This is a genomic window from Burkholderia sp. SRS-W-2-2016 (genome assembly GCF_001931485.1).
Lineage (GTDB): Bacteria > Pseudomonadota > Gammaproteobacteria > Burkholderiales > Burkholderiaceae > Paraburkholderia.
In genome coordinates this window covers 1-115343 of sequence record NZ_MSDV01000023.1, presented here as the reverse complement: position 1 = coordinate 115343, position 115343 = coordinate 1, and the positions used below count along the sequence as shown (strand labels likewise).

Below are 115343 nucleotides of genomic sequence, written 5' to 3'. Positions count from 1 at the left end.
CGCGGTCGCTCGCGCCGAACACCGCCGAGCCGGCGACGAACACATCGGCGCCCGCCTCCGCGATCGCCGCGATATTCGACGCCTTCACGCCGCCGTCCACTTCGATCTGCAACGGCCGCCCGGTGCGCTGCATCGTTGCGTCGACCCGCACGCGCAGACGCCGCAGTTTGTCGAGCGTGTGCGGGATGAACGCCTGACCGCCGAAGCCGGGATTGACCGACATCACCAGCACGACGTCGAGCATGTCCAGTACGTGATCGAGCGCGGCGAGCGGGGTCGCCGGATTCAATGCGAGCCCGACGCGCGCGTCGTGCGAACGGATCAGCTCGATGGTCCGGTGCACGTGCTGGGTCGCCTCCGGATGAAAGCTGATCAGGTTCGCGCCGGCCTCCGCGAACGCCGACACCAGCGGATCGACCGGCGCGGTCATCAGATGCACGTCGAACGGCAACGCGCTGTACGGGCGGATCGCCGAGCACACCAGCGGCCCGAACGTCAGGTTCGGCACATAGTGGTTGTCCATCACGTCGAGATGGATCCAGTCCGCGCCGGCCGCGGTCACGTCGCGAATCTCGTCGGCGAGCCGCGCAAAATCCGCCGACAGCAGCGACGGAGCAATCAGGAATTCGCGCATCGCGTTCTCCGTGCAAGTGAGCTAATTATTCAGGCTCCCGAACCATTTCCGGTTCGCGGCCGCTAGTGATAGCGGCGCGCCATCGTCTCGAGCGGCAGCGGTTTGATGCGAGCCGCCTGCCCCGCGCAGCCGAACGCCTCGAAACGCTCGACGCAGATCGCGCTGGCCGCCGCGGTCGCGGCCTTCAACGCGGCGCGCGGATCGAATTCGGAACGCGCGTTGGCGAGCGACTTGCGCATCGCGCCGCTCATCGCGAGACGGATGTCGGTGTCGATATTGACCTTGCGCACGCCGTGCGCGATGCCGCGGCGAATTTCCTCGACCGGCACGCCGTAGGTGGTCGGAATCTCGCCGCCGTATTCGCGGATCACCGCGAGCCATTCCTGCGGCACCGACGACGAACCGTGCATCACCAGATGTGTGTTCGGAATCCGCGCGTGAATATCGGCGATGCGGTCGATCGCGAGAATGTCGCCGGTCGGCTCGCGGCTGAATTTATACGCGCCGTGCGAGGTGCCGATCGCGATCGCCAAAGCATCGACGCCGGTCGCTTCGACGAACTGCGCCGCTTCGTCCGGGTCGGTCAGCAGGTGTTCGAGCGACAGCGTTCCCGCCGCGCCGACGCCGTCCTCTTCGCCGGCGGTGCCGGTTTCGAGCGAGCCGAGACAGCCTAGCTCGCCCTCCACCGACACGCCGACCGCGTGCGCGGCATCCACCACGCGCCGGCTCACGTCGACGTTGTAGTCGTATGCGGCCGGGGTTTTCTGATCGGGCAGCAGCGAGCCGTCCATCATCACCGACGTGAAGCCGGAGCGGATCGCCTGCTGACAGACCGCCGGGCTCGCGCCGTGATCCTGATGCAGCACCAGCGGAATGTCCGGATGCGCTTCGAGCGCGGCGAGCACCAGGTGCCGCAGATACGGCTCGCCCGCGTACTTGCGCGCGCCCGCCGACGCCTGCAGGATCACCGGGCTCGCGGTCGCCTCGGCGGCCTGCATGATCGCGTGAATCTGCTCCATGTTGTTGACGTTGAATGCGGGCACGCCGTAGTCGTGTTCGGCCGCGTGATCCAGTAGTTGGCGCAGGGTGATGAAGGCCATTGCGTGCTCCTCGTTTAGCTCGTGATTGGATTCGGTTCGGGCGCCGCCCTGAGTAGGTTCAGCGCGCGGGTTGCGCGACGCGGCGGGCCGTGTCGACCAGCGTCTGCGTGTTCAGGTTGAAATGCGCGAACAGCGCGGCGGCCGGCGCGGATTCGCCGAACGTGTCGATGCCGACCACGCCGCCTTCGAGTCCGACGTATTGCCGCCAGAACGCGCTGACGCCCGCTTCGATTGCGACACGCGGCACGCCCGGCGGCAGCACCGCATCGCGCCACTCGCGCGGCTGGTGGTCGAACGCGCTGGTCGACGGCATCGACACGACGCGCGCGGCGATGCCGGCGGCCGCGAGTGGTTCGATTGCGTCGACCGCGAGCGCGACTTCGGAGCCGGTCGCGATCAGCACGACGCGGGTTGCTTGCGGCGTGGCCGGCCAGTCGCGCAACACGTAGCCGCCGCGCGCGATCGCGCCGAGCTGTTCGGCCGAGCGCGTGACGAACGGCAGGTTCTGCCGGCTCAGCAGCAAACACGTCGGCCCGTCGCGTTCGACCGCGCTGACCCATGCCTGCGCGGTCTCGACGGTGTCGCATGGGCGCCAGACGTCGAGGCCCGGAATCAGCCGCAGACTCGCCGCATGTTCGACCGCCTGGTGAGTCGGGCCGTCTTCGCCGAGGCCGATCGAGTCGTGCGTGAACACGAAGATCGAACGGGTCTTCATCAACGCGGCCATCCGCAGCGCGTTGCGCGAATAGTCGGAGAAGGTCAGGAAGGTGCCGCCGAACGGCAGGTAGCCGCGATGCAGCGCGATCCCGTTCAACATCGCGCTCATGCCGAATTCACGCACGCCGTAGTGGATGTAGTTGCCGGCGCGCAGGCTGCTGGCGTGGCTGGCGTGGCTGGCGGTGCGCGGGCCGTCGGCTAGGTTGCCGGCATGGCCACTACCGCTGCCACTACCGCTGCCGCCTTCGCTGCCGTTGCCGTCGTGGCCGTCGGCGCGCACGTCGATCGCGCCGGGCCAGTCGGTCAGATTCGAGCCGGTCAGATCGGCCGAGCCGCCGAGCATTTCCGGCAGGCTGCGCGCGAGCGCCGCAATCGCCTTTTGCGATGCCTTGCGCGTGGCCAGTGTTTCGGCGGCGGCGTTGGTGTCGCGCAGCAGCGCGCGCACCGCGTCGTGCCACAGCGCCGGCAGCTTGCCCTGCACGCGCCGCTCGAACTCGGCCGCTTCCGCCGGATAGCGCTTGCGATATGCGTCAAACTGCTCGCGCCAATCGGCTTCGGCGGCCGCGCCGCGCGCGCTCGCATCGAAGTTCTCGCGCACCTCGTCCGGAATCTCGAACGGCGGGTACGGCCAGTTCAGCGCGACCCGCGTGCGGGCGATCTCGTCCGCGCCGAGCGGCGCGCCGTGCACGTCTTGAGTGCCGGCCTTCGACGGCGCGCCCTGGCCGATCACCGTGCGGCAGCAGATCAGCGTCGGCCGGCCGACCGCGCGCGCCGCGTGCAACGCGCGATCGACCGCGTCGATATCGTGGCCGTCCACGTCGCGCACCACGTGCCAGCCGTACGCGGCGAAACGCGACGGCGTGTCGTCGGCGAACCACTGCGACACGTGGCCGTCGATCGAAATGCCGTTGTCGTCGTACAGCACCGTCAGCTTGTCGAGCTTCAGCGTGCCCGCGAGCGACGCCGCTTCGTGCGAGATCCCTTCCATCAGACAGCCGTCGCCGGCGAACACATAGGTGCGGTGATCGACGATCCGGTGCCCCGGCCGGTTGAATTCGCGCGCGAGCAGCGCCTCGGCGAGCGCCATCCCGACGCCGTTCGCGAGCCCCTGGCCGAGCGGCCCGGTGGTCGTCTCGACGCCGGGCGTCACGCCAACTTCAGGATGCCCAGGCGTTTTGCTGTGCAACTGGCGAAAGCGCTTCAGCTCGTCGATCGGCAGGTCGTAGCCGGTCAAATGCAGCAGTCCGTACAACAGCATCGAACCGTGACCGTTCGACAGAATGAAGCGGTCCCGGTCGGGCCACGCCGGGTTGCGCGGGTTGTGCTTCAGATGCCGGTCCCACAACGCGACCGCGATGTCGGCCATGCCGAGCGGCATGCCGGGATGTCCGGACTTCGCCGCTTCGACCGCGTCGATCGCGAGCATGCGCAGCGCGTCGGCCATCTGACGGGTGGCGGGAGCGGCAAGCGGTTGCGCGACTGCACTCATCGGAATTCTCCTTGCGAAATGGACCGCGCGGTCCGTCCTGATCCTTCCTGATCCGTCCGGGCCCCCTCAGGCGCGCGAGCGGCGGTCGATCAATTGCAGAATCATCGGCGTGAAAATCAGCTGCATCGCGAGCCCCATCTTGCCGCCCGGCACCACGATCACATTCGGGCGCGACATGAACGAGTCGTGCAGCATCGTCAGCAGATACTGGAAGTCGATTCCTTTCGGCCGCGCGAAGCGGATCACCACGAAGCTCTCGTCGGGCGCCGGAATCTCGCGCGCGGTGAACGGGTTCGACGTGTCCACGGTCGGCACGCGCTGGAAATTCACATGAGTGCGCGAGAACTGCGGACAGATGTAGTTCACGTAGTCGGGCATGCGCCGCAGGATCGTGTCGAGCACCGCTTCGTGCGTATAGCCGCGCATCGTCTGGTCGCGATGCAGCTTCTGGATCCATTCGAGGTTGATGATCGGCACCACGCCGATCAGCAGATCGGTATGCCGCGCGATATCGACCTTGTCGGTGACCGCCGCGCCGTGCAGGCCTTCGTAGAACATCAGGTCGGTGTCGGCCGCGACGTCCTCCCACGGCGTGAAGGTGCCGCCGTCCTGCTTGTAGAACTGCGCCTCGGCCGCGTCGTGCACGTAGTGGCGCAACTGGCCGGTGCCGTTCTCGCCGTAGCGGGTAAACAGCGTCTCCAGCTCTTCGAGCAGATTCGCCTCGGGGCCGAAGTGGCTGAAGTTCGGCACGCCGTCGCGCTCGCGCTCCTTCATCGCCGCGCGCATGCCGAGCCGGTCGTAGCGATGAAACGCGTCGCCCTCGACGATCTGCGCATTGATGTGCTCGCGCCTGAAGATGTGCATGAAGCTCTTCATGACGGTGGTGGTGCCCGCGCCGCTCGAGCCGGTCACCGCGATGATCGGGTGTTTGACTGACATGCGTTTGTCTCCGGATGACTTGTGTTCTGTGCGCTGCCGTGGCGCGTAGTGCGCGCACTCGCGGCCCGCAGCGGCTTGTTATGCGTAGTCCGCCACGGCTCAGACCGAGAAATCCGGCAGGAACAGCGAGCGCGTGCCGAACAGCGGCGAGCTGAACGGCTTGTCCTCGCCGCGGTCGTATTCGCCGTGATAGCGCGCGATCCGCTCGACCTCGTTCTTCGAGCCGAGAATCACCGGCACCCGGCCATGCAGGCTCTGCGGCTGCACGTCGAGAATCCGCTCGCGCCCGGTGCTCGACAGACCGCCCGCCTGTTCGATCAGGAAGCTCATCGGATTCGCTTCGTACAGCAGCCGCAGGCGCCCTTCCATCGCCGGGGTTTTCGAGTCGCGCGGATACATGAACACGCCGCCGCGCATCAGGATCCGGTGCACTTCCGCGACCATCGACGCGATCCAGCGCGTATTGAAGTCGCGCCCGCGACAACCGCTGCGGCCGTCCTTGCATTCCTGCACGTAGCGCCGCACCGGCGGCTCCCAGAAGCGCTCGTTCGACGCATTGATCGCGAACTCGCTGGTTTCCTCAGGAATCCGGATGTTCGAATGGGTCAGCACGAAGTTGCCGATCTCGCGCTCGAGCGTGAAACCATGGGTGCCGTTGCCGACCGACAGCACCAGCATCGTCGACGGTCCGTAGACCGCGTAGCCGGCCGCGACCTGCTCGCAGCCTGGACGCAGAAAGGCCGCTTCGCTGCCGGCTTCGTCGATGGGATCGCGCACCCGCAGCACCGAGAAAATCGAGCCGACCACCCCGTTGATGTCGATATTCGACGAACCGTCGAGCGGGTCGAACGCGAGCAGATAGTCGCCGCGCGGATAGCCGTCCGGAATCGCGTAGACCTGTTCCATTTCCTCCGACACCATCGCCGCCAGCAGCCCGTCCCATTCGCATTGCTGCAAAAAGACCTCGTTGGTCGCGACGTCGAGCTTCTTCTGTTCCTCGCCGTGCGTGTTGACGGTTTGCGCGGAGCCGTAATTGCCGCCGAGCGCGCCCTTGGTCAGCATCGCCGAGATCGACTTGATCGCGGCCGCGACGTCGATCAGCAGCGCGGAGAGTCCCGCCGTTTCCTGCGAGTTCGCCGCGCACGGCTGGCGGTCGAGGGTGTCGATCAGGAATTTCGAAAGTGTCGTGCGTCCGTCTTGCATGGCGATCTCCGTGGAATAGGTCTTGACGTCTTCACTCGCCGCGGCGAGTCAGCCCGGCGGCGCCGCGGGCGGATGTTCGGTGGCGCTCAACGCTTCGTCGAATACGCGGCTCGCGCGCACGTCGGTCGCGTCGATCAGCGTCAGCGTCGCCGCGTCGATCGGCTTGCCGCCATGCAGCGCGCCCGCGAACAGCCGGTTCGCCTGGCGCAGCCGCGCGCGGTCGAGCGCATTGCGCACCGAGCGCGCATTGGCGAAATTCGGCTGACGGATGCGGCGCGCCAGATAGTCGGCGAACGCGCGGCGCGACGCGGCATCGAAGCGGTAATGCATGGTGCCGAGCATGCGTTCGGCGATTTCCAGCAGTTCGGTTTCCTGATAATCGGGAAACGTGATGTGATGCGCGATGCGCGAGCGGAAGCCCGGATTGCTCTCGAAGAACACTTCCATCCGCGACGCGTAGCCGGCGAGGATCACCACCAGATCGCTGCGCTGGTTCTCCATCGTCTGCAACAGGATTTCAATTGCTTCCTGGCCGTAGTCGCGCTCGTTTTCCGGGCGATACAGGTAATACGCTTCGTCGATGAACAGCACGCCGCCCATCGCGCGCTTCAGTACATCGCGGGTTTTCGGCGCGGTGTGGCCGATGTACTGGCCGACCAGGTCGTCGCGCGTGACCGACACCAGATGATTGCGACGGATATAGCCGAGCCGGTGCAGCACCTCGGCCATGCGCAGCGCGACCGTGGTCTTGCCGGTGCCGGGGTTGCCGGAGAAGCACATATGCAGGGTCGGCGCGCCGCCGGCGAGGCCGAGCGATGCGCGCGCGCGTTCCACCAGTAAATGCGCGGCGACTTCGCGAATGCGGGTCTTCACCGGCGCGAGCCCGACCAGATCGCGATCGAGTTCGCCGAGCACGTCGCCGATCCCGGAGTCGCGATACAGCGCGGCGAGATCGACCTGCGACGCGGGTTCAGTGGCGCCCGGGGCTTGCGTGGCGGACGGCGGCAGCGCGTCCACGATGGCGGCATCGACTGTCATTGTTCCTCCTTGCGATTCGGGCGCGCCGCGCGGCCACAGCTCGCGCGGCGCGGCGCGAATCGCCTGATAGCGGCTTCGTGGCGACGCCCGGTTGGCGACGCTTAATTGGCGGACCCGTAGCGCTCGCCCGCCGGCCGGTCGACCGCATAGCCGGCGATGCTGTAGCGCTGCGTGCGGCCCGGCGCGTCCTGGCGTTCGAGCCGGAAGCCCGGTTCCACCTCCGGCCGGTGCACGATGAACGACAGCCGCATCGTCTCGAAGGTGCGCACCGAATCGAACGCATTGACCTTGATGTAGTGACCCGGGCGCGCTTCGCGGCAGGCCTTGACCTCCTGCATCACGCCGGCCGGGTCGCGCAGGTCGAACATCGGCAGTCCCCACATTTCCCAGTAGGTGTTGCGCGGATGCGGGTCGTCGGTGAATTCGACCGAACAGGCCCAGCCCTGGCGCAACGCGTAGTCGATCTGCAGGCTGATTTCCTCGTCGGTCAGCTCGGGCAGAAAGGAGAACGTTCCCTGTGTAATTCGCATGACTAACCTCGTTGATGAATGTCGCGGTAATAACGGCGTCAACAGTTCCTCGCGCGGTGCGGCGCACCGCTTGGCGGATTCGCTCGTTGCGGGTATTGCGGCGGTTGGTGACGTTCTCGGCGATCAGGCCGCGCTTAAATGGCGCTTAGGCCGCTGTCGGCGTGGTCGCGAAATCGGGCGTGTCGGTCGACGCGTAATTGAACGTCACGTCGCGCCACGTATCGAGCGCCTGCTTCAGCGGCGTGCACCAGCGCGCGGCGGCTTCGAGCACGTCGGGCCCCTCGTTCGCGATGTCGCGGCCCTCGTTGCGCGCCTTCACCATCGCTTCGAGCGCGACGCGGTTCGCGGTCGCCCCCGCCTGAATGCCGCCCGGATGGCCGATCGTGCCGCCGCCGAACTGCAGGATCGCGTCGTCGCCGAACAGATCGAGCAACTGATGCATCTGCCCCGCGTGAATCCCGCCCGAGGCCACCGGCATCACCTTGCGCAAGCCGGCCCACGGCTGATCGAAGAACAGACCGCGCGACAGATCGACCTCGTTGCGCGCGTCGCGGCACACGTTGTAGTAGCCCTGCACCGACAACGGATCGCCTTCGAGCTTGCCGACCGCGGTGCCCGCATGCGCATGATCGACGCCCGCCATCCGCAGCCATTTGGCGATCACGCGAAACGAGATGCCGTGATTGCGTTGACGTGTGTAGGTGCCGTGACCGGCGCGATGCAGATGCAGGATCATGTCGTTCTTGCGGGCCCAGCGCGACATCGACTGGATCGCGGTCCAACCGATCACGAGGTCGATCATCACGATGCACGAGCCCAGTTCCTTCGCGAATTCGGCGCGCTCGTACATGTCTTCCATCGTCGCGGCCGTCACGTTCATGTAGTGGCCTTTGACCTCGCCCGTTTCAGCCTGCGCGCGGCTCACCGCGTCCATCGCGAACAGGAAGCGGTCGCGCCAGTGCATGAACGCCTGCGAGTTGATGTTTTCGTCATCCTTAAGAAAATCGAGCCCGCCGCGCAGACCTTCGTACACCACCCGTCCATAGTTCTTGCCCGACAGACCGAGCTTCGGCTTGACGGTCGCGCCGAGCAGCGGCCGGCCATACTTGTCGAGCCGTTCGCGCTCGACCACGATGCCGGTCGGCGGGCCCTGGAAGGTCTTCAGATAGGCAATCGGAATGCGCATGTCTTCGAGCCGCAACGCTTTCAGCGGTTTGAAGCCGAACACGTTGCCGATGATCGACGCGGTCAGGTTCGCGACCGATCCCTCTTCGAACAGATCGAGCTCGTAAGCGATATACGCGAAGTACTGCGGTTCGCCGGCGTTCGACACCGGCACCGGTTCGACCCGATACGCTTTCGCGCGGTACATGTCGCAAGCGGTCAGGCGATCGGTCCACACCACGGTCCACGTCGCGGTCGACGATTCGCCGGCCACCGCGGCCGCCGCTTCCTCGGGCTCGACGCCGGGTTGCGGCGTGATCCGGAACAGCGCAATCACGTCGGTTTCCTTCGGCTCGTAGTCCGGTTGCCAGTAACCCATCTCGCGGTACTTCATCACACCCGCCGCATACCGCTCGCGCGGATTGCCCGCATCACGCTGCTTGTGTTCCGGCTGGATCACCGGTTGACTGAAATCGTTCATGACGTGTCCTCGAAGGTGGCAAGCGCACTGCCGGAAGAACGAAGCGCTTGAGTTGCACTGTAGGCACGGACGTCACGAAGCGGAATTCACGATTTTATTTGGCAGACTTAACCGATCGGTTATCGCTTGCACATCGTGATGCGCTTTTTCGGCACTTGCGAATGAAATCGGAGCAGAATGTGCCGGTGAGCGATGCGAGCAATGCGTGACGACGCAACCGGCTGCGCCGGCGAGCCGATGACACACTTTGCTTCGTTTCCGCCACACCGCGCGGCGGCGGCCGCACTGCAAGCCCTGTGTTTTTTCACGGCGGCCTAATTCGGCGGGTGCTGTATTGCCTGCCGATGCGATGCAACTGCGCGGGCGCGGTCGGCTGGCACACGTGGGCATGGAGCTTGCGTGTAGCGGCCTGCCGTCGATGTCGGCCTTTTGCCGGCGCGGCGGCGCAACGCTGTTTCAACTCATGGAGGAAGCACGTATGCAATGGTCCACTCCGAGCTACACCGACGTACGCCTCGGTTTTGAAATCGTGATGTATGTCGCTACGCGTTAAGCCCGTAGGCGGGCCGCACGCCGCGGCCCCTCTACGGATCCTGTTTGACCCTAGCTGAACGGCCGGCCTTGCCGTGCTGTCGGGACACGCGTTCCCCGCCATGATCCACGAAACGATCGTTACCACGGCAGCGTGCGATGGCCGTCCTCATATCGCGCCGATGGGCGCGCGCTCCGAGGGTGAGCGCATCATCCTTGCCCCTTTCCGTCCGTCCACGACACTCGAGAACATCCTCGCGTCGCGGGCGGCGGTGCTTAATTTCACGACCGATGTGCGGGTATTCGCGGGCTGCGTCACGCACTGCGCGACCGACTGGCCGACCGTGCGCGCGAGCCGCGTCGCGAGCGTGCGGCTCGCCGAATCGCTCGCGCATGCCGAACTCGAACTCGATGAGATTCGCGAGGACCCGCAGCGTCCGGTGCTGGTGATGAAATACGTGCACCGCGAAAATCACGCGCCGTTCGCGGGCTTTAACCGCGCGCAGTCGGCGGTCGTGGAAGGCGCGATTCTGGTGAGCCGGCTCTTCATGCTGCCTCCCGACAAGATCGATCGCGAAGTCGCTTATCTGCAGATTGCCATCGATAAAACCGCCGGCGAGCGCGAACGCATCGCGTGGGACTGGCTGCTTGGCGCAATCGCGCGCCATCGCGCGAGTCTCGCGACGGCCGGCGGCGAGGTTGCCGCTCCCGTGCACCACGAGTAGTTTTCTTTTCTTCCGGAGAGTTTCGATGACCGCATTGCTCGCGAGCGTCCGCTCGGCTGAGGAAGCATTCGACGCGGCTCGCGCCGGCGCCGAACTGATCGACCTGAAGGAACCGAACGAAGGCGCGCTCGGCGGACTGCCGAGCGTCGCGATCGCGGACATCGCGCGACAGTTGCGCGCGCGTTATCCGGTCAAGCCGATCAGCGCGACGATCGGCGACGTGCCCACCGATGCGATAGATGAGATCGCCGCGCGCGTGATCGATGTCAGCGATGCGGGAGTCGACTATGTGAAGGTCGGCGTGACGCGCGGGCCGAGTGCGCGGCGCTGCATCGAACAGCTCGCGAATCTGCCGGCCACCGTGGTGCCGGTGTTGTTGTGCGACGGCGGGATGGACGACGAACTGGTCAGTCATACCGCCGCGCTCGGCTTCGCCGGGATGATGTTCGATACCGCCGGCAAGGACGGTAATACGCTGTTCGATCATGTCGATGTCGACTCGTTGGCGCGCTGGTTGCGGCTTGCTCGTTCGCGCGGTGCGATGGTGGGAATTGCCGGCGCGCTCGGCTGGGCTCAACTGGAACAGATTCGTGCGCTGGCGCCGGACGTGGCGGGTTTCCGCACTGCGTTGTGCGCGGATGGGCGGCGTTCGAGGCTGGATCCGGAGCGGGTCGCGCAGTGGGTTAGCGCGTTGCATCGGACGGGGGGTGGTGCTGGGGCGGGGGGGAGTGCGTTAATGCCTGGAATGGTTGGCAGTGCGCGGGTGTAGGTTGCGTGGCAGCCTGCTGGAATCGCGCGAGCATTGAGCGGACGTATTCAATCAGCTCGCGCCATCACCGCCAGCCCAATCACCGCCGCACCGGCAAACAGAGCCGGCAATAGATAAACACTCGGCAACCCCAACCACGCAACACCGAGCCCACCCGCAACGCCGCCGAGCGCCGAGGCCAACGCGCTAGAACTCATAAAGATCGCCGAAGCGGTAGCCACCGCATGCGGCAGCAGCCGCTGCGCGACGATAATACCCAGCACCATGAACACGCCCCACACGCCGCCCATCAGAATCTGTCCGGCGAACACTCCCATCGCGGACGGCCAGAACGCGAAGCACAGATTGGCCAGCACGCCCAACGCCGCCGCCATGCACATCAACCACACATTGCCGAACCGCCGACCGAGGCCAATGCTGAACGGCATGATGAGCAGTTCGATGAACGGCTGGATCCCGATGACCGCTCCCCGCACGGCCGGACTGAGCTTCAGATGTTCTTCCATATAGATCAGCAGGAATCCGTACTTTATCGGCTCCCCCGCATAGACCAGCACGAATAGAGCGGTGAACGTCAGCAGCGGCAGCATCGCCCTCAGGCTCGAGTGATGCGTGGGTTCCCCCGCTGACTGCGCGTGGGGCACGGCGATCGGATTCAGCGTTCCCAGCGGGACGATCTGCAAAAGCGTGCAGATAGCCGTGAGCCAAAGCATCGGCCGCAAACCATAGGCGGCCGCGACCCACGCACCGAGCACCGGTCCGACGATCCAACCGCCCGTCAGCGCCATACGGATCATCGCAACGACGCTCTCGTTCGAATCGTCGGGCCGGCGGCTCAGTTCATCATGAACCGCCGCGAAAATCTGCGAAGCAGTCGCGCCGGAAACCGCCAGCAACGCGACGGCGATAACGAATGGCATCCAGACCGACGTGGCGAGCGCCACTCCCGCCCAACCGACGAAACCCGCCACCGCGCAAACACGAAACAGCCCCAGCCGATTACCGCTGCGATCCGAATAGCGGCCGACCAGATAACCGGCGACCGGCGCGGCAAGACTCGTCAGGTAATAAAGCCCCGCTAACGGCAGCGAGGCACCGAGTTCTTTCACCAGAAACAGCACGATCTGCGGCGCGGCCGCCGATGTGCCGAGGCCCGACAGGAACATCGCGATCGTCGAGCCGAGAAAGAGCCTCGAAGCCGCGACCTGACGCAACGCGGATCGCCGCGCGCGGGTATCGGCTCTCGTGACGGCTTCGCTACTGGTTTGATCGGACATCGCGAAACGGGCTCCGTAACGAAAGATTCGATGCAACGCGACGGCCCTGCCGGCGCGCACGCGCAAGAGTATCGCGACGGTGTCGCGAACGCCATGGTCATATCGATGTGGTCACTTCCGTGCGAATCAAACTCTTTTGCTTCTCGCCATTCGTCGCGTCCCAACTATTGCGCAACGAACCATCGCGCTGTACCGATACGACAAACCCATCACGAAAATGCAACACAAGCCCGCTATGGTCGCGAACTCACAATAAACTTTCAACTTCTTACCAAACCGTGAAAAAAGAACTTTTAATTTCTGCGATTCTCGCAGCCGGTCTGAGCGCATGTGGCGGGGGCGACAATGGCGTCAATGCTGCCGGCAATACCGGCGGCAATAACGGCGGCAATGCTGCGCCGGTAGTAGACAGCAAAATTCCAGCGCTCGCATTCAGCGATCCGCAAAGTACCTACGATCTGAATAGCTATACGCAGACGGCGATGTTTCCTCTGCAGTACGCAACGTCCGGCACCAATCTGCTGAATGCGGAAGCATCCGGTGTCACCTATGACAAGGACACCGATTCGTTGTTTGTGATCGGCGACGGCGCGACCGCGGTCGTGCAGGTTGCGAAGAGCGACGGTCACGTGATCGATTCGATGACGCTGAACGCCGGCGACTTCGAGGACACCGAAGGCATCACCTATGTCGGCGGCGGCAAGTTCGCATTGGTGGAAGAGCGTCTGCGTCAGGTCGATCTGTTCACCTACGTGGCGGGCGGCACACTGCGCCGCGCGGACGTGCAGTCGGTCAAACTGGGGACCACGGTTTCCAACGTCGGTATCGAAGGTATTACTTTCGATCCCAAAACCGGCGGCTATATCGCGGTGCGCCAGTCGCAGCCCACCAGCATCTTCCAGGCCGCGATCGATTTCGCAGCCGGTTCGGCGACCGCCTCGAACGGCACCGCTATTCTGCCGACGACCGATAATCCGCCCGCGCTATTCGACGCGGCGACGACCGGTCTGTCCGCATTCAACGACGTGTTCGCGCTGTCGAATATCGCGCCGGCCAATGCGCCCGATTACGGCAACGTGATCATCATCGGCGCGCCGGACGGCAGGATCGTCCAGATGGACCGTACCGGCAAACTGCTGAGCAGCCTGTATATGAGCGCCACCGCGCAGAACGAAGGCGTGACGATGGACTCGGACGGCACCATTTACGCGGTCGGCGAACAGGCCGCGGGGCCGAGCCTGCCGGGCCTGACCGTGTTCAAGCCGAGCACCGGCGCGAACAGTGTCGGTATCGGCAGCAACCTCTACCTGACGTTCGATCAGGCGGTCAAAGCGGGTGCGGGCAATATCGTGCTCAGCAACGGCGCGGACGATACGCGCACGATCGCCGTGACCGACACGTCGCAAGTGACGTTCAGCGGCAGCGTGATGAAGATCCATCCGAAGTTCTACATGGTGGCCGGCACCAGCTACCACATCACCTATCCGGCCGGCGCGATCAAGACGGGCTCGGGCGGCAATGCCGCCGCGGTGTCCGACGCATCGACGCTCTCGTTCAAGGCGGTCGGCACCGTCGATCACACGGCTCCGACACTGACCAGCACCGCGCCGGTCGATGGCGCGACCGGCATCATCGGCAACCACATGACGCTGTCGTTCGACGAAGTCGTGCAGGCGGGCGCGGGCAACATCGTGATCAGCAACGGTTCCGATACGCGCAACGTGTCGATCGACGACACGAGCCAGGTCAAATTCAACGGCGGCCGCGTGACCATCACGTTGACGCAGGCGTTGCAGGACAGCTCGCGCTATACCGTCCAGCTGGCCAGCGGCGTGATCACCGACCTGTACGGCAACCCGTATGCGGGCACCACGCGCAGCTTCACGACCGCGGCGGCAGGCGCGCCAGCGCCGACCGTGCTGATCTCGGAGGTCAACTCGAACGCCGACGGCGGTCAGGATTTCTTCGAGCTCTATAACTACGGCGGCACCGCGATCGATCTGACCGGCTGGAAGTGGGGCGACAGCCATGCCGACGTCAACGACGCGAACAACAGCGCGGCCTTCGTCGCCGGTACGATGCTGGCCCCGGGCGAGCATCTGGTGGTGGTTCCGGGTGTGCCCGGCACGGACGAAAACACGTTCCGGACAACCTGGGGTCTCGCCGGCACCGTTCCGGTCGTCGCGATGCTGAACGTCAATAACGATGCCGCGAACCCGATCGGTTTGGGTAAGGGCGATGCGGTGATCGTCTATGACGCGAACGGCAATGTGGCCGCCGCGATGAACTACGGCACGCCGATCAGCGCCGCGCAGGGAGACGGCACGACCCGGGCGATTCCGACGGCCACGGGTGCGGACACCGCCCTCGCCGCCGCCGGCAATCATGCGGGTGCCGTGTTCGTCGGCGGCAATGCGAAGGTGTCCGCGGTGTGGGATACCGTGTCGACCACGGCGCCGAACTATGTCGAGGCGGTAGTCGGCGTGCACGGCGGGATTTCCGAGCCGCTGAAAGCAGCGTCGATCGGGTCGCCGGGACAGTAAGCGCTCGCCGCTTTGCGGCACGTGGATGACGAGAAACCGTCCGGCTCTGTCGGACGGTTTTTTTATGGCCTTTAGCCGGTCGATTAATATGACCGAACAGCACTTTGACGATAATTAATGGCCCCGGTAAGATAAATAAAAAATAATAACGACAAGAATAAATACCTTAAACAAAATAACGGGGTAATGAATGCTCGAGCGCAAGCATGTCGACGGACCAGGCCGCGTAACCACAGTCGCACCATTGGCAGGCGAAGAGTTACCAATCGGGGAGCCCCTGCCGTGGGGCGTGGTGGACCAGGACGGCAGCATACTGCTGCGCGCGGGCACGGTGCTGTGCCGCGAAGCACAGCGCACTTTTCTCGTGTCGCATTTCCAGCCCCGGCGCGGCGACGCCACCGGGTTCCAGCAGAACACCCGCGACACCGGCGCGAACCCGGTCACGCTCGAAGACATGCAACTGACGATCGGCGCATTGCTCGGCATGCGCGGTCAGATCGGCATGGGCCGCGCGATGCATGCGAGCCGCGTGATCGGTTTCAGTCAGAGCCAGACGCTGTTCGTCACGCCGCCGGTCATCGACGGTCAGCCTTTCACGCCGACGCCCGGCCAGAACGTCGAGATCGTCGCGGTGACCACCAAGGCGGTGTTCTGGTTCGTGTGCACTGTCGAGGCGGTTTGCACGTACCCGTTCGACTATCTGGTGCTGTCCGCGCCGGGCAATATCCGGCAGTTGCGCGAACGTAAAGCGGTGCGGGTGCGAACCCGGCTTGCCGTGCGTCATGGCCAGGATTTGACCGGAATCACGCTGGACGGGATGGGCATCGGCTGCGATCTGAGCGTGTTCGGCATGTCGCTCGCGGCGACCGCGCCGATCGGGCGGGTCGGCGAGCGCGTGTGCGTGGCGCTGCAACTGACCACCCGCAGTGTCGATACGGAGTTTCAGGCGGTCGCGGTAATCCGCAATGTGCAGGCAGGGACTGCTCCGGCAGCGCTGTGCACACATGGACTCGAATTCGAAGGTTTGACTTCGGAGCAACAACTCGCGCTGAAAGCCTTCGTGTTCGACAAGCAGGATGCGATCTCGTACTGGGCCGCCCAGGCAGCTTAGCTGCGTTAATGCCAACGCGGTCGGCTGTTCTATTCAGTCCGAAATACGCTTGAAGCTGACGTAGTAATCCTCGGTGTAATAACAGTCGCCGATCTGTTTGCGAGGTCCCCCGCAAACGATCCGGCGCAACCCGCGATCCGTCGCACCGGGCGTGCGAACCGTGTAGGTGCGGTAGTAGCCGCGCGGATGCTGCGCCAGCAGACCCGCGCTGTTACGGAACATCACGCCATCCTCGCTGAACGGGAACGGGCCGCCCGCCTTGATCAGCCGCAGTGTTTCGGCCGCTTCCGCCGGCAGCTGCGCCTTCGCGATGGAACCGAGCATGCCCGCCGGCTGCGGGCCCGACGCGGCGACCGGACCGCTGACACCCGACGCGGCCGAACCCGGCGCGTCGGCCGCGGACGCGCCCGAGGCCTCCGTGCCGCCCCCTGACCCTTGCTTGCCGCATCCGCCGGCGATCACGCTCACCGCGACGATGCAGGAGAAAACCCATGCTCTCTTCACGAAACGGTTCTCCCTTCGTTGATCAGCATTCGACGCCAGGATGGATGTAAAGGTATCGCTAATGGCGGGGCTAATCAACGTCCGTCTGCAATGGGAGTCTGTTGCACTGCAAGCAAATCCGTCTACCTGTTTTGCGAACCAGCGACCTTTGATCGCTTTGTCGCGGGATAGAAAACGGGGCGCAGCAATTCGCAGGCCGCGCCCCCTCCTGGTGCTCTCGTGCCGCGTTCGAATAGCGGCTCAGGAAAACAGTCCCTGCTGCGCGAGGAAGTGGTTGACGAACATCCCGCCCGGATCGAGCCGGCTGCGCAGTGAATTGAACCCGGCAAGATTCTGCTGCGGATAAAGCGCCTTCACGTCGACATGCGGCGTGATGTATTGCCAGTTCTTCGCCCAGTGCGGCCGCGCATGCCGCGTGCCGATCCAGTCCGCCATCACCGCATTGATCATCGCCAGATGCGACGCCATCGCCTGCGCCCGCTTGTTCGCATCGGGCTCCGACTTCGGATAGGCGCTGAGAATTTCCATCCAGCACACCCGGTCGTCGGCCGCCGTCGAAAATGCCGGCGACAGCAGCGACTCGCTGGTACGCGTAAAGCGCGCATGCAGACAGGTGGTCAATGGAAAGTCGCCCTGGAACTTGTACGCGTAGTTCAACGCGGCGTACCACGCGCGCACTACATTGCCGACGTCCCACGTACCCGGCCCTGTCGCGGGAATCGGCAGCGCAACCTCCAGATCGAGAATCGGGAACGCCTGGTCCGCGTAGAAGAACACCCGCGGCGCGGGCGCGACGAAACCGCCCTTCGCTTCGATCGCTTTGGCGCGGTCGTTGATCGTGTTCCACGTCATCGACAGGATCGGCGGCCACAGCAGCGGATGCGTGGCCGTCCAGCCCATTACCGCCGTGGCCATCTTGTCGATCCAGCCGTCCGGACGCAACGGAATGTCGCGCGGTTCCTCAGTTGTGCGATTGAACTTCTTGATCCAGATCTGGCCGTTGTTGTAGCCGCTGCCCGGAAACCAGAACAACTCGACATATTCGTTTTCGGTCACCAGCTTGTGCAGGTTCTGCGGCCTGATCTCGCCACCGGTGCCCTGCGGATTCGGGCCCATCACGCTTTCGGTCGCGGTGACGATCTCTTCGTCATGCAGATTAAACAGCGGCTCGACCCGCAGCGTCAGCTTCGTGATCACGCCGAGCGTGCCCAGGCTCACGCGCGCGGCCGCCATCTCGTTGGGCGTGGTGTCGTCCGAAAACACATGGAGCTGGCCATCGGCGGCGACGAATTCGATCGCGTGGACAAAGTCCGAAACCGTCCGCTGATGCCAGCCCGTGCCGTGACAACCGGCGGCGACGAAGCCGGTCGCATTGATCGACGCCAGCGCGCCGGTCGACGACAGGTACATCGGCGGCAATGCCGGATCGGGCGCGGTGAGCGCGTCGCGCACCTCCGCCCAGCTCGCGGAAGGCAAGAAGCTCACGAGGTTGAGCCCCTTGTCCTGCCAGCGCCATGCCTTTCGCTGCCCCTTCGCGAAGTTCGACATGTCGACCAGCGTCTCCGCGTTGTTGACGACCAGCGGGCTGAACGAATGCCCGGTGCCGATCATGCGCAGCGTGCTGCCGCGCGAGCGCGCCACCAGCGCCTGGACGTCAGCCACGCTGCCGGGACGCTCGATCGCGTCCGGCACCGACGTGAGGTTCCCGGCCCAATTGGTCCAACGGTTCTCGTTGCTGTCGCCGCTATCATCCGGAATATTCATGATTGATCTCTTTGGCGGCCGCGAAGGTCCGCGCGGTGGATTGTGCTTCATGCATTGGCCAGAGGCAGGCGCCGGAGCCTCGCTCCGGCGAGCAAGATGAAGCGGGTCACTCCACCGAAATGAGGCCCAGCGTATTGCCCAAGGTCGTGCCGGTGATCGTGTAATTGGCGGTGACCGGCGATCCGCTCTGGTAAATGAAGGATTGCCGGGCTTCGTTGTCGGTGCCCCACACGACGAACACGTAGAGCGAGATGATGCTGCCGTCCGGCACGTTGAGCTTGCCCGGATCGACGTCCTTGGTCTGGCCCAGCAGGATGTCGCCCGCGTTGCCCGACAGATGTTTTTCTCCGTTGTCGTCGAGGTAGGCGACCTCGCCCCTCGCCACAAAGCCCCCACCATTGTGCAAAGTGAATTTGCCGATTTTTGTCATGGCCATGACATCTGCTCCTTAATGGATTTGAAGTGGACGTGCGACTGCGATTTCCCGGGCAAATCAACACCCGGAAAATTTAATTTCCTTTCAATCGATTCGATAAATATTTAATTTTTCTTATTCAAAGCCACCGCCGTCATCCTCAACAGCCGGGATGAACATGAGTGCTCTCGTGAAAGTCGACGATGCGTTGCGTCGCTGCAAAGGCCGGCGCAGAGCATCGAAAAGAATGCTCGGGCGGGCGGATCAGACGGATTAATTTACGGAAATCAGGCTCAGCGTATTGATTTTCGTCGTGCCGTTGATTCTGTAATGGGCGACGACGCGGGACTCTTTCTGGAATGTGAAGGACTGCGTGGCTTCATTGTCGGTGCCGGCGACGACAACCACGTACATCAGGATCAGGCTTCCGTCCGGCACGCCTAGCTGTGCCGGGTCGACCATCGCGTGTTGACCGAGGAGGATGTCGCCCGTCGTCGCGGATAGATGGCGGGTGCCATTTTGCTCTATGTACGCGACCGCGCCTCTGGCCACGAAAGCCCCACCATTATCCAGAATAAATTTACCAATCGCTTGAATAGCCATTACATTCACCCCGTCATTGGCTTTAAGTAAATATTCGTGTAAATCTTCTATCGGGAAAGCGAGGCTGCGGCAGAACTGGAACCACTCGTTGCGCATTGCCGTGTTGGTTTTTCTTTTACTTTTTTATACGGTCGTTTAAAGCGACTTCATGTTGATAAGAATGTTATGCCACCGGGAAACTTTTGCGCATGCAAAATTCTGGCGCGACGTGGCACCCTGCTCACCTGGATAGGTCGGCGCAATTACGGCATGGAGTCTGCTATGGGGCATCCGTGGCTGACTCGTCATCGTCTAATTGGTCCGTTGCCATGATCGGAAGACGGCCACAGCAAGATGGCCCTCTGACGCGACCCAATTTCGGATTGCTCAGAACTGCGCAGTCAACTGGAAGCCGACCGTCACGCGTGCAGTGGGAAAACCTGTCGGCTTGTAGATAGGGGTCCAATAGACGTCAAGATCAATCAATTCCAGATTCTCAACCGCGTCCACTCCGCCTAAGAGAAGAGGACGCTTATAACCAACGCATTGAGAATTCGACGGACCAGGTCCGCCCCTTCGAATCCACTCCCCAAAGAAGGCTTCCGCAAGTGCGGCATCCTCATAGTCAACGAGTTCTTGGTCGTGAAACGACTCGATATCGCAAGACACCTCAAGTGCTTCTCCGGTGCCTGCCCAGTTACTTCGTCAGGCGAACCACGTACAGCCCACCTGGTTCGGAGAGCCGGCGACGCTGTAATTCGGGCCGGCGGCCATAAGCGGTCCCGCAACTGTCGGAGAGTAGGTCACGCCCGCAGCCGTAACGGTCGCCAGTTCGAGCGCGGGCGTACCCGTCACAGGCTGTGTCGTCGAGAAATTGAACGTCAACATCCGGCTGTCCATCTGCGTGATATCGCCGGCGCCACCTTCCGTGATTTCGTAGGCGTAGGGCGTCGTCACGCCAGCGGGCACCGGATCGGGTTTGACGTGCGCGCCTGAATGCACGATCTGCTCATTCGAGAAAGCGGGAGCGAATCCGGCGAGAATCAGCGCAGCGAATGCTGCGTGACGCATCGCGAACAGCGTGATTGGGTGCCGCGAGGGTGATGGATGGGTTTCGCCCTGAATTGCCCTGCCGTGGGCAATGGCGGTTTCAGCAACAGCAACGAGCACACCCCGGCACCAGCTGAAAACCAGCCTGAACATCTTGTTATTCATTCTGCGTAGCGTATTTATTAATGCGCCGAAAAATACCTCAAACTACCGTTCGGAATAAGTTAACAGTTGTAAATTTGATGCAAATCGAATATATAAAAATGACAATGCGACCCGTGCCTGATTAGTTTGAAATTCTGATAAACGCGGATGCTATATACAAACGAGTGAACGTCCGCTCCTCCGGCAGCATTCGACTGGAGGCTCAAAAAGGCTCTTCGCGGATTTTCGCGGTGGGACTGTGTTCGACCCACTACGGTCAGACAACTTTCTCCACACCGGTCAGTCAGCCAAATTCAGATTTTGCGAACTGGAGGGCGACTAAGCGGCCGTTGGCGACCTCACCCAATCGGCCACAACCGGACAGTCGCCCACGTGGCCTAAATCGTTGACAATGAGTGCCCGCGGACTAGCGTCGACTCCCTCTGTTCGTGCCGTTCAGTATAGGCGACGGACCGCTTCGCGCCGCTTTGTAGGGGCGAAAGCCGATCGACAGGGTCGACGCAGGTGTCGGGGACACTAGCACCACACTTATCGCCATTCAACACGCGGGCGGGCCGCCCGGGTCCTGATTCAAGAACGCGCGTGTATCCCGGTCTTCGAACCGGAATCGCTCGCCAGGATGGAACTCCCTATACCCATCCACTTCGCGTCGCAGGACGAGCTCGTAGGGCGTTCCGCGGTCCGCAAACCTGCAATAGAGGTGAGGCTCGGGGTAATACTCGTCTCCCTCTTCATCAACCTCAAAAATGTTCCGAAACGGGATGCGGCCAATGGTGAACGCCTTCACCACATCGTATCGTGTGTTCGAAAGTGCTTCTTTCAGGTCTCTGCTCCCTTCAATCCCGTTGGCGCCGTATCGCACCTCGGCCCATGCGCCGTCGACCCGATCGACGATGATGTGCTCGATGTCGAGGTACACCTCGATGCCAGCGTGGTAGTGGCCCGCAAATTCAACCCGAAACCACGGGCTGATGCCGCGGCTTCCGGTTGTGTCGCTTTCAGGATACAGGTCGTCGTCGATTGAATGAATGACGACTTTTGGCTTGTAGTCGCGCGGGAAAATGCGCGTCATCTTGCGCTTCATGGCGAGTCTCCGACGTAGGTCGTCCTCGCGCTTACGCTCCTGTCGCGCAAGCGACACCCCAAAATAGCTAAAAAGCAGATCCGTGTGCTCGGCGTACAGCATTGCCTCCAGTTTGGACGCCGTCCACATGATCGCTGTCTGGATTCCCGCGTCGGCGGCGGCCTTCTCATACGCCGTGCGCGTGGCCAGAGAGACGTCGCATCCGACTATGAGGAGCATCACCTCTGGCGGCACGGTAGTTTTGCCGACGGCCTCGTGGATGGCCGCTTTTGCGTGTGCAGCCGTAAACGTAGCGTAGCGCTTGCACTGGACATACCAGTCGCGCAGCGAATTGTCCAATGCCGCCTCGATAGCCCGGATATCGACGCCACCGTCCGCTCCGGTGCGGCCGTCGTGGTGGATGTCCTGCCATTGGCGAAGGCGATAGACGAGCGCGAGCGAAAGATCCTCAAAGCGGCCAGCGCTGAGGTCTTCGAAATGAAGCTTGTTGATCGTTCTGGTCGGTCTGGTCATTCAATCACCGTGTTTGCTGTTTCCGCCTGCAATTGGAACCACGATATTGCAACTCGCTCTCCTGCTCTCATTGAAATACTAGCCAGACCTATCTACCATTCCTCGCGAATTTTCGTCCTGTGAGTGTATTTCACTACCCAAGGTTTCAAACCGGCACCCGGGTAACACGACGAGCAACACCGTCAGACTACAAGTCGGCGCCGGGTTGCGCACGCAACGGCAATTGTAGTGATACGGGATTGTCCCAACGGAGGGTTTCAGTTTGATCAACTATTTTTCCTTTTGTTGGTGTTCGCCGACGCATTACGTGAGATCCCTCACTACGGCGAGGGCCGCAGGCTGACTCGGAGCAAAAAAGTGAAAAAACACACGGCGGCAGGAGAGAGCCGCGATCAGGCTCGGCTGACTGCACTTGCGACGTGTGTCGGTGCCCTCAGTCTGGCGGGTTGCTCGTCGACGATTCTCCCAACGTCGAACACGGTCGACGTAGCGCAAGTCTCGAAGGTGCAGGCTGAGGTAAAGCGACAGGTCGGGGACTATCTCCTGTACACCCACAAGAAGCGGCTCGAAACTGCGGCCGCAGCGAAGCAGGTTGCGCGTGCGGAAACGCAGGACGCAGGCGACGAGTGTGTGAAAGGCATGATCGACTTTCATATCGACAGTCTTAAGCTTGAGCTCAAAACGACGCTCAAAAACGATACTACAACAACACTACATCTTCCGATAGCGGCGAGCGTGGCAACGTTTGGACCGTCGTTTGACGGTACGAAAAAGAGGGAGAACGCCCAGACTATTTCGTTCTACGAATACCCGGTCCCAGACGGCTACTATCCCAGCCTGTTCACAAAGGAGCCATTCGAGAACCGTGAAGCTGGCGCGGCTATATCGACGTTGCTCATTGCCCTTCATGAGGGGCTTGTCAGCGCGCGAAGATCGACGCCGTGCCTGTCCGGCCTCGATTACACGACGAACGAGCAGAAGAACGAGAATACCTACGTCATCGGGCTAACTATTACCGACTCGATCAAACTTGGCTTTACGGTGGGTGTCGGGCCCGTCACTTTTGTCGACGCGTCGCACGATCGCACTGTAATGAACGACAACACGCTCACGGTTACCTTCAGGCAGATCGATCTCGATACGCTCCCAAGAGTTTCTTCAAAGGCCGTTCCCCATCAGTTCCCCGTGGTCGTGTATTCGGCTCACCACGCCTTGGCAGTCAAGCCGGGCAACGCGTTCCTCGACGCGCTGGAAATCAGCGATTCAAGTCCGGCGACGCCCTCGCGTGGCAGGAAAGTAGCGCCTCAGGCAGCACAGGAAAAGCAAGTTTTCACCCTCTGTCGGGACGATAACTACTTCACCTACTGGTGTGTAAACAAGAACGAAAAGGTTGGATTCTGACAGGCGCGATTGCGGCACGATCCATCTGAACACGGCGTGCGGCGGATAGGGGCGCAGAAACGTCCGGCGAGCAAGGCAGCAGGAGTGCGTAAAGGGAATGACGATGTCTACGAGAATCTTGTGGTTGCGCAAGTTTGTAATTGCACTTTGTGCGGTCTTGATCGCTGGATGCTCGATGAATCAGGTCGACGCCGGTCCGCCGGTAAAGGTTTCAAAGGTATATGTGCCGGCCGTCAGGCGCGGCGCTGACACGGACGACGCAGCGACCCAATCGCTGGTGGCCGCGTTCAAGGGGGCTGGCTTTTCCGCTGTATCGTTCGCGGATCCCAAAGCTCCTCCACCTAACACAGATCCCGCAATCTATGTCTGGGCCACTTCGGGTAGTGATGGTGATGATGAGTGCCTACAGGCGTTCGTAGAGGTCAAGCGTCTTCCTCAAGACCCTAACGAAATCCATTTTGAGTGGCATCAGGTTGCGAAAGTGCCAGGTTTCTCTCCGTACACACGCGACGGCTGCTCGGCCGCGTTTGTGAAAGGTCTTAAAGGTGAGCTCGCAAAGCGGAAACTGTAAAAACGGATCGCCTGCCGGGGGCGAGGAAGTGGCGGTCGGGGTAATCCTTGAGCAATGCTCCGGTAAGCCTTCGACATCTTGAGTGACCGTTATCGGCACGATCCAGCGGCTGCTTCGGGTCGGGTTGCGTCAATCCGCTCTTCAAATTCATCGCCGGAAACCGGCCAGTGGAATTTCGCTTCCCGGAAGCGGCCAGTCGCGAGTGCGAACTCCCGACCCACAGCGGTCGGATGCATTTATCGAGAGCAGACGTTCAATGCCTGCTTCGTCGTATTTGGAAGATTAAATCTTTCACTGCTATTGAAACACCACGGCGTGCCAGTAGGCCCGCGGATCCCGGAACCAGGGCGCGAATTCCTGTCGGTCAAAGACGCGAAGCTGCTCCATCTCCACCGCAAAACGCCGGAACAGAGCAAGCAAATCGCGCAAAGCATTCTCGTCGACTTTGGTCTCATCGACATAGATACTTAATACGTCGAGCTCGCCTTCATAGCGCTTCACGCAAGACAGCTTGTCGAGCCACTCAAAAAATGCAGTTTCGTCGCACTCCGAGTAGTACCGAACACGCTTTGCAGAGAGAGCTATTTCATTTGTCATGATGTCTGCCTCCGGAGTTGCTGTGTGTTGCCAGACGAGATTGTCGACCAGCTGGTTCCAACAGTCGAGCGACGGCATTTGGCCGGCTAGTGCCCGACGACCAACCTCGGCAATCGTGTCGGGCTCGCCTTCTATGCGAAAGGCATAATCCGACCCGAAGCTGTCCATCGCACTTCTCCGAAACGGACGTTCATGCGCACCGTTGCTATCTGGCGAGCTTCTGCGCGGATCGCGCGGGCGGATTTCAACGCACGCGGCGAGCTGCATCCCATAGGTCGAGAGCGCCCAAGTTCGAATGCCATGTTTCGAACTGAGAACGCCATTGCTCAAAGGGCTCGCCAAGAGGATGGCGAGGGTCACCACTCAACGAGTACGCCATACCTTCAATCAGCCACTTTGGCTTCGTTGCAACGGCCAGATTTCCCAACGATTCCGCTTGCCGATAATGGATCAACTCATGCGCGAGATAAAACGGCTTCCAGCCTCGAGGAGCGACAACCAGGCCAAAATCTCCTACCGTTTCTGCTGCGCGTCGTCCAAGTCCAAATGAATCGGCGCACGCCGAAGTCGTGCAAAACACAACCCGAGGCACCTGCTGGAATGGACCCACAGCGGCCACCGCCGTGGAAAGTCCCTTTTCATAAAGTTGTTGTGCGTCCCGAAAGCGTGCAACGCTGTCGGTGCAAATATTCGGGAGCGGGCACGCTATCCCGGGTACGAGCGATGGCACGACAACTCGAAGAGGTTTCACGATAGCCAGAGCAGCGATCGGCAACATCAACACCGCGATGAGCGATATCGGAAGTATGCGTTTCAGATTCATCTCGTTTGCTGAGTAATTGGCAACTTGGATTGTCGCCGATTCAGGACATCCGGCTCAACGACCGGTTGTGGCCGACTGCTGCCCGCCGCGGTCGACCGAACCCGACTCACAAACGAGCTTCACCGCCCCCCAGAGCAGCCATTCAGTCGCGATGATTCGCACGGACCGAATCTACTACAGAGCCCACGGCATGAATGACTACATCGGGCCGCTCGAATTGGATGTCATGGTCTGAGTCAACATATTCATGGCGGCTATTTGACGACCATGAAGCCTCATCATCCTGCAACCGCTTCCAGATACCTCGCACCTGTTCGCCTTGGGCGCTCGTTATCTTCATGGATTGAAGAGCGGCCGGCGAGAACGGCGCCATCGCCGTCAAGACGTAAAGAGGGCGTTGACCGAGTTGACGAAATGTTCCGGCCTCTGCAAGTGTGTCATTCAAGGCGTCGTTTTCCCGCAGCATCGGCCCTATGGAGGTAGGCGCGTAAGCCCTGATCGCCTGAACGTCGTTGAGGCTTTGATTCGGTGCCTGTGGGACCAAAGCCGGAGTCAACGCCCGCACCAGTCCGCTCCAGGCCAGCGACGCACCGACGTCCGCCAGCTTCGTATCCGACGGCGGCATCACCTTATCGAGCTCCTTCACCTGATCTGGGTGCGATGCATCTACAAATACCAGGCCCGCCACGTCCGCGCCGTAATATTTTGTGTAGGTCGTGATGTACGGGCCTCCTAAGGACTGCCCAACCAGTACGAACGGGCCACGCTCACCGGCTCCATTCAACGCACGGTGCAAATCTTCCGCAATAGCTTTTGCACTAGGTGAGCCACTCCGCGAACCACTCCACATAATTCCTGCGCGGCTATAGGCGCACGCACGGGTTTTCTCGGCCACTGAAGGCAGAACTGCCGACCAACTCAATGCACCACTTATATCTAGACCTGATTCAAAAACTACCGTTGGCGAACCAGTGCCGACGCAATAGAGCTGGATTTTTCGATCACCGATATCGACAAGTTCTCCTGGCGGAGGAAAGCGCTTCCTGATCACGTGCCGTTCATAAGCTTCGTAGGCACTACCCAATGCGGTGACAAGAACAATCAATGCGAGCACCGCTAATGCAATCCGAATAATCCAGTACTTCACCGTGTTTCCTCGCTGAGCAGGTCACGAGGATTATGCACGTGTTTAATAGTAACTACCGGTTCGAGGCCCTTGACCTCGCTTGTCGACAATGCAGATGCAGGTATCAGGCGTCTCAATATGGCCGGTCACCGCCTCACGCAATTGGCATACACAGCCTGATCCTGGAGACCTCCGGCAATCGCCGGCACACGCCCCCAAGCGGATTTACAGCATGACCGAAAGCGGCCAGTCAAACTGATTGCCCCCCTGAAATTCGTTCATTAAACTGAGAACCCTTTTGTGTTACCAACAAAAGGAGACCTCATGCTCAGCCTCACTACGCTCGGACTCTTCTCGGGTGCCAGTCTCGCCCTTACCATGGCGCCCGGTCCGGACATGCTGCTAATAGCGTCCCGAAGCGTTAGTCAGGGACGATCTGCCGGCTTTGCATCGCTTGCCGGAATTCTCGTGGGAACGTACTGCCACGCGATGGCGGCAGCGTTTGGCCTGTCCCAGTTGTTTCTCGCTGTTCCCATTGCTTACGATGTGGTTCGATTCGCTGGCGCGACCTACCTGCTCTATCTTGCGTGGAAGACCTTTCGAGCCTCCTCGATCCCGATTGCACGGGCTGGAAGCGAAGTTAGTTTTCCCGTTGGAAAGATTTTCAGGCAAGGGCTGCCAACCAATCTGCTCAATCCGAAGATGGCGTTGTTCGTCCTTGCGCTGTTCCCCCAATTTGTGCGTCCGCAAGATGGGGCTGTGGCCTTTCAGATCTTGACGCTCGCGACAGTGCTCAACTTCATCGGCCTGATCGTGAACGGCGTCGTCATACTTTCCGCAAGTCAACCTAGCCGGCAGTGGGCTAGCCGACGCCGTCAGTCGCGCGTCCCTCAATATCTGCTTGCGTCAGTTTTCGCAGGATTGGCAGCCAGGCTTGCTATCGCCAGCCGTAATTGAACACAGGAAGGGAACGCGGAACCAGGAAAAAGTTGTTGACGATCTAGGCGGCTCGATTAAATTTCCCAAATTGGCTGCCGGTTACAACCTTTCCACAATCACTCCCCGCGGAAATCCACAAAGAGTCTATTTTTTGGGGATATACAAACCCGAACTCGCCGCCCCCTCAAGTCACCGGAATATTCAACAACCGATCCCGCATCAACGCCACGCTATTCTTATCGAGCAGCTCGACCACATAATTAGCATCACTGACATACCCGACAAACCGCCGATCGACCACGCCCGCCGCAGCCAGCGCCTCCAGCGGTTCATCCGCGGCGATCGCGCACGACTTCACCACAACCAGCCGCTCCGCGTTGAGCATCGTCGACAGCCAGGCCGCGAGGCTGTCCGAGGTCGTGTCCCAGTTGCTCATCGCATCGGGCGTGTCGCGCATCAGCGCGGTCGGCACCCACACGGCAACGTGGCCGTCGCGCAACGTGCGGCGAATCTTCGCCTCGCTCGATGCCAGCACCAGTTCCGGCGATACCCCCTGCATCAGCAGCGCGTATTGCGTCATCGCGAGCAGACACATGTTGTGCGCGGCGAGGTCGTCGAAACGCCACTCGCCCTGGTACTGACGGACCTTGTCCGCGAAGTCGCCGCCGCCCGGCACGATGACCACGCGTCCTCCGCCGACTTCGCACAATTCGCCGAGCCAATCGCGCAGCGTCGGGTCGTGACTCAGACTGCCTCCGATCTTGACCACCCACATGACTGTTGTCCTCGCGTCCAGTTGTATGCCCAGCTGGGTTCCGTCATGTTCATCCCGCGTTCGTCACCGAACCTGCCCCCGCGCGGACCGCCCCGCTGCCGCCCGCGCGTCGAATCGCTCACCACTTTGCTCACCTGCCACCGCTTCTCTCACGCGGTGCCCTACGCATCTCACAGCTCCGAACTCATATCGCAGACCTCAAGCCGCCCGCGTGAGCGCTCCCGCATCCAGACCGCCCCGCGTCAACCACGCCGACGACGCCTCCCGCGCCGCCAACAACGCAACCGCCACGCTCGGCGCACAAGTCGCCGCCCACCCGGCGCACGCTTCCGGCACTCCCGCCAACGCGCCGAAGTCGAGATAACCACGCGCGTCGTCGCGCGCCAACGCGGCGACCAAGAAACGCCCGCAGCCGGCCCCCACCAGCGGCGCCGTCGCAAGCGCCGGATGCGCGTCCACAACCTTCGCCAGATTCACGCCGATCTCGCGCAACTGCATTTCGCGCCAGCGCTGCGCGAAATGCAGCCAGTCCGCGTCCGATGCTTCGTGCGCGTCGCGGCCGATCATCCGCGCGATACGCGCACGACTCCCCGCCGCTGTCTTCGGCCCCTGGTCGGCGCTCGGATATACGTCGTGCAGCGGCTCGAGTTCGCCGGTCAGCCGGTAGACGTCGGCGGTCGTCGCGAACCATTCGTTCATCACGTTGACCGTCGCGCCGTCGAATTCGATGCGATGCGCGACGCCGCACAACGGCGTGCGCACCACGCCGTGATAGACGAGCTCGCCGGTCGCGAGCCGGCCGGCATCGGTCGATGCGCGCGCGGCAACCTGTCCGGCGACGATCGGAATGATGTCGGTGGTGGTGCTGCCGATGTCGATCAACACCGCGTCCGCGACGCGCGTCGCGACCCAGTTCGCGGTCGCCAGCCAGTTCGCCGACGCGACGTGACGCCAGCCGTCCGCGCACGCATCGGCGGCGAGCCAGCCGGCGTCGCCCGCATAGAAGCGCAACGACGCATCCGACCCGGAATCGGGCCGCGCGCCGAGCCGTCGCGCGAGCGTCGCGACGATCGCGCGCACGCCTTCGGCGCGGTCGGCGAACAGGTCGACCATCTCGCCGGTCATCGTCACCGCGTGGCGCGCGTCCGCGGTATTGGCCTGCGGCCAGCGCTCGAACACGAGGTCGATCGTGCGTTCCAGGTGATCGAGTCCCTGCCACAGCGGACACGCCCATTGCGCGACGTCACGCACCACGCCGTGCGCATCGGCCAGCGACACCTTCACATGCGCGCCGCCGACGTCCCAGCCGAATAGCGCTGGGGCGTTAGTCGAAGAGGATTGCGCGGAACTCAAGACCGCACCTCGGCGAGCGACGGCATGGGCCGTGAATGCGACTGCGATTGCGACTGCGATTGCTCCCGCGTCACAGCGGAGGGCTCAACAAACACGCCATGCGCGGCCAGCAACGCGCGCGTAAGATCGCCGCCGCGCGCGGCACTAAGCCCCGCATACGCGACGGTCACGCGCGGGTTCACTTCGATCACGACCGGCCCGCGCTGCGGATGCCACACCACATCGATACCGACGAACCCGCGCAGCCCCGGAATCGCGCGGGCAACCTGTTGCGCGAGCGCATCGAGCGTGCGGCCGCGCTCGCTGCGAAGCTCGATCTGATCGACCAGCACACCGTCGAATTCGACGATCTGGGGTGCATCCCGCGTTGCCACGGCGTCGCTGTCGCTGTCGTCACCCAAGCCGCTCAAACCGATCTGCTGCCGGTTGATGCTGATGAGTTCGCAAGCGCCGCCGTCGCCACAGATCAGCGACAAACTCAACGGCTCACCCTCAACCCATGCCTGCAACACCGGATTACGCGCCGCCGCCGCGCGCGCATGGTATTCGGCGCAGGCATCGGCATAGCGGTCGAACACGACGGTGTCGAGGCCTCCGGCGCCGTCGTCGGGTTTGACGACCCAGCGGCCTTTTTGCAGTGCGAATGAATCCCCCGCGCCGACCACGCCGCCGCTCTCAACCGGATCACCCCCCTCCAACGCCGGCGTCACCGCAATCCCACAACCAGCCAACCGCGCCGCCGTCGCGCTCTTACTGGACGTGACCCGAATCGCCTCCTTCCCACAACCAAGCCAGCGGCCCGCGCCGACCGCATCGTAAAAGCGCAGCAGCAAGCCATCGCATTCCGGCGCGACGATCCACGCGTAGTCGTGCTCACGCGCGACGCGCGCCACAAAAGCCGTCATCGATTCGCCGGCCGCCGCCATACAATGAGCGTCGCCCGCGGCGGGCGTCTCGAAGCGCGAGCTCGCGTAGGTGACCTGCACGCCATCGACCGCACGCAGGCCGCTCACCAGCGCGTCGCGCATCACCCGTCCTTCGACGATCAGCGCGCTCAGATCGGCGAGACTGCCCGGCCCGGCGAGGTCGGGGTCGATGCCGCCGCCGGTGAGATACTCGTACACAAAGATCTTGGTCAAAGGACGCGCCCCTATGCAGGTGATACCGGTTCTCGATCTTCTCGACGGCCACGTCGTGCGCGCGGTGCGCGGCGAACGGAACGCGTACCGTCCGATCCAGTCCCGCCTTACCGCGGCCAGCGAGCCGCTCACCATCGCCCGCGCGCTGCTCGAAGCGAGCGGCGCGCGCACCCTCTATATCGCCGACCTCGGCGCGATCCTGCGACGCGGCGCGCATCTGGCGACCCTCGCCGAGTTGCGTACCGCGCTGCCCGGCGTCGAACTCTGGCTCGACGCAGGCTTCACCGACTACGCATCGATGCATACGCTGCTCGCGCAACTCGACGCGCCTGCGCCCCCCTCCTCCCACCTCGCACCGCTGGTGCCGGTGTTCGGCACCGAATCGCTGCACGACATCAACGCACTGCACGCGGCGCAAACCGCCGGCCTCGCGCCGATCCTGTCGCTCGACCAGCGCGCCGGCCAACTGCTGGCCGCCGCCGCACTCGACCGCTCGCCGGCGTGGTGGCCGTCGCGCGTGATCGCGATGACGCTCGATCAGGTCGGCAGCTACGCCGGTCCCGATCTCGCCAGCGTCGAGCGCATCCGCGCGCAGGCGCCGGCGCGCACCACCGTGATCGGCGCGGGCGGCATCCGCGATCGCGACGATCTGGCCGCCGCGGCAAGCAGCGGCGCGAGCGCGTGGCTGGTCGCATCGGCGCTGCACGACCTGCAGATCGACTTCGCGCAGCGGGCTTCGGCGTAGCCTTCCATACAATTTCCATGCCACGCGATCGGCACTCGGGGTATGTCAGGAAACAACAGGCTGGTGCTCTTTCTCGTGACACTCTGCTCCAGAACGACACACAAGCTGTGCGGCGCAGCGGGCCAACGGGCGATCGGCCGCGCCGCGATTCCGGCGCAAGGCGAGCAAGTCCGCAGCTGTCGCGAACTGCGCAATGCAATGCCGCACGACCGTGCGCAGAGATTCGCGGCGACCGGTGCCGGCGCGCGCTTAGGGATTCGAAACAAATCGGCATGGACCTTGCTAAAAGTGCGCCATGCACCTCTCGCCCAACGATCCGTCGACCGCCAGCACGAACGCCCCGGACAGCCCCGGCGCGCGCGCCGCAACGATCACACGCGACTGGATCTGCCCGTTCTGCCCGCTGCTATGCGATGACCTGAGCGCCGCCGTGTCCGGCGACGGCTCGCTGGCTGTGCAGGACACCGAATGTTCGCGGCTTGCGCAGGCGCTCGCGCATTACGGCGCGGCGGATACGCAATGCGACAGCCTGATCGACGGCAGCGAAGCATCGCTCGATAACGCGCTGGAGCACGCCGCGCAGCTACTCGCGAACGCGCGCCGGCCGCTGTTCGGCGGGCTCGCGACCGATGTCGGCGGAACCCGCGCGCTTTATCCGCTGGCCGCCGCGTGCGGCGCGATCCTCGATCACCAGCACGGCGATGCGCTGACGCCCGCGACGCTCGCATTGCAGGACCGCGGCGCGTTTTTTACGACGCTCTCGGAAGTGCGTTCGCGTGCGGATCTGCTGGTGTTTTTCGGCTGTCAGCCGGCGCAGCGCTATCCGCGCTTTTTCGCCCGGACGCTGGCGGGCGGCGAGATCGCGCGCGAGCTGGTGTTCGTCGGCGGCGCGGCGGACCCGGCGGCCGATGGCTTCGCGCAGACGCGGATCGAAACGCTGCTGCCGGATGCCGATCCGTATGACTTGCTGGCGCTGTGGTCGGCGCTGGCCGAAGGACGCGACGCCGCCGCACTGCACGGCCATGGCAGCGACAACGCCGGAAGCGACGCAAACAGCGTGGCCGAAGCTCTCGCGTCGCTGCACACCCGCATCCTGTCCGCCCGCTACACGGTCGTGGTCTACGAACCCGCCGCGCTACCCGCCCCGCACGCGGCACTGCTGATCGAAGCGCTGCACCGCATCGTCAAGGCCGCGAACCGCACGACGCGCGCGGCCTGTCTCGCGCTCGGCGGCGACGACGGCGCGTTGTCGGTCAATCAAACCGTGACCTGGCTCGCCGGCCTGCCGCTGCGCACGCGCGTCGCGACGCCCGCGCGGCTAGCCGGCACGCCGCCGCTCGATCACGACCCGTACCGCTACCGCACCGCGCGGCTGCTCGCCGAACGCGAAGTCGACGCGCTGCTGTGGATCGCGAGCTTCGCGCCGCACGCTTGGCCCGACGCGCTCGACCCGGCGCTGCCGCTGATCGTGCTCGGCCACCCGGCGCTCGCGCCGGCCGCGCAGGCGCGCGGCGCGAACACCGTGTTCATCCCCGCCGCGACGCCGGGCATCGACAGTGACGGCCATCTGTTCCGCGTCGACAGTTCGGTGGTGCTGCCGCTGACCGCCGCGCGCGGCGCGCCGCTGGAATCCGTCGCGTCGCTGGCGGCGAAGCTGACCACGCAGCTGAACGCCAAGCTCACCGCAAGCCTGACCGCGCAGCCCACCACCCGCGAGGCCCCGCGATGAGCATCGTCCGACTCAAAGGCGGCACGCTGTTCGACCCGGTGCACAACGTGAACGGCGAGCGCCGCGACCTCGTGTTCCGCGACGGCCGCATCGTCGATGCCGACGCGAACACGCCGGTCGATCGCGAATACGACGCGAGCGGGATGATCGTAATGGCGGGCGGCATCGATATGCACTCGCATATCGGCGGCGGCAAGACCAATCTGTCGCGTCTGCTGCTGCCCGAAGACCATCGCGCCGACCCGGTGCGCGACCCCGCGTACGAAGCGGTGCAGGACGACGCCGGCCGCTATCTGCGCCTGCCGTCATGCGGCGTGTGCACGCCCGGCACGCTCGCGACCGGCTACCGCTACGCGGAAATGGGCTACACGGCCGCGTTCGAACCGGCGATGATGCCGTCCAACGCGCGCCACACCCACCTCGAAATGGGCGACACGCCGATCATCGATCACGGCGCCTACGTGATGCTCGGCAATGACGAGCTGTTCCTGCAGATGCTGGCCGCGCGCGACGACTTCGAACGTCTGCGCGACTACGTCGGCTGGACGATCAATGCGAGCAAGGCGCTCGGCGTGAAGGTGGTGAACCCGGGCGGGATCTCCGCGTTCAAGTTCAACCAGCGCTCGCTGGACGTGGACGAAGCGCACGAGCACTACGGAATCACCCCGCGCGACGTGGTGCGCACGCTGACCCGCGCGCTGACCGAGCTGCGCGTGCCGCATCCGCTGCACGTGCACGCGAGTAACCTGGGGGTGCCAGGCAATATCGCATCGACGCTCGCGACAATGGACGCCGCCGACGGCCTGCCGATCCACCTGACTCACATCCAGTTTCACAGCTACGGCGTCGAGGGGCCGCGCAAGTTCTCGTCGGGCGCGCGGCAGATCGCCGAGGCGGTCAACGCGCGGCCGAACGTGTCGATCGACGTCGGCCAGATCATCTTTGGACAGACCGTCACGGCCTCGGGTGACACGATGATGCAGTTCCGCAACACCCCGCTCGCGCGGCCGCATAAGTGGGTGGTCGGCGATATCGAATGCGACGCGGGCTGCGGCGTGGTGCCGTTCCGATATCGTGAGCAGAGCTATGTGAATGCGCTGCAATGGATCATCGGGCTGGAAATTTTCCTGCTGGTCGACGACCCGTGGCGCGTTGCGATGACCACCGATCATCCGAACGGCGGCCCGTTCACCAGCTACCCGCATCTGATCCGCCTGCTGATGGACAAATCGTTTCGCGACGAACAGCTCGCGAAGCTGCACCCGGAAGCGCCGGTCGCGAGCGCGCTGCCCGAACTGAAGCGCGAATTCTCGCTGTACGAGATCGCGATCATCACGCGCGCCGGCCCCGCGCGGCTGCTCGGTCTGCGCGACCGCGGCCACCTCGGCGCGGGCGCGGCGGCCGACATCGCCGTGTATCGCGACGAGCCGGACCGCGAGCGAATGTTCACGTCGCCCGCGTATGTGTTCAAGGACGGCGAGCTGGTCGCGCGCGACGGCACCCTCGTCGCGACGCCGACCGGCGGCATTCATTTCGTCACGCCGGAATTCGATCGCGGCATCGAAAAAACGGTGCGCGCGTACACCGACGCGAAGCTCGCGAACAACTTCGCGCACGCCGCGATCAGCGACGACGAAGCGTGCCGCTGTTGCCGCGGCGGCCGGCTGCTGCCGGTCGAATGTCTGGCCCACGGCTGAGCGGCTGACCACTTATGCCACCGACGAACCCAACGAACCCAACGCCCCCCACCCACGCACGCCCACGATGAACGCCCCGGCCCCGCTCGAGATCAACGGCACCACGATCGACGCGACCTTCGCGGAAGCCTTCCCGATGAAGGCGACCCGGCTCGTGATCACCGCGCATTCGCCGGCCTGGGCGATGCACGCGGCGAACTCGCTGACAGGCTTCGCGACGTCGGTGATCGGCTGCGGCTGCGAGGCCGGGATCGAACGCCAGTTGAGCGGCGACGAAACCCCGGACGGACGGCCCGGCGTCGCGGTGCTGCTGTTCGCGGTGTCGTCGAAGGAACTCGCGAAGCAGATCGGCCGCCGGGTCGGCCAGTGCGTGCTGACCTGCCCGAGCACCGCGGTGTTCGGCGGTATCGATCCGGCCACGAGCCGCGCGCCGCTGTCGGACGCGGCGCCGCTCGGCAGCGGGCTGCGTTTTTTCGGCGACGGCTACCAGATCGCGAAGATGATCGGCACCACGCGCTACTGGCGGGTGCCGGTGATGGACGGCGAATTCGTCTGCGAGGACACCGCGCAGACGGTCAAGGCGGTCGGCGGCGGCAACCTGCTGCTGCTCGCGCGCGACCTCGACGCCGCGCTCGCCGCGACCGAAGCGGCGGTCGCCGCGATGCGCCGGCTGCCGAACGTGATCATGCCGTTTCCGGGCGGCATCGTTCGTTCGGGGTCCAAAGTGGGTTCGAAGTACGCGGGCGCGACCGCGTCGACCAACGACGCGTTCTGTCCGAGCCTGATCGGTCTGTCGCCGCGCAGCGAATTGAGCGCGGAGGTGGGCTGCGTGCTGGAGATCGTGATCGACGGGCTGACCGACGCGGACGTCGGCGCGGCGATGACGGCCGGCATTGCAGCGGCCTGCGAATTCGGCCGCGCGGCCGGGATGCTGCGCATTTCGGCCGGCAATTACGGCGGCAAGCTCGGGCCGTATCACTTCCATTTGCACGGGCTGGCGGCGGGGCTCGGCGGGAGGCGCGCATGAGCACGGAGATGGGCGCGGGTGCTGGCACGAATGGGGGCACTGGCGTGAGCGCGGGTACGGGCGCGGGTACGGGTATGAGCGCGGCGATCGGCGCGAGCGCGGGCGCCCCGGCCGACACGACAGTCTTGCGCGTGAAAAACGCGCCCGGCTTTCGCGTCGATGCCGCCGCGCTGCGGCCGGCCGCGCTGGCGGCGCTGAGTGTCGCCGAGATCGAACGCGTCGTGCTGCCGGGCGGCAACGAGCGCTGCGTGGTCGGTGACGTGTTCGAGGTGCTGCGCGGGGAGGCGGCGGCGAAATTTGCTTCGGCGGCTTCGGCGGCTTCGGCGGCTTCGGCGGCTTCGGCGGCTTCGGCGGCTTCAGCAGCTTCAGCGGCTTCAGCAGCTTCAGCAGGCGCCGCGGATTCGCCCGCTTCCGCGACGCATTCAGCGTCCGCGGCATCCACGACCGCCCCCGATCTCGCCACGCTAATCATCGACGGCGCCGGCCGCTGGCTCGACCGCGTCGGCGCCGAAATGGACGGCGGCCGGCTGGTCATCCGCGGTTCGGCCGGCGACTACAGCGGTTTCCGCATGAGCGGCGGCGTGCTGCAGATCGACGGCGACGCCGGCCACTTCACCGGCTGCGAAATGCGCGGCGGCCGCCTGACGGTGCGCGGCGACAGCGGCGATTTCGTCGCCGGCGCGCTCCCCGGCGACATGGAAGGAATGACCGGCGGCACGCTGACGATCCACGGCAACGCGGGCGCGCGCCTCGCCGACCGGATGCGGCGCGGCCTCGTGCTGGTCGGCGGCAATGCGGGCGAGTTCGCGGCGGCCCGGCTGGTGGCGGGCACGGTCGGCGTGGCCGGCCAGTTGGGCGCGCATTATGCGTACGGGATGAGGCGCGGCACGCTGTTGCTCGCGCAACGGCCGGCGCCGCTGCCGCCGACATTCACCGGCGGCGGTCACGGATTCGACGTATTCTGGTCGTTGCTCGTGCGCAGTCTGGCCGCTGAAATCGCGCCGTTTTCGCAGTGGCGCGCGGACCGGCTGCCGGCCCGCTACACGGGCGACCTCGCGGTCGGCGGCTGCGGCGAAATCCTGCTCGCCGGATAGCGCCGCATGTCCAGCCCATCAGAGGCAAGCGGCAGCAACAGGAGTTCGAAGCAGGACACCCGGACCACGAAGGAGACAGGCATGACGACAGCGAACTCTCCGGATACGCAGCGCAAACTCGACGCGAACGCCGCCGCGAATCCGCGCGCGACGTCGAACGCGGGCGAGCAGCGCTATGCCGGCCCGCTGATCGCGCTGCACTGGCTGATCGCGCTCGGCATCATCGGGCTGCTCGCGCTCGGGCTCTATATGGTTGGCCTGCCGAAGGGTCTGCCGGTCAAAGCGACGCTGATCAATCTGCACAAGTCGCTCGGCCTCACGGTTTTCCTGCTGGTGCTTCTGCGCATCGTCGCGAGGGGGGTCCTTCACAGGCCGCCGCTCCCGCCGATGCCACCGTGGCAACGCGCCGCCGCGCGCATCACGCAGGTTCTTTTATACGTCAGCATGGTGGCGATGCCGCTCGCCGGCTATCTGGGTTCGTCGTTCAATCGCTACGGCACGCGCTTCTGGGGCATCCTGCTGCCGAAGTGGGGCTGGGACGATCCGCAGCTGCGCGAACTGTTCTTCGGAATCCATACGTTTTTCGCGTGGCTGCTGATCGCGCTGATCGTGTTGCACGTGGCCGGCGCGCTCAAGCATCAGTTGATCGATCGCGACAACCTGCTCGCGAGGATGCTGCCATGACGCTCCCGCGCTCCCGCCCTGCCGCCGCCGCGTCGCTCGCGTTCGACACGCTGCGCACGCGCGACGGGCATCGCGTGAGCTACGCGGTGGCCGGCGCGCGCGACGGCATGCCGGTCGCGGTGCTGCACGGCGGCCCCGGCAGCGGCAGTCAGCCGGGCGTGCTGCGACTGTTCGATCTGAACCGCTTTCGCGTAGTGCTGATTGATCAGCGCGGCACCGGCGCATCAATGCCGCGCGGCACGCTGCGCCACAACAGCACCGGCTATCTGCTCGCCGACATCGAAGCGCTTCGCTCACATCTGGGGATCGCGCGTTGGGGCGTGCTCGGCGGCTCGTGGGGCGCGGCGCTCGCGCTCGCGTATGCGGGGCAATATCCGCAAGCGGTCAGCGGCGTGGTGTTGCGCGGGCTCTTTCTGACTTCGGCGCGCGAAGTGCGCGGCCTGTTCATCGGCTCGCGACGCCGCGCGCCGCAGGCGTGGTCGAAGCTGTGCGCGGCCGCGCGCTGCGAGCAGCCCGCGAAACTGGCCGCGCGTTGCGCGGCGACGCTGCGCGAAGGCGTCAGCGACGCACGGCAACGCGCGCTCGCCATTGCCTGGCATGACTATGAAAACGCGGTGCTGGCGAGCGCGACGGCGCATCGGCGGGCAGCGCGCGGTATGCGCGTGTCGCAACGCGATGCGCGCAAGCTGGTCGGCAAATACCGGATTCAGGCGCACTATCTCGCGCACCGCTGCTGGCTCGGCGAAACCCGTTTGCTGGCGCTCGCGCGGCGCGCGGCGGCAGCCGGCGTGCCGTTCGCCGCGGTGCACGGATCGCGCGATCCGGTTTGCCCGCCGGCGAATCTGCGGCGTCTCTCGCGCGCGGTGCCTGCGGCGCGAGTCGAAACCGTGCGCGCCGGTCATCTGACCAGCGACCCGGCGCTGCATGCGCGCGTCGCGCACGCACTCGCCACCCTATTGCTTCCGGCCATCGAGGAGGGACGCGGCATGCGTCGCGCGGCATGAAGATCAAGGTACTCGGCTCATCGGCGGGCGGCGGCTTTCCGCAGTGGAACTGCAACTGCCGCAATTGCGACGGCGTGCGGCGCGGCACGCTGAAGGCGACACGGCGCACGCAATCGTCGATCGCGGTCAGCGCGAACGGCGAGGACTGGCTGCTCGTCAATGCATCGCCCGACCTGCTCGCGCAGATCGCCGCGAACCCCGAGTTGCAGCCCGCGCGGCGCGTGCGCGACAGCGGGATCGCCGCGGTCCTCGTGATGGACGCGCAGATCGATCACGTGACTGGCCTGCTGATGCTGCGCGAGCGCGACACGCCGCTGCCGCTGTATGCAACCGATGCGGTCTGGCAGGACCTGCGCACCGGCTTTCCGGTCGCGCCGATCCTGTCGCACTACTGCGGGGTCGAGCATCGCCGCATCGCGCTCGACGGCGCGCCGCTCACCGTCGACGCATTGCAAGGAATCCGTATCGATGCGCTGCCGCTGTCGAGCAAGGCGCCGCCGTACTCGCCGCATCGCGAGGCGCCCGAGCGCGGCGACAACATCGGCCTGCTGCTGACCGACCTGCGCTCCGGCAAGCGCGCGTTCTACGCGCCGGGACTCGGCGCGCTCGAGGATCACGTGCTCGCGGCGATGCGCGACGCCGATCTGCTGCTGGTCGACGGCACGCTGTGGACCGGCGACGAAATGATCCGGCTCGGTCTGTCGAAGAAGACCGGCGCCGATATGGGGCATCTCGCGCAAAGCGGTCCGGGCGGAATGATCGAAACGCTCGATGCGCTGAACGCGCAGCGCAAGGTACTCATTCACATCAACAACAGCAACCCGATCCTGGTCGAGGACGGCCCCGAGCGCCGCATTCTCGCCGAGCATGGCATCGAAGTCGCTTATGACGGGATGAGTTTCGAACTCTGAAGCATGGTGGCAAAGGAAGCACGCAATAGACAGTCGCAGTAACGAGGCGCGGCAGTGAACGACGAGACGAAAATAACGGAGACAGCATGAACGCGAAAGACACCTTCGACACGATGCCGATGCGCGCCGCGAGCGCGTCCGCCAGCGGGTCGGGCGCGGACCGGCCAGCATGGAGCCGCGAGGAATTCGAAGCGCAATTGCGCGCGAAAGGCACCGCGTATCACATCCATCATCCGTTCAACGTGAAGATGAATAGCGGCGGTTGCTCGCGCGAGCAGATTCGCGGCTGGGTCGCGAACCGCTTCTACTATCAGATCAATATCCCGCTGAAGGATGCGGCGGTTCTGTCCAATTGCCCGGACCGCGAAACGCGCCGCCGCTGGGTGCTGCGCATTCTCGATCACGACGGTTACGACGGCGCGGAAGGCGGCATCGAAACCTGGGCGCGTTTGGGCGACGCGGTCGGCCTGTCGCGCGACGAACTGTGGTCGCTCGAACACGTGACGCCGGGGGTGCGCTTCGCGGTCGATGCGTACGTGAATTTCGCGCGCCGTGCGCCGTGGCAGGAGTCGGTGTGCTCGTCGCTGACCGAGATGTTCGCGCCGCAGGTGCATCGCGACCGGCTCGCGAGCTGGCCCGAGCATTACCCGTGGATCGAAGCGGAAGGTCTCGCCTATTTCCGCTCGCGCATCTCGCTCGCGCAGCGCGATGTCGAACACGGGCTCGAAGTGACGCTCGAACATTTCCGCCGCCGCGAGCAGCAGGAACGCGCGCTCGACATCCTGCAATTCAAGCTCGACATTCTGTGGACGATGCTCGACTCGATCGAAAAGGCGTTCCCGCAATGACCGACCTCGCACATGAAGGCGCTCACTCGAACGCCGCCGCACCCGCCACGCCGCTGACGATCAGGAAACCGTTCCGGCTGCAATGGGAAGCCGCGCAGAACGCGCACGTGCTGCTGTATCCGGAGGGGATGGTGAAGCTCAATCAGAGCGCCGGCGAAATCCTCAAGCGCTGCGACGGTACCCGCGATGTCGATACGCTGGTCGCCGAACTGGAACAGGCGTTCAACGCGACTGGGATCGGCGGCGAAGTGCGGGCTTTTCTTGCCGACGCGCACCAGCGCGGCTGGCTGGAGTAGCGCGATGACCGATCTTTCTCAACCCGGCGCAGTACCAGGCGCGCAGACCGAGACCGGCGTGCCGCCGCCGCTCTGGCTGCTCGCGGAACTCACCTACCGCTGTCCGCTGCACTGCGCGTTCTGCTACAACCCGCTCGACTACACCGACCACCATCGCGAACTGAGCACCGCGCAATGGCTCGACGTGCTGCGCGACGCGCGCGCGCTCGGCGCGGTGCAGCTCGGCTTTTCGGGCGGCGAGCCGCTGCTGCGCGACGACCTCGAAGTACTCGTCGAAGAAGCGCACAAGCTCGGCTTCTACACCAACCTGATCACGTCGGGCGTCGGCCTCACCGATCAACGCTTAGGGAACCTGAAGGACGCCGGCCTCGACCATATCCAGTTGTCGTTCCAGGATTCGACCCAGCAGCTGAACGATTTTCTGAGCAGCACCCGCACGTTCGAGCTGAAGCAACGCGTCGCGGTCGCGCTGAAAAAGCACGGCTTTCCGATGGTGATGAACTGCGTGCTGCATCGCTATAACCTGCCGCACGTCGAGAAGATCATCGACATGGCGCTCGCGCTCGGCGCCGAATATCTGGAACTCGCGAACACGCAGTACTACGGCTGGGCGCGCGAAAACCAGGCGCAACTGATGCCGACCCGCGAGCAACTCGTGGAAGCGGAAGCGGTGGTCGCGCGCTATCGCGCGACGCACGGCGAGCGCTGCAAGATCTTTTTCGTCGTGCCCGACTACTTTGAGAACCGTCCGAAGCGCTGCATGAACGGCTGGGGCGCGGTGTTTCTCGGCGTCGCGCCGGACGGCGCCGCGCTGCCGTGTCACGCGGCCCGCGGACTGCCCGGCCTGACACTGCCGAACGTGAAAGACACGCCGCTGCGCGAGATCTGGTACGACAGCGACGCATTCAACCGCTTTCGCGGTCTGCAGTGGATGAAGGAGCCGTGCCGCAGTTGCGAGGAAAAAGAACGCGACCTTGGCGGCTGCCGCTGCCAGGCGTTTCTGCTGACCGGCGACGCGGCGAATGCCGATCCCGTTTGCGACAAGTCGCCGCTTCACGAGCAGGTGGTCAAGGTCGTGCAACGCGCGGCCGACGCATCGACTTCGGCGGCCGCGGCGGCGGCCCGCGAACAGCCGATCGTGTTTCGCAACGACGCCAACTCGCGCAGGTTCGCGGCCGCGAGTGGCGATGCCAACGGCCGCGGCGATCACGGAGGCCAATCATGAGTGCCGACATCATCTCCGTTCTGCTGGTCGACGACCATGCGGTCGTGCGCGAAGGCTACCGGCGTCTGCTCGAACTGAATCCCGACGTCGAAGTGTGCGGCGAGGCCGCCGACGCCGCCCAGGCCTATCAGCGCTTTTGCGCGCTGCGGCCCGACGTCGTTGTGATGGACGTATCGCTGCCCGGCGCGAGCGGAATCGAAGCGATGCGCCGGATGCTCGCGCGCGAGCCGGCCGCGCGCGTGCTGATCTTCAGCGCGCATGAAGAGTCGATTTTCGTGCGCCGCGCGCTCGACGCCGGCGCGCTCGGCTATGTGACCAAGGCCAGCGCGCCCGACGTGCTGGTCGAAGCGGTGCGCTCGATCGCGCGCCGCGCCGGCTATCTGAGCCCGGATATTTCGCAGACCATGGCAATGCGCACCGCGTTCAACGAAGGACCGCCGGGACGGCAATTGTCGGCGCGCGAATTCGAAGTGCTGCGGCTGCTGGTGCAGGGCTATACGCTGCCGAGCATCGCCGAAAAACTCGGGCTCAGCCAGAAGACCGTCGCCAATCATCAGTCGGTGATCCGCCAGAAGTTCGGCGCCGACAACGGCGTGCAGCTCGCGCAGATGGCAAGCCGGCTCGGCCTTCAGTTCACCGGCTCGGTGAGTCCGGCCTGAGCGGGTACGCGCGCGCAGAACAGAAAACCGCCTTGCGGCTGGCTCGCGACGTGAAACTCGCCGCCGAGCGCCTCGACGCGCTCGCGCATCCCGATCAGTCCGAGCCCTTTGCGCGGCTCGCTCAGATCGGTGCCGGGACCGTCGTCGGCCATCGTCACGACGATTTCGTCGATCGGCGTTGCGCTCGCGACGCCGTTCGCGGTGGCCTGCTCATCCGCGCGCTGCACTGCACGCGGCGCGCGCACCATAAACAACTCCACGCGTGAATTGCGCGCGTACTTCGACACGTTCGTCAGCCCTTCCTGCACGAGCCGGTACAGCGTGATCGTCAGCACATCGCTCAAGCCGCTGAAATCCCCTTCGATCGTCACCGCGAACGACGCATGCGGCAGCCGCTCGCGCCAGCCGTCGACGCAATGTTCGAGCGCGCTCGGCAAACCGAATTCGTCGAGACCGATCGGCCGCAGACGGCGAATCATTCCGCCGATTTCGCGGTACACGTGACTCGCGCTTTGAATCACGCCGAGCGAAATGCGGTGAATCTCCGGCTCGCGACCGTTCGACAGATCGCGGATACGCGCGGCATCGAGTGAGATCGCATTCAGGTATTGGCCGAGTTCGTCGTGCAGTTCGCGCGCCATGTGGCGGCGTTCCAGTTCCTGCGCCTGCAACGCCTGACTCGCCAGCCGCCGGTTGTCGGCGAGCAGCCGTTCGGCCTGCTCTTCCAGCTTGCGGCGATGGCGCGCCTCGCGATGCGCGTCGCGGTAGCGGCGCCAGCCGAACCACGCGAGCGCGAGGGACAGCACGAACAGCGTGCCCGGCAATTCGTCGAGCTGGAAGCGCTCCATCCCGCGCGTGAAGTGGTAGAGCTTTTCGCTGAGATCGAACGCGGCGCCGAGCGCGGCCGCGAGCACGGTCAGCGCGACGACCCATGCGAGATCGCGCCATACCGTCGAGCGCGGCGGCGAGCTTTCTGACGAGGATGAGCGGAGCGGTTCGCTGGACATGGCGTTTGCATTCTAACCAGCGCGGGCGCGCGCGGCGGACTTTTGCGCGGCTTTTGGGAACGCTTCCCGCGCAGATCGGGAAAAGCTCCCGCGACGCTTGACGGATGCGTATGCGAAGCTTTACAGCAACGTCACAACAACACGCGCAACGCGCGAACAAGCCGGCAGGAGACAACAACGATGAGCATGCGCACACAAGCACGCCGCCAACGACGCCTGCAACGGCGGGCCGGCATCACCTTCTGTATCGGCGGCGCTTTGGCGGGTTTGAGCGCCGGCGCGTGGGCCCAGGCGGCGGCGCCGGTCGCGGCATCGGCGGCGCTCGACGCTAACGCCACGGCAAACTCCGCCGCTAACGCCACCGCAAGTCCCGACGCCGCCGATGCGACGCCAGCAACACCCGCGGCCTCCGCCGAAACGCCGACCACTACAACCACGCCAACCACCATGCTCGCGCCGATCGTCGTGGTCGGCACCACGCCGCTGCTCGGCATCGGCACGCCGCTCAACCAGGTGCCGGCCAACGTGCAGACGGTCCACGCGGCCGATATCCAGGCGCAGCAGCGCCAGACGCTGACCGACTACCTCGCGAAGAATCTGCCGAGCGTCGACATCGCCGATGCGCAGGGCAACCCGTATCAGATGAACCTGACCTATCGCGGCTTCACCGCGTCGCCGCTGCTCGGCACGCCGCAGGGGCTGTCGGTGTTCGTCGACGGCGTGCGCGTGAACGAACCGTTCGGCGACGTGGTGAACTGGGACCTGCTGCCGCAACAGGCAATCGACACGATCCAGCTGATCCCCGGCTCGAATCCGACCTTCGGCTTCAACACGCTCGGCGGCGCGCTGTCGATCACGACCAAGAACGGCAAGGACGACCCGGGCGGCGAAGCGGAAATCAGCGGCGGCTCGTGGGGCCGCAAGGCCGCGCAGATCGAACAGGGCGGCACGATCGGCCACAACCTCGACTACTACTTCACCGCGAACGCCGCGAACGACAACGGCTGGGCCGAGCAGAACGAAAGCCGCATCCGCCAGGCGTTCGGCAAGCTGCGCTACACCGACGCCAATACCACGCTGTCGTTATCGGCGGGCGGCGCGGACAACGACCTGCACGGCACGCAGACCATTCCGCGCTCGTTCCTCAGCAACCCGAAACAACCGTACACGTACCCGGACCGCAACGAGAACACGGTCGGCTACCTGACGCTGTCGGGCGACCACTATTTCAACGACAACGTCGAACTGAGCGGCAACGCGTACTTCCGGCACTTTCGCAACACCAACACCAGCAGCAACGTCAACGACGACTACGGCACGCTGGAGGACGACGGCGACGTCAACACGCTGCAGGCGACCAACGAAAAGTCGGTGGTCAGCACCGACAGCTACGGCGCGAGCCTGCAACTGACGCTGCTCGGCAAGCTCGGCGGGATGAAGAACCAGTTCATCGCGGGGATGGCCGTCGATGCCGCCAACTCGCGCTTCACGCAGTCGTCGCAAGATGCGGCGTTCACCGATTCGCGCGCGACGATCGGCATCGGCGACTTCGAACAGCAGACGTACGCGAAGACCCACAACACCAACTACGGCATCTATCTGTCGGACATCCTGTCGCTGACGCCGCAGTGGACGCTGACGCTGTCGGGCCGCTACAACTGGGCCTCCGCGACGATCGGCGACGAGAGCGGCATACAGCCGGAGCTGGACGGCCACCACACGTTCTCGCGCTTCAATCCGGCGGTGGGCATCAACTGGAATCCGACGCCGGGTTTCACCGCCTACGCGACCTACAACGAAGGGATGCGCTCGCCGACCGCGATCGAGCTGGCCTGCGCGGACCCGAACGCGCCCTGCTCGCTGCCGAACGAGTTCATCTCCGATCCGCCGCTGGCGCCGGTTATTTCGAAGACCTATGAAATCGGCGCGCGCGGCAAGGTCGGCGCGAACACCTCGTGGAGCGCGGCCGCGTACCGGACCACGCTCGATAACGACATCGAGTTCGTCAGCAGCAACGGCGCCGGCAGCTCGCTCGGCTTTTTCCAGAACGTCGGCCGCACGCGCCGGCAAGGTTTCGAACTGTCCGGCCAGACGAAGTACGGTCCGCTGACGGTGACCGGCAGCTATAGCTATGTCGACGCGACCTATCAATCGACATGGAGCGAAAGCAGTCCGAGCAATTCGAGCGCCGATGCGGACGGCAACATCACCGTGAAGCCGGGCAATCACATTCCGGGGATTCCGGCGAGCACCGTCAAGCTGCGGCTCGACTATCAGGCGCTGCCGAAATGGCGGATCGGCACCAACCTGACGTGGCGCGGCAGCGTCTATGCGCAGGGCGACGAGAACAACCAGGATGCGAACGGCAAGATTTCCGGCTATCTGCTGATCGATCTGGACACCAGCTATCAGGTGACCAAACAGTTGCAGGTGTTCGCGTCGGTGTCGAACCTGCTCGACAAGCGCTATGCGAGCTTCGGCGCGCTCGGGCAGAACTTCTTTACCGGGCCGAACAATACCTTCAACGGCGCGAATCCGGTCAACGAGCAGTTCGTCGGACCGGGGGCGCCGCGCGGGTTCTGGGTGGGCATGCGGTACGCGTGGAAGTAAGCGCGGCGGGTTGAATAGAAAAGGCGTAGAAAAAGCGTAGAAAAAGCGCGGCGCCCCTAAGGACGCCGCGCTTTGCCTTTCTGGACCTCGGGCGGGTGTTGCTCAGTGCGATTCGATCGAACCGTCGCTATGCGGATAGGTGACGATGCCCCACGCGAGCGGCAAGTCGCCGATCTGCTTGAGCGGCTGATAGCTCTTCGCGTCGAGCACGTAGACCGCGTCGGAGCGGCCGCACGCGACCATCAGCTTCGAGCCATCCGGCGTGAAGCTGAAGTGCCAGCAGCGCTGGCCGACCGGCACGTCGGCGACGTGCTCGTAGGTATGGCCGTCGAATACCTGCACGGTCTTGTCGCGCGCCGCCGCGACGAACAGCCGGTTGCCGTCCGGGCCGAACGCGACGCCGTACGGTCCGAGCTTGGTATCGAGGGTTTTCACCACGTCGAATGTTTTCGCGTCGATCACGACGAACTTGCTCAGCGATTCGAGCGTCACCACGTAGTACTTACCATCGGGCGATAGCCGGATCCCGCGCGGCCGGCCGCCGGGCGCGAGCTTGATCGTGCGGATCGGCGCGCCGGTGCGTGCGTGATAGACCGACACCGTATCGTCGCCTTCGTTGGTGACCAGCATTTCCTGGCCGCCGCGCGAAAACTCGATGCCCTCGGTCTCGTGGCCGCTCGTCACCGAGCGCACCACCTTCCAGTCCTTCATATCGACGATCGCGATTTCCGCGGGCAGCTTGTTGTCGTCGTCATCGTCGGCGCCGCCCTTGCCGCCGCCCTTCGCATTCGCGTGCGCTTCCGCGTGCGCTTCCGGCTTGCCGTCGGGCTTGCCGGCCGATTTCGCGCCGGCTTTGGCTCCCGGCGGGCCGCCGTCTTCGCCGGGCTCATAGGTGACGTACGCATAGCCGTTATGTACGCGCACGTACTCGGGGTTCTTGCCGATCTTCACGCGCTTGACGACCTTGCCGGTGGCCGTGTCGATCACCGCGAGGTCATTGGTGTTCTTGTTGGCGACCAGCAGACGGGTGCCGTCCGCGTTCAGGCTCAGCCCGCGCGGACCGTCCGCGCCGACCGGGAAGGTCTGCGCGAGCGTCATCTTGTCGATATCGATCACGCCGACGCCGGCTTTCTCGCTCGTCACATAGGCGAGCGGCGCGGCCGCCGCGCACGCGGCGCTCGCGGCCAGCGCCAGCGCCAGCGCGCCGGCCAGCGCGAGCGAACGGCGGGGTCTCCAACTGGGCATCCGGGTCTCCTGCATCGTGTTCTCCGTGGTAAATGCGTGACGCCGCGATCGTTCGCGTCATTTATCGAAGGTAGCCCACCGGGCGATTGTTTGACAACGCGCAGCGCCGGGAGAATTTCCCGAATTGCGCGACGCCGGCCGCCGTGAGTTTGAAATGCCCAGGCAGCGGAGGACAATGAACGCGGAGGTGGCGATGATGCTCCAGGTTGCCGTGGCAGGTCCCGCAAAGCCGATCAATTCCGCGCCCAGTTATCGGCGCGCGGCGCTGGTGCTCGGCGCGGTGATCGGCGCGCACCTGGTGCTGCTGGCGATTGCGCTGAGCGCGCGCGACCGGATTGTCGAGCGGCCGGTCGAGCCGCGCACGATAACGGCGATGTTGCTCAGTCCGGAGCCGGAGCTGGTGAAGCCGGCGCGTGAAGTTGCCCCTGAGGTTGCCCCTGAAGTTGCGCCTGAGATTGCGCGGCCCGCGCCGGCCGTTCCCGCTGCTGCCGCCGTTGCCGTTCCGCCGCCGGCGGCTCATCCTGCCGCGCACGTGAAACCGGCGCCGCAGCCGCGCCCGTCCGTGCCGCGCAGTGCGGCGGCCCCTGCGCCCACGGTTGCGCCACCGCCGACGACAACGCCATCCGCAAGCGCAGCACCGTCCACCATGCCGCAAGCGGCCCAACAGCAGCCCGCATCGCCTGCTGCACCGGCCACGCCAGCCACACCGACCGCCACCGCCGCCGCGCCCGCCGCCAACCCGGCCCCCGCCGCCTCGAGCGAACCCCGCAACGTCTCGCACATCGACTGCTCAATTCCGAAGCCCGACTACCCGGACGTCTCGCAGCGCCGCGGCGAACACGGCACGGCCGTGGTGCGCTTCGTCGTCGGCCTGAGCGGCAAGATCGAAACCGCGCAGCTGCAACGGAGCAGCGGTTCGACGCGCCTGGACGACGCCGCGCTCGCGGCCGTCCATGCCGGCTCGTGCCAGCCGTACCGCGACAACGGCACGCCGGTGCGCGCCGCGTACGCGCAGTCGTTCGTATTCGGACTGACCGAATAGCGAGTAACGAGTAGCGCGCATCGCCAACGATTAGACAGGACCACGTACGAAGGAAAGCGCCATGCAACATTACGGAATCGCAAACGTCTGGCAATCCGGCGACCTCGTCACCCGCTGCATCCTCAGCGTGCTGGTGATCATGTCGGTGATGTCGTGGACCGTGATCGTCGTCAAGCTGTGGCAGGTGCTGCGGCTGCGGCGCGCAACCGCGCAGAACGACACACGCTTCTGGAGCGCCGACCGCTTCGACGACGGTCTGCGCAGTCTCGGCGACCCCGACGCCGACGCGCACGACAATCCGCTACTCGCGCTCGCGCTGGCCGGGCATGAGGCGGCCACGCATCATCGGCAGACGCAGCAGCATCTGCACGACCGCATCGACGTGTCCGACTGGATCACGCGTCGCCTGCAGGACACGATGGACGAAACCATCGCGCGGCTGCAAAGCGGACTCGCGGTGCTCGCGTCGATCGGCAGCACCGCGCCGTTCGTCGGACTGTTCGGCACCGTGTGGGGCATCTATCACGCGCTGATCGTGATCGGCGAGACCGGCCAGACCTCGATCGATCACGTCGCCGGGCCGGTCGGCGAATCGCTGATCATGACCGCGTTCGGCCTGTTCGTCGCGATTCCGGCGGTGCTCGGCTACAACGGGCTGACGCGCGCGAACCGGGCGATCGTCGCGCGCCTGAAGCGCTTCGCGCACGGGCTGCACGCGTACTTCGTGACCGGCTCGCAACTGCCGTCGAGCGCGGGCCCGCAGATGCGCGTGGTGACGCGCCACGACAACGCGGACACGAACCGCGACGGAGACCTCGGATGGCAATGACCCCGTTCTCCGACGACGACGATCAGGCGCTGATGAACGAGATCAACATGACGCCGCTGGTCGACGTGATGTTGGTTCTGCTGATCATTTTCCTCGTCACGATTCCGGCGATGCAGCATGCGGTCAGGATCGATCTGCCGCGCGCGAGCAGCCAGCCGCAAACGCTCAAGCCCGCGCACGTCGATGTCGCGGTGCAGGCGGACGGCGCGGTGCTGTGGGACGGCCAGCCGGTCAGCGACGACGGCTTGCGCGCGCGCATCGCACAGGCCGCGCTCGCTCAGCCGCAACCGGAACTGCATCTGCGCGCGGACCGCAAGGTGCCGTATGAACGGGTCGCGCTGGTGATGTCGGCCGCGCAAGGCGGCGGGCTCACGAAGATCGGCTTCGTGACCGATCCGCAGCCGCGCCGGTGAGGTAGCGCGGCGCGCACATAAAGACCGCCTTATCGGAGGCGAAAGAATCTCTGAGTTTGCTTCGCCTGGCGGCTCGGCTATCGTGGTCCGTATCTGACGGCATGGCGCCGCGCAAGGACCCCACGATGCAGGCCCTGATCTTCGACGTCGACGGCACGCTCGCCGATACCGAATCCGCCCATCTGCACGCGTTCAACGCCGCGTTCGCGGAAGCCGGCCTCGACTGGTGCTGGGATCAGCCGCTCTACACCCGTCTGCTGAAAGTGGCGGGCGGCAAGGAGCGGCTGCTGCATTACTGGCGCACGCTCGAAGATTCGGAAGCCGGCGGCCCGCGCGCGCATGAGGTGGTCGACGCGCTGCACGCGCTGAAAACGCGTCACTACACCGAGCGGATGCGCGACGGCGGCTTGCCGCTGCGCCCCGGTATCGCGCGTCTGATCGACGAGGCGAACGCGGCCGGCGTGCGCGTGGCGATCGCGACCACCACCACGCCGGCCAATCTCGACGCGTTGCTGCAAGCGCATTTCGGCGCGGACTGGCGCAGCCGTTTCGCGGCAATCGGCGACGCCGCCACCACGCCGGAGAAAAAACCCGCGCCGCACGTCTATCGCTACGTGCTGCAACAACTCGGTCTGCCGGCCGCCGCCTGCGTCGCGTTCGAAGATTCGGCCAACGGCCTGCAGGCCGCGCGCGGCGCGCAGGTGCCGGCGATCGTCACGCCGAGCGCGTTTACCGCGCACGACAACTTCGACGGCGCGCTCGCGGTCCTGCCGCATCTCGGCGATCCACACCAGCCGCTGCCCGCGGCGGTGCACGGCGAAACGCCGCCGTGGGTCGATCTGGCGACGCTGCGCCGCTGGCATGGCGACGCCGGACGGCACGCGGCCGCCGCCGCGCAAAGCGCGCCGTCCGGCGCGGGTGCGAGTGCGGATGCGGGTGCGAGTGCAAGTGCGAACACGCACGGCGGCGCCACAGGAAACGGGAGCGCGTCATGGCACTGAAGCGTCTTTACGATGCAGTCCTGATCGACCTCGACGGCACGATGGTCGACACCGCGCCGGACATCGCCGCCGCGGCCAACCGGATGCTGAAGGAGTTCGACGCCGCGCCGCTGCCGTTCGACACGGTGACCGGTTTCATCGGCAATGGCGTGCGCAATCTGGTGCGCCGCTCTCTTCACGCGACCGGGCTCGACGCGCGGCTCGACCTCGAACACGCGCACGCGGTGTTCGAACGGCACTACGCTCAGACCAACGGCAAGTTGGGGCGCGTGTTTCCGGGCGTCGCCAGCGGACTGCACGCGTTGCGGCAGCACGGCTACCGCTGCGCGTGTGTGACCAACAAACCGGGCGGGCTGGCGGCCGCGCTGCTGGAGAACAGCGGGCTCGCCGCGTTTCTGGACGTGCTGGTGGCCGGCGACACGCTAGCCAGCATGAAACCGTCGCCCGAGCCGTTGTGGCACGCGTGTCGCCTGCTCGGCGCGGAGCCCGCGCGGGGCGTGCTGGTCGGCGATTCGCCGGTCGATGTCGCGGCGGCGCGCGCGGCGGGGCTGCCGGTGGTGATCGCCAGTTACGGCTATGCGCATGGCGAGGCCGGCGCGTTGCAAAGCGATGCGCTGATCGATTCGTTCGACGAACTACCGGCGCTGCTCGCGCGGATGGTGCCGGCCGCGCAGCAGATCGACGTCGACGCGAGCGTCAAATAGCGTGGGCGCTTAAGCGGCCTGTGCGGCCCGCGCCCCGCGCTACCCCGCTGCCAACAACCCCGCCACCCGCGCCGAGTTCATCTGCATCGCGATATCCTTCGCGGTCATCCCGCGCTTGTCCTGCAGCGCGCGGTCTGCGCCGCGCGCGAGCAGCAGCTGCGCGGTCTCCGCGCGATCGTAGTTGGCCGCGCGCATCAGCGCGGTCAGATCGTGCTTGTACGCATGGTTCACATCGATACCGGTATCGAGCAGCCGCGCGACGACTTGCGTCTGCCCCTGCCCCACCGCGTATTCCACCGCGGTCTTGCCGACCCGGTCAGTCGCGAGCGGATCGGCGCCGTGCGCGAGCAGCAACGCGACGATGTCATCGAAGCCGCCGTAGGCCGCGGCCATCAGCGGCGTGACGCCCGGCTCGCTCGCATGCCGCACGCTCGCGTCGTGCTCGAGCAGCGTGCGCGCCATCGCGCTATTGCCGTTCTTGCACGCGGTAATCAGCGGCGTGTCGCCGATCCGGCTCAGCGCGTCGACCGATGCGCCGCTCCGCAACGCGGCCAGCAGCGCCTGCGAATCGTCGTCCTTCGCGGCCGCGAGCAATTGCCGGTTGAGTTCGCCCCGGTTCTGCGCGGCCGCCGGCACGCCTGTACCGAACGCTCCGGTCAACACGACCGCCAGCGCGACCGAGCGCACGAGCAACTGTTTCATGGTATTCCCCCGTCACTGCAAATTATTGATGTAGGCGGCCAGCTGGTGGATCGCAGCGTTAACGGCCAAAGCCGCCGGTCTCCTCGCGAAGAACCGGCGGCCACATTCAACGGTATTGAACCGACACACCGCGAATCGTCGACTCCACCGCAAAGCGATCGATCACGTCCTTGACCTCAGGATCGATAAACTCCGCGCGTCGATAATCGACCACCAGTCTGGTGTTGTCCGGCACATGCGCGAGCCGCTCTTTCAGTCCGACCGCCACCGCGAACAGCGCGTCCTTGCGGAACGACAGCAGCATGTGATCGTCGTGCTCGACCATCGTGAACGGCCGGCGGATATTGATCAGCAGAACGAACACCAGACTGCAGATCACACCGAGACAGATCCCGATCAGCAGGTCGAACACCAGTACGCCGCCGAGCGTGAACAGGAACGGCACGAACGACACCTTGCCCTCGCGCGCGACGTGCACGAACAGCGACGGCTTCGCGAGCTTGATACCGGTGGCGATCAGAATCGCCGCGAGGCTTGCCAGCGGAATCAGGTTGATCAGCCCGGTAAGCAGAAACACGCTCGCCAGCAGCAGGATGCCGTGCACGATCGCCGCCATCCGCGTCTGCCCGCCCGCGCTCACGTTCACCGAACTGCGCACGATCACCGAGGTAATCGGCAGCCCGCCGAAAATGCCGGCCACCATATTGCCGACGCCCTGCGCCTTCAGCTCCTGATCGGCCGGCACCTTGCGTTTGGCGGGATCGATCTGATACAGCGCTTCGACACTGAGCAGCGTTTCCAGACTCGCGACGATCGCCAGCGTGACCGCGAGCTTCCACACGTCGAAGCTGAACAGCTGCTCGACGCGCGGCAGCGAGAAGCCCGCGAACAGATCGCCGACCGACGACAGCGACGGCAACATCACCCGATGCTCGGCCGGCGGCGCGAATTGCGGCGCGCTCGAATTGAGCAGCAGCACGGTGACGATGCCGAGCGCGACCACCACCAGCGGCGACGGAATCAGCCGCAGAATGCGCACGCGTTTGATGGCCGGCTTGTCCCACACCATGATCAGCGCGACCGACACGACCGCGATCACGCACGCGACGATCGACACCTGGCCGAGCGGCGTATCGATCATCCCGCCAGGCAGCGCATTGACCGGCGTGTCCGAAATACCCAATGCAACCGGCAGCTGCTTGATGACGAGCAGCACACCGATCGCGGCGAGCATCCCCTTCGTGACCGACGCCGGCACGTAGCCGGCGAAACGGCCGGTTCTCAGCATCCCGAAGCCGACCTGCAGCAGACCGGCCAGCAGCACGGCGACCATCAAGCCCTGGAAGCCGCCGACCCGCTCCATCCCGGTCACGACGATCACGATCAGGCCCGCGGCCGGACCGCTGACGCTCAGTTGCGAACCGCTGAGCAACGCCACCACCAGTCCGCCGATGATCCCGGCCAGCAAGCCGGCGAGCGGATCGACGCCCGACGCATTGGCAATGCCGAGACACAGCGGCAACGCGACAAGAAACACCACCACTCCCGCAAAGCCATCCTGCGGCAGCGTCGTCAGATACTTTTTGAAACTCAATTCATTCTCCCAACATGTTCTCGGTATAACGCGCAAACAAAAAAAGGCACACCCGCGATGCGGGTGGCCATGGGTGCGCGGACTTCATTCGTCGGTGGGGTCGAGCACCTTGATCAGGCCGCTACGGGTATCGAAGATCCAGCCGTGTATCTTCGGCGGCTGCGGCGCGTCGCGGATGACCTCCATCTCGTGCAGCGAGCGCACCTGTTCGAGCACGTTCAGCTCGGCGAGGCGGTTGGTCTTCGCATCGACGTCGGCCAGCCGGTCGAGCTCGCCGCCGCAGCGACAGGCTAGTGTCCGCAACGGCCCGATGCGTCTGCCGACATGCGGCAGTTCGTCCGGCGCCGGCAGCAGCGACGCGCGCACGCCGCCGCAGCCGTAGTGGCCGCATACGACGATCTCCTCCACCTGCAGCGCGACGACCGCGTATTCGATTACGCTCATCGCGCTCGGATCGTCGGGCGACACGATATTGGCTATGTTTCGATGTACGAATAGATCGCCGAGACCGGAGCCGGTCACGGATTCCGCCGGCACCCGGCTATCCGAGCAACCAAACCACAGCACCCGCGGCGACTGCCCGCGCGAGATCCGGCCAAACAGCGTAGAGTCGGCGAGCGCGGCTTCGTACGCCCATACCTTGTTCTGCGCCAGCATTTGCGTTGAATATTCCATCGCGTGATTTCCTGTGTGTACAGCGGGTAGACAAACCATCCGCACGCGGTGCGAGCGCGCGCGGATGAACCCGAAAAAAAATCCAGCGGCGGGCGTCGAGCGGACCCGCCTGAGTGAACCGACGATCCGTCAGTAGCGGGCCTCACGATCGAACCTCGCGGCCGCCGGCAAATCAGGAACCGAAGTAGACGTTGCAGTAGCTGACCGGTCCGACGCAATCGTCGGTACGGATCTGCGAGCGGCCCGACTTCGGCATCACGGCCTTCGGCGCACCGGACTGACTGGTGCCGTGCGCTTCAGGTCCTTCGCCGCTGGTCGCGGCGGTGGCCGCGGCCGCGGTCTTCTCGCTCGTCTTCTGCTGGTACTGATGCTCGTAAATGCGTGCGATATCCGGGTACGATGCATCCGAGACAGCCACCGTCCAACCATTTTTCTGTGCTTCGACCAACTCCTGATAAACCTCTGCTCGAGTCTTCGCGAAACTCGGGTCCGCGAATGCGGTTTGGATGGAAGCACCGGCCAGAACAATCGCAATTACCAGTTTGGCATTCATATGTTTCTCCACTGAATGAGGCACCGGGGCGGTACCACTTGGGACTATTCTGCCGAGCACTCTCCGCGTCGTTCTGACATGAACATGACTTTTACGTCATCAAGCGAAAGTCCTTTATCTCAAAATTAATCGACTCACGTGCGACCCAATATCTCGAAATAACCGCGTTTTTCAACAGTGCGTTTCATATGGAACTATTCTCATAATCACGCGGTCCCTTTAAGCTGAGTCCTATACGGAGGCGCTTATTTGCGCATACCGTCGCGATGCAACCCGAGTTGTAGTCACCGGCGGTTCCCCTCCGTTCCATTCATCCCGCTGTAATTGCAGGTGCCTGCGTGCTGGTTATCGGCCGCGCAACAACCTGTTCTCTGTTCGACAACAATATGAAAATTCTGATCGTGGAAGATGAAGCCAAGACCGGCGCTTATCTGAAAATGGGGCTGACCGAAGCCGGATTCGTGTGCGACTGGGCCGAAGACGGCATTACCGGTTTGCATCTATTGAAAACAGAGGAATACGACCTCGCGGTACTCGACGTGATGTTGCCCGGTATCGACGGCTGGACCGTTCTCGCCGAATTACGCAAAACACATCGCACGCCGGTACTCGTGCTGACCGCGCGCGACGAAGTCAGCGACCGCGTGAAGGGCTTCGATATCGGCTGCGACGATTACCTCGCCAAGCCCTTCGATTTCGCCGAGTTGCTCGCGAGAATCCGTTCGCTTCTGCGCCGCGGCAATCAGCACGGCCTCGAAACTTCGGTGCTGCGCGTCGCCGATCTCGAACTCGATCTCGTGCAAAGAAAAGCGCGCCGCCAGGGCGCGCCGATTCTTTTGACCGCGAAAGAGTTTTCGACGCTGTGGCTGCTGATGCGCCGCCAGAATGAAGTACTGCCGCGCTCGCTGATCGCATCGCAGGTGTGGGATATCAACTTCAACTGCAATACCAATATCGTCGATGCGACGATCAAGCGGGTGCGCGCGAAGATCGATAAAGACTACGAACCGAAGCTGATTCACACCGTGCGCGGGATGGGCTATGTGCTCGAAGACCGGAGCGAAGTATGCGTGTGACGGGCCGTTTCGTTCCGCGCACGCTGCGCGCGCGGCTGGCCATTCTGTTCGCGCTGACCACCTCGGCGATTTTCGCGTTGAGCGGCCTCGTGCTGTACAAGGTGCTGGACCGTTCGATCACGGTGTCGTCGGAACAGGCGGTGATCAACAATCTGAACAGCGTGATCGTGCGCCTCGAACACGACGTGCCGGCCGAAGCGATCGCCGAAAAGGACCACTCGATCTACATCCCGTCCGGCAATGAAGAACACACGGAACTCGCGATCTATGACCACAAGGGCAACCTGCTCGCGTCGAGCGCGGGCTACCTGCCGTACGCGCCCGCACTCGCGGCGAAAGCGCGAGGCACCTCCGAAGTCATCGCGGACAGCGCGGGCGCGCGGCGCTATGGGGTGGCTGAAACCCAGGTGCCGGCGGACCGTCAGGACGCGCTGCGGATCGTCGTCCAGCACGACGTGACGCAGGAATGCGAATTCCTGCGGCGCTCGGCGTTGTTCATTCTGGCGGTCGTGCTCGCGGCGTCGGCGGCAGCGGCGGTGATCGCGTGGCAGGTCGCGTCCGTCGCGTTGCGGCCGTTGCGCAATTTCGCCAGACAGGCCGACGAAATCTCGTGGAACCGGCTGGCGTGCGCGTTGCCGAAGGACGACATGGCCGGCGAATTGAGCGAACTGGCCGAGTCGTTCAACCGGATGCTCGCGCGTCTCGATCACTCGTTCACGCAGCTCGCGCAGTTCTCATCGGATCTCGCGCACGACATCCGCACGCCGCTCACGAATCTGCTCGCGTCCGCGCAGATCGCGCTCGCGCGGCCGCGCTCGGCCGAGCAGTACCGCGAAGTGATCGAGTCGGGCGTCGAGGAGTATCAGCGGCTCTCGAATATGGTCAACGACATGCTGTTTCTCGCGCGGGCCGACAGCAAGCAGCAGCGGCTCGACCTGAGCCGCGTCGATGCGGGCGCGCAGATCGACGCGATCGCGCGGCTCTATGAACCGATGGCCAACGACGCCGGCGTCGCGATCGAGGCGCACGGCGCCGCGGATTTCGCCGGCGACGAGCGGCTGGTGACGCGGGCGATTCACAACCTGCTGTCGAATGCGATCACGCACGCGCCGGCCGGCTCGGTCGTCACGATCAGCGGCGAGAATCGCGGCGAGCATGCGGTGCTGTCGGTCGCCGACACCGGTCCGGGGATCGGCGCCGAACATCTGCCGCGCATTTTCGACCGCTTCTATCGGGTCGATCCGGCGCGCCACAATCCGGGACTCGGCAGCGGTCTCGGCCTCGCGATCGTCAAGTCGATCATGGAAAAGCACGGCGGCAGTTGCCACGTGAACAGCGAGCCCGGCGTCAGGACCGTGTTCACGCTGTGCTTTCCGCGCGAGCAGCAGCTCGCGCTGAGCTGATTTCCCGCACGAGTCGCACGAGTCGCACGTGTCGCCCGAGTCGCGCGCGGTTCACGCGTTACGCGTGCCGGCTTTCCCGTTCGATGCTCAGGCGGAACTGGCGGCAGCCGAACCACAGCAGCACGGTCGCGAGCAGCGCGGCGATAAGGCTGACCACCGACATCGACTGACCGACCGCGAGCGGCGAGCCGAACACCTTGTCGGTCAACAACGCGACCAGCGTCGTGCCGGCGCCGAGACCGATCAGGTTCGAGATCAGCAGAAACACCGCTGAAATCTGCGCGCGCATCTGGTTCGGCGCGAGCGTCTGCATCGCGGCGGTCGAGGTCGGCATCGGGAACGACGCGAAGAACATCGCGATCACCAGCAGCGTCAGCGACGCACCGAGGCTATTAACCTGCGTGAACGCGGCGGCCGGCAGCGCCATCGCCGCCGCGCCGATGCAACCGGCGAGCATCGGGCCGTCGCTGCGGCCGCGGCGCAGCAGCCAGTCGTTCAGCCAGCCGCCGCAGAACACGCCGGCGGTGTTGGCCACCAGCAGGATCGTGCCGAGCGTATAGCCCGCTTCCACCGGCGACATCCCGAAGCGGCGGATATAGAACGCCGGCGTCCAGCTCATCAGGCAGAACAGCGTCATCGCGTAGAACGAAAAGCCGAGGTAGTGGCAGAAAAACGTTTTGCCGTGCGAACGGATAAAGCGCGCGGAGTCGGCCAGCGACACGCGCCGCGCGTTGCCGCTCGCGTCCTGCACGAGCCCTTTGCGCTGCGGATCGCGCACCGTCAGGATGAACAGCAGCGCGACCAGCAGACCCGGCAAGCCGACGATAAAGAACGTCACCTGCCAGCCGTGCACGTCACCGACGATCGGCAGCGTCACCATCGACGCCTGCTTCAGCAGCGCAATCACATACCCGCCGATCAGAAACGCGATCCCGCCGCCGATAAACGAGCCGAGCGAATAGACGCCCGCCGCGCGGCCGAGCTTCTCCTTCGGGAAGTAGTCGGCGAGCATCGAATACGTGCCCGGCGACAGCGACGCTTCGCCGACGCCGACGCTCATCCGCGCGATAAACATATGCACGAAGTTCTGGCTGATCCCGCACGCGGCGGTCGCGACGCTCCACAACGCGATGCCGGTCGCGATGATGCGCGGCCGCGCGAAGCGGTCGGCGAGATACGCGAGCGGAATGCCCATTACCGCGTAGAACAGCGAGAACGCGAAGCCGTGCACGAGACTGAACTGCGTATCGGTCAGATGCAGATCGCGCTTGATCGGCTCGATCATCAGCGCGAGCACCTGGCGATCGACGAACGAAAAGATGTACGCAAGCATGCAGATCAGCACGACGTACCACTCGTACGCGTAACCGCGCGTGCGGGCCGGGCTGGTTGCAGTGGGTGCGCTCGCTGCACTCGTTGCACTCGCTGCACTGATTGCGCGCGGCGCGCTACTCGCGCTGGCGGGTGGGCTGGCGGTGGGGTTCGTCATCGCAGGTTCTCCGGTGTATCGATCTTTTGTTGTGACTGCGAACCAGCGTACGCAAACAAATTTCCGCAACAAAGGTGGCTGTGCCCTTGTTCATACAGGGGCAATTACCGAGCCGGCTAAAGGTTTTACCAGGCGCCCGCGCGGCAAGCCACGGCTACACGGGCTTTCACGGCTTATATGCATGTCGCGATCACGCGTATCAATCGCATCTATAAGTGATATGCGCCCGCTTTGATCGACGGCCGATATTGGCGTTTCTAGACTCGCCCCGGTTTTATCTGGCAAACCCTCATGCACCACGCGGGCTTTGCCGGCTGTTCGACAAAAACACGCGCTTCGCGGCTTTTTGTGTGCGAGGCGACGATCAACGATTCTCGCCGGGACGACAGAATGACCAACTGGAAGTGGTGTATTTCGCTGGTGGGCATGGCCGCGGCCATGCCGGCGCTCGCGCAATCGAGCCTCACGCTTTATGGCCGGATCGATACGTCGATCGAATTCGTGAACTTCGGGCCCAATCACGTTGCGCGCATCGGCGGCGGCAATCTGTTCGCGAATCAATGGGGCTTGAAAGGCATCGAGGATCTGGGCGGCGGCTATGCGACGATCTTCAAGCTCGAAAACGGCTTCAATTCGGCGAATGGCGCAATTAGCGGCAACGGCGCGCTATTCGGCCGCGAGGCATGGGTCGGACTGACCGGGCCGTTCGGCGGCTTGCAGGCCGGCGAGACCTATACGGTGCTCCACACTTCCCTGGTCACCTACAGCCTGCCCGGCTATGGCGCCGGTCTCGCGTGGGGCAATGCGGCGAACAACTTCGTGCTACCGACTTTTCTGCGCACCAGCAATACGCTGCGCTATACGTCGCCGCGGCTCGCCGGCTTTCTGCTGCGCGCGACCGCGTCGCGCGGCGCGAATGGTGCGACCAATGTGCCGTCGACGCTCGGCGACAGCTATGGCGCGGGCATCAACTACGGGAACGGGCCGCTGTCGATCGATATCGATTACATGCAGCAGAAGTTCAGCACCGCGTCGGCGGCCGCGTTGTCGCCGACGAGTCCAACCGGCACCGGCAACTACGTGCTCGGCGCGATCTCGTACGACTTCGGCTTCGTGAAGCCGGCGTTCGTCTATCTGCGCCATCGCGGCGGCCCGGACGTGACGACCGCGGTGACCAGCGCGTTCTCGAACCCGCACAACGACTTCTTCGAAGTGAATGCGACAGTGCCGATCGGGCACGCGTCGCTGCTCGTGAGCTACGGCCACTATCACAAGATCGCCGACAGCGAAGGCAATGCCGATTCGTACGGACTGCGGCTCGACTATCCGTTGTCGAAGCGCACCGTTCTTTATACCGGCGCGGCGATGGTTCATAACGGCGAGCACGCGGCATTCACGATCAATGGCGCGGGCGGTGGCGGTGTGGCCGTGGGCAAGCCGGGGGCCACTGCCAGCTCGATAGTGGCCGGCGTGCTGACGTCGTTTTAAAGCCGCGGGTTAAGCCTTCGACGCCGGCGGCCGCAAATTAGGCGGAATCGCGAGCCAACTGTCGTACGGCTCGCGTGCGCCGATCCGGAACAGCTCCATCAGCAGCGCGCGCAGCCAGCGGTGCCCCGGGTCCGCGTCGAAGCGCCGATGCCAGTACGCGCTGACCGGCCATGTCGATGCATTGGCGATCTCGAACGCGGCCATTTCGCCGAGCGGCGCGAACGCGCGCGCAACCGTGCGCGGCAGGATCAGCGCGTAATCGCAGCGATAAAGAATCGCCGGCACCACCATGAAGTTCGGCACCGCGACCCGCACCCGCGACGTCAGCCCGTGTTCGTCGAGCAGCGCGCTCGCCTGCGGATGCGAGCTGACCGAGATGAACTGCAACGCGGGCGGCACCGTCGCGTCGAGCACGAACCGGTCGGTCAGCTCGTAACGCTCGGCGACGCGGCGCGGCATCATCAGCACGTAGCGCTCCCGCAGCAGTTCGCAGCTATGAAAGTGGCTGAACGCCTGCGGAAAATTGCCGAGCGCGAAGTCGATCCGGCCCGATTCGATCGCGCCGTTGAACTGGCTGTCGTCGATCTGCAGCGTTTCGATCACGACGCCGGGCGCGCGCTCGTCGAGTTCGCGCAGCAGCGTCGGTAAAAACGCGCTCTCCGCAAAATCGCTCATATACAGGCGGAACGTGCGCCGCGAGCTGGCCGGGAAAAACTGCGCGCCTTCGTCGAGCACCGCCTGCAAAATCGACAGCGAGCGCTCGATCGACGCCGCCAGCCGCTGCGCGCGCGGCGTCGGTTCGACCCCGCCGCCGGTACGCACGAACAGCGCGTCGCGAAACAGCAGCCGCAGCCGGCCGAGCGCATGACTGACCGACGGCTGCGTGATGCCCAGGCGCAGCGCCGCGCGCCCCACGTGCTTCTCCGCGTACACCGCGTTGAAGGTCTTCAGCAGGTTCAGGTCGAGGTCCTGTACGCGTAACGCGCCGTCGGGTTCGTCGCCCGGGCGCGGCAGCGAGTCGCCGGCATTGCTCATGACGACGCTCGCGACGACGACGCGCCGCGCTTCGCGGTCGCCGAAGGAGGCTGGCCGTAACGGCGCGCATACGCTTTCGCGAAGTGGCCGAAGCTGTGCACGCCATGTTCGAGCAGCACGTCGGTGACGCTGCGCTGCGGGTTCTGTTGCAACACCCGGTGCACGGCTTCGATCCGCCGCTCGCGGATGTACTCGGCCGGCGACACGTCGAGAAACTGGCTGAAGCCGTTTTGCAGCGTGCGCGGCGATACGCCCACCGACTGCGCGAGCGTCGCGACCGACAGCGGCTCGCCGAGATGCGCGTCGATATAGTCGCGCGCGCGTTTGACGTGCGCGGGCAGCGGCGGCTTCGCGCCGCGCGCGAGCGCGTCGCTGTACGAATGCGGCAATTGCAGCAGCAACAGCGTAGCGAGCCACTGCGTGAGTTCGGGGCCGAGCAGGCTGTCGCGCGCGCTCGCGTCGATCTGCTCGCACAGGTTGCACAGATAGCGCAGCGTCGAATGAAACGCGGCGGCGCCGCTGTGCGCGCGGCCCACTTCGAGATCGAACACGAGCGGCTGGCGCAGCGAGCTTTGCAGCATGTCGGCGAGGCGCAGTTCGAGCGCGGCGCGATCGACCCGCAGCAGCAGGCTGCGGCAGTCGGTGTCCGTGCTGATGCGGCTCGCGCGCGACGGCGACGACACGCTCAGGCTGCCCGCCGACAGCGACACGCGCTGGTTGCCCGATTGCAGCTCGCAATGACCGGCGAGCGTGCTGCGAAACAGGAAGTGATCGTCGAGTTCGCCGGCATCGATCCGGGTCGCGCGGCCGTAGCACAGCTCCAGCAGACTTGCGCGATGCAGCGGCACCCCATACAGCTCGGCATGCAGCGGCTCGTGGCCCGCCACTTCCATCCGGTGCTCGCAAAGCAGCTTCGCGACTTCGCGTTGGACGTCCTCGCGCGCGCGGGTCGCGCCGAGCCGGTTGCTGTGTTTGCGCGGAATCGAAATTTCCATCGTTCAATGGCCAGAAGAAAAACGGCGAAATGCCTCACGCATATCATCGGTTGACCAAAATGTCCGCGCAAGAACGGATTGACCCGCATAGCGCGGTTCGCCCGGGCGGCACTCGCGGATCGCGCCGCTTGCGGCCCCCGCGATTGCGTTGCCGCTGTTGAACAACGTTTGCGCGTGTTGAAGTGCGCGCGCCGCGCCGCCCGCTTAATCTCGACGCTACCACTGGATAAGGAGCGAACGATGAAGGTAAGCGTACTGGGCGGCGGACACGGCTGTTTCGCGGCGGCCATCGACATGCTGGAAAAGGGTCATGACGTCACGTGGTGGCGGCGCGATACGGACGCATCCGCGCGGCTGCGCGAACTCGGCGAGCTGAACGTGAAGGACTGGCGCGGCACGCGGCGCGTGCCGGTCGGCGATGCGCGCGGCGCGATCCATCTCGCCGACGACCTCGGCAGCGCGGTACGCGACGCGCGCCTGATCGTGATTCCGCTGCCGTCCACCACGCACGAAGCGCTCGCGCAACAGCTCGCGCCGCTGCTCGCCGATGGCCAGGTCGTGTATCTGCCGCCGGGCACGTTCGGCAGCTATGTGTTCGCGAAAGCGCTGGCCGACGCGGGCAATCGCGCGAACGTCGCGTTCGCGGAAACCGGCACGCTGCCGTATCTGGTGCGCCGTCACGGCGACAACCAGGTGGTGATCAGCGCGTACGCGACCCGTTTGCCGACCGGCGTCTTGCCGGCAGCGGCGGCCGAGTGGGCGTTTCCGGTCCTGAAGGAAGGCTACCCGAGCGTCGAGCCGATCGAAGACGCACTGAGCGGCGCGCTGATGAATGCCGGTCCGGTGATCCATCCGCCGCTGATCATGATGAACGCGGGACCGCTCGAACATTTCGAAGCGTGGGACATCCACAACGAAGGCACCCAGGCATCGATCCGCCGCGTGACCAATGCGCTCGACGCCGAACGCATCGCGGTGCGCGAAGCGCTCGGCTACGCGGCGCCGCATTTTCCACTCGCCGATCACTACGCGAGCGACGGCGACGAATGGATGTACGGCCGCGGCGCGCACGGCAAGCTGACCGACAGCGGCGACTGGCGCGAGAAGATCGACCTGAAGGCGCATCGCTACATGCTCGAAGACACCCGGCTGGGTCTGTCGCTGATCGTGTCGGTCGGCCGCTGGGCCGGCGTGCCGACGCCGGTCGCGCAAGGACTCCTGAGTATCGCGAGCGCGGTCGCGGAGCGCGATCTGTATCGCGAGGGGCGCACGCTCGAAAACCTCGGGCTCGCGTCGTTGTCGCGCGATGCGATGCGCGAGCTGCTGAAGCGGGGGCTCGCATGACGACGCGCGCCGTTCAGCCCAACCATGTGCATGTGCTCGGCGCGGGTCGCATGGGCCAGGGGATCGCGCTCGCGTTTGCGTTCGCCGGCCTGCGGGTCACGCTGATCGATTTCAAGCCACGCGACGACGCCGCGCGCGCGGCGTTCGCGAAGAACGCGCTCGGCGAGATCGAGCGGCAATTGCGCTCGCTGGTCGAATTCGGACGGCTCGACGCGGCGCAGGCCGCCGACACGCTCGCGCGTGTCGAGGTGGTCGATCGTGCCGGCGCCGAAGCGGGTCTCGTGAACTGCGAGGTCGTGTTCGAAGCGGTGCCCGAAGTGATGGACGCCAAGCGTGAAGCGTTCGCATGGCTGTGCGCGCGGGTCGGTAGCACGGCGACGATCGCGTCGACCACGTCGACGTTTCTCGTCACCGATCTGCATGAACTCGTCACGCAGCCGCAGCGCTTCATCAACGCGCACTGGCTCAATCCCGCGCATCTGATGCCGCTGGTCGAGATCAGCCGCAGCGAGATCACCGACCCCGCCGTGGTCGCGCGACTCAAGGAACTGTTGCGGCGCGCGGGCAAGGCGCCCGTGGAGTGCGCGCCGGCGGCCGGTTATATCGTGCCGCGTCTGCAGGCGCTGGTGATGAACGAAGCCGCGCGGATGGTCGAGGAAGGCGTGGCCAGCGCCGAGGATATCGACACGGCGGTGCGCACCGGCTTCGGCTTGCGCTTCTCGGTGCTAGGCCTGCTCGAATTCATCGATTGGGGCGGTTGCGACATTCTCTTTTACGCGTCGCGCTATCTGGCCGGCGAGATCGGACCGCGCTTCGAACCCGCGGCGATCGTGTCGCAAAACATGGAACAGGGCCGCGATGGAATCCGCACCGGCGAGGGCTTCTACGATTACGCGGGGGTCGATGTGCCGGCTTACGTGAAGCGCCGGCTCGGCGAATTCGGCGGCCTGCTCGATCATCTCGAACTCGCGCCGCGCTATCAGTCGGCGCTGGCTCACGGCGACGCGACACCCTGCTGCTCCGCGGCCTCGGCCACGAACGCATCCAGCAGCCGCTGAGCCGGCACCGTCAGCGGCGCATCCGCGCGATACAGCGCGTGGATCGTCGTGCTCGGCAACGCGTCGGCGATCGGCAGCTCGATCAGATCCATCGCCGGCCCGTGCCGATCGAAGAAGCCCTTCGGCATGATGCCGACCACGTCCATGCGCGGCATCAGCGCGAGCAGCGTCGCGAACGACTCGCATTCGAGCCGCACCTTCGGCGTGCCCGCGAACTCCGTCTCGTAGCGCAGATTGCGCGGATCGCCGGGACCGCCGGCGGGGCCGCTCAATACCCAGTCGGCGTCGGCGAGCGCCGCCAGCGACGTCACGTGCGCAAGCGGATGACTGCGCCGCGCGGCGATGATGATGCGGCTATCGAATAGCGGGTGCACCAGCAGATCGCGCCCGAACCCCTCCATCGGCAACGGCCCGAGCGCGATATCCAGTTCGCCGGCGCGCACCTGTTCGAGCGCGCGCGGATAGAGCGTGTCGCGCACCCGCAGTCCCACTTGCGGCCAGCGCACGCTGAAACGCGCGAGCGCGCCGGGCGCGAGCAGAATCGCCGCGACCGGCGACACGCCGATCGTCACCTGCGCGTGCGCGTGCCGCAAATGCCAGTCCACTTCCTCGCGCGCGCGTTCGATCTCGCGCAGCGCGGTGCTTGCGCGCGCGGCCAGCATTTCCCCCGGCGCCGTCAGCCGCACGCCCTTCGGTGAGCGCAGCACCAGCGCCGCGCCGAACTCTTCTTCGAGCTGACGCAGCGCCTTGGTCAGCGCCGGCTGCGTGACGTTGAGCAGGTCCGCCGACGCGCGCAGGCTGCCGGTCTGCGCAATCGCGAGCAGTAAATGAAGGTGTTGCAGACGCACCAGGGTATCTCCGAGGGGGTGATAACCCATGGTAATCGAGTTGATTTAATGTGAAGCGATTTTTCTCGCGGCCGCCGCTACGATGGGTTCACCACCACGCCGCGCCCTTTTCTTCATACGTAGTAGCAGACCCGCGCGGCGCTTTCCCCAATACCCTCACCCCGGGAGCGTCAAGTGCGGAAACGCGTGAGGAATGTCCTCTTCATCATGTGCGATCAATTGCGGGCGGATCATCTGTCCTGCTTCGGCCATCCGACGCTGCACACGCCGAATCTCGATCGCCTCGCCGCGCGCGGCGTGATTTTCGATCGCGCGTATGTGCAGTCGCCGGTGTGCGGTCCGTCGCGGATGAGCTACTACACCGGCCGCTACGTGCACGCGCACGGCGCGAGCTGGAATTTCGTGCCGCTCAAAGTCGGCGAAATGACGATCGGCGATCATCTGCGCCCGCTCGGCGTGCGCTCGGTGCTGGTCGGCAAGACTCATATGCGCGCCGATCTCGCCGGCATGTCGCGGCTCGGCATCGACCCGGCTTCGCAGATCGGCGTGCGGATCGCCGAATGCGGCTTCGATCCGTACGAACGCGACGACGGCATCCATCCTTTTTCCGGCCACGATCCCGATCCCGCGTATAGCGACTACCTGCGCGAGCAGGGTTTCGGCGGTGATAACCCGTGGGAAAGCTGGGCCAATTCGACCGTCGACGAAGACGGTTCGATCCGTTCTGGCTGGTTCCTCAAATATTCGAACCGGCCGGCGCGCGTGCCCGACGAGCACTCCGAAACGCCGTACATCACGCGCCGCGCGATGGACTTCATTCGCGACGCGGGCGAGCAGCCGTGGTGCCTGCATCTGTCGTACATCAAACCGCACTGGCCGTACATCGTGCCCGAGCCGTATGCAAGTATGTACGGCCCGGAAGACGCGCTGCCGGTCGTGCGCTCGGACGACGAGCGGACCGACCCGCATCCGGTCTACGCGGCGATGATGGAGCATCGCGTGTCGCGCACGTTCTCGCAGGACGGCGTGCGCGACGCGGTGATGCCCGGCTACATGGGTCTGATCAAACAGATCGACGACCAGTTAGGGATCCTGTTCGACTTCCTCGAGGAACGCGGGCTGATGGATTCGACGATGATCGTCTTCACCAGCGATCACGGCGACTACCTCGGCGATCACTGGATGGGCGAAAAAGACCTGTTTCACGAGCCGGTGATCCGCGCGCCGCTGATCGTCTACGACCCGGACGAGCGCGCCGACGTCACGCGCGGCACGCGTTGCGACGCACTGGTCGAAGCGGTCGATCTCGCGCCGACCTTCCTCGACGTGTACGGCGGCCAGCCGGTGCCGCACATCATCGACGGCCGGTCGCTGCGGCCGCTGCTGTTCGGCGAGCGCCCGGCCGACTGGCGCGAGCACGTGATCTGCGAATACGACTTCGCGTTCCAGGACTCGCGCATCGCGCTCGCCACCAAGCCGCGCAACGCATGGATGCGGATGATCTTCGACGGCCGCTGGAAATACGTGCTGTTCGAAGACTTCCGGCCGATGCTGTTCGATCTCGCGAGCGACCCGCACGAATTCAACGATCTCGGCGCCAGCGACGCGCCCGAACACGCGGCGGCCCGCGCGCGACTGCACGCGGCGCTCTTTAGCTGGGCGCGCCAACCGCGCCAGCGCGTGACGATCGCCGACGCCACCATCGAGTCGATCGAAGTCCAGCCGCGCATTTCCGAAGGCGGGATCCTGATCGGCTACTGGGACGAAGACGATCTCGCCGCGGCGCGCCAGAGTTTCAAACCCCGCTTCGCGTCATCCAACCCGCTGGTCAAAGCGACGCTCGACCGGCTCAGCCATCCTTCCGGAGTCGAACATGACAATTGAAACGCCCGCCATCACCCGCAAACAGGCCGGCCTCGACGGGGTGTCGTGGAATATCCTCGGCCAGGTGTACGTGCCCAAGCAGGTCAGCGAAGACAGCATCGCGTGGCACGCGACCTTTCCGGAGGAGACCTTCGTGCCGCCGCACACGCATCCGCATCAGGACGAGTACATCTACGTGCTCGACGGCCAGATCGATCTGCTGCTGGGCGGCAAGCAGACCACCGCGTCGACCGGCGACCTCGTGCGGATGCCGCGCGGCATCGAGCATGCGTTTTTCAACAACACCGGCAAACCGGTCACCGCGCTGTTCTGGGCCGCGCCGGCGGGCAAGCTGCTGGAGCTGTATCGACGGATTCACAACATGTCGAGCCCGGCCGAAGTGATGCGCGTCGCGCTCGAATACGACGTGGTGTTCGCGCCGCCGGTATCGGCGGCGGCCTGAGGTATGCTGCGGAGCGGCCCGCGCACGGGCCGCTCACCCCACAGACGCAATCAACCTGAGAGTTCGATGCGATGGAGACAATGGCAAATCAGGGAGACGCGGCCGGCAGCGCGGCGGCTACGGTCATCAGCACGACCGTGGGCACCGCCGCGACCACCGCCGTGACCACGGCCACCCGCCGCAAGGCGTGGGGCATCACCGCGATGCTGATGCTGTTCATGGTCCTGAACTTCGCCGACAAGGCGCTGCTCGGCCTGGTCGCGCGGCCCGCGATGGCCGAGCTGGGACTCACGCCGATGCAGTTCGGCTTTATCGGCAGCAGCTTCTTTTTTCTGTTCAGCCTGAGCGCGATCCTGGTCGGCCTTGTCGCCGACCGGCTGCCGAGCCGATGGCTGGTGCTCGCATTGACCGCGATCTGGGCCGCCGTGCAGTTCCCGATCCTCGCGGGCGGCGGCGCGACGGTGCTGCTCGTGTGCCGGATCATTCTCGGCGCCGGCGAAGGGCCCGCGCTGCCGGTCGCGCTGCACGCGACGCACGGCTGGTTTGCCGCCGAAGACCGCGCGTTGCCGAGCAGCCTGATCGCGGTCGGGCCGACGCTCGGCGCCGCGCTGGCCGCGCCGGCGCTGTCGTGGGTGATCGCGTCGCCCGCGCTCGGCTGGCGCTGGGCGTTCGGCGTGCTCGGCATCGCCGGCCTCGTGTGGGGGCTCGCGTGGGCGTGGGTCGGCAAGGACGGCCCCTATCGACAGGCAAGCGGGACGCGCGGCGCGAGCGAACGGACTCCGCTCGCGCGCTCCGCGACCGAAACGCTGCCGAGCGTGCCGCTGCGCCGCGTGTTCGGCTCGCCGATGTGGCTGGCCGCGACGCTCGCCGGGTTCGCGTGCTTCTGGGCGCAAGGCGCGATGACGACGTGGGTGCCGCAATACATCGGCGGCGTGCTCGGCGTGCCGGCCGCGCGCATCGGCGTGGTGTACGCGCTGCCGTGGGCATTCGGCACGCTGCTGCTGATCGCGCTGGGTTTCGCGGGACGCCGCATCATGCGCCGCGGCGGCTCCGCGCGGGTCGCGGTGGCGAGCCTGTTCGGCGCGTCGCTGGTAGCGTCGGGCGTGTGTCTCGTCGCGCTGCCGCACGCGTCCGGCGGCTGGGCGCTCGCGCTGACCACGGTCGGCTGGGGCGCGTTCCTCGTGTTTCCGATGGCGCCGACCGCGGTCGCCTATGCGGTCAATCCGGGCCAGCGCGCCGCGGTGATTTCGACACTGGTCGGGATTGCGTCGCTCGGCGGCGTGGTGTCGCCCGCGGTGTTCGGCATGCTCGTGCAGAAGGCCGGCTATCTGCCCGGCGCGCACGGCGGCGGCCATTCCTTGCTGCTCGCGCAGGGGCTCGGCGATGCGTTCACGCTGACCGGACTGCTGTTGCTGGTCACGGGCGCCGCCGCGGTGCTCTGGGTTCGTCCCGAGCAGACGGCCGCGCAGTTGCGCCGCTACACTCGCACCTCCCCTTCCACGACCCCGCTCGCACCATGACCGCTACCGCTTCTATTCAGGACGCCGAATATCAATACGTGACGGGCCAGGGACGGCCGAGCTTCGGCGCACTGCTTGCGTCGTTCGAAGCACGCAGCGCGGCGGCGCTCGCGGCGCCCGGCTGCCGGCCCGATCTGCGCTACGGCCCGGGCCCGCGTGAAGTGTTCGACTTCTTTCCGGCAAGCGGCACGGCGCGCGGCACGCTGATCTATTTCCACGCCGGTTACTGGCAATCGCGCGACAAGTCCACGTTCCGCTTCATCGCGCCCGCGTTCACGCCGCTCGGCCTGAACGTCGCGCTGGTCAACTACCCGTTGTGTCCGAGCGTATCGCTCGATGAACTGCTCGCCGCGGTACGCGCGTCGATCGAACCGGTCGCGCGCGCCGCCGGCGATGAATCGCTGCCGCTGATCTTCGCCGGGCATTCGGCCGGCGGCCATCTCGCGGTGGAACTCGCGCTCGCGCCGCCCGTGACGACGCCGCCGGTTGCCGGCGTGATCGCGCTCAGCGGCATTTACGATCTCGCGCCGCTGGTCGACACGACACTCAATCGCAACCTCAGGCTCGATGCCGCGGCGGCCGCTCGACACTCGCCGCTGCCGCGCGCCCACGCCGATTGCGCGAATGCGTTGTTCGCTGTCGGCGGCGCCGAGACGCCCGCCTTCATCGAACAGAGCCGGCAGATGTGCGATGCATGGCAACGCGCCGGCAATCGCGCCGCGCTCGAAGTCACAGCGCAAGCGGATCATTTCACGCTGCTCGAAGCGTTCACCGCGCCGGCGGAAGATCTGCATCGACAGGCCGCGGCGTTTCTCGACGACGTACTGAACGCAATCGATTCGACACGCTGAAACGCGTCGCGCATACCGAGCGACTGAGCACACAATGCGCATCGAAAAGCGGCGGCCACTTTATATCTTTATTTAGGCGAACAGACTTTAATACTAGTTCTATTGCGCCGCCTGACTCGCTTGATAAATTCCAATGCTGCCAATTCACTGAACGGAGGCATTTGAGATGATCAAGCGACGTCATATTGCGACCATGGTGACGACAGTCGGCGTATTGGGAAAACTCGGCATTGCGAGCGCGGTGGCGAGCGAGACTGTCCGCCCGCCGGTATCGCCGGCTGTCAGTCCGGCGATCGCTGAGCAAGGCGTGCCCAACATGAACGGTTTCCGGATGGCGGCCGCGACGCGTCATGGCGACGACGACGGCCACGATGGAGACGACGGTCACGACGGCGACGGTGACGATGGCGGCCACGTCAAAGCGCCCGCCAAAGCCCCTGCTACCCCTCACGCGAAATCGCGCGCCAAGGGCCACGGCGACGACGGTGGCGATGATGGCGGCGACGACGGCGATGACGGCGGCGACGATTAAGCATCGTCTTGTACGCCACCACTCCATCACCGTCCTCTTTCCGGAGTTCCGCCTTGTCTGCCAAAAGTGTTGAACGTGTTGATCCGCAGCAGCCATTTTTCGAGTGCTATGACGAAGTACTCGATATCGTGGATCAGCACGCTATTTATTCATTCCTCGATGCGCCCGGCTGGGACTTCGGTTGGAAGTCCCAGTCGAAAAAGGATATCTATTCGTTCTGGCATAAGCATTTTGCCGGCTATAGAAAATCCGCTTCGTATAGCTACTCGTCGGGCAAATGGCCGCCGCCGGATTGCTCGGAAGAGTTGAAGCAAGAGGCCGAACCGATCCACCGGTTCTGGACGCTTCTGCAAAGCACGTTGCTCACCGGTCATACGCTCGTGCGCTGCTATGCGAACGGGATGCCGTTCGGCACCGAGGGAACGATTCACACCGACTCGGATTCGCCGAACAGCTATACCTGCATCTACTATCCGCAGCCCGTGTGGAATCCGAATTGGGCCGGCGAAACCGTGCTGCTCGATCAGGCGCAAACGGATATCGTCGCGTCGATTTATCCGAAGCCCAACCGGCTGTTGTTCTTCAAAGGCGACATCCCGCATGTGGCTCGCGGCGTCTCGCGCACCTGCCCCGAGTTGCGCGTGACGCTGATGTTCAAGACCGAGAAAGTGCCGGCGAACTGACGCGTTCGAAACGCGTCAGCAGCCGGTCACCTCATGTGGCCTCATGTGGTCTTACGCGGCCTCACGTGGCTCGACACCTCACTGCGCCGCCGGCGGGTTGATCCCGACCGGCGGCGCAGTCATTTCGCCGGTCGCTTTGCCGTCACGTTCGGCGCCCGTTGCGGCGCCGCGTTCTTCACCGCCTCTACCGCCGCCGGACGGCTCGAACACCACCCGCGCGGCGTTCGCATCGTAACGGCACAGCACCTTGCTCCCCTCGCTGACCCGCCCCGCCAGAATCTCCTTGGCCAACTCGTTTTCGATCATCTGCCGAATCTGCCGGCGCAACTCGCGCGCGCCGTACTCGGGTCGATAACCTTCGGCCGCGAGATGCTCGATCATCGACGGGTCGAACGTAATCTCGATGTCCTGACTATGCGCGATACGCCGCACCTGTTCGAGTTGCAGCAGCACAATGCGGCGCGTCTCTTCGCGGTCGAGCGATTTGAACACGATGATGTCGTCGATCCGGTTCAGAAACTCCGGGCGGAAATGCTGGCGCAGCGTCGCCATCACGCCGCTCGATACCGACACCGCGCCGCTGTTCAGAAAGCCCGGACCGACCCGGCTCTGACCGCTGATCACATCGGCGGCGAGATTGCTGGTCGCGATGATCAGCGTGTTGCTGAAATCGACGACGCGGCCCTTGCCGTCGGTCAGGCGGCCGTCGTCGAACACCTGCAGCAGCACGTTGTAGACGTCAGGGTGAGCCTTCTCGATCTCGTCGAGCAGGATCACGCTGTACGGGCGGCGGCGCACCCGCTCGGTCAGCTGGCCGCCTTCGTCGTGGCCGATATAGCCGGGGGGCGAGCCGATCAGCCGCGCGACCGCGTGGCGCTCCATGTACTCGCTCATGTCGACGCGCAGCATCGCGTTTTCGTCGCCGAACACGACTTCGGCCAGCGCCTTCGCGAGTTCGGTCTTGCCGACCCCGGTCGGCCCCAGGAACAGAAACACCGCGGTCGGCCGGTGCTTGCCCTGCAAGCCGGTGCGCGAGCGCCGCACCGCGTCGCTGACCGCGGTGACCGCCTCGTCCTGGCCGATCACCCGCTGATGCAGACGCGCTTCCATGTTCAGCAGCCGCTCGCGCTCCTCGGCGGTCAGCTGCGCGACCGGAATGCCGGTGAGTTTCGCGACGATCTCCGCGATCTGCTTGATCGTCACCTCCGAGGTATCCGAGCCGACGCGCTTTTTCCACGCGTCGGTCGCGTCGCTCAGCTGGCGCTCCTTGTCCTTCATTTCGTCGCCGAGCGTATGCGCGCGGTCGTACTGTTTGCGCGACGCCGCATAGTCCTGCTCGCGCCGCAACTGCGCGAGTTCCGCTTCGTACTCCAGAATGGCCGCCGGGCGCGAGGTCGCCGACAGATTCACGCGCGCGGCCGCCTGGTCGACCAGATCGATCGCCTTGTCGGGTAAAAAGCGCCCGCTGATATAGCGGTCCGACAACTCGGCCGCGGCGACGATCGCGTCGTCCTGGATCGTCACCTTGTGATGCGCTTCGAGCCGGTCGCGCAGACCGCGCAGGATATTGATGGTCTGCACCACGCTCGGCTCCGGGATCAGCACCGGCTGAAAGCGCCGCTCCAGCGCGGAGTCCTTTTCGATGTGCTTCTGATATTCGGCGAGCGTGGTCGCGCCGATCAGGTTCAACTCGCCGCGCGCCATCGCCGGCTTGAACGAGTTGGCGATGTCGAGACCGCCCTCGCCGCCGCCCTGGCCCGCGCCGACGATCGTGTGGACTTCGTCGACGAACAGCACGAGGGTGTCGCGCTGCGCGGTGATTTCGTCGAGCACCTGCTTCACGCGCTCCTCGAACTCGCCGCGATACTTGGCGCCCGCGACGATCGAGTTCACGTTCAGTTCGACCAGCCGCTTGTTGCGCAACGATTCGGGCACGTCGCCGCTGATCATCCGCTGCGCCAGCCCCTCGACGACCGCCGTCTTGCCGACGCCCGGCTCGCCGATCAGCACCGGATTGTTCTTGCGCCGCCGCGCCAGGACTTCGACGACGGTTTCGATCTCGCCCGAGCGGCCGATCACCGGATCGAGCCGGCCGTCGCGCGCGAGCGCGGTGAGGTCGCGGCTGAATTTGTCGAGATGCGGAGTGCGCGACGGCTCGCTCGCCTTGCGCGGCTCGCTGCCCGGACCCACCGCGCGGTGCGTCTGCTGCAGCAGCGGTTGCGACGTCGCGCCCAGGCGCGCGAGCAGATCGCCGGCGAAGCTGTCCGGCACCTGCGCGAGGCCGATCAGCAGATGCTCGGGGCCCACGTAGCTGTGGCCGAGCTGGCGCGACGCGGCCAACGCGCGATCCAGCGCGCTCTTCAGGCGCGGCGACACGCCCATCGGGCCGCTGTGCGCGGCGTCGAGCGGCTCGCGGCGCTGCGCGTTCGCATCGATGAACGCGTGCACCTCGTCGGCCGAGATGCCCAGGCTCTTCAGGATCGAAATCACCACCGCGTGATCGGCGAGCTCGTACAGCAGATGCTCGGTGTCGACCTCGCGCCGCCCGAATTGCGCGGCGCGCTCCACCGAGCGCTGCAATAGCTCGCGGGTCAGGTCGCTGAAATACTGCTCGATCGCGACGCCTTCGACGCCCGCCACCTGCTGGCGCGGCGCGCTGCCCGGAATGGCCGCGCCGGGTTCACCGGGTTCGCCTTCCTGCTCGCCGCCGTCCAGCGCGCCGGCGCGGAACAGCGCTTCGAGCGGCGACAGCGAGCGTTGATGCCGGGTCAGTTGTCCATAATGAAAATCGCATACATCGACGATTCTGCGCTGGCCGTTCTGAAGCAACGCAAGGCGAACGGTGGCGGGTCGCACGCCGCAGATATCGCAAAGCAGTTGAGGCATTTGAGTTATCCCTATGTCGGAGGCGCGGCGGGCGCGGGCTCGCCGTGGTCTGGGTTTTCGACAGGCTTTTCTACGACGGTTTACGACAAACAGCAACGACTATTCCTCGGAGAAGCCGCGGTGTTTCGCCGGCCCGCGGGCGGGCGCGGCGCTCCGTGCCTACGGCGTCATCCAGCCAGGCCGGGCCTGTACCTTGCTAAAGCTATGCGCAATGATGCGCGAAGCCGCCGCACGACGCGGTGCGGCTGTTCGACGGCCGTTAGGAAGCCTATATTCAAGAGCGGGAACCGACAAGCATGAAACAGCGAGCAACCATCGTGTGCTGGCAGCGCGGCAGGGTTCTGCTGGTCCAACGCGAGCGATCGAGATGGTCGTTGCCCGGCGGCACGATCCGGCGCGACGAATCGCCGGCCGACGCCGGCATACGCGAACTGAGCGAAGAAGCCACGCTCACCGCGCACGATCTGCACTATCTGTTTCAGTTCGGCGGCCTGAACAAACGCCATCACGTGTTCTACGCAATCCTCGCCGACGACGCGCGGCCGGCGCCGAGCAACGAGATTCTCAGATGCCGGTGGTTTCGGCCCGCGAAGGTGTTCACGCTCGTCACCAGCGTGCCGACGCGGGAGATCGTCAGTCTGCTGTTCGATGCCGCGAGTGCCGCCGGCGGTGGCGCGCTGCAGCGTCGCTCGGGACTCCATACGACCGCGCACGCGAAAATCCGCGGCGAGCGGCAAATGAGCGGAGCGCGTTGACCGACGGGAGAACGCAGATCGACCGGAGTCGTCATGGACATTGAACTCGAGCTGAAAGCACTCGCGAAGGCAGAGGAAGACCTCCGGCATGCCGACGAGCGGATTTTGCGGCAGGACCAGCTGACGGAAGAAATGCGCCGCGACGGCCACGACATTTCGATCGCGCTGGACCTGCTCGCGGTACTGCGGGAAACCCGCGAGGCGATGCTGGATCACCGCGAGCTGATCGTCGCGAATCTCAACCGGATGATGGGTGAGCGGCGCCAGCCGTAAAGGACCGACCAAATGCGCAGTATATTTTGGCGGGCACGGAAAGCGACCCGAAGTCCACTATACTCGGCACGGCCAGATTCGCTGGCGGGCGTTACCGGTGGCCGTGCCCCCACTCTCTGTCTAATTTCCCATGTCGATCGACACTGACGAACTCGCGAAGCGCTTGCCGAGGACGCCCGATTACGCGCGCGAAAACCTCGCGCTGGTCCGTCTTGCGCGCGCGCAAATGGGTTCGCGCGCGGACCTGCTGAACGCGATCGCGAACGAAGCGTTAGCACTGTGCAATGCCGGCAGCGCCGGCATCAGCCTCGTCGAAGAAACGCCGGACGGCCGCTGTTTCCGCTGGCTCTCGGTGGCCGGCCAATGCGCGGGCCTCCAGGGCCGCACCACCGCCTGGAACGAATGCCCATGCGGTATCACGCTCGACGCCGGCCTGCCGCGCCTGTTCGTCGCGCCGCAGCAGCAGTTCGCCTGTTTGCGCGCGTTGGAGATCGACATTCCCGAGGGGATCGTCGTGCCGATTCCGTCGGACAGCGGTCATCTCGGCGCGGTCTGGGTGATGGCGCACTGCGCCGAACGCCGCTTCGACCAGGAAGACCTGCGGCTGCTGTCGAATCTCGCGGCGGTCGCCGGGGCTGCTGTCACGATGGTCAACGTGCGCGACGCCGGTGCGGAGAGCGATCGTCGGCATAACGAATTTATCGCGATGCTCGCGCACGAGCTGAGAAATCCGATGGCGTCGATCGACGGCGCGCTCGCCGTCGCGAAGCGCATGCCGTCCAGCGATGCGAGGATCGACAAAGTGCTGACCATCGCCGAACGGCAATGCGGCTATTTGCGCACGCTGCTCGACGAACTGCTCGACGCGGCACGGCTCAAGCACGGAAAGCTGGTGCTCAAGCCGCGCGACGGCTGGTTGAACGAGATCGTCGACGATGCGCTCGCGCTGGTGAGCCACGACCTCGCGGCGCGCGGCCATACGCTGATCCGGACCGGGATGGACGCGCCGCTCGCCGTCCACGCGGACCCGGTCAGACTCAGTCAGATCCTGGGCAATCTGCTGTCGAACGCGGCGAAATACACGCCGGCCGGCGGCGTGATCGAACTGGCGGTCGAGCCGCTCGCGGGCGACGATGCCGGCATCGTCGCGATCGACGTGAAGGACAACGGCATCGGTATCGATCCGCTGATTCAACCGAGAATCTTCGATCTGTTCGCGCAATCGTCCGGCGATGCAAGACGCTCGGAAGGCGGCCTCGGGATCGGGCTCGCGGTGGCGAAGCGGCTGGTGGAACTGCACGGCGGCTCGATCGGCGTTCATAGCGAAGGAGCCGGCAAAGGCAGCCGGTTTGCGTTGCGGCTACCGATCCTGCGCGCGCGGCAGGACGAAGCGCCCGCCGAACCGGCGGTTGCGCAGGCGCCGCCGCGGCCGGCCCGTCTGCTGCTGGTCGATGACAATACCGATGCGCTGAACGTGCTGACCGTGCTGCTCGAACTCGACGGCCATGCGGTGACCATCAGCGATAGCGGGCGCGGCGCGCTCGCGCTGATCGCGAAGACGCGGCCCGAGGTCGCGATCATCGATGTCGGCATGCCGGATATGGACGGCTTCCAAGTGGCGCGCGCGATCCGCGCGAACCCGGAGCTCGATGCGGTGACGCTGGTCGCGTTGACCGGCTATGGAGCGCCGGCGGATAAGGCCCGGGCGCTGGCCGCCGGCTTCGATCATCATCTGACCAAGCCGTTGTCGCTGGACCTGTTGCGGGGGATTCTGGCGGAGGCCGCCGACGCGCGCTGACCGGCAAGCACGCCTGAGCCTGCGCGCGGCGCTCGCGCGAATTACTTCGCGAACAACTGGCTCATATCCTTGAAGGCCTTGAATTCCAGCGCATTGCCGCATGGATCGAGCAGGAACATCGTCGCCTGTTCGCCGACTTCGCCCTTGAAGCGGATATACGGATCGATCACGAACTCGGTGCCGAACGACTTCAGGCGCTCCGCGAGCGCTTCCCACTCTTCCCACTTCAGCACGATGCCGAAATGCGGCACCGGCACGTCGTGGCCGTCCACCGGATTGCTGCTGAGCTTTTCCTGCGCCGGCGTTTTCGGCTGCTCGTGAATGACCAGTTGATGTCCGTAGAAATCGAAGTCCACCCACTGCGCGCTGGAACGACCTTCCGCGAGACCGAACACCTGGCCGTAAAAATTACGCGCGGCGGCGAGGTCGTACACCGGGATGGCGAGGTGAAACGGAGAAAGACTCATGGTTGTGCAAGGCCAGGTTGTGACGTCTTTGCCGTGGACCGATCCAGGCGGACGTAATTGGGGGAAGCGGCCAGGCGGAACCCGCCTCGCCCGGTCGACGCGGTGCGACCGGCAAGCCGGAACCGCTAGCGCAACCGCCACCATACTAGATTGCCGGTCGAAAAAACAAAAGGTCCGCGCCGCAAGCACGCGTCAGCGAACTGTAATAACGGCAAAAACGCTTTTACCGGTTATCTCCCAATATATCGTCGATTAGATTTTCTTTAATCGAAATTGTTAAAAAAGCCTCACCAAAACTTACTAATTCTTACCGCAGATAAGACAGCTTTCATTTGCTAATTTTTTGAACATTTTGCAATTATAAAAAGCCGTGGATATCGCGCGCTTGGTGCGCCGGCATACATAAGTGCCGGAATTGGCTCTTTAACATTCGACAACACTGACCGGCTTAAAAGCTATTGCCCGACAATTCGGGCTAACGCGCTATCAATCAGGGTTCGACATGGAGCGTTGCAGAGTACTGGTAATAAACGATTATGCAAAGATGGGCGGCGCGGAGGTTGTTTATCAGCAATCGGCCGAACTGCTCGGCACGCTGCCGGACGTCGACGTGAGATGCTTCGACGACAGCCATTTCCCGGTCGGCACCACGATGTGGGCGAGGTCGTGGAATGTCCCCGCCGCCCGCGCGCTGGAAGAAACGATCCTTGCTTTCAGGCCTCATCGGCTGATGGTGCACAACTACCACAATGCGTTGTCGAACTCGATCCTGAACGTGATCGCGCGGCTCAAACGCGAACTCGGCTATCGCGTCTATCACACGAGCCACGACTACCATCTGGTGTACTACAACCCCGCGCTGCAGTACTTCGACAAGCGGCGCGCGGTCGTCTTTCCATTGGAGGCATTGGGCACCCGCGCCGTGCTCACACGCCGGCCCACGCCGAAAGGCACGGTGCACGATCTGATGACCATGCTGTACTGGCATGCGGTTCGTGGCGCATTCAATCCGACTCGTATCTTCGAAACCATTCTGTGCCCCAGCGATTTCATGGAGAAAGCACTGCACCGGGTTGGGGTAATGAATACGAAAGTGGTGCGTAATCCGTCTTCAGTGCCGGAAGCGCTGCAGCCATTGGTGACCAATGGCACGTCGAGTCTGAATATCGCGTTCGTGGGCAGAATTTCGCAGGAAAAAGGACTCGGGGAATTCGTCGAACTCGCGCAGAAAATCGATTTCCATCGCATTGGCGTAATCGGCGTGTTCGGCGACGGGCCGGAGCGCGCGGCGTTGGAGCAGCGCTTTGCGGCGTTGATCGCGCAACGCAAGCTGATCTTTTTCGGCCGCTTGCCGCAGCAGGAGCTGTTCGCGCAGATGCGGCGCTTCGCCGACGCGGTCGTGGTCCCGTCGCTCGGCGCCGAGAACGCGCCGCTCGTCATTATCGAGGCGGCGATGCTCGGCATGCCGGCGCTGGTGCACGACAGCGGCAGCATGGCGACGACCGGCGACGAAGTCGGCAACAAGATCAAATTCCTGTCCCAGCCCGACAGCCTGAAGCTCGCACTCGATCGGCTGGCCGCCCATCTCGAAGACCACGGCAGAACGTATTCGCTCGGCGAATACCTGCCTGAGCGCTATCTGCAGCGCCTCGTGGAGACGATGGAGATCGACGAGCATTTCAGGCGCGCAGTGCCGGCGCAGGGCGACGATACGACGGCCGGAAAGCGGCGCGGGTCGGCGTGCGAGTGTGAGTCTGGCGCTAACGATGTTGCGACGTAGCCGACGGCCGGACGCGGCGCGCCCGGCGCCGCGATTTCGACCGCCGCTTAGTTGCAGCCTGTTTGCCGCTTATTTCGCGTCCGGCGCCTTGTCCTGCTCGGCAACCGGCTGCGATGCGCCGATCGGCGGGATCGCATCGTTGATCGACGGCAGTGCTTGAGACTCCTGCGCTGCCCGCGCCTGGGTCGCGGCCGCGGTCGTCGCCACGGTGTCCGTGCGAACCGCGCGGACCTTCAGATAATGGTCGACCAGCGCGAAATAACGCTGATAGAACACGCCGGCCGGAATCGTCTCGCTTGCGACCTTGACCATCGAGTCGTCGCTCGAACCGATCGGCAGCGACAACGAGCCGAACACGCTCAAACCGACGCTCGCCGACGTATTGCTTTTCTTCAGAGCATAACGATCCTGCACCGCGTTCACGTACGCGGTGCTGTGATTGCTGCTGGGGTCGTCCGCAGTACAGACGACGTGGACTTCGATCACCGCGTGCGAATCGGCAGTCGGCTGGAAATTTTTCGAGCCGTCGACCGAATCGGACCTCGCCGAGCTGGCGATATAGCCCTGGCTGAGCAACGCGCGGCGGGCAGCTTCACAAGCGACGTCCGCCTTCGCGTCGAACTTGTGTACATAGGGGCTATCGGCTGAGTCGAACTGTTCTTGCTGATAAAGCGGCTTCGGCGTCGAGCACGCGGACAGTGCGCTCGCAAGCGCAAGAACGACAGCCGCTGAAAAAACGCGGGACTGAGTGTGCATGGCTGAGAGTGTGGATCGGCGCGGGCGAAGCGGGGTCCGGCACTAAAACGTTCAGGACACCCAAGGCTCTTGCGCTGCATGAGAGGGACACATCATGCGCCGATCCGAAAGTGAATAGGCGGCGCCATTATAGTTTGGTTTCCCTACAGGAAGCTTCGACGCGGGTTGTCTCCTTCCTCAGCGCATTTGGCGCACGGCGGAAAACAGGCCTTCGCTGCCGAACGCGAAACTGGCGAACCGTTCGCCGATTCGACGGTGCGCCGGTCCATCCGGGTGCAGTTGATCGGGAAGCGGCAGCTCGTCGAAATCCTGTTGGCCGTAAAGCTCGAGTCCGTCGAGATAAAGCAGCTGCGGGTCGTTCGTCGCCCTCTGCCGCACAATGCGCTGCAACTCCTTCCGAATGACGGTCAGCGTCAATTTTCCAGCCTTGCACTCAGCTGGATCACCGGTTGCCCGAAACGAAATCTTCCCTGCGGCCAGTGCGTCCATATCGAACGCCCCAGGGCCGGGCGTATGTTCGTGAATCGGGCAATAGATGGGTGAAATGACCAGCAGCGGTGTGGTCGGATGGCCTTCCCGGATGGTGTCGAGAAAACCGTGCATTGCGGGTGTAAATGCACGCAGCCGCATTAGATCGGTGTTGACGAGATTGATGCCGATTTTCACGCTGATCATATCGGCGGCCGTGTCGCGCATCGTTCGTGCGGTGAACGGATCGAGTAACGCGCTTCCGCCGAAACCAAGATTGATTAGCTCTACCTCACCGACAGAAGCGGCGAGCGCGGGCCAGATCGACGTGGGGCTGTCTCCATTGGAGCCGTGGCTGATCGAGCTGCCATGATGCAGCCAGATCTTTCGACCGTCGTTCACCACGGCTTCGACGCGGGCATTAGAGCGCAGCGCGACGAGTTCCGTGGTTTCGTTGTACGGCAGCCAGATCTCGACTCTTTTGTCATGGCCGGGCAAGCCGGTGAAGCGGAGCGTATCGAACGGACCCGACTGTTTTGACGCCGTGCCGGTCGCCATGTCGATTGTCACGGTGTCGCCGCCGGACGCGCGACTCTGGCGAACCAGAAGGCCGTCGATCAGCAGGTCGTACACACCGGCCGGCCGCGGAGGGATACCCGCATACACGTAACGCGTGGGCACGACATCGAGTTCGATATCCGTCGCCTGGGTGCGAAACACCACGCGCACGCCAGAAGGTTGCGACTCGGCCATCGCCAACTGAAAATCCGCGCACTGGGCACGCGCGCGAGCAGGCAGGCGGTGCGGGATGACCCCTCGCTCGGTCCGCTCGAGTTCGAGAGCGCCGCGCAACAGGTCGTGGCTAATCAGCGTAGTAATCACAAGGCGCTCCCGTCGTGCATGGTGTGATTGAGGGCGTAGCAAGAGCGCGTGAGCATATCAGCCGATGGTGCCGGGAATCATTAAGCGATCCCGGCACGACGGCTCTATTCGATTACTAGGAGCCGACCTTCACGCTCATTCCGCCGTCCGCCATCACGACTGACCCAACCATGAAGCTGGCTCGCGCGGACGCGAGAAACAGCACGATTTCCGCTATTTCCTTCGGATCGGCCGCGCGCCCGATCGGTGCGCTCTGCCCGTGAGCGGCCAGCGCGGCGACGCCGTCGCCATCGGCAGCCACGGTGTTGAGGATGTTCGTGAGTACATCGCCGGAGCCCACCGCGTTGACCCGGATGCCGTACTCGATGGCCTCCAGCGCAAGCGTTCGCGTCAGCTGCGCAAGCGCGCCTTTGGACGCGGTATAAGCCGCGATCGTGGGGAACGCAAAGTACGACGCGTATGACGCCACATTGACGATAGCGCCTGAACGCCGCGGCATCATTGCCTTCATCGCTTCGCGCGAGTGCAGGAAAGCACCGGTCAGGTTGACGTCGATGATTCGCTCCCAATCGGCGCGCGACATATCCACCACGAGCTTGTTGATGATGATCCCCGCGTTGTTCACGAGCAGATCCACTTGCCCAAATCGCTCAATCGCGAGTGAGACGGCTCGCTCGGCACTGCCATCGGCGGAAATATCCGCAACGAGCGGCGCGATGCTGGCACTGGCGAGCGCCTCGACCGCGGGATCGATGTCCTCCGCGACCACTCGCGCGCCACGCGCAACGAGCAGTTCCGTAATCGCGCGCCCAATCCCGCTTGCCGCGCCGGTGACGATCGCAACCTTGCCGTCCACTTCTTTTTCGATACCGTACATGTCCATTTCCTCAAAGCTGATGGTCGGTCGAACTGATGCCCAGTTCGAAATCGTGGGAAGAAATGTACGTGTGCCGGCCCTGCGGAACCATAGCTGCCGTTCTCGCATCCTTGCCTAAAAGTATCAGCAGAACGAAGCGGCTCCGCGATTCGTCTATAGTGGGTATCACCATGTAACGACATCACAGGAAGACACATGCTTGCGCGGCAAAAGCGAATCATCGGGCTAATCAAGCGGCTCGCGCCGAACGAGGGATACACGGCCTCGCTGCTGCCGGGAGTCAGCTTCATGCGCTCGAATCGCTCTCTTGGTCGCACGCTGGTGTTATACGAACCGAGCATCGTCCTCGTTTGCCAGGGACGCAAACGCGGCTTTCTCGGCGACGATGTTTTTCTCTACGATGCGAACCACTATCTGGTGCTTTCAGTGCCGTTGCCGTTTTCCACCGAGACTGAAGCGACACCTGAGGAACCGCTGCTAGCGGTCACCCTCCGTCTCGATCCGGGCATCACCACCGACCTGATGCTTGCTGTCGATACTACGGGCACCGAACTACCGGTGGCGCCGCGCGGCATCTATTCCACGCCGATCAACCAGCGGCTTGCGGGCGCCCTGCTGCGTCTCGTGGAGGCGCTCGCGTCGCCGCTGGAAGCGAAGGTCGTCGCGCCGCTCGTGGTACGCGAGATATGTTTCCTCGTGCTGAGTGGCGAGCAAGGCGATGCGATGCGCGCGTCGCTCGCCACCACCGGACACTTCTCGCAGATCGCGCGGGCATTGCGCCGCATCCATGCCGATTACGCACAACCTATCGATGTCGATACGTTGTGCGGCGAATCCAGCATGAGTGTCCCGACGTTTCACCGCCATTTCAAAGCGGTGACCCATACCACGCCGATTCAATATCTGAAGTCGACGCGGTTGCACCAGGCCCGTCTGCTGATGATCCGCACCGGCTTGACGGCGTCCGCCGCTTCGGCACGAGTCGGCTATGAGAGTCCGTCGCAATTTAGCCGCGAATTCAAGCGTTTGTTCGGCCGCGCGCCGACGCAAGAAGTCGTGCAGATGAAGGCTGCGTTCGCATGGTCCGAACCCATGTAAACGCCTGAGCGCATCGGTCATTTGCCCGATGCCGCCGAATCGCACGCAATGGGATGCTGGTTGTTATCGAAGAACCCCGAGGACAAGCCGTATGAAACCGGATGAAAGTGGCGAACAGCACAAACAGGACAAACAGGGCGAACCGACGCCGACAGCCGAACTGCTGCAGGACGCGGCGCAACGCGCGCTCGCCTATGTTCAGTCCGTGCATGACAGGCCTGTGATCGCTTCTATCGAGGCACTGAAAAATCTGGATCAATTCCGGCACTCGCTGCCGGACAGCGGACTGGATGCGCGTGAAGTCTTGCGCCGCCTCGACGAGGCCGGCTCGCCGGCCACCGTTGCAACGACGGGCGGACGATACTTCGGCCTCGTGATCGGCAGTGCGCTGCCCGCGGCCATCGCGGCGAACTGGCTCGCGACTGCCTGGGATCAGAACGCGTGTTTCCGCTGGACTTCGCCGATCGCAGCCACGCTCGAAGACGTTTCGCTGCGCTGGATCGGCGCTCTGTTCGGCTTGCCGGACGACATCGGCGGCGCCTTCGTTACCGGTGCCTCGATGGCGAACTTCGCGGCGCTGGCGGCAGCGCGTCATGCGCTGCTCTCCCGCGCGGGTTGGGACGTGGAGGCGAAAGGGCTGTACGGTGCGCCGGAACTGCGAGTCGTCGTGAGCAAGGAGACGCACGTGACCATCTCCAAGGCATTGTCGATGCTGGGGCTCGGACGCGAGCGGGTCACCATCGTGCCGACCGATCACCGGGGCCGGATGCAGGTCGGCGACCTTCCGGAACTCGATGAGCGGACCATCGTGTGCATCCAGGCGGGCAACGTGAACACCGGCGATTTCGATCCGGCGCGCGAGATCTGCGAGCGCGCCAAAAAAGCCGGGGCCTGGGTCCATGTCGATGGCGCATTCGGTCTGTGGGCGCTGGCAAGCCGCGATTTCGACCTGCTCACGGATGGCGTGGCCGACGCCGACTCGTGGGCGACGGATGGCCATAAATGGCTCAACGTGCCCTATGACAACGGCATCGTTCTCGTGCGCAAACCTGCCGCTCTGCGCGCGGCAATGTCGTTGAATGCCGCGTACCTGGCAGAAGGCGACGGGATCGACCGGGAGCCTTCGCACTACACCCCCGAATCGTCGAGACGAGCGCGTGGCGTCGATATCTGGGCCGCGCTTCTTCACCTGGGCAGGGATGGCGTTGCGGCGCTGGTCGAACGCACTTGCCGCTATGCCGGGATTTTTGCCCGAGGTCTGGAGGCTAACGGCTTTGAAGTGCTGAATCGTGTCGTGCTCAATCAGGTGCTGGTCTCGTTCGGCACGCCGGAAAAAACCCGGGCTGTCATCAACCATCTTCAGGCCGAAGGAATTTGCTGGTGCGGCGGCACGGTTTGGCAGGGCCGGGTCGCGATGCGAATCAGCGTCTCGAGCTGGGCCACCACCGACGCCGATGTGCAGATGAGTCTCCAGGCGATGATCCGGGCCGCGAACGCAAGTAAGGCGTGAGATTTTCCGCGCGCGTTGACAATTATGAACCAAATGGTTTATAAATCAACAATGCCGAACATGACCATCCCCGCCGACCGCCAGCGCGGCCGCCCCCGCGAGTTCGACCCCGACCGGATTATCGAGCGGGCAATGCAGATCTTCTGGACGCGCGGCTATCAAGGCACCTCCTTGCCGGACCTGCTGGAAGCGACCAGGCTCTCCCGAGGCAGTTTGTACGCGGCTTTCGGCGACAAACACGGGCTGTTCCTGCTCGCTCTCGATCGCTACATCGTCCAGGCGCTCAAGCGTCTGGACGATGAGCTTGCGTCGGGCCAGACAGCGCTCGCGGGATTGCAGACGTGTCTGGACGGCTATGTCGCGCGTACCGATGGCGCGGCCGGCACGCGCGGCTGCCTGGTGGTGGCGACAGCAATGGAATTGGCAGCGCACGATCAGGAAGTGTCGCAACGGATCGCTCATTTCTTTGCGGCAATGGAGGCCCGGCTAGCCAGGGCCTTGCAGCATGCGCAGAAAGAAGGCGCTGTGCTCAAGAACGTGAGCCCCGTCGCGGCGGCTCACCTGCTCGTCTGCTTTCTGGAAGGTCTTCGTGTCGTTCGCAAGACAGGCTCCGAACCCGGCAAGGCAAAGGACGCCGTGCAAGCGCTTATCAGCAGCCTGACCGCTTAACTCCCGACAATGCGGTGCGCCGCGTTATGTCGCGCCAATTTTTAGACCAAACAGTCCACAATCAATGAAAGCCATCCATATAGCAGCAGCCCTGCTTGTCCCTTTACTGTGGGGCTTGCAGTACGCGGTCATCAAAGCGGGGCTCACGGTACTGCCGCCATTATTTTTTGCCGGCCTGCGATTCGCGGTGATTGCCGCAATTCTCATCCCCTTTGTCGGCCGAATTCGAGGCCCGGAGATCAGGCCAATCCTCATCATTTCGTGTTTCATGGGCGGAGTGAATTTCGCGTGCGCTTTTGTCGGCTTGACCCAGGCGCCGGCGGGCGTTGCCGGGATTGCCAATCAGCTCTGGACGCCGTTCACGCTGCTGCTTGCGTGGCCCATGCTCGGCGAGAAACCCTCTAGCCGCATGGTGCTCGGCGTCGGTATCGCACTGGTTGGTGTTGCGCTTTCAATTGCGGATCCGAGGCTAAAGGTGCCGGCTATTCCAACGCTCTTTGTAATCGGCTCCGCGCTCGGATTGGCAATGGGCAATGTACTGGCCAAGAAATTCGGCCCTTTCGACCCAGTGAAGCTGTTTGCGTGGATGTCGTTCTTCACCGCAATCCAGCTTCTTGGTCTTTCCCTGATCGTGGAAAGCGGTCAGGTTCAAGCGCTTCAGAGAGCGTCGAGTTCTGAATGGCTGGCTTTCGCTTTTACCGTGATGCTCGGCGGTATCGCGGCATTCATCACGTGGTTCTGGCTTATTGCGCGATTTTCGATGGCGCGAGTTGCCCCCTACGCATTGCTGCAATCCTTTTTCGCAATTAGCGCGGGCGTTGTGTTCAGACATGAACCCGTTACGCCGGCGCTGATCTGGGGCGCCGTTATCTGTGTTATCGGAGTCGCGCTCAGCCAGTGGCCTGTCCCCGCCCGGCTGCGCACGGCAGGCGACACGCAATAAAGCATTCGCAAAACCGCCACGCTTTTTTCACTACAAACCAAAGGAACACATAATCATGGCGACATTCGTTCTGGTTCACGGCGCTTTTCAGGGCGGCTGGGTTTACGCACAAGTCGCCCGCCAGCTTCGCGAGGCCGGACATGAGGTCTACACGCCCACGCTGACCGGCCTCGGAGAACGCTCGCACCTGGCCGACCGGGCGATCAATCTCGACACGCACATTCAGGACATCGTCAACGTCTTCAAGTACGAAGACATCAGCGATGCAATATTGTGTGGGCACTCGTATGGCGGTCTGGTCATCACTGGCGTCGCGCATGAAATCAGCCATCGCATTCGCACGCTTTTCTATCTCGACGCGTATGCGCCAGCCGATGGGCAGTCGCTCGTCGACATTACAGGCGCCGACACCGCGCTGGCGTTCCTGTCGCAGGCACGCGAACACGACGGAATGATTCCGCCTATTCCAGCCTCCGTGTTCAACGTGAATGATGCGGACGCCGAGTGGGTCGACCGGATGTCGGGGCCGCAGCCGCTGGCCACGTTCGTTCAGGGCGTTCGAGCGGGAGTGGATGCGGCACCGGTGGCCAATCGCACCTATGTGTTCGCGAGTAAAAACGGCGGCGACTGGTTCGTGGACACGCATGCCCGCCTGAAGGACACCCCGGGATGGAAAGTCCACGAGATCCCGTGTGGACACTCGATCATGCTGGACCGCCCAGCGGAGTTGGCCGCGCTACTGCTGGCGGAAGCGCCGCATTGAGGTTTCGCTGTCCTCTTTAATACCGTCGCCAACGGTACGAACGTGGTTCCAACGTACCGCTCGCGCGGACAAACACTCACAAACCCGGCGACAGACCGCCATCGATTCGCAGATTCGCACCGGTGATATATCCCGCGAGCGGACTGACGAGAAACGCAACCGCATCCGCAATTTCGTCCAGCCGCCCGACGCGGCCAACCGGAACCTGAGCGAACATCGGTAGAACCGCGCGCTCGATAACTGGCCACGGCGCGTGCTTATCGGCCACGCCGCGCTCCGCCGCTACTTCGCGGAAACGGCTATCGAGTGCCGCACTGTGAATCGTGCCGGGAGAAACCGCGTTGACGGTGATCCCGTCCGCGGCGACTGCCTTTGCCATCGACGCGGTCATCGCGTTTATCGCGGCCTTGCAGGCGGAATAGTCGGGTGCGGCCGGTGGCGGCATCGTCGCCGCGATGCTCGAAATATTGACGATACGTCCCCAGCCGGCCTGCTTCATCCCGGGCAACAGCCGGTTAGTGATGCGAAGTGCAGCCAGCACGTTGCGATCGTAAGCGGACGCCCAGGAAGACGGTTGTGTATTTGCCCAACCCTCTTTTGAGCCGCCCGACCCGCCGGCGTTGTTGACCAGGATATCGATAGGACCGGCAAGCTTTACCGCATTCTCGACCAGTCGTTGCACATCGTCGTCGCGTGTCAGATCGCCGACGACCACATACGCGTGACCGCCCTGCGCGATGATTTCATTGGCCACCTGCTCTGCCTGCCGTTCGTCGCGACCGTGAACGATGGCAGTCGCCTTCTCCTGCGCGAGTTTCCTCGCGATTGCTTCGCCAATTCCTTTGCTGCTGCCGGTGACGAGAGCCTTCTTTCCGTGCAATTGCAGATCCATCGTAGGTACTCCATTTTGAAGTTGCAGTTTTCAGCGCAGAAGGAGACGGGAATGTAGCGCAACCTCGCGGTGGCCAGGATCCGTCATTCGACCGATACCGATAAGCCGCCCGCGCTGCGATCCTGCTGTCCATACCGATCGCCGCAGTGGCGGCAGGCACGAGTCACTCGCCAACGACGGAGGTCTCTTTGAAGCATTCGACGGTACACCCCGCGTGGGTCCGCATTTTCCATTGGGTCAACGCCACGGCCGCTATCGCCATGTGTCTGAGCGGCTTGCTCGTGTATGACGCATCCCCGATTTTTCCGGCAGTCACGTTTCCGGTATCGATCACGCTCGGCGGCTGGCTGGGCGGCGCGCTGCTCTGGCACTTCGCGGTCATGTGGATTCTGGTCGCCAACTTTCTCGCCTACCTGGTGCTGGGCATCGCGACAGGACGACTGCGCAAGACGCTGTTTCCGGTCGGCGCGCGGGCCATCGTTTCCGACTTCGTCGCGGCGCTGCGTGGCAAGCTCAGCCACAGCGAGCCCGGCCACTACAACGCGGTGCAAAAGCTCGCCTATCTCGTCGTGATCGCCGATATCGCGCTTCTGGTCGCGTCGGGTCTGGCTATCTGGAAACCGGTTCAGTTCGGGGTCCTTCGAACCTTGATGGGCGGATTCGATAACGCACGCGTCGTCCATTTCGCCGCGATGAGCGTGCTTGTCGGCTTTACCGCGATTCACGTCGCGATGGTCGCGCTCGTTCCGCGCTCGCTGCTCACGATGATTCGAGGCCGATAGTCATGAATAGTCCGAAACATGTTCGCAAGCCAGGCGCGGCATGGCATTCCGATGCGGAAACCATCATCAGGGACGCGCGAAACGAACTGCAATCGCCGCAGCGCCGCCTGCTCGGCAAGCGTATCCTGACGCTGGGCGGCCTGATGCTGCTGTCGGGCTGCGACCTCACGAACGACAAGTCGGTCAATACCATGCTGCGCCGGGTGTCGTCGTTCAACGACGACGCGCAGGCGCTGCTGTTCGACCCGCGCAAGCTCGCGCCGACTTACCCTGAATCGACGATCACGCGGCCATTCCCCTTCAACGCGTACTACGACATCGATCAGGTGCCGGACGTGGACGCGCATAGCTATCGTCTCGAACTTGGCGGACTCGTGAACGGCAAACGCATCTGGACACTCGACGAACTGCATGCGTTGCCGCAGGAAAGCCAGGTGACGCGGCACATCTGCATCGAGGGATGGAGCGCGATCGGCAAATGGGGCGGCGTGCGATTCGCCGACTTCCTGCTGCGAGCCGGCGCCGATACCACCGCGAAATACGTGGCTTTGCACTGCGCGGACAACTACTGGACCAGCATCGACATGCCGACCGCGCTGCATCCGCAAACTCTGCTGACGCTGACATACGACGGCAGTACCCTGCCCGCGAAGTACGGCTTTCCGATGAAGCTGCGCATCCCCACCAAGCTCGGCTACAAGAACCCGAAACACATCGTCGCGATCACGGTCACCAACACGTTCCCTGGCGGCTATTGGGAAAACCAGGGATACAACTGGTTCGGCGGTAGCTGAGCGTTAAGCCCGGCGTCGCTGAATCTTCTAACCGCAACCCACCCAACGGAGTACCCATGTCCATTCGACTCAAACTCGCCGCTTCCCTTGTCGCGCTGACGCTCTCCGGCGCTGCCCTCGCACAATCTCCCGCGGGCAAGCCCGAACGGATTCGTGGCGAGATCGTCTCGCTTTCCGGCGACACCCTGCAGATCCATCGCCGCAGCGGCGACACCGTGACCATCGAGGTCGATCAGAAGGCCGGCGTGAACGCGGTGAAGAAAATCGAGCTTGCCGATATCAAACCCGGCTCGTATGTGGGCTCGGCCGCGGTGCCGGGCCCGGACGGCAAGCTGACCGCGAAGGAAGTGCTGGTCTTTCCCGAAGCCGCGCGCGGCACGGGCGAAGGTCACTATGCGTGGGATCTCGGCGCCAACAGCACGATGACGAACGCGAACGTGGACACGGTCGTGCAAGGCACCAGCGGGCGCGACCTCAAGCTTTCGTACAAGGGTGGCAGCAACACCATCAATGTGCCGGTCAATGTGCCGGTCGTGACGCTCGTCCCGGCGACGCGCGCCGATTTGACGGCCGGCAAAAAGGTCTTCGTCGTGGCCACCCCGGCAAAGAACGGCGCCTATGACGGACACGTGATCGTCGTCGAGAAGGACGGTGTCGCGCCGCCGATGTAAATCGCTTCTACAACAAACCCAACGTCGAAGCCTTCAACGTCGCGGCGGCACGCGTCGAGCACTCGAGCTTGCGAAACACGCTTTCGACGTGCGTGCGCACGGTGCTCGGGCTCAGGTCGAGTTCGCGGGCCGCTTCCTTGTTGCTGGCGCCGCGGCTGATCGAGCGCAGCACGTCGATCTCGCGCGCGGAAAGCCGGATGGTTGGCTGGTGCGCACGCGTCGCGCGCGTACCGCGCGGCGGCGCGCCTCCCGCACCTCTCGCGTCGATCAGCGTCGCGACGACTTCGCCGTCGAAGCGGCCTTCGTTCGCTTCGCTGCGCAACCGTTGGGCGACTTCGCCGGAAGGCAACGCGTCGCGCCACGGCCGCTTCTGGCCCAGCGCGACAAACGCGACCGCCGCACTCAGCACGCGCGCTTCGAACGACAACGCCGGCCCGCTTACGCCGCGGAAATAGCCGGAGCCGTCGAGCCGTTCATACGCATGTGAAGCCAGTTCCGCGGCCTGCGCGAGCGAGCCGGTCTGTTTGCCGGCGCGCGCGGTCCAGTACGGTACGAGCCGCACCTTTTCCCACTCGGCGGCGGACAGGCGCGCCGGCGAATTCCAGATCGCGTTCGGCACCGCGGCGCGTCCCATGCCGTGAATCAGGGCCGCCGTGTAAAGACGCGCCTGACACGCATCGTCGGCGCCGAGCTGCCTGCCGCAAGCAGCCGCGGCGCGTGCCACCGCGCGCGAGTAGCCGGTCATCCACGGCAGCTTGAGGTCGATCACATCACCGATCAGTTCGGCCGAAGTGGTTTCCTGCATCGACTGTGTCTGGATCGACGCGTCGAATCCGGCGGCCTCTGTATTCGCCAGTGCCTCCAGCCAGCCGGCCGCCTGTTCGGTGACGAGCGCGACGAGTTCTGCCGGATAACGCGTCCCCTGCTGAGCGGCGATCAAGGCGAGCGCGCGCGGCAAGCCATAGACGCGGCTAAGAACTTCCAGATCGCCTGCCAGCGACACCACGTACACCGCGCGCGGCACCGCCGCGCCTGCGAGGCCGTCCGGCATACCGGCGCCGTCCCACGTTTCGAAGATATGGCGCAGCGTCGCTTCGGTGTCGGCTCCAAGGCACAGGATTCGTGCGACTTCACCCGAGACCTCGCAGTGAATCTGCGCGAGCGATTGGAGCGCGCCTTTGAAGGCCTGCGGTTCGAGTGTCGTCGTCCAGTCGTGCCGCTGTGTCAGCATCGAGTCGCGGCCGGCCACGTCATCGCCGAGCACCTCGGCGAATCCCGACGCGTTGGCCGTGCACCCCGACCACCTCAGCAGCGCCGCTTGTACGGCGGTGGCCGCGAGCGCGTCGCCCTCGCCGGTTGCGTGGGCCAACCGGGCGGCGAGCCACGCCGTTCGTGGCGAATGGTCGGTCGGCTGCCCCATGCTGAGGTCGCCGACGAAGGCGAGCGCTCTGACGGCGTCGTATGAGCGAAGCTCGGTGTGTACGCGTGATGCGATTTCGTTTCCCTTCACAGATCCACCGATTACATGGGTGAGCGTCGTTTACCGCTCACGACGATAGAGCAGCGAGCCAGGCGCCAGATTTTGCGGCGCTGCCGGTGGCCAGTGCATGGCCGACCGGTGGCTCGACGACATAAGGAAAAGTTGGCGCGCAAACAGAGGCGCCTGAACGAATTATGGAAGAACCATAACTTGGCGGAAGGCAGATGGAGTCGAACCATCCTGAGAGCGTCTGACGCCCCCAACCGGGTTTGAAGCCCGGCCGCACCACCGGATACGAATGCCTTCCTACGGTGATTGCGATTGCTGAAACAACGAGTCGATCGATGCGTTGAACAATGCGTTGATCGACTACTTTGCCGCGAAGCTCAAGCCAGATCGAGCCAGCGGCTATCCGTGCGCATCAGGTGCAGGCCACGGTGGAAGCGAGTATAACCAACGCGGTCGAAGAATTCCAAAAGCTGGATTGCGCGCTTTCTGCCGAGTCCGGTCGCGTCGCGAAACGGCGCGGCCGCCACCGTACCCGCATTCTTCTGCGCCTCGCTCGCCGCAATCGCCGCGAGTTCGCGAATCACCTGCTGGTGATAGAACAGGTCGTGCACGACCTGGAACAATTCGCCCTGGCGCGCGAGCTTGCGCAGCAACTGACGCATCCGCTCTTCGGGCACGTTGTGCGCGCTCGCCAGATCGCGCACCCACGGCGGATCGAAACGGCCGGCCTCGATCTGCGGCAGCAGCGCCGCCGCGAGCGCCTGGTCGGCGGCGTCGAGCGTCACGGTGTGACCGGGCAGATGCAGCCACGGCCCGCGTTTGACGAGTTCGCCGCGCGCCGCCGCGTCATCGACCAACGCGCGCCATAGCGCGTCGTCGACCAATGGCGCCGCGATGCGCCGCAAGCGCGAGCCATCGGGCCCGAGTTCGTCGGGTGAGCGTTCGTGATATTGCGCAAGCGCACTCGCCAGCCGTTCCGCGAGCGCGTGCCAGGCAGCGCCCGCAACCAGCAGCGCATCGTGTCCCGGCCGTTCGACCACCCGCGTATCCGCCGGCAGTGCCAGCGCCGCCGCCGGCATCCCCGTCAAACGCTCGAGCAACGCGCGCGACAAACCATGCGGCGCGCGCGCGAACAGCGCGTCGAGCGTGCCGGTGTCGAGCCACGTTTGCATCGCATCGAGCCACGCGAGCCGTTCCGGCGAGCGACGCTTGCGCGCGGGCGCGAACGGATCGAGCACGTGGCCGCCGCCGATCGTGCGACTGGCCTGCGCATTACGCACAACGAAACGATCGCCGGGCACCGCGCACAGCGGCCGCTCGAACACCAGTTGCACGCGCGCGCTTTGACCCTGGCCGAGCGTATCGCGTTCGAGCAGCGCGACATGCGCCACCTGATGCTGGGTGCCCAGATGCACGTGTACCGGTGTCCATTGTTCGAGCGCTTGCGGCGCGTCGGCGAGCAGCGTCAACGCGACATCGATCCGCTCGCTCGCCTGCGACAGACGCGGATCGACGATCCAGTCGCCGCGTTCGATCGCGTTCTTCTCGATACCCGCGAGATTCAGCGCGCAGCGCTGCCCCGCACGTCCGCTCTCTGCGGCGCGATTTTGCGCATGGATGCTGCGCACGCGCACCGGCTGATTCTTCGGCGCGAGCAGCATCGTATCGCCGACACTCACGCTGCCCGCGACCACGGTCCCGGTGACGATCGTGCCCTGCCCGGCCAACGTGAACACGCGATCGACAGCCAGGCGGAACAGCCCATCGTCCCGCCTCATCCGCCACGCGGCGGCTTCCATGCGCAGATGCGCGTTCAATGCCGCGACGCCCGGATCGCCGGCCTGCGTCGCGCAGGTGTCGAACAGCGGCGCATCGCGCAGCACGCTGCCGGCGACGAACGCGCTCACTTCCTGTTGAACTTCCTGAAGACGCTGTGCATCGACGCGATCGACCTTGGTGATCGCGATCGCGCCGCGGCGGATGCCGAGCAATTCGACGATCGCCAGATGCTCGCGCGTTTGCGGCATCACGCCGTCGTCGGCGGCGATCACCAGCAGCGCGAAATCGATCCCGCTCGCGCCCGCGGCCATCGTATGCACGAGCTTTTCGTGGCCCGGCACGTCGATCAGCCCGAGCACCTCGCCGTCGTCGAGCGGCACGTATGCGTAGCCGAGTTCGATCGAAATGCCGCGGGCTTTTTCTTCCTTGAGCCGGTCGGTGTCGACGCCGGTCAGCGCCTTCACCAGACTCGTTTTGCCGTGGTCGATATGCCCGGCTGTACCGACGATCATGCGTATTCGCCCTTCGATTTCACATCAATTGCCATGGGTCGGCGTGCCCGGCTGCGCGCCCGGCTGTGAGCCTGGTTGCGCGCCTAGCTGCGCGATCAGCTGCGCCTCGTCGGCCGCTTCGAGACAACGCAGGTCGAGCCGCAACGCGTCGTCCGCGATCCGTCCGATCACCGGCCGCGCCAGCTCGCGCAACTGCTTTTCCAGCGCCAGCAGGTGCCGGCCGCCGCGCTTACCGTCAGTCATCCTGACGACCAGCCCGTAACTCGGCAGCACATCGACCGGCAACGCGCCGCTGCCGATCTGGCTGAACATCGGCTCCGCGGCCACCGTGTAGCGCGCGCCGATCGCCTGCTGCAACGCCGGCTGCACGCGCAGCGCGGCGCCATGAATTTCGTCGGTGGCGCGCGTGAGCAGACGCAGCGTGGTCAGGCGCTCGCGCAGCTTCTCCGGCGCGCGATACAGCTGCAACACCGGCTCCAGCGCCGCGAGCGTCAGCTTGCCAACCCGCAGCGCGCGCTTTAACGGATGCTTCTTGATCTTCGCGATCAGATCGCGCCGCCCGACGATCAGCCCCGCCTGCGGGCCGCCGAGCAGCTTGTCGCCGCTGAACGTGACGACATCGGCGCCGGCCTCGACGGTGTCGCGCACGGTCGGCTCGCGCGGCAAACCCCATTCGCTCAGATCGACCAGCGTGCCGCTGCCGAGATCGACGGCAACCGGCAGCCCGCGCGAATGCGCGAGCGGCGCGATTTCGTCGATGCCGACTTCTTTCGTGAAACCGCTGATCGCGTAATTGCTCGCGTGCACCTTCATCAACAGCCCGGTGGCCGGATTGATCGCTTCGTCGTAGTCCTTCAGATGCGTGCGGTTGGTCGTGCCGACCTCGCGCAGCTTCGCGCCCGCGCGGCTCATGATGTCGGGAATCCGGAACGCGCCGCCGATCTCGACCAGCTCGCCGCGCGACACCACCACTTCCTTCTTCGCCGCGAGCGCGGACAGCGTCAGCAGCACGGCGGCCGCATTGTTGTTGACCACGGTCGCCGCCTCGGCGCCGGTCAGCTCGCAGATCAGTTCGTCGATGAGGTCGTCGCGGTCGCCGCGTTTGCCGGTGGCCAGATCGAATTCGAGGTTGGCGGGCTGCGTGAGCGCGCCCATCACCGCGCGCACCGCCTCGTCCGGCAGCAGCGCGCGGCCCAGGTTCGTATGCAGCACGGTGCCCGTCAGATTGAACACGCTGCGCAGTTGCGACCGGTTGCGCTGGCGCAGCGCGGCTGCGACGCTCGCGTGCAGGCCCGCGGTATCGAGCGCGCTGAGCGGCGGGCTGGCCGCGGCTTCGCCCGCTTTCGCGCTGATCCGCCATGCGTCGAGCGCATCGCGCAGCGCGTTCAGCACCTGGCTGCGCCCGTATTCATCGACGAGCGTCGCGAATTGCGCCGACGCCATCACCTTTTCCACCGACGGCACGCGCGCCATCAGCGCGCGCAATTCCGAGCCGCTCACATCGCTCACGAAGCCCTCCCCCTCAGGCAATCCCTCTCGGGCCAATCCCGGTCATGTACCTGCCTGCTTGCGACTACCGTTGCGTCACGTTGCGTCAGGCGGACTCGTCTTCGTCCGCCGCCGCGCCGGCCGTGCGTTCCGGCCACAACCACGGATGCGGCGACGCGCGCCGGTAGCCTTCCTCGCCCATCAGCAGATCGAGCGTCAGACTCGCGAGGTCGTCCGCGAACGGCTCGAAGTCGTAGTCTTTCGCCTGAATGCCGATTTTGCGGTAAGTATGGCATTCGTCGCACGACTCCGCCTTTAGCGCCGCGTTCTTCGCTTCGGCTTCGCGCGCCTCGGCATCGGCCTCGGGCGAGCCGACCACGTGATACGCGATGCCCTTGGTCGAATCGCAATTCGAGCATTTGCTGCGGACCATATGCCACTCGGTCGCGCACAGCCCGCATTGCAGGTAGCGGTAGTTGTCGAACGCGCCGCCGACCCGCACCGTGCTCGCGACCGGATGCGAGCCGCACACCGGGCACAGCCCCGGCGTGTCGAGATACGGCACCGCGCGTTTGTCGATGTCGGCGGCCAGATCGGTCCACACCACCTGCAGCGCGGCCATGATGAACGGCGCGCCGGCGGGCTCGACCTCGTCGAAGCGCTGCGCGAAGATCGCGTCGGCCTGCGCTTCGAGCGCGTCGGCGTCGAGCGCGCGCAGCTGCGCGAACAGTGCCGCGAGCGGCGGCGTCAGCGGGCCGGCCGCCTCGACCTTGTCGAGCAGTTGTCCCAGCACGTCGCGCCACGCCGGATCGCGCGCGCCGGACAGCGCCGGCACCAGCGGCATCGAATATTGCTGCGCGCTCGCGATCAGCTCGGCGCTCGGCGGCTGCGCCTTGAAGCCGGTGATGATCGCCTGCTGCGCGTCGGCGAGCGCCGCCATCAGCCGCAGATAGCCGGCGATCGGATTGCTGCGCGCCGCCAGCTGGCGCAGCCGCGCGGCGCGCGGCGCGAACACCGCGAGCCGTTCCGGCATGCGGATGCGGGGAATCGCCGAGGGGTCGAGCGATTCGATGTCGGCGGCTTCGAGAATGCGTTGAACCAAAGTATCGACCTCTGAAAACTGAAGAGCCGCCGCCCGTCATCGACGAGGAGCGGCGGCCCGGTGCGGGGGCGCTGCGATCGGCGCGACTGATTGACCGCGCCGGCGCAGCACATTTATTTACCGATGATTTCCCTGAACCAGTTCGGATGATGCTTGCGAGCCCAGCCGTACGTGACGGTGCCGCGCGTCATCGCGCCGATCGAGCCCTTGACCCACAGCGCCGCATAGATATGCACGATGATGCCGACGATCAGCACGAACGCGGCCGCCGCATGCACGAGCGACGACAGCCGGATGATCTCGATCGGGAAATACAGCGAGAAGTAGCGCCGCCAGATCACGATGCCGCTCAGCAACAGCAGGATCATGCAGATCACCATCACGAAGAACAGCAGCTTCTGACCGGCGTTGTACCTACCGATCGCGGGCAGCTTGTCCTCGCGATTGTTCAGCACGTCGCCCATCTGCTTCATCCACTGGATGTCCGCCTTGTCCAGATAGTTGTGGTGCCAGAAACGCAGCGCAAGAATCAGGAACGAGATGAACATCACGCAGCCGATGAACGGATGCAGAATCCGCGTCCACTGCCCGCCGCCGAGCACGAAGTACAGGAACGTCATCGCCGGATGAAACATCGCGAGGCCGGACAGCGCGAGCAGGATGAACGTGAGCGCGGTGATCCAGTGATTGGTGCGCTCGTTCGGCGTGTAACGCACGATCAGGCGGTGACCTTTCACGTCGATGAGGTCGCTATGCTCGGTGTGCTTCATGATGCCTCCCGGGAACGGCGTGCTTCGTCGGCTTCCTGCTGGGCCGCCAGCTCGTCGGCCTCGCTGACTTCGTTCGGACCGACGCGCGTGTAGTGGAAGAAGCCAGCCACCGCCGCGAGCGCCATACCGGCGAGCGCGAGCGGCTTCGCAATGCCCTTCCACACCCTGACCATCGGATCGATGCGCGGCTTGTCCGGCAGCCCGTGATACAGCGACGGCCGGTCCGCGTGATGCAGCACGTACATCACGTGCGTGCCGCCGACCGCGGCCGGATCGTACAGACCGGCGTTCTGGAAACCGCGGTCCTTCAGGTCGACGATCCGCTCCTCGGCCTGCTGCGTCATGTCTTCCTTGGTGCCGAACATGATCGCGCCGGTCGGGCAGGTCTTCACGCAGGCCGGTTCCTGCCCCACCGCGACGCGGTCGGAGCACAGCGTGCACTTGTACGCGCGCCGATCCTGCTTCGAAATACGCGGCACGTTGAACGGGCAGCCGGTCACGCAGAAGCCGCAGCCGATGCAGTTTTCCTCGTGAAAATCCACGATGCCGTTGGTGTACTGCACGATCGCGCCCGGCGACGGACAGGCCTTCAGGCAGCCCGGCTCGTCGCAGTGCATACAGCCGTCCTTGCGGATCAGCCATTCGAGATCGCCGGCTTCATTCTCGTACTCCGAGAAGCGCATCACGGTCCACGAATGCTCGGTGAGATCCGCCGGGTTGTCGTACACGCCGACGTTCGTGCCGATTTCGTCGCGCAGGTCGTTCCACTCCATGCAGGCGGTCTGACAGGCCTTGCAGCCGATGCACTTCGATACGTCGATGAGCTTGGCGACCGTGCCGGTGACCGGCGCGCGCACCTGCGGCGGCTCGACGGTCGTCGCGGAGATACGTCTGATATCCAGTGATTGGAGTGCCATCTCTTTTCCTTATGCCTTTTCGACCTTGACGAGGAACGACTTGAATTCCGGTGTCTGCGAATTCCCGTCGCCCACGGAGGGCGTTAGCGTATTGACGAGATAGCCCGGCCTCGTAAGCCCCTTGAAGCCCCAATGCAGCGGCAGCCCGACCGTCTGAACCTTCTTGCCCTCGATCGTCAAAGGCTTGATCCGCTTGGTGACGAGCGCCACCGCGACCACGTGCCCGCGATTGGACGACACCTTGATGCGGTCGCCCGCGACCACGCCGATCTCCTTCGCGAGGTCCTCGCCGATCTCGACGAACTGCTCGGGCTGGATGATCGCGTTCAGCCGCGCGTGCTTGGTCCAGTAGTGGAAATGCTCGGTCAGACGATAGGTGGTCGCCGTGTGCGGGAAGTTCTCATGCGAGCCGAACGCGGCCTTGTCGCCCGGGAACACGCGCGCCGCCGGATTGCTGACGGCCAGCTTGTTGTCCGGATGCAGCGGGTTGTAGCCGAGCGGCGTTTCGAACGGTTCGTAGTGCTCGGGGAACGGCCCTTCGGCCATCCCGTCGCGCGCGAAGAACCGCGCCACGCCTTCCGGATTCATGATGAACGGACTCATGCCGTTTTCAGGCGGCTCGTCGAGCTTGAAGTCCGGCACGTCGGCGCCGCCCCACGTCCGGCCGTTCCACGCGACCAGCTTGCGGGTCGGATCGAACGGCTTGCCGCTGACGTCGCACGATGCGCGGTTGTACAGCACCCGCCGATTGGCCGGCCACGCCCAGGCCCAGTTCAGCGTATTACCGATGCCGGTCGGGTCCGAGTTGTCGCGCCGGCCCATCTGGTTGCCCGCCTGGGTCCACGAGCCGCAGAAAATCCAGCAGCCGCTCGCGGTCGAGCCGTCGTCGCGCAGCTGCGCGAAGCTCGCGAGCTGCTCGCCGCGTTTCGCGAGCACCTTGGTTTTGTCGGTCGGGTCGGTGACGTCGGCGAGCGCCTTGCCGTTGAACTCCATTGCGAGTTCTTCGGGCGTCGGGCTGGCCGGATTCGAGTACGGCCAGCTCAGGTTCAGGATCGGATCCGGATACTTGCCGCCGTCCTTGCGATACGCGTCGCGCATGCGCAGCCACAGCCCCGACATGATCTCGAGGTCGCTCTTCGCTTCACCGGGGCCGTCCGCGCCCTGCCAATGCCACTGCAGCACCCGGCTCGAACTGACCAGCGAGCCGCGCTCTTCCGCGAAGCAGGTGGTCGGCAGACGGAACACCTCGGTCTTGATCGAGGCGGTGTCGACGTCGTTGTGGTCGCCGTAGTTCTTCCAGAACTCGGAGGTTTCGGTGGCGAGCGGATCCATGATGACCAGCCACTTCAGCTTGGCCAGACTCGCGCCGACCTTCGCCTTCCACGGCGCCGCCGCGAGCGGGTTGAAGCCCTGCGCGATGTAGCCGTTCATCTTGCCCTGATTCATCAGCTCGATGGCCTGCAGCAGGTCGTACGACTTGTCGAGCTTCGGCAGATAGTCGAAACCGAAGTTGTTCTCGGCGGTCGCGTTATCGCCCCACCACGACTTCATCAGGCTGACGTGGAACGCGCGGTAGTTGCGCCAGTAGCTCAGCTGGTTCGGCCGCAGCGGTTGGGTGGCGCGCTTGGTGATGTACGCGTCGTAGTCCTGCTCCGCTTCCATCGGCAGCGTCATGTAACCCGGCAGCAGGTTCGACATCAGCCCGAGGTCGGTCAGCCCCTGGATGTTCGAGTGGCCGCGCAGCGCGTTCACGCCGCCGCCGGCAATCCCGATGTTGCCGAGCAGCAACTGCACCATCGCGCCGCTGCGCACGTTCTGCGAGCCGATCGAGTGATGGGTCCAGCCGAGCGCGTACAGGATCGTGCCGGCGCGTCCCGGCACCGCCGTGGACGCCAGCATCTCGCACACGTGCAGGAATTTATCCTTCGGTGTGCCACAGATTTTCTCGACCTGCTCGGGTGTGTAGCGCGAGTAGTGCTGCTTCATCAGCTGGTACACGCAACGCGGATCCTGCATGGTCGGATCGACCTTCACGAAGCCGTCGTCGCCGCGCTCGTAGTCCCACGAGGATTTGTCGTAGCTGCGCTTCTCGGCGTTGTAGCCGGAGTACAGACCGTCGTTGAACGCGAAATCCTCGCGGACGATAAACGACATGTCCGTGTAGTTCTTCACGTACTCGTGCTGGATCTTGTCGTTCGTGAGCAGATAGTTGATCACGCCGCCAAGGAAAGCGATGTCCGTGCCGGTGCGAATCGGCGCGTAGTAATCCGCTACCGATGCCGTGCGCGTAAAGCGCGGGTCGACCACGATCAGACGCGCCTTGCGGTGCGCCTTGGCTTCGGTGACCCATTTGAAACCGCATGGGTGCGCCTCGGCCGCATTGCCGCCCATCACGAGAATCACGTCCGCGTTTCTGATGTCGACCCAATGGTTCGTCATCGCTCCACGGCCAAACGTCGGGGCAAGACCTGCCACCGTCGGGCCATGTCAGACACGCGCCTGATTGTCGAATGCGAGCATCCCAAGACTGCGGACAGCCTTGTGCGTCAGATAGCCGACTTCGTTACTGCCGGCCGACGCCGCGAGCATGCCCGTGGTCAGCCAGCGGTTGACCTTCTTGCCGTCGGCGCTGGTCTCGACGAAGTTCGCGTCGCGATCTTCCTTCATCAGCTTGGCGATGCGGTCGAGCGCGTCTTCCCACGAGATGCGCTTCCACTCGTTCGACCCGGCCGCGCGGTACTCGGGGTAACGCAGGCGGCTTTCGCTATGGATGAAATCGATCAGGCTCGCGCCCTTCGGGCACAGCGTGCCGCGATTGACCGGATGGTCGGGGTCGCCTTCGATGTGGACGATGCTCGCCTTCGCGTTTTTGGCGCCGTCGCCAAGGCTGTACATCAGGATGCCGCAACCCACCGAGCAGTACGGGCAGGTGTTGCGGGTTTCGGTTGTGCGCGACAATTTGTACTGCCGGACTTCGGCCAGCGCGGGCGTCGGCGAGAAGCCCATCAGGGCGAGACTCGATCCGGCAAGCGTGGTGGCGGAGACCTTCAGGAATTGTCGCCGGGTCATTTGGGTCATTGAATGGCCTCGGCTCTTTTGGGGACAAAAATGATTATAGGTGCCGATTTCGCGGCACGCAGCGAGATCGTAAAGGAATTGTCACCCGGTAATCATGTAATAAAACTACCGCTTTTAGCGCTGCCTGAATGGCGATAGGACAAATCTGTAGGACGGCGGGCATTATTCATGCTGCATTGCTCAGCAATGAATCCACCTTAACCACGGATTATTGCGCTGCCATGAATACTCTCTCCCTCTCCCGCTCGCCTTCCCTGTCATTTTTTACCCGCATTGCGAGTGCGCGCATGGGCGCTTTTTGCAACGGCCCCGCCCGTTCGGCGGCCGCGGGCGTCGCCGCGCTGGCGCTCGCCGGCGCGGCGATGCTGGCTGCCAGCGGGCCCGGCCACGCGCAGATCCCGCAGGGCGGCGGCACCAATTCACACGAGAACCGGGTGTCGGAAATGGGTTCGAAACCGGCGTCGTCGACACCGGAATCGCACGAGTCGTTAAAACCGCAATCGAAAGACAGCGGCAACGGAAATGCGCGCGGCAAAACCGCCGGACAGAATCAGAATCCGCAAGGTGCGGGCGGATTTGACAATGGTTTGTACGGAACCGGTGCGGGCAGCAATAAATAGGTCCGATTAAAACGTCAACGGGTGTGAATTCGGCGGGCCGGATAAGCGGCCCGCTGCGATGCTGCACGGCACGAAAACAACCCTCATAATGCGGTGATTCGAAGAACCGGATTCCCGCCCTCATGACCCAACTTCAAGCCAGCCAGCCCCCCCGTCTCACGAGTCTGTCGCACGGCGGCGGCTGCGGCTGCAAGATCGCCCCCGGCCTGCTCGCCGACCTGCTCAAACGCAGCGCGCCGCTGCCGTTCTTCCCCGACCTGCTGGTCGGCAACGACACCGCCGACGACGCCGCCGTCTACAAGCTCAACGACGACCAGGCGATCGTCGCGACCACCGACTTCTTCATGCCGATCGTCGACGATCCGTTCGACTTCGGCCGCATCGCCGCGACCAACGCGATCTCCGACGTCTACGCGATGGGCGGCAAGCCGATCATGGCGCTGGCTATCGTCGGCATGCCGATCAACGTGCTGCCGCACGACGTGATCGCGGCCGTGCTGAAGGGCGGCGAATCGGTCTGCGCGGACGCCGGCATCCCGCTCGCGGGCGGCCATTCGATCGATTCGGTCGAGCCGATCTACGGCCTCGTCGCGCTCGGCGTGGTCGATCCGAAGCGCGTGAAGCGCAACGCGGGCGGCCGGGCCGGCGACGTGCTGATCCTCGGCAAGCCGCTCGGCGTCGGCATCCTGTCCGCGGCGCTGAAGAAGGACCAGCTCGACGCGGCCGGCTACGCGGCAATGATCGGCGCGACCACCAAACTGAACCGGCCGGGCGCCGAGCTCGCGCGTCTCGACGGCGTGCATGCGCTGACCGACATCACCGGCTTCGGGCTGCTCGGCCATACGCTGGAGCTGGCGCGCGGCTCGAAACTGACCGCGCGGGTGCGCTATGCGGACCTGCCGTGGCTGCCGAACGTCGCGAGTCTCGCGCAAGCGGGCATCTTCACCGGCGCGTCGGGCCGCAACTGGGACGCCTACGGCCGCGACGTGGTGCTGCCGGCGACGCTGCCGGCCGCCGGCCGCGCGCTGCTGACCGATCCGCAGACGTCGGGCGGCTTGCTGGTGTCGTGCGCGCCGGAAGCGGTCGATGAAGTGCTGGCCGTGTTCCGCGCCGACGGCTTCGACGACGCGCGGGTGATCGGTGAAATGGTGGACGGGGAGCCGCGCGTCGAGGTGGTTTGACGCGGCGAAGGGAGGCACGGCCGCGGGAACGACGCGTTTCGCGGCGCCGACCAGCGCTTGCCGGCAACGCCCATGCGATAATTTCACCCTTCCCGCAGTCCGTTTCGTCCCTATTCCCTTGAAAAGCCTTCTCGTCACCCTCGACAAAGCCGGTGATTTCGATGAAATCGTCGACGTTCGCACGCCCCTCGAGTTTGCCGAAGACCATCTTCCGGGCGCGATCAACGCGCCGGTGCTGAGCAACGAAGAGCGCGTGCTGGTCGGCACCGCTTACAAACAGTCGCCGTTCGAGGGCACCCGGCTCGGCGCCGCGCTAGTCGCGCGCAACATCGCCCATCATCTGGAAACCACCTTCGCCGACCGTCCGCGCAACTGGCGGCCGCTGATCTACTGCTGGCGCGGCGGCAAGCGCTCGGGCTCGATGACGACGATGTTCAACATGATCGGCTGGTCGGCGCGGCAACTGGACGGCGGCTACAAGAGCTACCGACGCGCGACGCTCGAACGGCTCGAAACCCTGCCGCGCCGCTTCCGCTACATCGCGCTGGTCGGCCCGACCGGCAGCGGCAAGACCCGTCTGCTGTCGGCGCTCGCCGACGCCGGCGCGCAAACGCTCGATCTCGAAGCGCTCGCCGCGCATCGCGGCTCGCTGCTCGGCGCGTGGAGCGGCGTGCCGCAGCCGTCGCAGAAAGCATTCGACACGCAGCTGGTCAGCGCGCTGCGCGGCTTCGATGCGAACCGGCCGGTATTCGTCGAGGCGGAAAGCCGGCGCATCGGCTCGATCACGCTGCCGCTCGCGCTGCTGGAAACGTTTCATCGCGGCGCCTGCGTCGAAGTGCACTCGAGCCTTGAGGATCGCGCGGCGTTCCTGCTGCAGGATTACGCGCAGCTGTTCGATCATCCCGACTATCTGAAGGGGCAGTTGCAGCGAATGATCGGCCTGCACAGCCGCGAGCGGGTGACGGGCTGGCAACGGCTGGTCGACGAGAACCGGCGCGCCGAACTCGCCCACGAACTGATCGAACGGCATTACGATCCCGCTTACGCGCGCAGCAGCGGCGAGCATTTCGACCAGTTGCCGAACGCGCTGCAACTCGATTTCCGCCCGAACGACAACGACGTCGTCGAGCAGGCCAAAGCGCTGCTCGCCCAGCTCGACAGCCGCACGCTGGTCGTCGGCTAACAAAAACAACCTCAGGATCATCATGCAATCAACTCTTCGGCAACCTCGCGTCGCCGCCGGCTGGATCGTCTTCCTGCTGATCGCGGTCGTCGGCCTGTTCTACGTGAAGTGGTTTCCGTACTACAACCGCGCGTTCGTCGCCGCGAGCCAGCATTCGATCGGCAAGTCGATCCTGATGGGCACGTCGGCGAGCGCGCCCGCGGCTTCGTGGCAGTCGGCGATCGACTACGCGTTCGCCTACGGCAAGGCGATCTGGCAGGCGATGGTGCTCGGCCTGCTGCTCGGCTCCGCGGTGCAGGCGCTGATTCCGCCGCAGTGGGTCGCGCGCGCGCTCGGCCGCAGCGACTTCAGCAGCGTCGTGAAGGGCGGCCTGATGTCGTTGCCGGGGATGATGTGCACCTGCTGCGCGGCGCCGGTCGTCGCCGGCCTGCGCGCGCGCGAAGCGGCGCCGGGCGCGGCGATCGCGTTCTGGCTCGGCAATACCGCGCTCAATCCGGCCACGCTGATCTTCATGGGCTTCGTGCTCGGCTGGCAGTGGATGGGTCTGCGGCTCGCGCTCGGCATCGTGATGGTGTTCGGCCTCGGCTATCTGGTGAACCGGATGGTCACGCCGAAGGAAGCCGAGGCATCGCGCGCGGCCATCGCGGAACTGGTCAAGACCGACGATCCGGGCACCGCGTTCTCGCGCTGGGTCAAGATTCTCGGCCGCATGACGCTGCGCCTCGTGCCCGAGTACATCGTGCTGGTGCTGATTCTCGGCGCGGCGCGCGCGTGGCTGTTCCCGCACATCGGGCCGGACATCGACAACAGTCTGCTGTGGATCGTCGCGCTGGCGATTGCCGGCACGCTGTTCGTGATCCCGACCGCCGGCGAAGTGCCGATCATTCAGGCGATGCTGTCGTTCGGCATGGCCGCCGGTCCGGCCGGCGCGCTGCTGATGACGCTGCCGCTCGTCAGCGTGCCGTCGCTCGCGATGCTGGCGCGCTCGTTCCCGCGCCGCGTGCTGACGATGGTGACGTGCGCAGTGGTGGTGGGCGGGGTGGTCAGTGGCTTGCTCGCGGTGGCGCTGGGGTTCTGAGTTTTAGAAGTTCTGGGTTTTCGAGTATGAAACGTATCGCCGCATTCGCTGTTACCTGCTGGTCCGCCGCCGGGCTGCTCTATGTCGGTCAGCACTCGCTCGCGCTGATCGCGCTGAGCGGTGTGGTGGCGTTCGCGGGCTTCGATCTGCTGCGGCCGTAGCGGCTGCGGCGCAGTTTTTTTCTCCTCCGTTTTCCTTCTTCGGCGGTGTGACGGCGGCGGTGTTGCCCGCCGTTTCCGCGCCGCTTTCCCCGCTTCCCCCGCTTCCCCTCTTCCGCCGTTTCCCTTTTCCCGCCGCCGCATCGCGGCTTGCGTAGTCGCGTCTTCCTCGCTCGTTCGTGACACCTGCCTTCGGCGAACTTAGGTGTATACCCCGCGTCGCCAGCTATTGTCACCGCATTATCAGCCTGTCGATAATGCTCTCATGGATGTGAAAACCGCGGCACGCGTCTTCGACGTGATAAACCTGTTTGCCGAACTGCGGCAACCGATGATCTACAGCGAAATCGCCCGTCGCACCGGCATTCCGCTGTCGAGTTGCCACGCCCTTTTGCAGACGATGGTCGCGAAAGGCTATCTGTACGCGCCGGGCGTGAAGGCCGGCTACTACCCGACCCAGCGGCTGCTGCACGTCGCGCGCGACATCTGCGGCGAAGACCCGCTCACGCTGCTGTTCCAGCCGCTGCTCAGCGCGCTGCGCGACGCGACCGGCGAGACCGCCGCGCTCGCGACGCTCGCCGGCAACCGGGTGGTCTATCTCGAAGTGCTCGAATCGCGCCAGAAAATCCGCTATAGCGACGAACCCGGCGGCTTCATGCCGGTGCATGCGAGCGCCGCGGGCAAGGCGCTGCTCGGCGCGCTGCCGGCCGCCGCGCGGCGCGCGCTGCTCGATAGCTGCGAGCCGCTGAGCGCGTCGGCCGACGGTTCGGTGATCGAGCGCGCCACGCTCGAAGCCGAGATCGAGGAAGGGCTGCAAAACGGCTGGCATCGATCGACCGGGCAAAGCGTCGAGGACGTCGCGGCGCTCGCGCGCGGCTTCCTGATTCATGGCGAGGCGTTCGCGCTCGTGATCGGCGGCCCGAAAGCGCGGCTGCTGCAAAACGAGCCGGGTGCGGGTGCCGCGCTGCTCGAAATTTACGGACAGATTCCGCCGACCCTGCTTGCGTGAAGGCGCGCTGTTCGTTCAATAGGGATCCGAACGATCGGCGCACCCCAACCCTCTTTGCCAAAGGACGTTGCGATGCGCTGGAAAAATAGACCTGAAGGATCGAACTGGGGCGAATTCGGCGCCGACGACCAGCTCGGCCGGCCGAACCTGCTCGGCACCGACCAGGTGCTAAAGGGCGCGCGCGAGATTCGCGCGGGCCTGAGCTTCTGTCTTTCGCTACCGCTCGACGTGCCCGGCGAAAACAAGCTGAATCCGCGGCGTCATCCGCCGGTGCTGCGGCCGACCGTCAAGGACGGCCTGCCCTACGTGAATTTCCCGTTCGCGCGCACCGAGGCCGGCGCGACCGACATCGTCAGCGACGATCAGGTGCTGCTGAGCCTGCAATACTCGACCCAATGGGATTCGCTCGCGCACGTCGGTGCGCGCTTCGACGCGGACGGCGACGGTGTGCCCGAAAGCGTCTACTACAACGGTTATCGCGCGCAGAAAGACATCGTCGGACCGGTCGAATATCGCGCCGACGACGGCTACGCACCGTACGCGTGCGGCTGCGGCGAGCACAGCCATGCGGACGTGCTCGGCATCGAAAACCTCGCGGTGAAGGGCATGCAGGGCCGCGGCGTGCTGCTCGATCTGGTCGCGCACTACGGCAACGCGTATCGCACGCTCGGCTACGACGATCTGATGTTCGCGCTCGACGCCGATCGCGTGGAAATCGAACCCGGCGACATGCTGGTGCTGCGCACCGGCTTCGCGGAACTGCTGCTGTCGATGAACCGCGAGCCCGACGAAGCGGTGCTGAACAGCCATTGCAGCGCGCTCGACGGCCGCGACCAGCGGCTGCTGCAATGGCTCACCGATTCGGGCATCGCCGCGCTCGCCGCCGACAACTACGCGGTCGAACGCTATCCGGCGCGCCCGCCCGTCGAAGCCGGCGAGCATCCGCTGCTGCCGTTGCATCACCACTGTCTGTTCAAACTCGGTTTGCCGCTCGGCGAACTCTGGTATCTGCGCGAACTGGCGACGTGGCTGCGCGCCAACGGCCGCTCGCGCTTCATGCTGACGGCGCCGCCGCTGCGGCTGCCGGGCGCGATGGGCTCGCCGGTCACGCCGATCGCGACGGTGTAACGAATCACGAAGCCAGCAACAACACGAAGTCACAACAAGAACCAAAGTCAGGGACAGTCTCATGCAGAAAATCACCGCTTTCTTTACCGAGCTGATGCGCCGGTATTTGCCCGATCCATTCGTCTTCGCGATCGGCCTCACGCTACTCACGATGATCCTCGCGGTACTCGTGCAGGGACAGGCACTCACCGCGCTCACGCTGAGCTGGGGTAAAGGCTTCTGGGCGCTGCTCGCGTTCACCACGCAGATGGCGGTGATTCTCGCGATGGGCTACGTGCTCGCGACCGCGCCGCTGACCGAACGCTGCCTCGACCGGCTGGTCGCGCGGGTGCACGATCCGCGCATGGCGGTGATCGTCGCGACGCTGGTCGGCGGGATCGGCAGCTATCTGAACTGGGGCTTCGGGCTCGTGATCGGCGGCATCGTCGCGCGCAAGCTCGCGATGAGCATCAAGGGCGTGCATTACCCGCTGATCATCGCGGCCGCGTATAGCGGTTTCACGATGTATGGGCTCGGGCTGTCGGCGAGTATTCCGGTGCTGATCTCGACCAAGGGTCATCCGATGGAAGCGCAGATGGGCGTGATCCCGCTCGCCGAAACGATCTTTTCGCCGACGATGCTGATCACGAGTCTGGTGGTGATCGTCACGCTGCCGCTGCTCAATGCGTGGCTGCATCCGAAGCCGGGCCAGCCGGTCAAGGAAATCGACCGCGCGCTGTACGACACGCCGCAAGCGGCCACGCCTGCAACGTCCGCGGCCGATCACGACGAACGCGGCACGCTCGCGCATCGCCTGAACAACAGCCGTCTGCTCAGCTATCTGATCGGCGCGGCCGGCATCGTGTATGTCGTGCTGTATTTCCACGGCGGCGGCTCGATGGACCTGAACCTGATCAACTTCATCATTCTGTTTCTCGGCATCATTCTGCTCGGCACGCCGATTCGCTACGTCGAGAAGCTGAACGAAGGCATCCGCACGATCAGCGGCATCATTCTGCAGTACCCGTTCTACGCGGGGATCATGGCGATCATGGCGTCGTCGGGTCTCGTCAATACGTTCTCGCACTGGTTCGTGAAGATCGCGACGCCCGCGACGCTGCCGTTCTGGGGTCTCGTCAGCTCGTTCTTCATCAACTTTTTCGCGCCGTCGGGCGGCGGTCACTGGGTGATCCAGGGGCCGTTCATGATCGAGGCCGCGCAGTCGCTCGGCGCGTCGGTCGGCCACACCGCGACCGCCGTGATGCTCGGCAACGCGTGGAACGATCTGGTGCAGCCGTTCTGGATTCTGCCGGCGCTCGCGCTGTCGAAGCTGAAACTGAAGGACATCATGGGCTATACGGTCATCATGATGTTCTGGATCGGCATCGTGTACACGGCGGCCATTCTGTTGTGGCGCTAATGCGTTCGAGCTCGACACGCTCGCCCACTCAACTGGAGAACTGATGCCCTACATCATCGAGACATTCGACAAACCCGGTCACGCCGACGTACGGATTCGCGAGCGCGATGCGCATCTGGCGTTTCTCGAACAGCACAAAGCACTGCTGCTCGCCTGCGGCGCGAAGCTGAACGACGACGGCAGCGGCGCGGGCGGCGGCATGTATGTGATCGATGTCGAAACGCGCGAGGAGGCCGAGCGCTTTATCGCGGCCGATCCGTTTTCAGCGGTCGGCCTGTTCGAGCGCGTGACGATTACGCGCTGGCGCAAGGCTTATTTCGATCGGGAGTGCTACTTGTAGCGGGATGCGAAGGGCTTTGTTTCGTGTGGTGTGTGCGGCTAACAGCGGGGGGCGTTGTTAGCCGCTTTTGTTTGTGTGGCTTTTGTTTGTGCGGCTTTTGTTTGTGCGGCTTGTGTGGCTTGTGTGGCTAATGGGCCAGCGACTCGCGAAGCGCCGCGAGCCACAACGCTACCGCATGCGCGCCGGGGTCCGCGTGACCGAGCGCACGGTCGCCCACATAACTCGAACGCCCGCGGCGCGGATGCATCGACGCGGTGCGTGACGCACCATCGGTCGCCGCATCGACCGCGGCCGTCAGCGCGGCATTCGTGGTCGCGCCGTTGGCGAGCGCGGTTTCCAATGCCTCGGCGGCCGGCTTCAGCGCATCGACCATCGTGCGATCGCCCGGCTTCGCGCCACCCAATTCCATCAACGCGTCGACCCCGGCGTTGAACGCCTGTGCCCATTGCCGCGCCGTGGTCCCGCCCGACTGTTCGAGCGCGGCCGCTGCGCGCAGCAACAGCACCGCGTACAACGGGCCGGAGGTGCCGCCGACGACCCGCCGCAGCGTCGCGGACACGCTACGCAACACCGCGCCCGGCATCGTCTCGGCCGCATACGTGTCGAGTTCCTGTTGCACCGCGCGGGCGCCGCGCGCGAGGCTGATGCCGAGATCGCCGTCGCCGACGCGCTGATCCATCTCGGTCAGCGTCGGCTCCGCTTGCAGCAGACACGCGCACACCGCGTCGATCGCGCGACGCAGCGTGGCTTCGCGCGCGAGCGTCGCGCCGCTCGCATGCGGCGGCGCAGGCGCAGGCGCGGGCGCGGGCGCGGCGCGCACCGACACCCGCGCGACCCGGCCGCTCAGCGCGGGCCACGCGCTGGTGTGCGCGGGGGCATCGAGCAATGCGAGCCGCTCGTCATCGACACGCAACAACGTCAGCGACACGCCGGCCATTTCCAGCGCGCTCAGAAACGTGCCGGCCCACGCGCGCTCGACCACGATGCCGAGTTTGTCGAGCTCGCGCAGCGCGGCCCCGGCGACGATGCCCAGTTCGCTCGATGGCGTGCCGCCCAGGTTGTTCACGAGCAGCACCACGCGCTCGCCCGCCTGCAACGCGAGGTCGCCGACGATCTTCGCGAGCAGCTTGCCGGCGATCGCATCGGCCGGCTCCAGCGCGCCGCGCGCGACACCCGCCTCGCCATGAATGCCGAGCCCCCATTCGATTTCGCCATCGGCCAGTTCGAAGCCCGGCTTGCCCGCGGCCGGCACCGTGCACGGCGTCAGCGCGACGCCCATCGTGCCGAGCGCCGCGGCGGCGTCGCGTGCGAGCTTTGCGACTTCGCTCAACGGCAGCCCGCGCGCGGCCGCCGCGCCCGCGATCTTGTGAACCAGCACCGTGCCCGCGAGACCGCGACGACCCGCGTGATCGCCGCTCGCGGCCAGCGCGACGTCGTCGGCGACGATCACCATCTCGACCGCAATGCCCTCGGCGCGCGCGAGCTCCGCCGCGAGGCCGAAGTTGAAGCGGTCGCCGGTGTAGTTCTTGACGATCAGCAGCACGCCCGCCGGACCGGCGACCGCGCGGATCGCGTCGAGCACAGCATCGGTGGATGGCGACGTGAACACCTCGCCGGCCACCGCCGCGCTCAGCATGCCGCGACCGACGTAGCCGCCGTGCGCGGGCTCGTGGCCCGAGCCGCCGCCCGAGATCAACGCGACCTCGCCGCGCGCGGCCGCGGTCTCGGCATCCGCGCGCACGACGATCGAGCCGCCCTGCAACAGCGAGAGTTGGGGATTGAGCGCCACGAGGCCGTCGAGCATGTCGGGGACCACGGTGGACACATCGTTGATGAGCTTCTTCATTTGCGTCAGCTCCGTTGGATGCTGCCGCGCTCGCGTGGCGATACGCGCGGCAGCCGGGTCGATGGCGAAACCGGAAGGCCTAACTGTACCGCGCCTTCGCGAACGACAATGCGATACCGCGAACGCGCGAATGCATGCGAGCGTCGAGCTGACTACGAAAACGGGGGGATGTACTGCGAAATGAAGAACTGCCAGGACTACTGCGTTTGACTGGAGCGTAGAAGAAAGCGGAACCGCTTTCTTCTACGTCACAGATGCGTTGGTAGGCTCGATTGGATTCGAACCAACGACCCCCACCATGTCAAGGTGGTGCTCTAACCAACTGAGCTACGAGCCTTTAGAGAGCGCGAATTATAGAGACTCGTCGCGCGCGGCACAAGCCCTTCGCGCGAATTATCTCGACACACGTGCAATTACCCTCGTGCAATCAGTTTGGCGCGGCCCATTCGGTGTGTGGGTCCAACGGATAAACAGGCCGCTCGATGTGCGTGAAGTTGAATAGTGCGTAGTCGGAACTCGTCACGCCGCGGCTATCGCATTCGACCAGCGCGGCCGCGATCGGCATGAACACCGGCCGGCAATACATCCGCGATTTGAGCAGCAAAAAACGCGCGCGGCGCGGATCGATGCCGACGCTTTCGAATACGCCGAGATCCCACGGCTCATTGGTCCGCTCGGTCACGACCAGCTTCACCGTGCCGGTGTCGAGCACCGCGGCGCGGCCCATGTATGCGCGCTGGCCGGTATAGGTCGGGCCGCTGATCACGTATTCGCCGTCCGTCAGCGCCCGCACCACGCCGCTCACGGCGAGCGGCACGCGCGATGGCAACGCGTCGCTCGTGAGCTTGTTGCCGATCGTCAGCGTGACCTGGCTGCCGACGCCCGCCGCGGTCAGCGCCGCGACCGCCTGCGGATCGCACAACGGACCGCTGACGATGCCTTCGAGCCCCTGCTTCAGCGCCTCCTCGAGCAGATCCATCGTGTCGCAGGTGCCGCCCGACATGCAGTTGTCGCCATGATCGAGCAGCAGCACCGGCTTGTCGGCGCCGCGCGCGAGCGACGCCGCCCGTGCGATCGATTCGGCCAGCGGCTCGCTGCGATAGACGAACTCGTCGCGCTCGCGCCAGATCTGTCGCGCGATGCGCTCGGCGACCGCTTCGGCCTGCGCGCGCCCACCGTCGCCCACGACGACGACGCTGATGCACGGCGCCGCGATATCGGCGAGCGAGAAGCCGGCCAGCACCGACACCGCGAGCATGCCGTCGACCTCGGCGGCGCGCGCGGCTTCGATTGCGCGTTGCATCGCGCCGTCGGCGCTCGCGCTGCGCAGCGTGTGGGTGAGCAGCGGTGGTTGCCGCCACGCGAGCACCGGCTTCACGCGGCCCTCGATCATCTCGAACAGCAGCCGCGCCGCGTGCGCGCCGGTCTCGTACATGTCGACGTGCGGATAGGTCTTGAAACTGACGATCACGTCCGCGTTGTCGATCATCTTCTGCGTGACGTTGCCGTGCAGATCGAGCGCGACCGCGATCGGCGCACGAGGTAGCGCCGCGCGCACGCGGGCGAGCAGATCGCCTTCGCCGTCGGCCGAATTCTCGGCGACCATCGCGCCATGCAGATCGAGCAGCACCGCATCGCAACCGGGTGCCGCCGCGACGATCGCGTCGCAGATCGCATCGTACGCGGCGGCATCGACCGGCCCGCTCGGATTCGCCGACGCGGAAATCGGCGTGACGATGTCGGCCTGCGCGCGCTCGGCGGCATCGATAAACGCGGCCATCGCGGTCCGCATCCGATGGTTGTCGATGAACGCGTCGCGGCCGTAGCTCGGGCCGTTGCGGCCGAACGCGGCAAGCGGTGTTTCGACCGGCGAGAACGTGTTGGTCTCGTGGTTCATGCGCGCGATCAGGATCTTCATGCGAGTACGCTCCCTGTCGTGGATGGCGGCTCGTCGCGATGGTCGCGATGGTCGCGATGGTCGCAATGGCCGCAATGGCCGCGATTGCTGGCCGCCTTTCGTCAGTTCGATGCTGTTCGACTTGTCATGATAGAGAGGTTTGCGCGGGCGGGTGGTCGGCTGCGGCGCATACGCGCCCGGAGGATTGGTACCGCGACATCATCGGATATGCGCGACGCGTTGCGATCGACGTACCGAATACCGAAGCATCCGTGCCCCTCCGTACGAGCCCGATCTACGCGGAATTGACTGCCAGCAAACGTTTTCGTCGATCGATGCGAGTTAACTGCAATCAGGGCTCAACCTTTTGCCGGACGCGCCGTTATTGCATTTGCTCAGGCAATCCATTGACTTCCATGGCACAACCTATTTCCTTCCGCAACTCCGGCGCAGCGCGCGCACGACATGCCAAAGCCATGCTGCTGCCGATCGCGCGCCAGGTCGCCGACGACCTCGCGTTGCGGGTCCATCTGTCGCTCGACGCACTGCGCCGCGGCGTCGGCAGCAAGACCGACGCGCAAACGCTCACGCAGATCATGCTATTGACCGCGCACCTGGCAGAAGCAGGTTTCGGCTCGATGAGCCGCGAAGAGCTTTGCGCCGCTGATCGCACGGCATCGGCGGTATTCGACATCGGTCGAACCCACGACGAGTGGAAACTGGACGATGCAGGGTTCGATCTGTTCGCGTCGATTGCGACGAACTACGACCGCCAACTGCATCGCGCGCCGCTATGGGCGATCACGGAAGCGAGCGAACGACTCGACCGCTTCATGGCCGGCTCGCCCGACCCTGTCCCGGCACGTAAGCAGGCTTAACAGATTCCGGACGACATGCTGGCGGGGATTTTTTGAAGAAGGTTCGCCAGTGATTGAACTGGCACGGCGCGAATTAGCCGTGCGAACGCGGAGATCGGGCACGCGTATCTGGAACTGACCGGCTACGCGGATGTATTACGGATTGGCAGGCAATGGCGAAAGGAGCCGCGACCGGCTTACGCTCCGCGCACAGCGGCATTTGTCAGCGCACAAACGCAAAAAAACCTCACCCCCGGAGTGAGGTTCTATGCTGAAACAGGCGCGTAAACGCCAGAACCCCGGTTCTCTTTCGGAGACACCGGGGTTCTGGACGTACTGCATAAGAAGCCTGACGATTACCTACTTTCACACGGGCGATCCGCACTATCATCGGCGTAGAGTCGTTTCACGGTCCTGTTCGGGATGGGAAGGGGTGGGACCGACTCGCTATGGT

General features: G+C 64.7%; 105 protein-coding genes, 2 tRNA genes, 1 rRNA gene and 2 pseudogenes (1 of these 110 running past the window's edge). 59 read left to right on the top strand and 51 right to left on the bottom strand.

Annotated elements, in window-relative coordinates:
* From rpe to BTH42_RS11250, 8 genes are all read right to left on the bottom strand, one after another.
* A protein-coding gene (rpe, locus tag BTH42_RS11285) for a ribulose-phosphate 3-epimerase (protein ID WP_075299128.1) crosses the window boundary here: on the bottom strand, window positions 1–634 show its 5' portion. Its footprint begins 74 nt before the window's first position; the window shows 634 of its 708 coding nt (coding positions 1–634); its start codon is at window positions 632–634; the stop codon falls past the left edge of the window.
* Window positions 635–696: 62 nt separating this feature from the next.
* Window positions 697–1734, bottom strand: coding sequence for a class II fructose-bisphosphate aldolase (fba, locus tag BTH42_RS11280; RefSeq protein ID WP_075299126.1), 1038 nt, complete (start codon window positions 1732–1734; stop codon window positions 697–699).
* Between the two features lie 58 nt (window positions 1735–1792).
* Window positions 1793–3940 (bottom strand): transketolase, encoded by a 2148-nt coding sequence (locus BTH42_RS11275; protein WP_075299124.1) that lies wholly within the window; start codon window positions 3938–3940, stop codon window positions 1793–1795.
* A 66-nt stretch (window positions 3941–4006) separates the two neighbouring features.
* Window positions 4007–4879: a phosphoribulokinase gene (locus BTH42_RS11270; protein WP_075299122.1), complete on the bottom strand. Its 873-nt coding sequence runs from the start codon at window positions 4877–4879 to the stop codon at window positions 4007–4009.
* Window positions 4880–4978: 99 nt separating this feature from the next.
* Window positions 4979–6082, bottom strand: coding sequence for a class 1 fructose-bisphosphatase (locus BTH42_RS11265; RefSeq protein WP_075299120.1), 1104 nt, complete (start codon window positions 6080–6082; stop codon window positions 4979–4981).
* Window positions 6083–6130: 48 nt separating this feature from the next.
* Window positions 6131–7120, bottom strand: a complete 990-nt coding sequence (cbbX, locus tag BTH42_RS11260) for a CbbX protein (protein ID WP_075299118.1) — start codon at window positions 7118–7120, stop codon at window positions 6131–6133.
* A 101-nt stretch (window positions 7121–7221) separates the two neighbouring features.
* Complete coding sequence (locus BTH42_RS11255) at window positions 7222–7650, bottom strand: ribulose bisphosphate carboxylase small subunit (protein WP_075299116.1); 429 nt, start codon at window positions 7648–7650, stop codon at window positions 7222–7224.
* Window positions 7651–7795: 145 nt separating this feature from the next.
* Window positions 7796–9295: a ribulose-bisphosphate carboxylase large subunit gene (locus BTH42_RS11250; protein WP_075299114.1), complete on the bottom strand. Its 1500-nt coding sequence runs from the start codon at window positions 9293–9295 to the stop codon at window positions 7796–7798.
* A gap of 349 nt (window positions 9296–9644) precedes the next feature.
* Here BTH42_RS11250 and pqqA point away from each other — a divergent pair, with 349 nt between their 5' ends.
* The 3 genes from pqqA (at window position 9645) to BTH42_RS11235 (ending at window position 11320) form a co-directional block, all read left to right on the top strand.
* Entirely contained in the window at window positions 9645–9848 is a 204-nt protein-coding gene (gene pqqA, locus BTH42_RS36445) for a pyrroloquinoline quinone precursor peptide PqqA (protein WP_083654745.1), read from the top strand.
* Between the two features lie 100 nt (window positions 9849–9948).
* Window positions 9949–10551 carry a DUF447 domain-containing protein gene (locus tag BTH42_RS11240; protein ID WP_075299110.1) on the top strand — a complete coding sequence of 201 codons (603 nt, stop codon included), beginning with the start codon at window positions 9949–9951 and terminating at the stop codon, window positions 10549–10551.
* Between the two features lie 25 nt (window positions 10552–10576).
* Window positions 10577–11320 (top strand): (5-formylfuran-3-yl)methyl phosphate synthase, encoded by a 744-nt coding sequence (locus BTH42_RS11235; RefSeq protein WP_075299108.1) that lies wholly within the window; start codon window positions 10577–10579, stop codon window positions 11318–11320.
* A 47-nt stretch (window positions 11321–11367) separates the two neighbouring features.
* Here BTH42_RS11235 and BTH42_RS11230 read toward each other — a convergent pair whose 3' ends face one another.
* Complete coding sequence (locus BTH42_RS11230) at window positions 11368–12657, bottom strand: MFS transporter (RefSeq protein WP_256701982.1); 1290 nt, start codon at window positions 12655–12657, stop codon at window positions 11368–11370.
* Window positions 12658–13079: 422 nt separating this feature from the next.
* On the opposite strand from BTH42_RS11230, the gene BTH42_RS11225 reads away from it, so the two are divergent.
* Complete coding sequence (locus BTH42_RS11225) at window positions 13080–15140, top strand: SdiA-regulated domain-containing protein (protein WP_256701965.1); 2061 nt, start codon at window positions 13080–13082, stop codon at window positions 15138–15140.
* Between the two features lie 289 nt (window positions 15141–15429).
* Window positions 15430–16251 (top strand): flagellar brake protein, encoded by an 822-nt coding sequence (locus BTH42_RS11220; RefSeq protein WP_256701964.1) that lies wholly within the window; start codon window positions 15430–15432, stop codon window positions 16249–16251.
* A gap of 33 nt (window positions 16252–16284) precedes the next feature.
* Here BTH42_RS11220 and BTH42_RS11215 read toward each other — a convergent pair whose 3' ends face one another.
* The 8 genes and pseudogenes from BTH42_RS11215 to BTH42_RS11185 form a co-directional block, all read right to left on the bottom strand.
* Window positions 16285–16755: a ribonuclease gene (locus BTH42_RS11215; RefSeq protein WP_075299100.1), complete on the bottom strand. Its 471-nt coding sequence runs from the start codon at window positions 16753–16755 to the stop codon at window positions 16285–16287.
* 240 nt (window positions 16756–16995) lie between these two features.
* The gene (locus tag BTH42_RS11210) at window positions 16996–18519 is read right to left on the bottom strand and encodes a D-arabinono-1,4-lactone oxidase (protein ID WP_075299098.1); all 1524 of its coding nucleotides are present in this window, start codon (window positions 18517–18519) and stop codon (window positions 16996–16998) included.
* A 106-nt stretch (window positions 18520–18625) separates the two neighbouring features.
* On the bottom strand, window positions 18626–18955 hold the full coding sequence (locus tag BTH42_RS11205; RefSeq protein ID WP_075299096.1) for a hypothetical protein: 330 nt from the start codon (window positions 18953–18955) through the stop codon (window positions 18626–18628).
* Window positions 18956–19207: 252 nt separating this feature from the next.
* A complete protein-coding gene (locus tag BTH42_RS11200) occupies window positions 19208–19633 on the bottom strand; it encodes a hypothetical protein (protein WP_218642003.1) in 426 nt (141 codons plus the stop codon).
* 270 nt (window positions 19634–19903) lie between these two features.
* A pseudogene (locus BTH42_RS36440) lies at window positions 19904–19978 on the bottom strand (peptide transporter); the annotation flags it as partial.
* Between the two features lie 12 nt (window positions 19979–19990).
* Window positions 19991–20185 (bottom strand): annotated as a pseudogene (locus tag BTH42_RS11195) (DUF1851 domain-containing protein); the annotation flags it as partial.
* A 36-nt stretch (window positions 20186–20221) separates the two neighbouring features.
* Window positions 20222–20731: an ESPR-type extended signal peptide-containing protein gene (locus BTH42_RS11190; RefSeq protein WP_083654743.1), complete on the bottom strand. Its 510-nt coding sequence runs from the start codon at window positions 20729–20731 to the stop codon at window positions 20222–20224.
* A 538-nt stretch (window positions 20732–21269) separates the two neighbouring features.
* Window positions 21270–22328: a restriction endonuclease gene (locus tag BTH42_RS11185; RefSeq protein WP_075299090.1), complete on the bottom strand. Its 1059-nt coding sequence runs from the start codon at window positions 22326–22328 to the stop codon at window positions 21270–21272.
* A 357-nt stretch (window positions 22329–22685) separates the two neighbouring features.
* On the opposite strand from BTH42_RS11185, the gene BTH42_RS11180 reads away from it, so the two are divergent.
* A complete protein-coding gene (locus tag BTH42_RS11180) occupies window positions 22686–23729 on the top strand; it encodes a hypothetical protein (RefSeq protein WP_143752014.1) in 1044 nt (347 codons plus the stop codon).
* 175 nt (window positions 23730–23904) lie between these two features.
* Window positions 23905–24300, top strand: coding sequence for a hypothetical protein (locus tag BTH42_RS11175; RefSeq protein WP_143752013.1), 396 nt, complete (start codon window positions 23905–23907; stop codon window positions 24298–24300).
* Window positions 24301–24597: 297 nt separating this feature from the next.
* Here BTH42_RS11175 and BTH42_RS35790 read toward each other — a convergent pair whose 3' ends face one another.
* The 3 genes from BTH42_RS35790 to BTH42_RS11160 form a co-directional block, all read right to left on the bottom strand.
* On the bottom strand, window positions 24598–25065 hold the full coding sequence (locus tag BTH42_RS35790; RefSeq protein WP_083654742.1) for a hypothetical protein: 468 nt from the start codon (window positions 25063–25065) through the stop codon (window positions 24598–24600).
* Window positions 25066–25141: 76 nt separating this feature from the next.
* Window positions 25142–25720 (bottom strand): hypothetical protein, encoded by a 579-nt coding sequence (locus BTH42_RS11165; protein ID WP_075299084.1) that lies wholly within the window; start codon window positions 25718–25720, stop codon window positions 25142–25144.
* Window positions 25721–25862: 142 nt separating this feature from the next.
* Entirely contained in the window at window positions 25863–26867 is a 1005-nt protein-coding gene (locus BTH42_RS11160; RefSeq protein WP_256701962.1) for an alpha/beta fold hydrolase, read from the bottom strand.
* A 303-nt stretch (window positions 26868–27170) separates the two neighbouring features.
* Between BTH42_RS11160 and BTH42_RS11155 the strand changes: the two genes are divergently transcribed.
* Window positions 27171–27803 (top strand): LysE family translocator, encoded by a 633-nt coding sequence (locus BTH42_RS11155; RefSeq protein ID WP_075299082.1) that lies wholly within the window; start codon window positions 27171–27173, stop codon window positions 27801–27803.
* Between the two features lie 166 nt (window positions 27804–27969).
* Here BTH42_RS11155 and BTH42_RS11150 read toward each other — a convergent pair whose 3' ends face one another.
* From BTH42_RS11150 to BTH42_RS11140, 3 genes are all read right to left on the bottom strand, one after another.
* Window positions 27970–28560: an aspartate kinase gene (locus BTH42_RS11150; RefSeq protein WP_075299080.1), complete on the bottom strand. Its 591-nt coding sequence runs from the start codon at window positions 28558–28560 to the stop codon at window positions 27970–27972.
* Between the two features lie 198 nt (window positions 28561–28758).
* On the bottom strand, window positions 28759–29913 hold the full coding sequence (locus BTH42_RS11145; RefSeq protein ID WP_075299078.1) for a hydantoinase/oxoprolinase family protein: 1155 nt from the start codon (window positions 29911–29913) through the stop codon (window positions 28759–28761).
* Window positions 29910–31052 carry an ATP-grasp domain-containing protein gene (locus BTH42_RS11140; RefSeq protein ID WP_075299076.1) on the bottom strand — a complete coding sequence of 381 codons (1143 nt, stop codon included), beginning with the start codon at window positions 31050–31052 and terminating at the stop codon, window positions 29910–29912. Before BTH42_RS11140 ends, BTH42_RS11145 begins: the two co-directional genes overlap by 4 nt.
* A 13-nt stretch (window positions 31053–31065) precedes the next feature.
* Here BTH42_RS11140 and BTH42_RS11135 point away from each other — a divergent pair, with 13 nt between their 5' ends.
* From BTH42_RS11135 to BTH42_RS11080, 12 genes are all read left to right on the top strand, one after another.
* Window positions 31066–31797, top strand: a complete 732-nt coding sequence (locus tag BTH42_RS11135) for a HisA/HisF-related TIM barrel protein (protein ID WP_075299074.1) — start codon at window positions 31066–31068, stop codon at window positions 31795–31797.
* A 295-nt stretch (window positions 31798–32092) separates the two neighbouring features.
* Window positions 32093–33526: a formylmethanofuran dehydrogenase gene (locus BTH42_RS11130; protein WP_075299072.1), complete on the top strand. Its 1434-nt coding sequence runs from the start codon at window positions 32093–32095 to the stop codon at window positions 33524–33526.
* A complete protein-coding gene (locus BTH42_RS11125; protein WP_075299070.1) occupies window positions 33523–35223 on the top strand; it encodes a formylmethanofuran dehydrogenase subunit A in 1701 nt (566 codons plus the stop codon). The genes BTH42_RS11130 and BTH42_RS11125 overlap by 4 nt, the downstream gene beginning before the upstream one ends.
* A gap of 67 nt (window positions 35224–35290) precedes the next feature.
* Complete coding sequence (gene fhcD, locus BTH42_RS11120) at window positions 35291–36250, top strand: formylmethanofuran--tetrahydromethanopterin N-formyltransferase (protein WP_075299068.1); 960 nt, start codon at window positions 35291–35293, stop codon at window positions 36248–36250.
* Window positions 36251–36324: 74 nt separating this feature from the next.
* A complete protein-coding gene (locus BTH42_RS11115) occupies window positions 36325–37344 on the top strand; it encodes a formylmethanofuran dehydrogenase subunit C (protein ID WP_083654741.1) in 1020 nt (339 codons plus the stop codon).
* A gap of 81 nt (window positions 37345–37425) precedes the next feature.
* Window positions 37426–38028 (top strand): cytochrome b, encoded by a 603-nt coding sequence (locus BTH42_RS11110; RefSeq protein WP_178392149.1) that lies wholly within the window; start codon window positions 37426–37428, stop codon window positions 38026–38028.
* Entirely contained in the window at window positions 38025–39032 is a 1008-nt protein-coding gene (locus BTH42_RS11105) for an alpha/beta fold hydrolase (RefSeq protein WP_075299064.1), read from the top strand. Before BTH42_RS11110 ends, BTH42_RS11105 begins: the two co-directional genes overlap by 4 nt.
* Entirely contained in the window at window positions 39029–39943 is a 915-nt protein-coding gene (pqqB, locus tag BTH42_RS11100; protein WP_075299062.1) for a pyrroloquinoline quinone biosynthesis protein PqqB, read from the top strand. The genes BTH42_RS11105 and pqqB overlap by 4 nt, the downstream gene beginning before the upstream one ends.
* A gap of 86 nt (window positions 39944–40029) precedes the next feature.
* Complete coding sequence (gene pqqC / locus BTH42_RS11095) at window positions 40030–40791, top strand: pyrroloquinoline-quinone synthase PqqC (protein ID WP_143752012.1); 762 nt, start codon at window positions 40030–40032, stop codon at window positions 40789–40791.
* On the top strand, window positions 40788–41087 hold the full coding sequence (gene pqqD / locus BTH42_RS11090) for a pyrroloquinoline quinone biosynthesis peptide chaperone PqqD (protein WP_075299060.1): 300 nt from the start codon (window positions 40788–40790) through the stop codon (window positions 41085–41087). The genes pqqC and pqqD overlap by 4 nt, the downstream gene beginning before the upstream one ends.
* A 4-nt stretch (window positions 41088–41091) precedes the next feature.
* Complete coding sequence (gene pqqE / locus BTH42_RS11085) at window positions 41092–42312, top strand: pyrroloquinoline quinone biosynthesis protein PqqE (protein WP_075299058.1); 1221 nt, start codon at window positions 41092–41094, stop codon at window positions 42310–42312.
* Entirely contained in the window at window positions 42309–42971 is a 663-nt protein-coding gene (locus BTH42_RS11080; protein WP_075299056.1) for a response regulator transcription factor, read from the top strand. The genes pqqE and BTH42_RS11080 overlap by 4 nt, the downstream gene beginning before the upstream one ends.
* Here BTH42_RS11080 and BTH42_RS11075 read toward each other — a convergent pair.
* On the bottom strand, window positions 42941–43978 hold the full coding sequence (locus BTH42_RS11075; RefSeq protein WP_075299054.1) for a histidine kinase: 1038 nt from the start codon (window positions 43976–43978) through the stop codon (window positions 42941–42943). The two genes, BTH42_RS11080 and BTH42_RS11075, sit on opposite strands and share 31 nt — an antisense overlap.
* Before the next feature lie 180 nt (window positions 43979–44158).
* Between BTH42_RS11075 and BTH42_RS11070 the strand changes: the two genes are divergently transcribed.
* Complete coding sequence (locus tag BTH42_RS11070) at window positions 44159–46588, top strand: TonB-dependent receptor (protein WP_075299052.1); 2430 nt, start codon at window positions 44159–44161, stop codon at window positions 46586–46588.
* Window positions 46589–46690: 102 nt separating this feature from the next.
* On the opposite strand, the gene BTH42_RS11065 is transcribed toward BTH42_RS11070, so the two are convergent.
* Entirely contained in the window at window positions 46691–47848 is a 1158-nt protein-coding gene (locus BTH42_RS11065) for a beta-propeller fold lactonase family protein (RefSeq protein WP_075299050.1), read from the bottom strand.
* Window positions 47849–48008: 160 nt separating this feature from the next.
* Between BTH42_RS11065 and BTH42_RS11060 the strand changes: the two genes are divergently transcribed.
* The 5 genes from BTH42_RS11060 to gph all read left to right on the top strand — a co-directional run bounded on the left by BTH42_RS11060 (window position 48009) and on the right by gph (window position 51822).
* A complete protein-coding gene (locus BTH42_RS11060) occupies window positions 48009–48875 on the top strand; it encodes an energy transducer TonB (protein WP_075299048.1) in 867 nt (288 codons plus the stop codon).
* A gap of 61 nt (window positions 48876–48936) precedes the next feature.
* Window positions 48937–49704: a MotA/TolQ/ExbB proton channel family protein gene (locus BTH42_RS11055; RefSeq protein ID WP_075299046.1), complete on the top strand. Its 768-nt coding sequence runs from the start codon at window positions 48937–48939 to the stop codon at window positions 49702–49704.
* Window positions 49695–50117 (top strand): biopolymer transporter ExbD, encoded by a 423-nt coding sequence (locus BTH42_RS11050; RefSeq protein WP_075299044.1) that lies wholly within the window; start codon window positions 49695–49697, stop codon window positions 50115–50117. The genes BTH42_RS11055 and BTH42_RS11050 overlap by 10 nt, the downstream gene beginning before the upstream one ends.
* A 125-nt stretch (window positions 50118–50242) precedes the next feature.
* The gene (locus tag BTH42_RS11045; RefSeq protein ID WP_075299443.1) at window positions 50243–51118 is read left to right on the top strand and encodes an HAD family hydrolase; all 876 of its coding nucleotides are present in this window, start codon (window positions 50243–50245) and stop codon (window positions 51116–51118) included.
* Window positions 51109–51822 (top strand): phosphoglycolate phosphatase, encoded by a 714-nt coding sequence (gph, locus tag BTH42_RS11040; protein WP_075299042.1) that lies wholly within the window; start codon window positions 51109–51111, stop codon window positions 51820–51822. Before BTH42_RS11045 ends, gph begins: the two co-directional genes overlap by 10 nt.
* A gap of 39 nt (window positions 51823–51861) precedes the next feature.
* On the opposite strand, the gene BTH42_RS11035 is transcribed toward gph, so the two are convergent.
* The 4 genes from BTH42_RS11035 to BTH42_RS11020 form a co-directional block, all read right to left on the bottom strand.
* Window positions 51862–52524: an ankyrin repeat domain-containing protein gene (locus BTH42_RS11035; protein WP_075299040.1), complete on the bottom strand. Its 663-nt coding sequence runs from the start codon at window positions 52522–52524 to the stop codon at window positions 51862–51864.
* 106 nt (window positions 52525–52630) lie between these two features.
* Complete coding sequence (locus BTH42_RS11030) at window positions 52631–54118, bottom strand: SulP family inorganic anion transporter (RefSeq protein WP_075299037.1); 1488 nt, start codon at window positions 54116–54118, stop codon at window positions 52631–52633.
* Between the two features lie 84 nt (window positions 54119–54202).
* The gene (locus BTH42_RS11025) at window positions 54203–54793 is read right to left on the bottom strand and encodes a carbonic anhydrase (RefSeq protein WP_075299035.1); all 591 of its coding nucleotides are present in this window, start codon (window positions 54791–54793) and stop codon (window positions 54203–54205) included.
* A 172-nt stretch (window positions 54794–54965) separates the two neighbouring features.
* Window positions 54966–55346, bottom strand: coding sequence for a DUF4148 domain-containing protein (locus tag BTH42_RS11020; protein ID WP_075299033.1), 381 nt, complete (start codon window positions 55344–55346; stop codon window positions 54966–54968).
* Window positions 55347–55732: 386 nt separating this feature from the next.
* Here BTH42_RS11020 and BTH42_RS11015 point away from each other — a divergent pair, with 386 nt between their 5' ends.
* Together BTH42_RS11015 and BTH42_RS11010 are read left to right on the top strand one after the other, a co-directional pair.
* Entirely contained in the window at window positions 55733–56422 is a 690-nt protein-coding gene (locus tag BTH42_RS11015; RefSeq protein ID WP_075299031.1) for a heavy metal response regulator transcription factor, read from the top strand.
* Window positions 56413–57825, top strand: coding sequence for a heavy metal sensor histidine kinase (locus tag BTH42_RS11010; RefSeq protein WP_143752010.1), 1413 nt, complete (start codon window positions 56413–56415; stop codon window positions 57823–57825). The genes BTH42_RS11015 and BTH42_RS11010 overlap by 10 nt, the downstream gene beginning before the upstream one ends.
* Window positions 57826–57883: 58 nt before the next feature.
* On the opposite strand, the gene BTH42_RS11005 is transcribed toward BTH42_RS11010, so the two are convergent.
* Window positions 57884–59314 (bottom strand): MFS transporter, encoded by a 1431-nt coding sequence (locus BTH42_RS11005; RefSeq protein ID WP_083654740.1) that lies wholly within the window; start codon window positions 59312–59314, stop codon window positions 57884–57886.
* Between the two features lie 390 nt (window positions 59315–59704).
* On the opposite strand from BTH42_RS11005, the gene BTH42_RS11000 reads away from it, so the two are divergent.
* Window positions 59705–60802 (top strand): porin, encoded by a 1098-nt coding sequence (locus tag BTH42_RS11000; RefSeq protein WP_075299029.1) that lies wholly within the window; start codon window positions 59705–59707, stop codon window positions 60800–60802.
* A 9-nt stretch (window positions 60803–60811) separates the two neighbouring features.
* Here BTH42_RS11000 and BTH42_RS10995 read toward each other — a convergent pair whose 3' ends face one another.
* Together BTH42_RS10995 and BTH42_RS10990 are read right to left on the bottom strand one after the other, a co-directional pair.
* Entirely contained in the window at window positions 60812–61837 is a 1026-nt protein-coding gene (locus BTH42_RS10995; RefSeq protein ID WP_075299027.1) for a LysR family transcriptional regulator, read from the bottom strand.
* The gene (locus BTH42_RS10990; RefSeq protein WP_075299025.1) at window positions 61834–62832 is read right to left on the bottom strand and encodes an AraC family transcriptional regulator; all 999 of its coding nucleotides are present in this window, start codon (window positions 62830–62832) and stop codon (window positions 61834–61836) included. Before BTH42_RS10990 ends, BTH42_RS10995 begins: the two co-directional genes overlap by 4 nt.
* Before the next feature lie 240 nt (window positions 62833–63072).
* Between BTH42_RS10990 and BTH42_RS10985 the strand changes: the two genes are divergently transcribed.
* Both BTH42_RS10985 and BTH42_RS10980 read left to right on the top strand, forming a co-directional pair.
* Complete coding sequence (locus BTH42_RS10985) at window positions 63073–64176, top strand: NAD/NADP-dependent octopine/nopaline dehydrogenase family protein (protein WP_075299023.1); 1104 nt, start codon at window positions 63073–63075, stop codon at window positions 64174–64176.
* The gene (locus BTH42_RS10980) at window positions 64173–65234 is read left to right on the top strand and encodes a 3-hydroxybutyryl-CoA dehydrogenase (RefSeq protein WP_075299021.1); all 1062 of its coding nucleotides are present in this window, start codon (window positions 64173–64175) and stop codon (window positions 65232–65234) included. The genes BTH42_RS10985 and BTH42_RS10980 overlap by 4 nt, the downstream gene beginning before the upstream one ends.
* On the opposite strand, the gene BTH42_RS10975 is transcribed toward BTH42_RS10980, so the two are convergent.
* On the bottom strand, window positions 65171–66082 hold the full coding sequence (locus BTH42_RS10975; protein WP_075299019.1) for a LysR family transcriptional regulator: 912 nt from the start codon (window positions 66080–66082) through the stop codon (window positions 65171–65173). The genes BTH42_RS10980 and BTH42_RS10975 overlap by 64 nt on opposite strands.
* A gap of 186 nt (window positions 66083–66268) precedes the next feature.
* Between BTH42_RS10975 and BTH42_RS10970 the strand changes: the two genes are divergently transcribed.
* The 6 genes from BTH42_RS10970 (at window position 66269) to BTH42_RS10945 (ending at window position 71994) form a co-directional block, all read left to right on the top strand.
* Complete coding sequence (locus BTH42_RS10970; RefSeq protein ID WP_256701960.1) at window positions 66269–67966, top strand: alkaline phosphatase family protein; 1698 nt, start codon at window positions 66269–66271, stop codon at window positions 67964–67966.
* A complete protein-coding gene (locus BTH42_RS10965; RefSeq protein ID WP_075299015.1) occupies window positions 67956–68408 on the top strand; it encodes a cupin domain-containing protein in 453 nt (150 codons plus the stop codon). The genes BTH42_RS10970 and BTH42_RS10965 overlap by 11 nt, the downstream gene beginning before the upstream one ends.
* A gap of 80 nt (window positions 68409–68488) precedes the next feature.
* Window positions 68489–69928, top strand: a complete 1440-nt coding sequence (locus tag BTH42_RS10960) for an MFS transporter (RefSeq protein WP_075299013.1) — start codon at window positions 68489–68491, stop codon at window positions 69926–69928.
* Complete coding sequence (locus BTH42_RS10955) at window positions 69925–70779, top strand: alpha/beta hydrolase (protein ID WP_075299011.1); 855 nt, start codon at window positions 69925–69927, stop codon at window positions 70777–70779. The genes BTH42_RS10960 and BTH42_RS10955 overlap by 4 nt, the downstream gene beginning before the upstream one ends.
* Window positions 70780–70945: 166 nt before the next feature.
* Window positions 70946–71311 (top strand): hypothetical protein, encoded by a 366-nt coding sequence (locus BTH42_RS35785; RefSeq protein WP_075299009.1) that lies wholly within the window; start codon window positions 70946–70948, stop codon window positions 71309–71311.
* 8 nt (window positions 71312–71319) lie between these two features.
* Window positions 71320–71994: a 2OG-Fe(II) oxygenase gene (locus BTH42_RS10945; RefSeq protein WP_143752009.1), complete on the top strand. Its 675-nt coding sequence runs from the start codon at window positions 71320–71322 to the stop codon at window positions 71992–71994.
* A 78-nt stretch (window positions 71995–72072) separates the two neighbouring features.
* Here the strand turns inward: BTH42_RS10945 and BTH42_RS10940 are convergent, their stop codons facing one another.
* A complete protein-coding gene (locus BTH42_RS10940; protein ID WP_083654736.1) occupies window positions 72073–74880 on the bottom strand; it encodes an ATP-dependent Clp protease ATP-binding subunit in 2808 nt (935 codons plus the stop codon).
* 296 nt (window positions 74881–75176) lie between these two features.
* Between BTH42_RS10940 and BTH42_RS10935 the strand changes: the two genes are divergently transcribed.
* The 3 genes from BTH42_RS10935 (at window position 75177) to BTH42_RS10925 (ending at window position 77706) form a co-directional block, all read left to right on the top strand.
* The gene (locus BTH42_RS10935) at window positions 75177–75635 is read left to right on the top strand and encodes an NUDIX hydrolase (RefSeq protein ID WP_075299005.1); all 459 of its coding nucleotides are present in this window, start codon (window positions 75177–75179) and stop codon (window positions 75633–75635) included.
* 33 nt (window positions 75636–75668) lie between these two features.
* Window positions 75669–75908 (top strand): hypothetical protein, encoded by a 240-nt coding sequence (locus BTH42_RS10930; protein WP_075299003.1) that lies wholly within the window; start codon window positions 75669–75671, stop codon window positions 75906–75908.
* 130 nt (window positions 75909–76038) lie between these two features.
* Window positions 76039–77706: an ATP-binding protein gene (locus tag BTH42_RS10925; RefSeq protein WP_075299001.1), complete on the top strand. Its 1668-nt coding sequence runs from the start codon at window positions 76039–76041 to the stop codon at window positions 77704–77706.
* A gap of 41 nt (window positions 77707–77747) precedes the next feature.
* Here the strand turns inward: BTH42_RS10925 and BTH42_RS10920 are convergent, their stop codons facing one another.
* A complete protein-coding gene (locus BTH42_RS10920; RefSeq protein WP_075298999.1) occupies window positions 77748–78173 on the bottom strand; it encodes a VOC family protein in 426 nt (141 codons plus the stop codon).
* 544 nt (window positions 78174–78717) lie between these two features.
* On the opposite strand from BTH42_RS10920, the gene BTH42_RS10915 reads away from it, so the two are divergent.
* Entirely contained in the window at window positions 78718–79953 is a 1236-nt protein-coding gene (locus BTH42_RS10915) for a glycosyltransferase (RefSeq protein WP_075298997.1), read from the top strand.
* 69 nt (window positions 79954–80022) lie between these two features.
* On the opposite strand, the gene BTH42_RS10910 is transcribed toward BTH42_RS10915, so the two are convergent.
* The 3 genes from BTH42_RS10910 to BTH42_RS10900 form a co-directional block, all read right to left on the bottom strand.
* The gene (locus BTH42_RS10910; protein ID WP_083654734.1) at window positions 80023–80709 is read right to left on the bottom strand and encodes a DUF2242 domain-containing protein; all 687 of its coding nucleotides are present in this window, start codon (window positions 80707–80709) and stop codon (window positions 80023–80025) included.
* Window positions 80710–80886: 177 nt separating this feature from the next.
* Window positions 80887–82059, bottom strand: coding sequence for an SGNH/GDSL hydrolase family protein (locus tag BTH42_RS10905; protein ID WP_075298995.1), 1173 nt, complete (start codon window positions 82057–82059; stop codon window positions 80887–80889).
* Between the two features lie 115 nt (window positions 82060–82174).
* A complete protein-coding gene (locus BTH42_RS10900; protein WP_372237257.1) occupies window positions 82175–82936 on the bottom strand; it encodes an SDR family NAD(P)-dependent oxidoreductase in 762 nt (253 codons plus the stop codon).
* A 195-nt stretch (window positions 82937–83131) separates the two neighbouring features.
* Here BTH42_RS10900 and BTH42_RS10895 point away from each other — a divergent pair, with 195 nt between their 5' ends.
* From BTH42_RS10895 to BTH42_RS10875, 5 genes are all read left to right on the top strand, one after another.
* A complete protein-coding gene (locus tag BTH42_RS10895) occupies window positions 83132–84034 on the top strand; it encodes an AraC family transcriptional regulator (RefSeq protein ID WP_075298991.1) in 903 nt (300 codons plus the stop codon).
* 91 nt (window positions 84035–84125) lie between these two features.
* A complete protein-coding gene (locus tag BTH42_RS10890; protein WP_083654733.1) occupies window positions 84126–85544 on the top strand; it encodes an aminotransferase class V-fold PLP-dependent enzyme in 1419 nt (472 codons plus the stop codon).
* A gap of 60 nt (window positions 85545–85604) precedes the next feature.
* A complete protein-coding gene (locus BTH42_RS10885) occupies window positions 85605–86213 on the top strand; it encodes a TetR/AcrR family transcriptional regulator (protein ID WP_143752008.1) in 609 nt (202 codons plus the stop codon).
* Between the two features lie 64 nt (window positions 86214–86277).
* Window positions 86278–87156 (top strand): DMT family transporter, encoded by an 879-nt coding sequence (locus BTH42_RS10880; RefSeq protein WP_075298989.1) that lies wholly within the window; start codon window positions 86278–86280, stop codon window positions 87154–87156.
* Window positions 87157–87211: 55 nt separating this feature from the next.
* Window positions 87212–87919: an alpha/beta fold hydrolase gene (locus tag BTH42_RS10875; protein WP_075298987.1), complete on the top strand. Its 708-nt coding sequence runs from the start codon at window positions 87212–87214 to the stop codon at window positions 87917–87919.
* 76 nt (window positions 87920–87995) lie between these two features.
* On the opposite strand, the gene BTH42_RS10870 is transcribed toward BTH42_RS10875, so the two are convergent.
* Window positions 87996–88811, bottom strand: a complete 816-nt coding sequence (locus tag BTH42_RS10870) for an SDR family NAD(P)-dependent oxidoreductase (protein ID WP_075298985.1) — start codon at window positions 88809–88811, stop codon at window positions 87996–87998.
* Between the two features lie 146 nt (window positions 88812–88957).
* On the opposite strand from BTH42_RS10870, the gene BTH42_RS10865 reads away from it, so the two are divergent.
* Genes BTH42_RS10865 through BTH42_RS10855 form a run of 3 tightly spaced genes read left to right on the top strand, consistent with a single transcriptional unit; the run spans window position 88958 to window position 91058 of the window.
* Window positions 88958–89593, top strand: a complete 636-nt coding sequence (locus tag BTH42_RS10865) for a cytochrome b/b6 domain-containing protein (protein ID WP_372237256.1) — start codon at window positions 88958–88960, stop codon at window positions 89591–89593.
* Window positions 89594–89595: 2 nt separating this feature from the next.
* Window positions 89596–90387 (top strand): molybdopterin-dependent oxidoreductase, encoded by a 792-nt coding sequence (locus BTH42_RS10860; RefSeq protein WP_075298981.1) that lies wholly within the window; start codon window positions 89596–89598, stop codon window positions 90385–90387.
* A 56-nt stretch (window positions 90388–90443) separates the two neighbouring features.
* Window positions 90444–91058 (top strand): hypothetical protein, encoded by a 615-nt coding sequence (locus BTH42_RS10855; RefSeq protein ID WP_075298979.1) that lies wholly within the window; start codon window positions 90444–90446, stop codon window positions 91056–91058.
* A gap of 7 nt (window positions 91059–91065) precedes the next feature.
* Here BTH42_RS10855 and BTH42_RS10850 read toward each other — a convergent pair whose 3' ends face one another.
* The 8 genes from BTH42_RS10850 to fdnG all read right to left on the bottom strand — a co-directional run bounded on the left by BTH42_RS10850 (window position 91066) and on the right by fdnG (window position 102193).
* On the bottom strand, window positions 91066–92478 hold the full coding sequence (locus BTH42_RS10850) for an HD domain-containing phosphohydrolase (protein WP_083654758.1): 1413 nt from the start codon (window positions 92476–92478) through the stop codon (window positions 91066–91068).
* Window positions 92479–92749: 271 nt separating this feature from the next.
* Window positions 92750–92845, bottom strand: a tRNA-Sec gene (locus BTH42_RS35410).
* Between the two features lie 79 nt (window positions 92846–92924).
* Complete coding sequence (selB, locus tag BTH42_RS10845; protein WP_075298975.1) at window positions 92925–94838, bottom strand: selenocysteine-specific translation elongation factor; 1914 nt, start codon at window positions 94836–94838, stop codon at window positions 92925–92927.
* Window positions 94839–94862: 24 nt separating this feature from the next.
* A complete protein-coding gene (selA, locus tag BTH42_RS10840; protein ID WP_075298973.1) occupies window positions 94863–96347 on the bottom strand; it encodes an L-seryl-tRNA(Sec) selenium transferase in 1485 nt (494 codons plus the stop codon).
* 85 nt (window positions 96348–96432) lie between these two features.
* On the bottom strand, window positions 96433–97428 hold the full coding sequence (gene fdhE / locus BTH42_RS10835; protein ID WP_075298971.1) for a formate dehydrogenase accessory protein FdhE: 996 nt from the start codon (window positions 97426–97428) through the stop codon (window positions 96433–96435).
* Between the two features lie 113 nt (window positions 97429–97541).
* Window positions 97542–98198: a formate dehydrogenase subunit gamma gene (locus tag BTH42_RS10830; RefSeq protein WP_075298969.1), complete on the bottom strand. Its 657-nt coding sequence runs from the start codon at window positions 98196–98198 to the stop codon at window positions 97542–97544.
* Window positions 98195–99115, bottom strand: a complete 921-nt coding sequence (gene fdxH, locus BTH42_RS10825; protein ID WP_075298967.1) for a formate dehydrogenase subunit beta — start codon at window positions 99113–99115, stop codon at window positions 98195–98197. The genes BTH42_RS10830 and fdxH overlap by 4 nt, the downstream gene beginning before the upstream one ends.
* A 9-nt stretch (window positions 99116–99124) precedes the next feature.
* Window positions 99125–102193 (bottom strand): formate dehydrogenase-N subunit alpha, encoded by a 3069-nt coding sequence (gene fdnG, locus BTH42_RS10820; RefSeq protein WP_143752007.1) that lies wholly within the window; start codon window positions 102191–102193, stop codon window positions 99125–99127.
* Window positions 102194–102321: 128 nt separating this feature from the next.
* Between fdnG and BTH42_RS35955 the strand changes: the two genes are divergently transcribed.
* The 9 genes from BTH42_RS35955 (at window position 102322) to BTH42_RS10775 (ending at window position 110289) form a co-directional block, all read left to right on the top strand.
* Window positions 102322–102813 (top strand): beta-xylosidase, encoded by a 492-nt coding sequence (locus tag BTH42_RS35955; protein WP_256701959.1) that lies wholly within the window; start codon window positions 102322–102324, stop codon window positions 102811–102813.
* Window positions 102814–102935: 122 nt separating this feature from the next.
* Entirely contained in the window at window positions 102936–103994 is a 1059-nt protein-coding gene (selD, locus tag BTH42_RS10805) for a selenide, water dikinase SelD (protein ID WP_075298959.1), read from the top strand.
* Window positions 103995–104112: 118 nt separating this feature from the next.
* Window positions 104113–105177: a tRNA 2-selenouridine(34) synthase MnmH gene (gene mnmH, locus BTH42_RS10800; RefSeq protein ID WP_075298957.1), complete on the top strand. Its 1065-nt coding sequence runs from the start codon at window positions 104113–104115 to the stop codon at window positions 105175–105177.
* Window positions 105178–105199: 22 nt separating this feature from the next.
* Complete coding sequence (locus BTH42_RS10795) at window positions 105200–106255, top strand: permease (RefSeq protein ID WP_075298955.1); 1056 nt, start codon at window positions 105200–105202, stop codon at window positions 106253–106255.
* Window positions 106256–106281: 26 nt separating this feature from the next.
* On the top strand, window positions 106282–106416 hold the full coding sequence (locus BTH42_RS35950; protein ID WP_256701958.1) for a hypothetical protein: 135 nt from the start codon (window positions 106282–106284) through the stop codon (window positions 106414–106416).
* Between the two features lie 262 nt (window positions 106417–106678).
* Window positions 106679–107422, top strand: coding sequence for an IclR family transcriptional regulator (locus BTH42_RS10790; protein WP_075298953.1), 744 nt, complete (start codon window positions 106679–106681; stop codon window positions 107420–107422).
* A 72-nt stretch (window positions 107423–107494) separates the two neighbouring features.
* Window positions 107495–108550: a cyclase family protein gene (locus tag BTH42_RS10785; protein ID WP_075298951.1), complete on the top strand. Its 1056-nt coding sequence runs from the start codon at window positions 107495–107497 to the stop codon at window positions 108548–108550.
* 61 nt (window positions 108551–108611) lie between these two features.
* Entirely contained in the window at window positions 108612–109949 is a 1338-nt protein-coding gene (locus tag BTH42_RS10780) for a short-chain fatty acid transporter (RefSeq protein WP_075298949.1), read from the top strand.
* Window positions 109950–109992: 43 nt separating this feature from the next.
* Window positions 109993–110289 carry a YciI family protein gene (locus tag BTH42_RS10775; RefSeq protein ID WP_075298947.1) on the top strand — a complete coding sequence of 99 codons (297 nt, stop codon included), beginning with the start codon at window positions 109993–109995 and terminating at the stop codon, window positions 110287–110289.
* A gap of 127 nt (window positions 110290–110416) precedes the next feature.
* Here the strand turns inward: BTH42_RS10775 and dhaK are convergent, their stop codons facing one another.
* The 3 genes from dhaK to BTH42_RS10760 all read right to left on the bottom strand — a co-directional run bounded on the left by dhaK (window position 110417) and on the right by BTH42_RS10760 (window position 114053).
* Window positions 110417–112135 carry a dihydroxyacetone kinase subunit DhaK gene (gene dhaK / locus BTH42_RS10770; protein ID WP_075298945.1) on the bottom strand — a complete coding sequence of 573 codons (1719 nt, stop codon included), beginning with the start codon at window positions 112133–112135 and terminating at the stop codon, window positions 110417–110419.
* Window positions 112136–112395: 260 nt separating this feature from the next.
* Window positions 112396–112472: transfer RNA gene (locus tag BTH42_RS10765), tRNA-Val, on the bottom strand.
* Between the two features lie 90 nt (window positions 112473–112562).
* Window positions 112563–114053: a M81 family metallopeptidase gene (locus BTH42_RS10760; RefSeq protein ID WP_075298943.1), complete on the bottom strand. Its 1491-nt coding sequence runs from the start codon at window positions 114051–114053 to the stop codon at window positions 112563–112565.
* A gap of 395 nt (window positions 114054–114448) precedes the next feature.
* Here BTH42_RS10760 and BTH42_RS10755 point away from each other — a divergent pair, with 395 nt between their 5' ends.
* Window positions 114449–114910, top strand: a complete 462-nt coding sequence (locus BTH42_RS10755; RefSeq protein WP_075298941.1) for a hypothetical protein — start codon at window positions 114449–114451, stop codon at window positions 114908–114910.
* A gap of 326 nt (window positions 114911–115236) precedes the next feature.
* On the opposite strand, the gene rrf is transcribed toward BTH42_RS10755, so the two are convergent.
* A 5S ribosomal RNA gene (rrf, locus tag BTH42_RS10750) occupies window positions 115237–115343 on the bottom strand; the annotation flags it as partial.

Bases quoted from the DNA above. Each gene is read 5' to 3' on its own strand.
- fba (WP_075299126.1), bottom strand. From the start codon at position 1,734: ATGGCCTTCATCACCCTGCGCCAACTACTGGATCACGCGGCCGAACAC.
- BTH42_RS11275 (WP_075299124.1), bottom strand. From the start codon at position 3,940: ATGAGTGCAGTCGCGCAACCGCTTGCCGCTCCCGCCACCCGTCAGATG.
- BTH42_RS11270 (WP_075299122.1), bottom strand. From the start codon at position 4,879: ATGTCAGTCAAACACCCGATCATCGCGGTGACCGGCTCGAGCGGCGCG.
- BTH42_RS11265 (WP_075299120.1), bottom strand. From the start codon at position 6,082: ATGCAAGACGGACGCACGACACTTTCGAAATTCCTGATCGACACCCTC.
- cbbX (WP_075299118.1), bottom strand. From the start codon at position 7,120: ATGACAGTCGATGCCGCCATCGTGGACGCGCTGCCGCCGTCCGCCACG.
- BTH42_RS11255 (WP_075299116.1), bottom strand. From the start codon at position 7,650: ATGCGAATTACACAGGGAACGTTCTCCTTTCTGCCCGAGCTGACCGAC.
- BTH42_RS11250 (WP_075299114.1), bottom strand. From the start codon at position 9,295: ATGAACGATTTCAGTCAACCGGTGATCCAGCCGGAACACAAGCAGCGT.
- pqqA (WP_083654745.1), top strand. From the start codon at position 9,645: ATGCAACTGCGCGGGCGCGGTCGGCTGGCACACGTGGGCATGGAGCTT.
- BTH42_RS11240 (WP_075299110.1), top strand. From the start codon at position 9,949: ATGATCCACGAAACGATCGTTACCACGGCAGCGTGCGATGGCCGTCCT.
- BTH42_RS11235 (WP_075299108.1), top strand. From the start codon at position 10,577: ATGACCGCATTGCTCGCGAGCGTCCGCTCGGCTGAGGAAGCATTCGAC.
- BTH42_RS11225 (WP_256701965.1), top strand. From the start codon at position 13,080: ATGTTTCCTCTGCAGTACGCAACGTCCGGCACCAATCTGCTGAATGCG.
- BTH42_RS11210 (WP_075299098.1), bottom strand. From the start codon at position 18,519: ATGAATATTCCGGATGATAGCGGCGACAGCAACGAGAACCGTTGGACC.
- BTH42_RS11205 (WP_075299096.1), bottom strand. From the start codon at position 18,955: ATGGCCATGACAAAAATCGGCAAATTCACTTTGCACAATGGTGGGGGC.
- BTH42_RS11200 (WP_218642003.1), bottom strand. From the start codon at position 19,633: ATGCGCAACGAGTGGTTCCAGTTCTGCCGCAGCCTCGCTTTCCCGATA.
- BTH42_RS11190 (WP_083654743.1), bottom strand. From the start codon at position 20,731: ATGAATAACAAGATGTTCAGGCTGGTTTTCAGCTGGTGCCGGGGTGTG.
- BTH42_RS11185 (WP_075299090.1), bottom strand. From the start codon at position 22,328: ATGACCAGACCGACCAGAACGATCAACAAGCTTCATTTCGAAGACCTC.
- BTH42_RS11175 (WP_143752013.1), top strand. From the start codon at position 23,905: ATGAATCAGGTCGACGCCGGTCCGCCGGTAAAGGTTTCAAAGGTATAT.
- BTH42_RS35790 (WP_083654742.1), bottom strand. From the start codon at position 25,065: ATGGACAGCTTCGGGTCGGATTATGCCTTTCGCATAGAAGGCGAGCCC.
- BTH42_RS11165 (WP_075299084.1), bottom strand. From the start codon at position 25,720: ATGAATCTGAAACGCATACTTCCGATATCGCTCATCGCGGTGTTGATG.
- BTH42_RS11155 (WP_075299082.1), top strand. From the start codon at position 27,171: ATGCTCAGCCTCACTACGCTCGGACTCTTCTCGGGTGCCAGTCTCGCC.
- BTH42_RS11150 (WP_075299080.1), bottom strand. From the start codon at position 28,560: ATGTGGGTGGTCAAGATCGGAGGCAGTCTGAGTCACGACCCGACGCTG.
- BTH42_RS11135 (WP_075299074.1), top strand. From the start codon at position 31,066: ATGCAGGTGATACCGGTTCTCGATCTTCTCGACGGCCACGTCGTGCGC.
- BTH42_RS11130 (WP_075299072.1), top strand. From the start codon at position 32,093: ATGCACCTCTCGCCCAACGATCCGTCGACCGCCAGCACGAACGCCCCG.
- BTH42_RS11125 (WP_075299070.1), top strand. From the start codon at position 33,523: ATGAGCATCGTCCGACTCAAAGGCGGCACGCTGTTCGACCCGGTGCAC.
- fhcD (WP_075299068.1), top strand. From the start codon at position 35,291: ATGAACGCCCCGGCCCCGCTCGAGATCAACGGCACCACGATCGACGCG.
- BTH42_RS11115 (WP_083654741.1), top strand. From the start codon at position 36,325: ATGAGCGCGGCGATCGGCGCGAGCGCGGGCGCCCCGGCCGACACGACA.
- BTH42_RS11110 (WP_178392149.1), top strand. From the start codon at position 37,426: ATGACGACAGCGAACTCTCCGGATACGCAGCGCAAACTCGACGCGAAC.
- BTH42_RS11105 (WP_075299064.1), top strand. From the start codon at position 38,025: ATGACGCTCCCGCGCTCCCGCCCTGCCGCCGCCGCGTCGCTCGCGTTC.
- pqqB (WP_075299062.1), top strand. From the start codon at position 39,029: ATGAAGATCAAGGTACTCGGCTCATCGGCGGGCGGCGGCTTTCCGCAG.
- pqqC (WP_143752012.1), top strand. From the start codon at position 40,030: ATGAACGCGAAAGACACCTTCGACACGATGCCGATGCGCGCCGCGAGC.
- pqqD (WP_075299060.1), top strand. From the start codon at position 40,788: ATGACCGACCTCGCACATGAAGGCGCTCACTCGAACGCCGCCGCACCC.
- pqqE (WP_075299058.1), top strand. From the start codon at position 41,092: ATGACCGATCTTTCTCAACCCGGCGCAGTACCAGGCGCGCAGACCGAG.
- BTH42_RS11080 (WP_075299056.1), top strand. From the start codon at position 42,309: ATGAGTGCCGACATCATCTCCGTTCTGCTGGTCGACGACCATGCGGTC.
- BTH42_RS11075 (WP_075299054.1), bottom strand. From the start codon at position 43,978: ATGTCCAGCGAACCGCTCCGCTCATCCTCGTCAGAAAGCTCGCCGCCG.
- BTH42_RS11070 (WP_075299052.1), top strand. From the start codon at position 44,159: ATGAGCATGCGCACACAAGCACGCCGCCAACGACGCCTGCAACGGCGG.
- BTH42_RS11065 (WP_075299050.1), bottom strand. From the start codon at position 47,848: ATGCAGGAGACCCGGATGCCCAGTTGGAGACCCCGCCGTTCGCTCGCG.
- BTH42_RS11060 (WP_075299048.1), top strand. From the start codon at position 48,009: ATGAACGCGGAGGTGGCGATGATGCTCCAGGTTGCCGTGGCAGGTCCC.
- BTH42_RS11055 (WP_075299046.1), top strand. From the start codon at position 48,937: ATGCAACATTACGGAATCGCAAACGTCTGGCAATCCGGCGACCTCGTC.
- BTH42_RS11050 (WP_075299044.1), top strand. From the start codon at position 49,695: ATGGCAATGACCCCGTTCTCCGACGACGACGATCAGGCGCTGATGAAC.
- BTH42_RS11045 (WP_075299443.1), top strand. From the start codon at position 50,243: ATGCAGGCCCTGATCTTCGACGTCGACGGCACGCTCGCCGATACCGAA.
- gph (WP_075299042.1), top strand. From the start codon at position 51,109: ATGGCACTGAAGCGTCTTTACGATGCAGTCCTGATCGACCTCGACGGC.
- BTH42_RS11035 (WP_075299040.1), bottom strand. From the start codon at position 52,524: ATGAAACAGTTGCTCGTGCGCTCGGTCGCGCTGGCGGTCGTGTTGACC.
- BTH42_RS11025 (WP_075299035.1), bottom strand. From the start codon at position 54,793: ATGGAATATTCAACGCAAATGCTGGCGCAGAACAAGGTATGGGCGTAC.
- BTH42_RS11020 (WP_075299033.1), bottom strand. From the start codon at position 55,346: ATGAATGCCAAACTGGTAATTGCGATTGTTCTGGCCGGTGCTTCCATC.
- BTH42_RS11015 (WP_075299031.1), top strand. From the start codon at position 55,733: ATGAAAATTCTGATCGTGGAAGATGAAGCCAAGACCGGCGCTTATCTG.
- BTH42_RS11010 (WP_143752010.1), top strand. From the start codon at position 56,413: ATGCGTGTGACGGGCCGTTTCGTTCCGCGCACGCTGCGCGCGCGGCTG.
- BTH42_RS11005 (WP_083654740.1), bottom strand. From the start codon at position 59,314: ATGACGAACCCCACCGCCAGCCCACCCGCCAGCGCGAGTAGCGCGCCG.
- BTH42_RS11000 (WP_075299029.1), top strand. From the start codon at position 59,705: ATGACCAACTGGAAGTGGTGTATTTCGCTGGTGGGCATGGCCGCGGCC.
- BTH42_RS10995 (WP_075299027.1), bottom strand. From the start codon at position 61,837: ATGAGCAATGCCGGCGACTCGCTGCCGCGCCCGGGCGACGAACCCGAC.
- BTH42_RS10990 (WP_075299025.1), bottom strand. From the start codon at position 62,832: ATGGAAATTTCGATTCCGCGCAAACACAGCAACCGGCTCGGCGCGACC.
- BTH42_RS10985 (WP_075299023.1), top strand. From the start codon at position 63,073: ATGAAGGTAAGCGTACTGGGCGGCGGACACGGCTGTTTCGCGGCGGCC.
- BTH42_RS10980 (WP_075299021.1), top strand. From the start codon at position 64,173: ATGACGACGCGCGCCGTTCAGCCCAACCATGTGCATGTGCTCGGCGCG.
- BTH42_RS10965 (WP_075299015.1), top strand. From the start codon at position 67,956: ATGACAATTGAAACGCCCGCCATCACCCGCAAACAGGCCGGCCTCGAC.
- BTH42_RS10960 (WP_075299013.1), top strand. From the start codon at position 68,489: ATGGCAAATCAGGGAGACGCGGCCGGCAGCGCGGCGGCTACGGTCATC.
- BTH42_RS10955 (WP_075299011.1), top strand. From the start codon at position 69,925: ATGACCGCTACCGCTTCTATTCAGGACGCCGAATATCAATACGTGACG.
- BTH42_RS35785 (WP_075299009.1), top strand. From the start codon at position 70,946: ATGATCAAGCGACGTCATATTGCGACCATGGTGACGACAGTCGGCGTA.
- BTH42_RS10940 (WP_083654736.1), bottom strand. From the start codon at position 74,880: ATGCCTCAACTGCTTTGCGATATCTGCGGCGTGCGACCCGCCACCGTT.
- BTH42_RS10935 (WP_075299005.1), top strand. From the start codon at position 75,177: ATGAAACAGCGAGCAACCATCGTGTGCTGGCAGCGCGGCAGGGTTCTG.
- BTH42_RS10930 (WP_075299003.1), top strand. From the start codon at position 75,669: ATGGACATTGAACTCGAGCTGAAAGCACTCGCGAAGGCAGAGGAAGAC.
- BTH42_RS10925 (WP_075299001.1), top strand. From the start codon at position 76,039: ATGTCGATCGACACTGACGAACTCGCGAAGCGCTTGCCGAGGACGCCC.
- BTH42_RS10920 (WP_075298999.1), bottom strand. From the start codon at position 78,173: ATGAGTCTTTCTCCGTTTCACCTCGCCATCCCGGTGTACGACCTCGCC.
- BTH42_RS10915 (WP_075298997.1), top strand. From the start codon at position 78,718: ATGGGCGGCGCGGAGGTTGTTTATCAGCAATCGGCCGAACTGCTCGGC.
- BTH42_RS10910 (WP_083654734.1), bottom strand. From the start codon at position 80,709: ATGCACACTCAGTCCCGCGTTTTTTCAGCGGCTGTCGTTCTTGCGCTT.
- BTH42_RS10900 (WP_372237257.1), bottom strand. From the start codon at position 82,936: ATGTACGGTATCGAAAAAGAAGTGGACGGCAAGGTTGCGATCGTCACC.
- BTH42_RS10895 (WP_075298991.1), top strand. From the start codon at position 83,132: ATGCTTGCGCGGCAAAAGCGAATCATCGGGCTAATCAAGCGGCTCGCG.
- BTH42_RS10890 (WP_083654733.1), top strand. From the start codon at position 84,126: ATGAAACCGGATGAAAGTGGCGAACAGCACAAACAGGACAAACAGGGC.
- BTH42_RS10885 (WP_143752008.1), top strand. From the start codon at position 85,605: ATGACCATCCCCGCCGACCGCCAGCGCGGCCGCCCCCGCGAGTTCGAC.
- BTH42_RS10880 (WP_075298989.1), top strand. From the start codon at position 86,278: ATGAAAGCCATCCATATAGCAGCAGCCCTGCTTGTCCCTTTACTGTGG.
- BTH42_RS10875 (WP_075298987.1), top strand. From the start codon at position 87,212: ATGGCGACATTCGTTCTGGTTCACGGCGCTTTTCAGGGCGGCTGGGTT.
- BTH42_RS10870 (WP_075298985.1), bottom strand. From the start codon at position 88,811: ATGGATCTGCAATTGCACGGAAAGAAGGCTCTCGTCACCGGCAGCAGC.
- BTH42_RS10860 (WP_075298981.1), top strand. From the start codon at position 89,596: ATGAATAGTCCGAAACATGTTCGCAAGCCAGGCGCGGCATGGCATTCC.
- BTH42_RS10855 (WP_075298979.1), top strand. From the start codon at position 90,444: ATGTCCATTCGACTCAAACTCGCCGCTTCCCTTGTCGCGCTGACGCTC.
- BTH42_RS10850 (WP_083654758.1), bottom strand. From the start codon at position 92,478: ATGGGGCAGCCGACCGACCATTCGCCACGAACGGCGTGGCTCGCCGCC.
- selB (WP_075298975.1), bottom strand. From the start codon at position 94,838: ATGATCGTCGGTACAGCCGGGCATATCGACCACGGCAAAACGAGTCTG.
- BTH42_RS10830 (WP_075298969.1), bottom strand. From the start codon at position 98,198: ATGAAGCACACCGAGCATAGCGACCTCATCGACGTGAAAGGTCACCGC.
- fdxH (WP_075298967.1), bottom strand. From the start codon at position 99,115: ATGGCACTCCAATCACTGGATATCAGACGTATCTCCGCGACGACCGTC.
- BTH42_RS35955 (WP_256701959.1), top strand. From the start codon at position 102,322: ATGGCGATAGGACAAATCTGTAGGACGGCGGGCATTATTCATGCTGCA.
- selD (WP_075298959.1), top strand. From the start codon at position 102,936: ATGACCCAACTTCAAGCCAGCCAGCCCCCCCGTCTCACGAGTCTGTCG.
- BTH42_RS10795 (WP_075298955.1), top strand. From the start codon at position 105,200: ATGCAATCAACTCTTCGGCAACCTCGCGTCGCCGCCGGCTGGATCGTC.
- BTH42_RS35950 (WP_256701958.1), top strand. From the start codon at position 106,282: ATGAAACGTATCGCCGCATTCGCTGTTACCTGCTGGTCCGCCGCCGGG.
- BTH42_RS10790 (WP_075298953.1), top strand. From the start codon at position 106,679: ATGGATGTGAAAACCGCGGCACGCGTCTTCGACGTGATAAACCTGTTT.
- BTH42_RS10785 (WP_075298951.1), top strand. From the start codon at position 107,495: ATGCGCTGGAAAAATAGACCTGAAGGATCGAACTGGGGCGAATTCGGC.
- BTH42_RS10780 (WP_075298949.1), top strand. From the start codon at position 108,612: ATGCAGAAAATCACCGCTTTCTTTACCGAGCTGATGCGCCGGTATTTG.
- BTH42_RS10775 (WP_075298947.1), top strand. From the start codon at position 109,993: ATGCCCTACATCATCGAGACATTCGACAAACCCGGTCACGCCGACGTA.
- dhaK (WP_075298945.1), bottom strand. From the start codon at position 112,135: ATGAAGAAGCTCATCAACGATGTGTCCACCGTGGTCCCCGACATGCTC.
- BTH42_RS10760 (WP_075298943.1), bottom strand. From the start codon at position 114,053: ATGAAGATCCTGATCGCGCGCATGAACCACGAGACCAACACGTTCTCG.
- BTH42_RS10755 (WP_075298941.1), top strand. From the start codon at position 114,449: ATGGCACAACCTATTTCCTTCCGCAACTCCGGCGCAGCGCGCGCACGA.